The sequence below is a fragment of the Paenibacillus sp. FSL R10-2736 genome (assembly GCF_038000245.1).
Classification (GTDB): domain Bacteria; phylum Bacillota; class Bacilli; order Paenibacillales; family Paenibacillaceae; genus Paenibacillus_AQ; species Paenibacillus_AQ phytohabitans.
The window spans coordinates 6,052,769-6,168,111 of record NZ_JBBOBN010000001.1 but is presented as its reverse complement, the minus strand read 5'-3'; the positions used below and the strand labels follow the sequence as shown (position 1 = coordinate 6,168,111).

Below are 115,343 nucleotides of genomic sequence, written 5' to 3'. Positions count from 1 at the left end.
CTTGGAATGCAAGGCTTTAAGCTGAATCCTAATGATTATGGCGGCTTCGGCCTGAACGACCGGGAATTGCTCTATCCGCTGTATGAACGGTGCAGCGAGCTGGGAATTCCGGTAAGCGTGCATACCGGAATTACGCCAGGCAGTATTTTTCGGATGAAGCATAACTATCCGATTCTGCTTGATGATGTAGCTGTTGATTTTCCGGGGCTGACCCTGATTGTGGAGCATATGGGACATCCATGGAATGACCTGTGCTATTACATGGTGGGCAGGCACGAGAACATGTATGTGACCATCACTGCGGTAGCCAATATCCTTATTCATAACAATCCCAAGGTGTTCCGGATGGAGCTGGCCAAGATGATCTCGGTCTGCGGCAGCCACAAGATTCTCTGGGGATCGGATTGGACGGTAACGCCGAACATCGCCGAAGTGCTGAATTACATGCAGAAGGTGGCAATTCCCCTGCCCATGAAGCTGATGATGGGCGTGAAGGAGATCAAGAAGGAGGATGTCCAGAACATCCTGGGGCTGAACGCGCTGAGAATAATGAAGTAGGTGAGGGTATGAGATATCAATTCATTGATCTGAGTGTGCATATGGAGCAGAATCCGGGCGAGCTGGCTCCATATGGTTTCGAGCAGACCGGCCATCAGGAAGGGGCGGACCGCTTTGCACGCCAGTTCGACGGGAGCAGAAAAGACTTTCCGGATGAAGAATTCTTGAATATGGAGATGATCTCCGCTTCCACGCATACCGGGACACATTTTGATGCCCCCTTGCATTTCGGCTCTATGAGCGAAGGCAAGCCTGCAGCGTCTATAGATCAGGTGCCGCTGGAGTGGTGCTACTGTGACGGTGTGGTGCTGGATGTTACGCATAGGCAAGCGGGTGAAGCCATTGAGAAGCAGGATATCGAGCAGGCGCTGGCCAAGATCGGGTACGAGCTGAAGCCGCTGGATATTGTGCTGATCCGTACAGGTGCAGACCGTCATTGGGGCACGCCCCAATACCTTACGGATTATCCGGGCATGAGCAGAGAGGCCACGAAGCTGCTGACTGACCAAGGCATCCGGGTCATGGGCATTGACAGCTACGGGTTCGACCGTCCGTTCAAGAATATGATCGGCGATTATAAGCGAACCCGGGACAACGCCTATCTGTTTCCGGCCCATTTCTGGGGAAGAGAGCAGACTTATTGCCATATGGAGCGCCTGGCGAATCTGGAGCAGATTCCGGTCCCTTACGGGTTTAAGGTGGCCTGTTTTCCAATCAAGATCAGACAGGCGGGAGCGGCCTGGGTACGGGCAGTGGCCATTGTCGAAGAGCCTGCGGCAGAGTAAGTGAAATCTATCACCAAATATATGGAGGAGGCATTTCGAATGAATTATGAATTTGAACTCAAGGTAACGGGCGTTAAGGGGCATTGCCGGGCAGGGCATAAAGAAGGGGATATCATGAAGGTCTCTCCGCTGAACGCAGGCAATCTGTGCGGAACGGCATTCCATTCGGTCTTCCCGATGCTGCTCGCGCTGAATATGGATGCGAAGCTGCCGTGGGACCCTGAGGGTAATATTGTGCACTCGGCTTGTCCGGATCTGCGCAACCAGATGACGATGGAAATCCGCCGCATTCCGGTAGAGCCGTCTGAAGATTCACCGTACGCGGGACGAATGCTGCAATCCAAATGAAGGGGAGGCCGCTCCATATGAGCAGAGCGAAGCAGTATGTTGAATTATTCAAGGAAAGAGACTCCATTTGTGTCTCCCATTATCCTGTGCCGATCTCCCAGCACACCGAGTCTGAAGTGTGGTCGCTGATGGAGCTTGAGCAGGTGAATACCAAAGATACGCCGACAGCCTTGTATCTGCATATTCCCTTCTGTGATGCAACCTGCTCGTTCTGCCCGTTCAACCGTTATCTGAAGAAGCAGGAGCAGGTGGATGATTATTTGGCTGCTGTCCGGAAGGAGATTGACAAGTATGCGGCTACGCCTTTTGGAAGCAGCATTACGGTTTCCTCCATTAATCTGGGCGGCGGAACCCCCTCCTGCCTCTCCTCGGAAGAGCTGACGGGAATATTGCAGCACATGAAGCAGGCTTTTCACGTTGCGGAGGACGCCATGATCTTCATTGAGGGCAACCCCCGGAATTTCACGGCCGACAAGCTTGAAGACTTAGCCCTGCAGGGATTAAACCGGATCAGTGTGGGAGTGCAGACCTTTCAGGAAGAACTTGCCGGACTGCTGGGGTTATACCATAGTGTCGATGATTCCTTCGAGCTGGTGAAGAATGCCCGAAGCTGCGGAATTGACAATATCGGGATTGATCTGATGTACAATCTGCCCGGTCAGACGCTGGATCAATGGCGGGCTGATATCCTCACCTCCATTGAGCAGGAGATTGACCATATCTGTGTGATTTCGTTCTGTGTGGTGCCGCATACGCAGATCGCTTCGCGTATAGCGGAAGGGAAGATTCCGGGAATCGGTGATGTCTACAGAGAGATTGAGCTGTATACCATCGCCAAGGAGATGCTGCTTGAGGCAGGTTATCTCCAGTACAGTGTGATTGATTTCGCCAAGCCGGGCAAGACGGACCGGCACGCGACCTTATATTTCAGCGAGCAGTCGCATATGATCGGGATCGGTGCGGCCGCGTTCGGTATCATCAACGGCTACATGTATGTCAACAGCGGCAATCTGAATGAATATATGTCCCGCGTGCAGGATGGGCTGCTCCCTGTCAATTGCGGGGAGAAGGCCGATGAGCTGGAGCTGGCGCATGGGGCAATGGCCAAGGGCCTGCGGATGCTGTCAGTCAGCCGTGCGGATTTCGTACGGATGTTCCGGAAGGAGCCGGAGGAGCTGTTCCCGGATACGATTGAGCGTCTGGTTCAGGACGGTCTGCTGATTCAGGATGCCGAGGGGATCCGGCTGACCGACGACGGAATTATATGGGGCAACAATGTCAGCAAGCAATTTTTCTCCCCTAAGTATGCGGATTACGGGCTGCAGCACCGGATGAAGCTGGCCAAGGGGCGTCCGGTGCAATCGGTCAAATAATAAGGAGGCTATAGCAAATGAGCGATATGTTGATGAGAGTCAATCCGCAGGTAGGCGCCGCATTTGAAGGCATGTGCAAGGCGATTGAGGATACAGGGACGCTGGAGCCCAAGGTGCGGGAACTGGTCCGTTTGGCTTGTGTAGTGACTGACCGTTCTACCTACGGTATCCGGCTGCATGCACTGAAGGCTTATGAGCTGGGGGCGACCCCTGAGGAAGTGACGGAGACCGTGATGAATTGCCTGCCTGTAGCAGGCATTGAAGCTGTATCCTCCGGTCTGGCTGCGGCCATGACGGCAATGGAATCCAAGCGGGGTGTTCATCATGGCAGTTAAGACGTCCTATGAGCCATTCTACAATGTGTATCCCCATAGAGATCCGATCTGTGTGTCCCACTATCCGAATCCTGTGACCGAGATTGCTCCGGCCGACATTTATGGAGTGATGGGTCTGAACAGTCAGCCTCCGGCGGACAATGTCGGTGCAGTCTATGTGCATGTCCCATTCTGTGCGTCAGTCTGCATCTTCTGCCCCTTCAACAAAATGGCCTATCAGGAGAAGCAGGTAGAGCAGTATATGGAGGCCGTTAAGGCCGAAATCGGCATCTATGCCTCTTCCCCTTATGGTTCACAGTCCACGATCAGTGCAGTGACGTTCGGGGGCGGCACGCCTACGGCTCTGTCTGCCGAGCGGATGGTGGAGATGCTGAAGAGCGTACAGGAGCATTATCGGGTGCTACCGGATGCGCAAATCTCCTTTGAAGGAAGCCCCGCTACCTTAACGCTGGAGAAAATGCAGGCCATCCGTGCCCAAGGGGCGAACCGGATCAGCATAGGGGTGCAGACCTTCAACGACAAGATGGGGCGGCATCTCCGGATGAGCCATGATTCGCAGCGGGCCTTCGAGGTGCTGAACGAGGCGAAGGAAGCGGGCTTTGAGAATATCGGGATTGATCTGATGTACAATCTGCCCGAGCAGACCATGGAGGAGTGGCTGGAGGATGTCCGGACGGCCGTGCGGCTCGGAATCGATCATATCACTGTGTTCTCCCTGTGTGTCGTGCCGTTTACTGCGCTGTTCAAAATGATTAAGGAAGGCACGATTCCGCCTACCGGGGACGTTAATCTGGAAGTGGATATGTATCTGGAGGCCAAGCGGCTGCTGCAGGAAGAGGGATATGTTCAATATAGTGTGTGGGATTTTGCCAAGCCGGGCTTCGAAGACCGGCATGTCCTGCTGTACTATACACAACAGAAGGATCTGTTCGCGCACGGTCCGGCCGCCTTCGGTTATGTCAACAAGCTGATGTACATCAATCAGGGTGACATTCAGGAGTACAGCAACCGTCTTGAGCAGCAGTTCCTGTCCGTCTTCATCGCCAGTAAAGCCGATGATCTGGAGGCGATGCATGGAATGATGGCCAAGGGCCTGCGCATGCTGTCGGTGAAGCGGAAGGATTTTGCCGGCATGTTCGGGTATCAGCCGGAAGAAGTCTTCGGTCCGACTATCGATGACCTGGTATCCAAAGGCCTGCTTGAAACGGATGAGCATGAGATTCGCCTGTCTGCCAAAGGCATTGTCTGGGGCAATAATGTATGCAAGGAATTCTTCTCGGAAGCGAACCAGCAGACGTTCGAGAGCCGTGTGAAGCTGGCACGCGGACAAAAACCGGCCGAGGTTAAAGGGGAGGTTCTGAAGTGATGAAGCTGTCTGTCGGTACCAATTTTGATGACCGGTTACCATTATTGCTGAAGGATTCGCATGTGGATGTCTTCTACGGGAAGTTATCCTCTGATCTGGTGGGCGGCGGCCGGCCAACGTTTGCGCTGCCAACCATAGACCGGACAAGGGTGGAGGAGCATGTGAAGCTCCTTCATGCCTACGGGTTCAAGTTCAATTACCTGCTGAATGCCACTTGTCTGGATAATCTGGAGACGACCAAGGAATTTCATTACCGCCTGCGCGAGCTGCTGGAATGGATCGGTACGCTTCAGCCGGAATATGTCACTGTGTCCCTCCCCATGCTGGTTGATATGGTGCGTACAGCATTGCCCGACGTCAAGATCAGCTTGTCTACCTTTGCCAACGTCAACACGCTTAGACAAGCGCATTACTTTGAAGAACGGGGCGTCAGCGAGATTACCCTGCCCGAGAGCCGGAACCGTGATTTTGCCTTTCTGGAGAGCCTGCGCAAGAGTACCAGCTGCGACTATCAGCTCATTGCGACCAATGACTGCCTGCTGGATTGCCCGATGCGCCAGAACCATGCGAACTTTCAGAGCCATGCCTCGCAGTGCAATCATGTGACCGACGGCTTTGCGCTGGATTATTACATGCTGCGCTGTACGGAGCGTAAGCTCCAGCATCCCGAGGAGCTGCTGAAATCGCAATGGATTCGCCCGGAAGATATGCATATCTATGAGGAACTGGGCTATCACAAATTCAAGCTGACCGAGCGGATGAAGACTACGGAGAAGATTGCGGATACGGCGCTGGCCTATTCCGGGCGGAGTTATCAGGGCAATCTGCTCAGTCTGCTCAACTCTCGGATGGCGGAGGCCGATTTCGAAATGCCCAATTTCTCCAAGAACATTAAGGAGGATTTCGCACCTTCCGAAAAAATGAGACAGGTCTACAGCCTGCTGTTCAGCTTCCAGGCGAACATTGACAATGAGAGTCTGGAGGGCTTCCTGGAGGGCTTCCGTGCCAAGCGGTGTGACCGGATGGACTGTGACAAATGCGGATACTGTGCCGAATGGGCCAGCCGGACTGTTCAAGTGGCGAAGCCGGGGGGAGCTGTTCTCCAGGAGTTTGAGCAGCTGTTTGCAGCGCTGGCTTCAGGTACCTTCTTCGAATCGGCCGCCGGAGCGCCGGTGACCTGGACGGCGGAGAGCCAGAGCCTCTATGAGGGGGTTGTGGGACGGAAGCCCGAGTTCATCCGCGACATGGCGAGCACCGAGATCCGGAAGAAAGCCGAGGAGCTTGCCGCAGCAAACGGAACAGGTCTGGTATCCAGATATGAGGTGGCCAAAGCCAATGTGCTGTGTACCCCGGCTGATTTCCGGATGTTTGCACTCATGGACCTGAGGGCGCTTGGATTTGATACGGCTGAGCTGGATGCGGAGGAGGCTGTGGGATGAAGAAGATGATCGGGCTCGCCGGGTCCATGAAGAAGCATCACAGCTCCAGTGAATATCTGTTGTCCGTCGCGCTCGAAGCAGCGGAGGAGCAGGGGGTGGAGACGGAGCTGCTGCGGCTGAATGATTACAATATTCTTCCTTGTGAGGGCTGCGGCAACTGCATGAACGGCAAGCCCTGCCATCTGCTGAAGAAGCCGGAGGATCAGTTGACAGAACTGTACGACAAGCTGAAGGAAGCGGATGGTTTTATCTTCTCCTCCCCGGTCTATGCGCTCTCGCTTCCGGCAGTCTGGAAGAATTGGATCGACCGCTGCGAGCCGTGCTCCGCCGAGGATCTGGATTTTGAGCACTATAATTATGACCGGGTGGCGGGGGTAAAGGGCAAAGCGTTCAAGGGAAAGGTCGCCGGGCAGATTGTCGTCGCAGCGGGGCCGGGGCATGAATGGGCGCTGGCCTCTCTGATGCCTTGCTTCACGGCGATCAAGCTGTCCATGATCGCCAGCGCAGGCATCAGCCTGATTGAATACGACGGCCAGCCGGGCATCCGTAAACGCTCCTGGAGCAAACCGATTGAAGAAGCGGAATCCGCCAAAATGATGGCCCGGGCCGTCGGGCTGCGGGTCGCGTCGGCTCTGGGATTCTCCTACTTTGACAGCCCGGCGGAGCAGGGGCAGGTGCGCTGGGAACAGCAGCAGGAGCGCGCGGAGCAGGCCGATGACTGGTCTGCCTTCACCGTTCAGAACATCAGGGATGAGGAGGTCAGGCTCGGTGCGCTGGCGGAGAAGCAGCCGCGGATCTTCGTCATTGGGGATCAGCAGGCCAGCAGCCGCTGCGGCCCGCTGCTGGAGCAGCTGGAGCAGCAATTCGGCGGCAAAGCGGCCTGTGCGCTGATTGCAAGAGTGGGGCAATTGCCCCACTTCATTACCCATGAATTTGTGAAGGAGAAGACGGGGCAGGCGGTTCCCGGCTTCGAGCTGTATTATGACTGGGAAGACGCGCTGGCCTCACGGTGCTCCGTAGCGCCCGGCGTGCCGGCCATTCTGGTGGGGCGGACCAGGGAGGAGTGGCAGCTGTTTGCAGTCGATGGGACGCAGGGCCGGGAGATCGGCCGGGTCGTTGACTATCTGGAGGAAGCCATCGTATGAGCCGGTAGGCGGACAAGATCAAGGGAGGAAAGTCACAAATGTTGAAGACAAAGGGCATACCTTTATTTTACAGGTGTCAAGGCACCGGCGAGGCCGTATTGTGTCTGCACGGCAACCGGGACTCTTCGCTCGTCTTCCGGGAATTGGCCCAGGCGCTGCAGCCTCATTATCAGGTGCTGTCTGCTGATCTGCGGGGGCATGGCCAGTCGGATTACTCCGGTCCGCCGTTCACTCTTGAGGACATGGTTGATGATATCGTCAGGTTGCTGGACGAGCAGGGTCTGAAACAGGTCTCCATTGTGGGGCATTCTCTGGGGAGCACGCTTGCGCTGCTGCTGTCTGCACGTGATCCGGGCAGGGTGAAGAAGCTGGTGCTCATGGGGGCAGCCGCCACCTTTCAGGTTCCGTTCAAGCGGCCGGGCCACGGCGAGGAGATCACGCCGGATACAGTGAAGCAGACGAATGCAGCTGCGGTTCCGTATTTTTTCACAGCAGAGCATGAAGAGGTTCAGCATTTGATTCTGGAGGGATGGTCGAAGCTGCCCGCCGCGACCCACCGGCTGATGATCCAGATTAAGCATCCCGATCTCCGGCCGATCCTTCAGGATATCCGCCAGAGAACCCTGATTATAACCGGCCAAGAGGACCGGATCACGCCACTGCCCAAGGCCTTGGAGCTGAACCGGTACTTGCCTGACTCCCGGATGCTGGCGGTTCCGGGCACCGGACACTTTATGTTTCTTGAGGAGAGCGAAACCGTAGCCAGTGCAATGCTCACTTTCCTCAAGGAGGAGTAGTATGGGCAGAGTGCTGCTAATATCGGCGAATACGGAGAAGCGGCCGCCCGTTTTTCCCCTTGGTCTCAGCTATATTCATGCCAGTCTTGTAGCTTCCGGCTATGAAGCAGGCATGCTGGATATGACCCAGCTGGACTATACCCGGGAGGCTGTTACCTCTTACCTGGATGCCTATGCACCGGATTACATCGGCGTGTCGATCCGTAATCTGGATAATTGCTGCATGCAGTATCCCCGGAGTTTCGTGGAGCAGGTCTGCATCCTGGTGGATTGGGTCCGGCAATGGAGCCATGCGGCTATTGTCATTCTGGGGGGAGCGGGCTTCTCGCTCCTTCCCAGGCAGTGGCTGCAGGAGACGGGGGCCGATTACGGGATTGTAGGCGATGGCTGTGACAGTATGGTTGAACTCTTATCCCATCTGGAGAAGGGAGAGGAGCCATCCACTGTAAGCGGGCTGATGTTCTGCACAAAGAACGGGGAATGGAAATACTTGACGCCGGAGGCGCCTGAACAGCTGGACCACCCTTATTTTCCGAGCCGCAGCGGATTTCTGCATAGCTATGATGTGGAGCGCAAGGTGCGCCATAATGTATTGACCAAGAGAGGCTGTGCGCTGAGCTGCACCTACTGTGCCTATCCGTCGCTGGAGGGCAGGGCAGTCCGCCTGCGGTCGCCGCAGGGAATTGCAGACGAGATTGAGCAGATGGTGCTGCAGCATGATATCGGTTCTTTTGATTTCGTGGACAGTGTGTTCAACTATCCCTTGGAGCATGCTGAGGATATTTGCCGGGAGCTGATCGGGCGTGCGGTTCCTGTGTCCTGGGGCTGCTTCCTGAATCCCAGGTTCTTCACTGCAGACTTTGCCGGGCTGCTTAAGCAGGCAGGGTGTACGGAAGTGGAGTTTGGCATTGATTCAGGCAGCGATATCTGCCTGCGGTCGTTCAAGAAGAACTTCCGCCAGACCGAAATCCGGGCTGTCGTGCAGCTCTGTCAGGAACAGGATTTATCCTTCAGCTTTTGCCTGCTTATCGGCGGGCCGGAGGAAACCCCCGAGACCTTAAGGGAGACGCTGGATCTTATGGAGGAATTGAAGGTTCAGCGCATCTTCGGCTTGTTTGGCATCCGCATTCTGCCGTCAACAGATATGTACAGGTACGTTGGTTCCCCGGAGCCGGATGATCTGCTCCATCCGAAGTTCTTCATGTCCCCCCAGCTAAATCTGGAGCAGGCGAGCAGCATATGCCGTCCGTACCGGGAGCGGAATCCGGATTGGATGTTTATTTAAAATAGGGAGACAGGGTGGAGCGTAATCATGAGAATACTGGTAGTGTCTACGAATACCCTGAAGAAGCCGATGCCGGTTCTTCCGGTTGGGGCGGGGATGGTCTACTCGGCTCTGACGGCTGCCGGTTTCGAGACCCGTTTTCTGGATATGGCCTTTATGGCTGAACCGTTTGAGGCACTCCGGGATGAGCTGCGGGTGTTTGAACCGGAGCTGATCTGCCTGTCTGTGCGCAACATCGACAATCAGGTGATTCAGCAGCCGGAGAGCTATCTGCCTTTTATAAGAGAAGTAATGAAGGTATGCCGTACATGCAGCTCAGCCAAGGTTCTGCTTGGAGGAGCCGCGATGCTTGTAATGCCGGAAGAGCTGGTGGAAGAGCTGGGGGCGGATTACGGGATTAAGGGAAGCGGTGAGACGGAGGCTGTCCGGCTGGCCCATGAACTTGAACGGGGGCAGGCCGCAGGCAGAGACAAGGTAGTTACTGCGGTTCCTGCCTATCATCCGGTGTACAGCCGCATTCCCGCCAAGACGCTGTTCTCCCCGCAGTATTTTATCCCGAACCCCCGCATCAAAAAAGCCTCCATGGGCTATCAGGCCTCCAGAGGCTGCAGCAGGCACTGTATCTATTGCTCAGAGGGCTATAAGAATTCCGGCGGCTGCCGGATTCCTGCGGAACAATTCATGGAAGACATGAAGATCCTGCAGGCAGACTATCAAGTGAACAGTATCACTTTTGTAGACGGCGTCTTCAATCATGATGTGGAAGAGACGATGGAGTTCTGCGGGCTGATCGGCCGCACAAGCACTTCACTGGACTGGAGCTGTGCCCTGACCCCGGCCAATATTACAGAGGAACTGGTCCGCTTGCTGAAGAGAAGCGGTTGCCGCTTTGTGGATATCGGGGCAGATTCAGGTTCTGAGCGGATGCTCAGGCGGATGGGCAAGCAATTCCACCCGGAGCAGCTGCTGGAGCTGGGACGCCTCCTGGAGCAGTATCAGATCCCATATTCGGTATCGCTGCTGTTCGGCGGGCCGGGAGAGCATGAGGAGACCATGGCAGAGACCGTACAACTGGTTAACCAATTGAATCCCGTCTATATTCTGGCCAGTCAAGGGATTCGTATTTATCCTCATACAGCACTGTACCATATCGCCCTTAAGGAGCAAGTTGTCCAGAAGAATGATAACTTGCTGGTTCCCGCGTTCTATCAGTCCAAGGATTACAGTGACGCCCTTCTTACCAAGGTCTTGGCAGCATCGCGCCACATCTATAAGGATATGCTTATGAATTCAATTGGAGGAAGGACTTGATCGAATGAACAAGCCTGTATACCCGTTCCGGGAGATAGGGATCGGCCACTATCCCATGGGCAATTCTCCGGTTACCCCGGAGGACAGCAAACGTCTGCCGTCCATGATGAACTTGAATCATGCCGCTCCAAGCTCTAAACTTGTATATGTACATATTCCGTTCTGTGACTCCATCTGCCCGTTCTGCCCGTATCCCAAGGCGTTCAATGAGCAGACAGCCCGCCAGGAATATTTGACCGCGCTGTTCCGCGAACTGGAGATGTACGGTTCGGCGCCGCAGATCCGCAACTGCTCCGTGGAGGCGCTTTATATTGGCGGAGGAACTCCAAGCGTTCTGGACGAGGAAGAGATCATGGCGCTCTTTGAGCAGCTGCAGGCCACACTCCCCATGCACAGTATTGAAGAAATCACGTTTGAGGGGAATCCCGCCTCATTTACCGCTGCCAAGCTGAAGCTGCTCTTTGCTCTTGGCGTCAACCGAATCAGTCTGGGCGTTCAGACCTTCAATGATGAGCTGGGGAGACGCCTCGGACTGCTTCAGACCAGCGAGGATTCACTGCGGACCATTCAGCAGTCCCGGGAGGCCGGAATATCCAATGTCAGCCTGGATCTGATGTACAATCTGCCGGGTCAGAGCATGGAGGAATGGCTGGAGGATCTGGAGAAGGTGGTGGAGCTTGGAATCGGTCATGTCACGTTATTCCCGCTGAAGATCATTCCCGGCTTCGGCCTCGCCAAACGCATTGCCAGCGGCGAGCTTCCGGCCTGCGGTGATCTTGCACTGGAGCAGCAGATGTATTACGAGGCTTGCCGTTATCTGGAGTCGCAAGGCTACGCGGTCGAATCCACCTATGATTTCGTGCAGCCGGGAGGACATCATATTTACAGCCGTAAGCATTTTGACGATCATCTGGACCTGCTCTCTGTCGGACTGGGGGCATTCGGCGAAGTGGGCGGCTATGCTTATCAGAATGTGAAGCTGCTTCCGGAGTATGTGAAAAAAATTACATCAGGAGAGCTGCCAGTTTCCTTAGGCTACCAGGTGACGCCGGAGGATCTGCCCAACCAGTTCCTGGCGATGGGCTTGCGCCGCACTGCGATTGACCGCCAACTGTTCCGCCGTAAATTTGGCACCTTCCCGGAGGAACATTTTCCTGAGCTGTTCGATAAGTTTGTAAAGGCAGGCTTGGTGGAGATTCGTGAGGAGACTATTGCTCTAACACGTTTTGAAGGATTGTTCTGGGGCAACAATGTATGTAAGGAGTTTTGCGAGGAACATATCAAAATTGCTTTTCCAAAATGATGGAGGGGTACTATGAACAGCAAAGTGACCAAGAACGTTTTCTATGAGGATCTTCAGGACGCCGGGAAATTCAAGCAGCTTGAGAAGCGGTTGCTCGGCGAGTCGAATCTGCCGGGTCCGCGGGCCAATCTGGGGGCGGCCTCCTCATTCGCAGATGCCTTCGGGTCGGATTGGGTAACCGGCGATGCCTGGGAGCTGCTTGCCGAATGGAGCAGCAGAGCGGAGGCGGATGCGCCGACGGATGATCCCCGTGAGTTCCTGCCTTTCTGTGCGCTGCAGGCGATGGGGACCTATTACCGCTATGCAGATTCTTCGAGGCAGCAGATCATTCTGGAGCGTTGTCAAGCAGCCATGAATGATTCCCGCTGGCGGATGCGTGAAGCGGCAGCGATGGCGCTGCAGCGAATCGGAGAACAGGACTTTGGAGCGCTCCGAAGCTTGTTCGATGCGATGATGGGCAAGGCCAGTGCGCTGGAGAAGCGGGCTTTCGTAGCGACGCTGGCCCACCCGCCTATGCTGAAGGATGCTGCCCATGTCTTGTATGCTCTGGAGCTGTCGGAGTACATCCTGGATGAGATTGCTGAGGGGAAGACCCGCTATGGTACGGAAGATTTCCGCGTCCTGTCCAAAGGTCTGGAATATGCACTCAGCGTATTCGTCGAGCGTGCCCCTGAGGCAGGCTTCCGGATGCTGGCCAAATTCGCTGTGACCGAAGATAAACGGATGCAAAAAATCGTGAAATCCAACCTCGGCAAAGCCAGACTGGCCAAAAAATATAGCCAGGATGTGGAGCGTATCCAGCTGCTGATGAATGCCTGAGGACGCTGATCAATAAGCCGAGACACCACAAACAGCCGGACCTTACGCGATGCGCGGGTTGGGCTGTTTGTGATTGGGAATTCAATGAAATAGTTGTCTGAAAAACTATACAGGCTTCATAACTAGCTCCGGTCGCTTGCAGATTAAAAGCAATAGAGTAAGATAGGATCTAAGAGCTGGTGCGAATGCCAAGCTCCCACGAAATCCCCGGGTCCTTCGCACCTCAGAATTTGTCGAAACTATAAGGAATAGACAGCAAGTAGCCCATGCCGCGATTTCCCTCACTATATGTAGACGCATTAACCCCCAAAAAAATCAGTACATATCCCGTAAGTGAGTATCGTACCCGGGGCAAATCATGTTAAAATAATAGAAATGTGTTGATCAAATCTACATGCAGCGGGTGAATGGATTGAGATTAAGAGATTTCATGGGCCCCTCGGATACTTCCGCACAGCGGCAGGCCAAGTGGATCAAGCGTTTTTTGCGTACCTATTGGCTCGTAATTGCTTTGCATTTTGCTGCGCAGCTCTGGGCTTTTTTATTTCTTTCATATCCCATGGGGCCGCATGAATTTTATTATGATGTCCTGCTGTATCCGACGCTGCTGATGAGCGGGGTTGTCGGTTTGACCCAGTTCGTCGATGCGATTGCGCCAAAATATTCCTTTGTCCTGCTGTTTGTGTCCGGGACCATTATTGCCATGATGATTATCCATCTCAATATGGATATCCGGATTATCGGGGCGCTGATGCTGCTGCCGATTTTCGCGTCGGCGATCTTTTTCCGGCTGGATCTGACCTTATTTACGTCTGCCCTGCAGGCGGCTGCGTTCTTCATTCTCTACCGCTGGGATTACTGGTTCAAATATTATCTGAATGATTTCGATCTGATTGCCATTCCGCTATTTCTGCTGGTGGGCACGCTGGTAGCCAGCATTATTATTATTAACGGGCGGGAGCTGGCGAGTGATCTGGAAGCGACACTGACGGCCAAGCAGAATCTGATGATCGAGAACGCGGTGATCCGCAAGCTGTCCACTACGGATGCGCTGACCGGCCTGTACAATCATATCTCCTTCCACGAGTTCTACGACAAAGCGCTGGAGTACGGGAATCAAGGTGCGCCGTTTCATCTGGCTTTGATTGATATTGACAATTTCAAGCGGATTAACGATAAATACGGCCACCGTACCGGTGATGCAGTGCTGGCGCGGGTCGCCAAGGTGATTAAAGATAATATCACTCCAACGGATATTGCCTCACGTTATGGGGGCGAGGAATTTGCGATTCTTTTTTTTGAGAAGACCTATGAAGAAGCCTACGAGCTGGCAGACAGGGGACGTCAGCAACTGTCGGAGACTCTACATGAAGAGTTGGAGAATACTGCAGTGACCGTCAGTATCGGACTCAAAAGCTACTCCGAAGGAGCCACCAAAGAACAGTTGTTTGAGGAAGTGGATGAACTGCTCTATACTGCCAAAAAATCCGGCAAAAACACAACATTGACTCCGCTTCAGCAGACCCGGCATTTGCAGTCTGTCTAAATGCTAGTCCGGCAGATTTCCTTCATCCTCCGCAGCCTTCTTGCGCGCCCGGAACCGTCTGACCTTCATCAGGTTCCCGCAGAGCTTGTCGTCGCAGTAGCGCTTCGAGCGGTTGCGGGTATCGTCGTAATAGACCCAGAGACAATCGGGATTTCCGCAAATCCGGAAACGTGAGGCTTCCTTCTCCAGTAGTGCTTCGGCAAACGAAGCCGCTATCTCCGCCATAATCTGCTCCCAGTCTGCACGCTGGGGAAGCAATGAAATCCCGGCTTCGCCGCCGGTACCCCAGACTACTTTCCGCAGAACAGGCCCGTTACCCATATATTGATTCAGCTGTTCCAGCAGAGCGCTTTCCGTAGGTTGTCCCTGCACCAGCCGTTGTACCTCGTCCCATAATAATCCGCGCAGCTGCTTCAGCCGCTCCAGTTCTACCGGCAGAATCGGTCCTGCCGCAGGTAATTTCTGTGCCGCCAGCCATTCTGCCAGCCACTCCGGTTCATCCAGCCTATCCCGGTCCTTGCTCCGGTCGCCTGTCCGCCAATTCCGCCAGTAGCTGTTAATGAAATCCTCCCACAGCAAGCTGCATCTTTCCTTTCACCACGATGTTTCCTTTGATTGTAACAGTTAAAAATAAGTTTTGCTAGTTACTTGAAGCGCTCCGGCAAATATGCTACATTTCTAATGTAACCTTCATTCAGGTTGTTTAACCGTTACGGAATTCGGATTTTCTAAGCTCTGTAATCAGGGAGCGAATGCTCCGAGAAACGAAGCCGATGCTTTCGAAGCCTGCTTTACTGCGAAGAAACTCGAGGTGCATAGGCTCCGCAAAACTTTTTTAGGAGGGTGAAATATGCAAAATAAGATTAGCGATGTTCTGGTGGAGAACTGGGATTATGTGATGGATGTTGAGGATTGGCAGCCGCCGCTTAAAGACGCGCTTGAAGGGGTGACTAGTGAACAGGCAAGCTGGAAGCCGGAGGGGGCAGCGGGCAATTCAATCTGGGAGACCGTCAATCATCTGACTTATTATAAGGAACGTCTGCTGCGCAAGCTTAAGGGCCTGGAGAAATTGCCTGACTTAGAGAGCAATGATGCTACGTTTACGGTAACGGAGAGCGGGGAAGAGGCGTGGAACCAGGCAGTTGCCAAGCTGAAGTCCGTTCATGCCTCTTTGCGGGAGATTATTGTGGCCCTGGAGGAAGGCGCTTATGAATGGGGCGGCTCCGGACATGCACCGGGCGAAGAAGTAATGAGTCTGATTCTGCATGATTCTTATCATACCGGACAGATCGTACTGGTCCGCAAGCTGCAGGGCTCCTGGCCGGGCCAACGCAGTTTTGACTAAAAGCTGATTTCCAGCAGAAACGGACGCTGTCCCTCAGGGCGGCGCCCGTTTCTTTTTGTTTCAGTCCGAAAAACCCGGGTTAATGGATGACATACAGCTAACGAACCGAGAGGAGAGATTGAAGATGGAACCGAATACCAAGGACAGAAGCGTTGAAGTAGAACGGACAGAGGTGCATAAGAAATCGGATTCCAGTCTCGTCGCATCCACCTTTATTAAATACGCCGCGTATATCATCATCATTTTTGGACTGTTGTTCTTCCTGGTGAAATATGTATTCCCGATGTTCTAAGCAACAGAATCCGGCCCGGATATATATGTTAAAGGGAGTGCCCCACAGCCATGAATTCTACGGCTGCACGGTCACTCCCTTTTGGCGCTTACGGATATAATGCGGAATAATACCTATACGTCTTTGGTGATGAATTCACTGGTTTCGGCAGAATTCCGGTAAAAGAACCAGCATTCATTCAGCAGTTTGATCTGACGGCGGTCTTTCTTGAAATAAGCCTTCATGAGCTGTTGGCAAAGCCACTGCGGCAAGGGTACCCCTCCTCTGGCATGCATCCTATGTACAGATAGCATATGGGGAAGGCCGCCCAAAGGTGCGGCAGCAGCATTCATTTACATGTGGCAATTAGCCGTACAGCTCCATCATGTAACTGCCAGCTACTGCACACTTTCCTCTTCCTCTTCATACCATTGCTCAAGCTGGGCCTGCAGCGCGCGGATTTCCGTTAATAGCGAGATCAGCGGATACTCAGTCTCTTGTATAGAGGCAAAAGCATTTTCCAGACGGTTGATATATGCCAGCCCGGACTCCAGGTGATGCTCCTCACGCAGCAGCTCCAGGGAATCGCACTCGGCAATCGCCCGCGGCAGACCGGGTACATTCTCCGCAGTCAGCTTGTCAATTTCTTTATTCAGGCGAAGATTGAGGGCGCTCAGCTGGTAAGCATACTCCTCCGGCATCTCCACGAACTGCAGTTCCTGATCCTGCTGCAAAATAACATACCGCATTTTCGGCATAACTCATTCTCCCTCCGGACTTGTCTTCCTTCTTGACAGTGTAGCCTATGGGCAAGTTACAATTCAAGTAGAGATCTTATTTCCTTAAGGAGAGGAGCCGTGAAGGAGCGCTATGATAAGTATGAGCAACGAAGAGCTGCAGCAGTGGATCGAGCAGGTGTCACTGAACAGCTTCGGCGTGCCTTTCCGGCATACAGCCAGCTTTAACAGCAGACTTACGACAACGGGCGGACGATATTTTACCAAAAGCCATAATATAGAGATCAATCCCCAGCAGCTTGCCATCCACGGCCGGGAGGAGACGGAGAAAATCATCAAGCATGAGCTCTGCCATTACCATCTGCATCTGGCGAAGCGGGGATATATGCACCGGGATGCCGATTTCAAAACACTGCTCGCCCGGGTCGGGGGCAGCCGCTACTGCCAGACACTGCCGGGAGACAAGGCGCGGAAACCGCAGCCTTACCGGTACAAGCTGGTCTGCACAGCCTGCGCCATGGAATATCCGCGTAAGCGCAGAGCCGATCCGAAGCGTTACCGCTGCGGGAAATGTTCGGGTAAGCTAAAGCTGGTCACCCTGGAGGCAGGTGCGGGTCCGGCTACTTAATATTTAATCACGAGGCCCAGCAGTCCGGCGAAAGAAGCCGCCTGCTCTGCAGAGATTACACAGCCGTCCAGATCCTGGAGGTCAACCACGAGGCCGGTGAACTCGCAATCGCTCAGATCGATATCCTTCAGCTTGCACCCGGCCAGTGTGGCCTGATCCAGATTGCATTCCGAGAAATAGAGGCCGCTTAAGGTGGACTGGTAATAATCCGCGCTGATCAGCGAGCTGCGCTCGAAGGAGGCTCCTTTGAAATTAGCAAACCGGAACACCGCGAACTCCCCGATGCACCCGGTCACCGATACATTTTGAAACCGCGCTCTCGTGAAGTCCGTGCCAATCAGCCGGCAATCCCTGAATTCTGTCCTATGCATGAAGGCATCGCTGAAATCGACATTGGACAGGTCACAATGATCGAAGATGACATCGGTCAGCTCAATGCCGTGCAGAGAGGATTCAGTGATCGTCACATTTTTGAAAATAACCTTATCAAAGGACACTCTGGCAGCATCCTGGTATTCAATTAGCGCTCCGGAAATGAGACAGCGGCTGAATTCGTCCTTGGAAGACAGAGAGTGAATCTGCTGCGGCAGCAATAGCTCCGGTTCCGGGATTCGGGGTTGTTCGATCTTGTTATTCATGAATGCCTCCGTAGAATTAGTTCCATCCGTTCAAGTATGGACAACTTGGCGGCTGAATGAGTTAACTATCCTGCGAACCTGAGCTTTTGTCAATTGCAGCGGCTATAGCCCGCCTTAAGCATGTACGTACAAATACACCTGTGGATGGATAAAATCACACATCGTTTTGTAAGCGTTACCAAATTAAGATGGAAAAGAAGTCCATTTTAGTTAGAGGGGGCGCACTTATGAAACGATTCAGGTCCGTGATTGCGGGTCTGCTGGCGTTGCTGCTTATTTTTCCCAATCTGGGTCTGCCGGGAGCCGGGAATTCTGTCTACGCAGACGGCCTCGGGGGAACAGGCGCAGCGCAAATTCCAGCGGGTACTGTTCTGATTAAGAACAAGTGGAAGAGCAATTTTTTGTATGAGACAAGCGAAGGCGTTGTCCGCTACGGAATGACTAACCCGGTGGATACCTCTTCCCATTGGAATGTGGTCACGGAGGGCGGCTTATCACGGATTCAGAATGTGAAGACCGGCCACTTCATTACGCTTGAAGGCAATGCAGGCAAAGAGGATTCACTCAAGGCAGCTGCTGCCCCGGGCGGGGGGAGCACCGCTGACCAATGGCTGATAGATACTTCAAACAGAGCCGGCTATATGGTCATCCGCAGTGCAACGGCTCCGGAGAGCAAGCTGGTCATCCATGAGGAGAATCAGCTGGGTTATGCCCAGGCCAGCGCGGATATCAACATTACGTTTGAGAGTCCGCAGTGGGCTTTTGTGAGTCTGAATGCAGCGCCTGTCCGGATCGAAAGTGTGATGCGCCCGGGCAACGTCATGTTTGAGAATGAGGGGAAGGTACAGCACGGTGCACAGCCGCTCAGTAATGAGGCAGCACAGTGGTTTCTGGAACCGGGTACAGATTCCGGGACACTGTTGATCCGCAACCGAGCGACCGGACACTACATCAAGCAGAATGAAGAGCATTGGTATGGGGTCTTCTCGGCTGAGATTGATCCGGCCAAAGCAAATCTGAGTGAGTGGGTCCAAGAGCCGGCGCCGGGCACCCCGGAGGCAGGGCTTGTAACCTTCCGCAATCAGGGTCTGACCGACGGCGGGAATTCATTATGGCTCAATCCCCAGTATGACGGTGACAGCGATGTGCGCTCCAACAATTGGCCGGGCTGGGGAGGCAATCCAAGTGCGCAGTGGCGGATCGTCACGGTTAGCGAGCTGCAGCCGGTGCGGATTGCCACCTATACCGATGCGCAAGTAGCAACCGATTTCCTGTATGAAGCTGCGGGCGGGGAGCTTCAGCATGGGGTTATCGCCCCGGATGCAGCAGATGAGAGTAAATACCTGTGGTACGCCGAGGACTATGACGGCCATAAACGCATCCGCAATGCAGCAACAGGACATTATCTGAACTATGCGGATGGTGCCGCTGCTGCCGTGACGATGAATAGTAGTCTGCCTTCCGATCAGTGGGATTTCAATGAATCGGATGATTATGATGACTACCAGACGATTGAGAATGCAGGGGCTCCGGGAAACTATCTGTCTCTGCTGGGAGGCGGACAGGCCGGCGCAGGCTCTGATGCAAGCTCGCTGTCTGCCCAGTGGCAGCTGCTTGATCCGGACATCCCGACAGACGGATCCCTTCATTATTACCGGATTCAGAATACCTGGCAGTCCTTCTACTGGTATGAGAGCAGTGACGGTGTGCTGAAATACGGCAATATGCAGGAGGATGGATCAGACCAGTGGCTGATTGAGAAGTACAACGGCCGCAAGCTTTTTCAGAATAAAAAAACAGGCCACTACATGAATGTAGCGCAGATGCCGGATGGTCATATTTCAGTGGCTCCGCTTGGCAGTAAGGATAATGTGGACCCGGCGTACATCTGGACCGGCAGAAATACCGGAGACAGCACGTATGTGATCGCGAGTGTGCTGGATAAGGAGCCGAATAAGCGTCCGCTGAAGTATATTTCTTTGCAGAATCTGACCAAATATGCCGAATACGGGGTGATCAATCCCGATTGGGGCAGTCCCAAGTGGAAGTTCGTACCCGTAACCGAGAAGAGACATGATTTGTTCCGCTTCAAGCTGGATGGAGTGAACGGGGCAGAGCAGTATCTTAAGGATGATGCTGTCCCTGCTCCTGTGCTGAAGGTTACACTTCCGGTTAATGATGGTACCGTTACAGCGGATGTGTATGATCCGCAGGATCAGGCGGGCGGAGACCTGGAGGATATAGCGGAGAAGGCTGCTAAAGAGGAAGAGGCATTGCTGGCTCTGGATGCAGGTGATACTGCAACTGCCGGTGCGGGTACAGGTGCTGCTGCTGATCCCACGGTCGGTCAGGTTACGTACGGAGAGCTTATTCCCGGAGACGATTCCTTCGTCTGGCAGCTGATCGATATACCGGGCAGTAACGGTGCGGTCAAGCTGAAGAATAGAGGCACCGGAAGGTACATTTCCCTGCAGAGTCTGGCAGCGGTCATTGAGCAGGAAGAGCCCGCGGGCCCCGTCCGGACGGAGCAGACGGTATATGACGTCTGGGCAAGCATCAGATGGATAGTTGATATACAGGAATCAGGACGTACTACCTTCAAAAGTGCCTGGGCAGGCCATTACCTGTATGGCGCCGCTGATGATAACGGCTATCCGGTAATCCGGATTAGCAAGGCTGCGGATGCTGCCGTCAGGGACAGTGCGCAGTTTACTGCTGAGCCGGTTTACGAACCGGTACCACCTCTTCCTGTCGCCCCAGTCCGGTTCAAAAATGCAGGCACCGGAGATTACCTGTATGAGAACGAACACGGCGTGGTCCTATACGGCCAGCCTGCTTCAGATAACGGATACTCGCACTGGAGTATCGTTACGGATGCAGGGCAGCAATATATCGTGAATCGTGCCACGGGCCACTATATTACTCTGAATAGTGATTACTCATTCATGGAGAGTACCGGCGGTGATCCGGGGGATACCGGCGCTTCAGCATGGGATGTCAGTCTCGCTGCAGATGCCAAGCATTACACCATCCGCAGTCTCTACGGTGAATATAACGATGAGTACATCCATTTGCAGAATAAGACGGGGTATGCTGAGCGCGCATTGCTGCTGGACACTGAGAACTCAGTGCAGTGGACCCTGGAAGCTGCGCCTCAGGACTTCAGCATGCCGGAAGGCGAAGCCAGAAACACGGATACGGCTACACCGGTCCAGAACGACACGAATATCCTTACCATTGCACCGCAAGGAATGGACGGCACGATAGTGGCGGAAAAGGACGGCAAGCTGGTTTATGCTGATGCTTCCGGAGGTCCGGCCCAGGCGCAATGGCTGGTGCAGGATGTCAACGGGCGGAACCGGGTGATGAACGTTCAGACGGGCCATTATCTTGCGCGCGATCAGGAGGGCGCTGTTGTCCTCGTGGATTCCGGTGACAAGGAAGATTCGCAGTGGAATATCAAGGATAAGCTGGGATACCGACTGCTGTTAAGTGTGGATAAGCAATCTGCTCTTGCTCACGGGGAAGCAGGAGTTCAACTGGGGGCTGTTGAAGCACAGGACGCTCTGTGGAGCTTCATTCCCGTAGCTCAGGATGCTGTGTATGCCGGGCAAGAGGCATTCCATGGGGACGGGGTGCTGCGGTTTGCCGTGAATGCTGATGTAGCGGGGGAATACGACGTTGTGCTCCGTTACCGGAATGCTTCCGCCGCTGCGGCTGAGCTGGAGACCCGGGTCAATGGTCTTAAGCAGGGCGTTGTAAGCCTTGCTGCCAGAGCCTCCGCTTCCGTATGGCAGACGGCTGAGCTTACGCTGGACCTGCGGACAGGAATCAATACGGTTTCATTCAGTGGCGCAGAGGCGTCATTGAGCGGGATCACAATCGATAGCCTGACTGTCAAAGATAGCATCAATAAAACCTACCGCGGAGCTACGCTTCCTTATATCAGCTATGAAGCGGAGGATGCCGTTACGAATGGAACACAGGTCACGCCTTCACGGAAATACCGCAGTCTGGCTTCGGAGGCTTCAGGACGCGAAGCAGTCATCCTGAAGAACACCGGTGAGTATGTGGAGTTTACGCTGGCCAAACCTGCGAATTCAATCGTACTCCGTTATTCCATACCGGACAGTCCGGATGGGGCGGGAGCAGAAGAAACATTGTCGCTCTTCGTGAATGGGGAACGCCGGGTGCTTAATCTCACGTCAAAATACGCCTGGGAATATGGCAGCTACCCATGGTCGAATGACCCGCGTCAAGGCAGCGGACACCGCTTCTATGACGAGATTCATGCGCTGATCGGTGAGGCTCCGGCAGGAGCAGTAATCCGCCTAGAGAAAAGCGCGGATGATCATGCTGCCTCATATGTAATCGATCTGGCGGACATGGAGCAGGTTGCACCTGCGCTGGCTCAGCCTGAGGGGTTCTTGTCTGTCACTGATTTTGGAGCCATTGCCGGGGATGATGGCGATGATACTGCCGCATTTAAGGCTGCGCTTGCCGCAGCCGAAGATCAGGATGCAGGAGTCTGGTTCCCGGAAGGAAGCTTCAATGTCGGCAGCGGACTGCTGGATCTGGACGATGCGGAGATCCGCGGCGCAGGCATGTGGTATACAACGCTGAACGGCGCCAAGTTCTACGGGCACGGCGGCAAGACCGGCGTATACGATCTGCTGATTGAGGGCGGCATTAACGTGCGCGACGATGAGGCGGTTACGAATGCTTTTCACGGCGCCTTCGGTCAAGGTTCGGTCATTCAGAATGTATGGATTGAGCATACCAAAGCAGGCTTATGGCTGACCCAGCCCAAAGGTGAGAAAGCGCGCACCAATGGCCTCTATATGGCCGGGCTGCGTATCCGCAACCTGATGGCGGACGGGATCAACTTCGCTGTAGGTACAGGGAACAGCATGATGGAGCAGAGCGATATCCGCTATCCGGGCGATGATGGTATCGCCATGTGGTCCTTCACCGATGCCGGGCTGAATGATGTCAACGGCAGCGAGCGGACGCCAAGCTTCAATAATACCGCACGCTTTAACAATGTATCTCTGCCGTGGCTGGCTGATAATATCGTCGTGTTCGGCGGCAAGGATAATAAGATCCAGGACAATATTGTGAAGGACACGGTGACGAACGGAGCGGGGATTGCCGTATCTACACGCTTCAGCGCAGAGCCGTTCCAGGGCACAACCATTGTGGAGCGCAATACCTTGCTGCGGACCGGCAGCTATGATTCCGGCTATGGTGTGAATCTGGGGGCAATATGGCTCTATACCGGGGAAAATAACATCAACAGCAATGTGCTGATCCGCAATAACATTGCACTGGACAGCACCTATTCCGGGCTCATCGTCCACGGCAATCTGAATATGGATGGAATCACTCTTGCAGATAACGTAATTGACGGAGCCGGCACGAACGGAATTGAGATTACGAAGGAGATGAGAGGCAGTCTGCTGGCCGATAACCTGATTATCCGCGGGGAGCGGATGAATCTGGTGGCGAATACCTCGTCAACATTTACGGTTCTGGAGAAGAATCAAGGTATCGCAAGCAGCGTCAAGCCATTCTCGATCAAGCTTGGGGATGGACAGACCGGACCTGTGGTATTAAAAGAGGGAACCAGCTCCAAGCTGCAGGTACTGGACCAGACAGGTGCGGATATCGCTGCGCAGGCGGAATTCCATATAGCAGACGGCAGCCTTGCCACTGTGGAAGAAGGGAAGCTGCAGGCAGTTGCTAAAGGGAACACTACCTTTACCGTGTCCGCCATTGGCAGCACAAGAGTGTATGATCTTGTGATATCGGCTGCTGACCCAGTTGACCCTGTCGACCCCGTAGACCCTGTCGATCCTGTCGACCCAGTAGACCCTGTCGATCCGGGAACTCCAAGTCCGAGTCCTACTGCGGCTCCAAGTCCGACTCCAAGTCCGACGGCGTCTCCGAGTCCGAATGCGAACCCGAACCCGAACCCGCAGGCAACTCCTGCGGCTACCCCGGCGCCCGTGATTGTGCCTGCGGCTAATAACGATGCGCAGCTTAAGAGTGTTGCCGCCGGGCAGAAGATAATTGAAGTGGCGGCTAATGCAGAGGGTACCGCACGCTTCAGCGGGACTGCTCTGCGGGCAGCAGCAGCGGCGAGTCCAGACGCTGTGCTGGTGGTGCGGAGCGGGGACGCGTCCTACCGTCTCCCGCTGGCCCTGGCAGACAGCGTCCTGAAGGCTGCGAAGCTGCCTGATGGAACGCTGGAGTTCAAGCTCGCGCCGCAGACAGGCGCGGAGCTTGCGGGGCTGCTTGCCGCTGCAGGCAAGCAGAACTATAAGGTGAAGGGAACGCCGGCAGGCTTCACCTTGAATGTTACGGACGGCAAGACCTCAGTGCCGGCCGGAAGCTTCGGCACTGTACATGTCGAGCGTACATTCACCATTAACGAAGTAATGGACGTCAATACAGCAGTGGCGCTGGTCTATAAAGCCAAGGACGGAACCTTCCGTTACGTTCCGGCAGTATTCGAATCCGGGGCAGGTGTGACCCGGATTACCGTTAAGAGCAGCTTGGCCGGAGGTATAATGGCCGTTGCCGTGAATCCGGCAAGCTTCGGCGATATCTCCGCCCACTGGGCCAAGGATGAGATCAATCTGCTGGCCAGCAGATTGATTGTGAACGGCCAGCCGTCCGGTGTCTTTGCGCCGCAGCGTACCGTCAGCCGGGTGGAATTCGCGTCCATGCTGGTCCGCTCGCTTGGCCTGCAGCCGGATGCGCTGCCGGCTGCAGCGGCCACTTTCCGTGATGTGCCGGCCAGCTCCTGGTACGCCGCTGACGCGGAGACCGCCGTATTGTTGGGGCTGGTTCAAGGCTACGCGGACGGTTCCTTCCGTCCGGATGCGATGATCACCAGAGAGCAGATGGCGGTCATGGCCGCCAGAGCCTGGAAGCTGATTCACGCCAATGCAGCAATTAATGAAGCAGCTTCTGCGTCAGCACTGCCGGGGCCAGGCACATTTAAGGATGCTGCCAGTATCTCTGCTTGGGCTAAGGAAGCTGTAGACACATTAACCGCCACCGGCATTATGAACGGCCAATCCGCCGGATACTTTGCGCCGGGCAGCAACACCAGCCGTGCAGAAGCCGCCGTTATTCTGACCCGCCTGCTCCGTGCCGGCAAGCTGCTGAACGAGTAGCCGCTAGTCGTTACGGCTTAACGAACAACCTACAAGCCGCCGCAAAGGAACGCGGGATTTCCCCCGTCTTCCTTCGCGGCGGCTTATTTTTATCTAGGCCAGGAGGCAGTGCTTTTAATTCTCAGGAAGTGGACTAAAGAGGAAATCGAAGCGCAGACGTGTCTTTGAATTAGCTGAAAGTCGGCAGAATGGAGTGAAGGAAAGAAGGCGATGAAGTGTCCTAAGTATCGCTCAAAGTTGCCAGATTGGAGGAACGGAGACGCAGAAGTGTGTTTGAAAATTAGCTAAAGTTGCCAGAAGGGAGTGAGGGAAGTGCGGCAGTGTGTTTAATATATCGCCCGAAGTCGGCAGATTGGTGGGACAGAGAGGTGCGAGACGGCTGAAATCTTGCAGAAAATACAACAATGTATGGTTCAAAACTACCTACTTACCAGAAATCCTGCAGAAATACAACAATTTGAGGCTCAAAACTGCCAACCCGCCAGAATTCTTGCAAAAAGTACAACAATGTGGGTTCACACAACCGCCAAACCGCCAAAAATCTTGCAAAAAGTACAACAATTCCGGATCTGAAGGTAACAATTCTCCAGTACTCCCGCTCATATAGGAAGAGTAGCTATAATTTCACCCAAAGTCGGCTGAGCGGGGCATACAGAGTGGAGAGTGTTTTAAATTTTCATCTGCAGTTGCAAATAATATTTTCGTCGAAATTTTTGCTGAAGTTTTCCTAGGGCGGTCTCACTGCTGATTCCATAGCTACTCCCACTGCTGGTTCCATAGCTACTTCCGCTGCCGGTCTTATGGATGATTCCATACGTAGTTCTATCGTGAGCACGTTCGCGGGTGCAACTCCTAGTGAACCAATTAATTCGCAGCCCGGATAACTTGTTTCTAACTATGACTTTAACCTCGCCCCCTATCCGCAAGGAAGGCAAGCCTTACAAAAGGTTCGCTCTGTTTGCCTTCTGCTGCCCTCTGCCTGCCCTATACCTGCCCTCAGCCTGCAACAGAACTACTTGATCTGGCCCATATCCAGGTTGACCCGGTAATTGCCGTACCTCAGCAGCTCATCGAGAAAAGCGGTCAGCGCTTCCTGATTCACGGTGCGTACGCGCATCCAGTAACAGCCCTCCCCGCTGATGCGGTACAGCTCCGCGACACTCGTATGGTTCTTCGCAAAGTTCTGGAAGGGCAGGTGAGCGGCGTTGGTGCTGAGAAAAACCGTAATAAAAGCATGCATATTCTGCCCGATCCGGAGCGGGTTCCAACGGATAGTGTAGCCTTCAATAATCTCCAGCTCCCGCATTCTGCGGATACGCGCGCCTACGGCTTGGCCGGTCAGGTGAACCTCAGCTCCGATATCTTTGTGGCTTAATGTAGAGTCTTCTATGAGAAGCTGTAAGATACGGTAATCCGTATCATCGATGAGGTAGGGCATCATAAGTGTAATTTCCTTTCCGGGTGAAAGTAGAACAGGCTAATCTCTTTCGCGGCACAATGTATTCTTATCTGCGGCCGATTTATAATTAATTGTAGCAGAACCCAAGCACAAGTATAAGGAAGAGGTGTTTATTATGAAAATCCAACTGATCCGCCACGCCTCATTATGGCTGGAATACGGCGGCGTAACCTTTCTGGTTGATCCGATGCTGAGTGCACAGGGAGTCAATCCGCCAATTATAAATACCACGAATGAGCAGCGGAATCCGCTGGTTCCTTTACCGGGGCCTGTAGAGCAGTGGCTGGAGCCGGATGCTGTACTCGTGACGCACCTCCACCAGGATCACTGGGATGCAGCGGCGGCGGAGCTTTTGTCGCATGAGCTTCCGGTACTATGCCAGGAGGGAGATGGAGAGAAAATTACAGCGCAGGGCTTCGCCCATGTTACAGAGATTAAAGACAGTGCGGCAGCTTCTGTGCGTGGAGTAACCCTGACGCGTACTGATGGCCGACATGGAACGGGAGAGATCGGGGAGAGAATGGGCAAAGTCTCCGGTTTCGTATTCCAGGCGGAAGGAGAACCCGATCTGTATCTGGCGGGAGACACCATCTGGTGCGGCGAAGTCCGGCAGGTACTTGATGATTATCACCCGGAAGTTATCGTCGTGAATGCCGGTGGGGCAAGCTTCGTAAGCGGAGGACATATCACTATGAATGAACAGGATATTGTGGATGTATGCCATGCAGTCCCGGAAGCATCCGTGATTGCCGTTCATATGGATGCCATTAACCACTGCCACGTTACCCGTAAACTGCTTAAGCTCCGCCTTGAACAAGAGGAACTGCTTAACCGTGTCGCTGTACCATTGGACGGAGAATGGGTGTAGTCCCAAGGAAATTTGTATAGTTTGAAAACGTTCTTACAATCTCTTTCGCTAAGCTTGACTAACCTAAAGAATCATGATAAATTAATCCTTGTTCATGTTAATGTTCCCTGATAGCTCAGTTGGTAGAGCACTCGACTGTTAATCGAGTTGTCACAGGTTCGAGTCCTGTTCGGGGAGCCATTACTTGGAGAGATACCCAAGTGGCTATAAGGGGACCCTCTGCTAAGGGGTTAGACTGCGTAAGCGGTGCGAGGGTTCGAATCCCTCTCTCTCCGTATGATATACTTCCCTGTTAGGGATGAGAACCCTCAGTGGTTCGTTGGAGCATAAGCTTCGTTAGGGATTCTTCGCAATCTCTCGCGCAGTGAGAGTATCCCTCTCTCTCCGTAGATTTACTTCCCTGCTAGGGATGAGAACCCTCGTTGGTTCGTTGGAGCATAAGCTTCGTTAGGGATTCTTCGCAATCTCTCGCGCAGTGAGAGTATCCCTCTCTCCGTTCCTACAACTATTCATACGTATTAATACAGAAGGAGCTCATTTTGAGCTCCTTTTTTTGCGTCCATCCAGTCAGAGCGATGTGAAGCCTTGAAGTATGCGGGTTCCTTTTGATGTCGTAATTACATATAGTTATTGTCGCATTTATCTACTAAAAAACCTGCATGTTATATGATACCTTATAGGTAATGTCAGAATAATATATATGGAGGTGCAAGAGAATGAGCATTAGGATTGGCAAAATCAGCTTTTGGCATGTGCATGCCTGGGATTATACGAAGCAGGCTCAGGAACATAGTGATACTGTAATCGCTGCGGTGTGGGACGAGGATGCGGAGCGCGGCAAGAAGGCTGCAGACAGCTTGAATGTTCCGTTTTTTGATTCCTTGGATGACCTGCTTGCGCAAAAGGATATAGATGCCGTTATTGTCGACGCGCCAACCTGTTTGCACCGGGAGATCATCATTGCGGCTGCCCAAGCCGGTAAGCACATCTTCTCCGAAAAGGTTGTGGCTGCAACGTTGAGTGAGGTCAATGAAATCCTGTCAGAAGTCTCGGAGCATGGGGTGAAGCTAACGGTTTCCCTCCCGCGTCTAAATGATGGTTATACTTTATCGGTTCAAGAAATTCTAAACCAGGGACTGCTTGGAGAAATAACGTATGTCAGAGTCCGCTTATCTCATAATGGTGCAACTGCAAGCTGGCTTCCCGAGCATTTCTTTAGCTTGGAGCAATGCCAGGGCGGTGCCTTAATTGACCTTGGCTGTCATCCCATGTACCTGACCAGGCTCTTTCTGGGTCAAGAGGTGACCGGTGTAAGTGCGAACTTTGGATATGTAACGGGCAAGGAAGTGGAGGACAACGCGGTGGCGACGCTCTATACCGATTCTGGGGCTATTGGTGTGGTGGAAGCCGGGTTCGTGAATAGCTACTCACCGTTTACGATCGAGGTGCATGGAACGGAAGGAACCCTTTTATACGGAACGCCTGAAGAGAAGCTGCTCGTTAGAAGTACTAAAGCGCCAGACAAAGGGGATTCCTGGATAGATATGCCTCTGCAAGGCCACCGGGAAAGTGCATTTCAACAATGGGTCACCCACATTCAGAGCAACACGCTTGCTGCCGAGAATATTCAAATCGCAACTGAGCTTACAAGGTTAATGGAGGCGGCGAATCTCTCCGCGAAGACAGGCCGTGTTATCCGGTTAGCCGAATTGAACGCCTGATCCCTCATCCATGAAGAGCTTAGCTCAAGCAGGAGGATTACAATGAGCCATTTTCCCTTCGGGATTATGTTTGAGAAGCAGGATATGCTTGAAAGACTTGATATTTCAATCCTGTGGGGACATTATGAAATTTCTGTTCTCCGGTTTCATTTGACCTCTTTTCCGCCGGGAAAGGTCATTGATTTCCATAACCATGCTGAATTTGAATTTCATTTCATTCCGCGGGGCAAGGGAACGGTCATTCTTGGCGATCAGCGGTATCCTTTATCGGAAGGAATGCTCTACTTAACCGGACCGGGAGTGATGCATCGTCAGGAAGCGGACCCGGAAGAGGCGATGGATGAGTTGTGTCTGCATGTCAATATTGCGGAAAAGCTCAGAGAAGATGCGGATTCATGGGAGGTTGCGGAAGCCGAGGAATGCGTTGAGAAGCTGAGGAAGCTTCCCCCTGTACCTGCGCAGGATTATCACAGGGCTATGAGATGCTTTCTCGAAGCCTATGAGGCCTGCGACGGCAAGCTTACGGGATATTATACTTCTATTAAACATCTCGTGATCAGTATTTTATTGAAGGTAACCAGAGCTTATGATGCAGGCGGGATGGGAACCTCGGCACCGGTCCGGGATATGTTGGCCTACCGCTATCAATATGCCATTCAATACATGGAAGCGAATTCTTCAGCAACCGTGACCCTGGAGAATGTGGCTGAGAAGCTGAATATCAGCTCCAGGCAGCTGCAGCGAATATTTAAGCAGATTGATCCGGATAAAACCTTCAGCCGGGTTCTTGAAGATATAAGGTTAGAGGCCGTATGCAGCAAGCTTGAGGCTAGCACTCTGCCGATCGAACAGATCGCTGAGTCCGAAGGGTTCACCAATGCGACCTATCTGCATTCGGTTTTCCGCAAGCGGCTCGGGATGACCCCGGCGGCCTACCGCAAGTCCAAAAAATTAAATTAAAAGTGAGGATGAGAGGATATGAGCAAAGTGTATCGTGTTGGAGTTATCGGATGTGGAGGCATTGCGAACGGGAAGCATCTTCCGAGCTTGAGCAGACAGGATAAGGTCCAGGTGGTTGCCTTTTGCGACATTATTAAGGAACGGGCGGAGTCGGCTGCAGAACAATATGGAAACGCGGATGCTGCTGTCTATACGGACTATCTGGAATTATTGAAGGATGCTTCTATTGATATTGTCCATGTGCTTACTCCAAATGATGCGCATGCGGATATCTCCATTGCGGCATTAGAAGCGGGAAAGCATGTGATGTGTGAGAAACCAATGGCCAAAACAGCGGCAGATGCCAAGCGTATGGCCGAGGCGGCGAAACGTACAGGCAAGAAGCTGACGATCGGGTATGACAACCGGTTCAGACAAGACAGCTTGTATTTGAAAAAGATTTGCGAAGCAGGGGAGCTTGGCCATATCTATTATGCGAAAGCACATGCGATCAGACGGAGAGCGGTTCCGACCTGGGGTGTTTTCCTGGATGAGGAGAAGCAGGGCGGAGGCCCGCTTATTGATATCGGAACCCACGCGCTTGATCTCACGCTCTGGATGATGGACAACTACAAACCGAAGGTCGTACTGGGTACCAAATACCATGAGCTTTCCCGGAAAGAAGAGGCTGCAAATGCCTGGGGGCCGTGGGATCCGAAGAAATTCACCGTGGAAGACTCTGCCTTCGGGATGATTGTGATGGAGAATGGCGCAACAATTACGCTGGAAGCGAGCTGGGCGCTTAATTCGCTTGACGTGGATGAAGCCAAGTGCAGCTTAAGCGGAACGGAAGCGGGTGCGGATATGAAGAATGGTCTCAGAATTAACGGGGAGAAGCACAGTAAGCTGTACACGAATGAAATTGAGCTCGATGCCGGAGGAGTAGCTTTCTATGAAGGAAAAACAGAGAAGGCTACAGATGTGGAATTGAGAAAGTGGATTGAAGCCATTGAAGAGGATAAAGATCCGGTCGTGACTCCTGAACAGGCTTATGTAGTCTCCCGGATTCTGGAGGCTATCTATGAATCTGCACAGACGGGTAAGGCAGTTTATTTGGACTAAACGTTAGACGGTCTGCAGACTATATCAGGCAAATAAGCTGGACCTCGCGGTGTAAGAGGTGCCAGCTTATTTGCTTTCTAGACAAATAACGACAAAAAGTCTGCTGGTTCAACCCGTTACCCCTTTAATAAATTGAAGGAGTGATGCTGTAAAGAGACAAATGTTATATTAATTGCGTGAAAATAAAGTATTGTATAAGAAAAGGAAACAAATCCTAAAACTATCCTGCTTTAAAATCCTCTGTTTTACTCCCGTTTTCTACGAATTTTTCGAAAACTAACAAAAACCTACCGAATACTACACATACCATGTTATGTAACATAACATTAAATCTTGAATTTTATATTAATTCACATAAAAATTAGTGACGACACCCAACCCTTGTGTTAATATAAATGACATCATAAAGAAATAAAAGAGAGGCAAGGCAGAGAAAGGGGAATTTTGATTATTATGGGGAAAAGGGGATGGCGATGGAGTACTTCATTCAGCAACTAATTAACGGGATTTCCGTAGGCAGTATCTATGCTCTGATCGCCCTTGGTTACACTATGGTTTACGGTATCATCAAACTGATCAATTTTGCGCACGGCGATGTATTTATGGTAGGTTCGTTCATCGGACTCTACAGTGCCAAATATCTGGCGAATGCCGGATTGCCGCCCATCGTTGTCCTGCTCTTGTCGCTGATCATTTCGATGACCATCAGCGCATTGCTCGGTATCACAATAGAGCGTCTGGCTTACAAGCCGCTTCGCAAGTCAACCCGGATTGCAGCGTTGATCACTGCGATTGGTGTATCCTTCCTGCTTGAATATACCGGAGTATTGATTCTTGGGCCTCAGGCTCAAGGCTTCCCGGATATTATGGAGAAGAAGCAATATCATCTGTTCGGTTCTTCCATCCAAGTGGAATCCAATCAGATAATGATTCTGCTAACAACGATTATTCTAATGCTTGTCCTGCAGTATATCGTCCGTTATACCAAAACCGGTAAAGCAATGCGGGCGGTATCATTCGATGTGGAGGCGGCGCGATTGATGGGGATCAACGTAGACCGCACCATTTCAGCTACATTCGCAATCGGCTCAGCGCTCGCTGCTGCTGCCGGAGTCATTTTTGGAATGACGTATAACTCAGTCGATCCTTTGATGGGCGTTATGCCTGGACTCAAAGCATTCGTAGCTGCAGTGCTCGGGGGAATCGGAAGTATTCCTGGTGCCCTTGTAGGCGGGTTGCTGCTGGGAACGGTAGAGACAGAGATTTCTTCACTCGGGTTCTCCTCATGGCGTGACGGCGTGGCATTCGCGGTACTGATTCTGATCCTTATCTTTAAACCATCCGGACTGTTTGGCAAGAATGTCCGGGAGAAAGTGTAGGAGGGAACTACCGTGAAAAATATAAATAAAAAGTTCTGGATGGGCATTATCGTTGCCCTTGCGTTCTATGGAGTCGTTAAAGTTCTTCTAACAACGGGAGTGCTAAGTGATGTAAACCAATCTATGCTGCTTCTAATTGGTGTTAACATCATGCTTGCCGTATCGCTCAACCTGATTACCGGGATTACCGGGCAGTTCTCCATTGGTCATGCCGGATTTATGTCCGTAGGCGCATACACTTCGGCGATCCTTACCCTTGACTACAACGTGCCATTCGTTCCAGCCATTATAGCAGGCGGACTCCTGGCAGCGGTATTCGGCGTATTGATCGGAATGCCTACCCTCCGGCTTAATGGTGACTATCTTGCCATCGCCACACTGGGGTTCGGTGAAATCATCCGGATTATCATGCTGAATACAGAATTCGTCGGCGGAGCTTCAGGGCTCAGCGGTATTCCTGCCAAAACAACATGGACGATGTTATTCTTCTTCACCCTGATTTCTGTGGTTCTGATTAATAACTTCATTAGATCTACACACGGCCGGGCGTGTATTGCTATCCGTGAGAATGAAATTGCCGCAGAGGCTATGGGGATTAATACGACACGCTACAAAATTATCGCTTTCACCATCGGTGCCTTGTTTGCCGGGATTGCTGGCGGGTTGTCAGCTCATACGTTCTACGTTATCACGCCGGGCAGTTTCAACTTCCTGAAGTCGTTTGAAATTATCGTTATGGTTGTTCTCGGGGGACTAGGCAGCACGGCTGGTTCCATCGTCGGAGCGGTGTTCGTTACCCTGCTCTACACCTACTTACGTGAATTCCCGGAATGGCGCATGATTATTTACTCCATTGTGCTCATCCTGATGATGATCTTCCGTCCGAGCGGCCTGCTGGGCACAACCAAATTCTCATTCGGCAAGTTCGGTAAAAAGGAGGCTAAGGCAAATGACACAATCGAAGGCAGCAGTGCTCCTTGATGTTAAGGAGGCCAGCCGATCCTTTGGCGGACTTAAGGCGGTCAGTGATGTTTCCCTTCATATTAATAAAGGTGAACTGATCGGTCTGATCGGACCCAACGGCGCCGGCAAAACAACATTATTCAATCTGCTGACCGGGGTGTACCCCCCTTCATCAGGCAACATTCTTCTAAATAACGAATCCATTGGCGGTATGAAGCCTTACAGGATTAACCATAAGGGTGCCGCCCGTACTTTCCAGAACATCCGCTTATTTACGGCTATGACTGTGCTGGAGAATGTCAAAATTGCTTTTCATCAGCATGCGAAACACTCGTTATTCTCGTCTATGCTCCGTTTGCCGAAGCATTTCAAAGGAGAGGACGAAATTACCCGGAAGGCGATGGATATTCTCAAAATATTCAATCTTGCCGATCAGAGTCAAGAGGTAGCCAGCAACCTGAGCTATGGTAACCAGCGACGCCTTGAGATTGCCCGGGCGCTTGCGGCCGGACCCAAGCTGCTGCTGCTCGATGAGCCGGCAGCCGGAATGAACCCGAATGAGACGCGTGATCTGATGAATCTGATTGCCTGGATCCGTGAGGAATTTGACCTTACCATTCTGCTGATTGAGCATGATATGTCACTGGTTATGGGTGTCTGCAACCGGATTTACGTCCTGGACCGCGGAATCCTTATCGCTGACGGAACTCCGGTGGAAATCCGGAATAATCCGAAGGTTATCGAAGCGTATTTGGGACAGGAGGCGTAGAACTATGCTTACAGTACAAGGAATCAATGTTTATTACGGAGCTATTCATGCCTTGAAGGATCTCAGCATCAACGTGAAGCAGGGAGAGATCGTTACACTGATCGGTGCCAATGGCGCCGGCAAGTCAACGCTGCTCAAGACGCTTTCGGGGCTGCTTAAACCCAAGACAGGAAGTATTGAATTCCTGGATAAATCGATTGTCAATCAAAGTGTTCAAGCGACTGTTAAGGAAGGGCTGATTCATTGTCCTGAAGGACGCCGCGTCTTCGCAAATATGTCCGTTGAGGAGAACCTGGAGCTGGGTGCTTATCTGCAGGATTCCAGCAGCCTGGCAGCTGACTTCCAGAGAGTCTACAATACCTTCCCGCGTCTGCTGGAACGTAAGAAGCAACAAGCCGGAACGCTGTCCGGCGGGGAACAGCAGATGCTTGCCATGGGGCGGGCGATTATGGGACACCCCAAGCTGCTGCTGCTGGATGAACCGTCCATGGGGCTGGCGCCGCTGCTGGTCCAGGATATTTTCAAAATCATCAAAGAAGTCAATGACGCTGGAACCACTGTGCTGCTGGTTGAGCAGAATGCACATCAGGCGCTCAAAATCGCCGACCGTGCCTATGTTCTGGAGACGGGCAGGGTAGTACTTGAAGGAGACGCCAAGGAATTGGCCGATTCCGATGAAATCAAAATGGCTTATCTTGGTCACTAAGAAGATACGCCTAACTACAGCAGCATCACAGAAACAACATATAAAAATTAATTAATCGGGAGGCTGGGAGAACAATGAAGAAAATTGGGGCCATTATTTTGTCGACAGTACTGACTGCGGTATTAGCATCGGGCTGTGGCAACAACACAGAGAACAGCGGTAACTCTGCAAGCGGCGGAAATGCTGCCGGAGGCACAATCAAAATCGGGGCTGACCTTGAGCTCACAGGCGGTCAAGCTTCTTTCGGCGACTCCGCATCAAAGGGCGCGAAGCTGGCTGTTGACGAGATCAATGCTGCAGGCGGGATCCTGGGCAAACAGCTCGAGCTGGTCGTAGCTGACAACGCTTCGAAATCTGAAGAAGCTACACAGGCGGCACAGAAGCTGATTACTAATGATAAGGTTGTTACAATCATTGGTGCTTCCACTTCTACCAATACGCTGGGTATCGTTCCGGTTGCTACCGAGAAGAAGATTCCACTCGTTGCAGTAGGTGCCACCAACCCTAAAGTTACTGTAGATGAGCGCAGTGGCAATGTGAATGAGTATGTGTTCCGCGCAGCCTTTATCGATCCTTTCCAAGGTGAAGTGATGGCTAACTTTGCAATCGACTCCCTGAAAGCCAAAAAAGCAGTAATCTATACCGATACTTCGAGTGACTACTCCAAAGGTCTGCAGAAGTTCTTCGAAGAAACCTTCAAAGCTAAAGGCGGCGAAGTGCTGAGCCAGGAATCCTACCAACAGAAAGACTCTGACTTCAAAGCCGTTCTGACACGTATCAAAGCAGCTAACCCGGATGTAATTTACCTGCCGGGCTACTATGAAGAGGTTGGTAAAATCGTGAAGCAGGCCCGTGAAATGGGCATCACCGTTCCATTCCTGGGCGGAGACGGATGGGATTCCCCGCAGCTGGCTGAAATCGCCGGTGCAGAAGCCTTGGAGAACACTTACATGTCCAATCACTACTCGCCTGAAGATACAGCTACTGAAGTAACCAGCTTCGTTGAAGCCTACAAAGCAGCTAACGGCGGTGCAGTTCCGGATGGTATGGCTGCCCTTGGCTACGATGCACTGAAGCTGGTGGCTGATGCCATCACCCGTGCCGGTGAAGCTGATCCGGCCAAAATCACAGAAGCTTTGGCAGCAACCAAAGATCTGCAGCTCGCAACAGGCAAAATCACCCTGAACGAAACACATGACCCGGTTAAAGCGGCTGTCGTTCTGAAATTCGTTGACGGTAAACAGACCTTCGAAACAAAGGTTAATCCTTAAGAAGTCAATCCGCATATACTAAGGTGAATGGAATTGGGGTTCTAAACCGCAGGAGGCCGTGCGGCTGCCTGCATCACCTTAGCTGAGAAGAGAAAGGCTCAATTCTGAGCCTTTCTTTTCGCATATCACAGGAAGGCTATGCTCACTAAACTTTAGGGGGAATCAGCATGATTGTTGGCGTACCCGCAGAAATCAAGAATAATGAGAACCGCGTCGCCATAACCCCGGCCGGGGTAGAAGCACTCCGGAAGGCGGGGCATGAGGTATTCGTCCAGGCCTCTGCCGGCACAGGCAGCGGCTTCGAAGATCAAGAATACCTGGATAAAGGTGCTGAAGTTCTGGACACCGCTGCGGAAGTCTGGGGCAAGGCGGAGATGATCATTAAAGTGAAGGAGCCTCTGCCGGAGGAATATGCTTATTTCCGCAAAGGCCTGATTCTCTTCACATATCTGCATCTGGCGCCGGAGGCGGTTCTGACCAAGGCGCTTGTGGAGGGCGGGGTGACGGCGGTTGGATATGAGACCATCCAGCTAGAAGATGGCTCCCTGCCGCTGCTTATCCCGATGAGCGAGGTTGCCGGACGGATGGCTGTGCAGATCGGTGCAGGGCTGCTGGAGAAGCCGCAGGGAGGCAAAGGCGTCCTGCTGGGCGGTGTGCCGGGAGTACAGCCTGGAGAGGTAGTGATTGTCGGCGGCGGTATTGTCGGCACCAATGCGGCGAAGATTGCCCTGGGGATGGGCGCACGCGTGACAGTCCTGGATCTGAATGCGAACCGGCTGCGGGCTTTGGATGATATTTTTGGCGGAAGGCTCATTACGGTGATGTCGGATTCTTATCATCTTGAGCAGGCTGTCCTCCGAGCCGATCTGCTGATCGGGGCTGTATTGATTCCCGGTGCCCGTGCGCCGAAGCTGGTCAAAGAGTATATGGTGCAGCAAATGGCAGAGGGTTCTGTAATCGTGGATGTTGCGATTGATCAGGGCGGCTCGATTGAGACCATCGACCGGATTACAACCCATGAGAACCCGACCTATGTGAAGCATGGCGTGGTACACTATGCGGTGGCCAATATGCCTGGGGCGGTCGCCCGGACCTCTACACTGGCACTGACCAATGTGACGATCCCTTATGCGCTGCAGATTGCCAATCATGGCATTCATGTGGCTGCGGTCAATAATGCGGCGCTTGCCCGCGGCTTGAATGTGGTGGCTGGACACGTAACGAATCTTGCAGTAGCGCAGAGTCTGGGCTATGAATGCGCGGATGGAATCCGCGTCCTAGCTGCCGCTGGCGGACGTATTTAAGAATGGGAGAATATAGTTTCGGCCTCGCGGGAAGGCGGGGCTGGGATGGGGAGAAGCGGAAGCTGCACGCCGTATTTCTCCCTGATATTTTCTTTTGAAAAAAGGCTTGTCAAATTTAGCGAGGTTTGATATACTCATTTTTGTTGTGACAAACACACAAACTTATCATCTGGCTCGTTGGTCAAGGGGTTAAGACACCTCCCTTTCACGGAGGTAACATGGGTTCGAATCCCATACGAGTCACCAATATGCGGTAGTGGTGGAATGGCAGACACGCTATCTTGAGGGGGTAGTGGGTGTATACCCGTGGAGGTTCGAGTCCTCTCTACCGCATAATTGCAATGAGCAGGAAACCCTTGATGATTCAAGGGTTTTTTTGTTATATAAACAGAGCGTTTAGAATAGCGACTTGTCTCCGGATGAGTTGCTTTTTGTTGTTGTATGCGAGTTATTGTCATCCCCGCATTTAGGAAGGTATTTCCATTGACGGCGCCTTCATGTTCCGTTATACCTGCATATATATCAGAAATCGACAGGGACGGGGGTTCTGCAATGAATTTTGTAATTTCGGTCATGCTTGTGGATGATGAGCCGCTTGCACTGGAGAATGTATACGATATGGTGCCCTGGGCCTGATTGCTTATGTCATGGAGATGAAGTGGTTCCGCCTGAATAACACCTATGCGCCGCTGATTCTGGCCGGACTGAATAATGCCTTCGGCGTATTCTTCATGACTCAGTTCATCCGCTCCTCTGTGCCGACCGAGGTCATCGAAAGCGCGCGGATCGACGGCTGCTCGGAGCCGGCCATTCTCACAAGAATCGTAGTTCCGTTCCAAATGCCGGGCATCAGCACCCTGGGGCTGATCTCCTTACGGATTAATCGGCAGGTATCCTGGGTCTGACACTGGGAATGCTTCCGCTGATCGTCCTCTTCCTCTTCGGCTCCAAAACATTGGTCCGGGGACTTACTGGCGGTGCGGTTAAAGGGTAAGGACAAAAAACGGATATGAAATCAAGCAGAATACCTGAACTAGTTCAGCAGCAGAAGATTAGGCCGCCATTTTGGCGGCCTATTTGTTTTTGAGTACTACAAAACTTGAGGTGAAGAAGTAAATTCCCGCAGGTATTTTAGTTTAATAGGACAATAGAATAGTTTTGGCGCAGTCATTATTCATAGTATTGAAGTCCTGGAGCAGAGAAGCCGGCAGTGGCTGATAACTAAATAAAAAAGTTTGACAGAGGTGTACTGAAGAATAAATACATTTTAAGTAAAAATATAAAACGGATGGTAAATGGTGTTGAGGTTGGGTTGAAAAAGTAAATATGCCGTTATGCATAATTCCGGTGCCTGCAGAAATGAGCAGCGTGGCTATGGAACTATATCTTTATACTCTGTTAATTTTAATGCGTTAAAGAGAATGGCAACTAATTAGGGATTAATGAACTATATTAACAATAAATGTTATGGAAAATATAAACTATTGTCGAGGATTACCGATAATGCTAAATATAAATCCCAAATTAATGAAATTTTATATTTTTTTATTAAAAATTTTAAATTAAATAAGCTTAGTAATCCAAAATTCCTATCCAGTGGTGATGAAAAAAATGAGCGTACAAGAAATGCTAACCAATCAGGTACAAAGAACCCCTAGAATTAAACCTGGCTACCCGGAAGGCGAACTGGCTCTGGAGGATCCTGCCAAGCCTTCGGGCAAACCGACCTTCTCCTGGCTGACCATTATTATTCCGCCGATCGGGATGATGCTGATTGCAATTTTCATGTCAACCTTGACCAGGTCGTATACGATGCTGATCTCGACGATGAGTATGACGTTTCTAACAGTTATGATCTCGGTGATGAATTACAAATCCAGTGTGAAGAAGCATCTGGAGCAAAATAAGAAGCTGGAGAAGAAATATCTGAATTATTTATTCCAAGTCCGCAATGAGCTGCAAAATGCTGCCAGTACGCAGCGTGAGGCTTATACATACATACATCCGGATATCTCCAGCTGTATTGAAATCGTCCGCGGCAGAAGCAAGCAGCTATGGGAGAGAACGGCAATTGAAGATGATTTCTTGAATATCCGGATCGGAGTGGGGATACAGCCCATTTCACTGGTACCTACATACAGCCCCAGAACCAAAGCAATCGACGACGATAATCCGCTTGAAGAAATCGCTGCCAAAATCTGCGAAGAAATGTATTTCGTAAGAGACATTCCTGTGTACATTCCGCTTAGCAATATTAATACGCTTGGCATATTCGGCAGAAAGCGGGAGGTTCGCGATTTTCTGAATGCAGCTATCGTTCATCTGACTACACATCAGGGCTACGATGACGTAAGAATCGTATGTGTGATGCAGCCTGAGGATCTGGAACACTGGGCATGGCTGAAATGGCTTCCCCATACATGGGACAAAGGCCGGAGATTTAGAAGTTTGGCTACGACCTCTTACGAAGCCTCCAATTTTGCCGATGAACTGCTCCCGGTCCTTAGAAAAAGAGAGGAAAGCGGCCAGAGCGGCTATGGCTTGCAGACGCTGCAGACCCCACATTATGTATTCCTGGTGTTTGCTCCTGAATTGTGGGATAGCACAGAAATGATGAAGGTTTTGCTGTCCAATAATTCTGTGCTTGGCGCGACGAGTATTTTTATCTCTGAGAAGATAGATGTTGCGCTGCCGCTGAACTGCCAGGCCATTCTTGAAATCAGGGACGGTAAAGGAATGGTCCGCAAAGATACGAAGCAGCTATTAAATCATTTAGCAGATCATTTTACAGTTGATTCTCTGGATAAGCAGCATTCAGAGTTTTTTGCCCGTTCGTTATCTCCGCTTAGAATCAAGGAGGGGCAAAATAACAGTTATATTCCGTCAATGGTCACCTTCATGGAGAGCTTTGAGGTAGAGCAGGTGGAGGAGCTGAATGTGCTACAGCGCTGGTCTAAGAATCAGGCCAACCGGACGCTGTCTATTCCCTTGGGACTCGGGGCGGGCGGGAAGTCCCTGCTGTTCGATATGCATGAAAAAAGCTACGGTCCGCATGGATTGGTTGCCGGAACCACCGGTTCAGGGAAGAGTGAGCTGCTACAATCCCTGCTGCTGGGTCTGGCGGTAAATTACCATCCTCATGAGGTTGCTTTTGTCCTGATTGACTACAAGGGCGGGGGAATGGCCAATGCGTTTCAGGGGCTACCCCATCTGGTAGGAACGATCACGAACCTGGGCGGCAACCAGATTAACCGTGCACTCGCATCCATCAAAAGCGAATTGCTGCGCAGACAACGGCTGTTCAGCGATGCCGGTGTAACCAGCATTGATAATTACATCATCCTGTACCGCAACAAGGAGGCCAGTCTTCCGTTGCCGCATCTGATCATAGTGGTGGATGAATTCGCGGAGCTGAAATCGGATCAGCCGGAATTCATGAAAGAGCTGGTCAGTGCGGCGCGGGTAGGAAGAAGCTTGGGTATCCACTTAATACTGGCAACCCAGAAGCCATCCGGAGTAGTCGATGAGCAGATTTGGAGTAACTCGCGTTTCAAGCTATGTCTGAAGGTGCAGACACCATCGGATAGCCAGGAAATGCTGAAACGCCCTGAAGCGGCAGAGATCAAAGAGAAGGGCCGCGGATATTTGCAGGTGGGCAATAATGAGGTCTTCACCCTATTCCAGTCCTCCTGGAGCGGAGCACCGTACGCTGGTGGTGATTCGGCGGGCGATGAAAGACCTCAGATGGATATTGTCACCCTGGGCGGTGAGCGGAGATCCCTGCTGCCGAAGGTGAAGAGTGGTGAAGGGGCTTCGCAACTAAGTGAGCTTCAGGCAGTGGTTAATCACATCGCTGCCCTTTCGGCCGAGCACTCCATTCGGGAGGCCTTCCAGTTGTGGCTTCCTCCGCTTCCGGAGACTCTCCTGCTTACGGAAGTGCTGGAGCCGCAGCAAATCTGGAATGGAATCCACTGGCAGCAGCCAACGGATAATCTGACGGCAACCGTTGGGCGGGTAGATAACCCTGCGGATCAGGATCAATACAATCTGGACATTAATTTTAACCTGAATGGACATTTGCTTGTGTACGGGGCGCCGAGCAGCGGTAAAACCATGCTTTTGAAGACCATTATTATGTCGCTTGCCCTGAAATATGATCCTGAATACGTGCATTTTTACATATTGGATTTCGGTACACGGACACTGGGTGTCTTTCATGAGCTGCCTCATCTGGGCGATATTATTTATCCTGAGGAGGAACAGAAGCTTGCTAAACTGATCAGCTGGCTGTTGTCCCAATTGGATGAACGCAAACGTAAATTCTCGCAGCTTGGCATTAGTAATCTGGTGTCTTACTGCGCAGCAACTGGTGACAAGGTTCCATACATTGTTATTCTCCTTGATAACTACACCGGATTTGCGGAAGCGTACGATGACCATGTATTAGATCTGGCGAAGCTGGTTCGCGAAGGCGGAAACTACGGGATTTATTTTGTATTTGCAGCCAATGCTGTCAGCTCCTATCCTTACCGGATCAGCCAGAATGTCAAGCAGGCTCTGGTGTTCCAAATGTCTGACAGGCTGGATTACAGCAGCATTTTGGGCCGAACGGACGGGATGGAGCCCACGAGCACTGTGGGACGAGGGCTGCTCAAAGATAACCGGATTCTGGAATTCCATACTGCACTTCCGGGGGAAGGCAGCTCAGATGATCAGGTTGCAGCCTCACTTCGCAGGATTAGTGCAGAGATGAAGGCTGTGGCCGGAGAGATTGAACCGGTAGGTATTGCCGTAATTCCGGACAAGCTTTCGCTGGAAGAGCTTCTGGAGTGCGCCTCCAAGGCGCAACCGGAGGATGGAGAATATCTTGTACCGGCAGGGTTGGATTGGAATACCACACTTCCGGCAGCGATCAATATCAAGCATGTCAGTAACTTTGTTGTATCGTACACCGGCTTGCAGCAGGTGGATTTCAGGTTCAACTCATTAGTGCAAACTTTTCATGATTCGGCAGACCAGGTCACTAAGGAATTCTATCTGCTCGACAGCGGTGTGGCCAACTTGGCGGGCCTGAGGGCCAACCCTGTGCTTACCCGTTATATGGACACGGCTGAAGCGTTCCTGGAACTTACACAATCACTCATTGAACAGCTGCAGCTGCGAAAAAATGATGCCAGGCAGGCCTTTGCCGATTCTCCGGAGCCTGGGGCATTTGACGAAGCTGGTTATATTCTGTCCAAATACCCGCTTCTCGTAATTCTGATGCCGCATTTCAAATCAGCCTTTGATCTGATGGACAATGAATCCCTGGATCACCTAGAGCGGATTGCGAGATTTGGCGGCAGGCTGGGTGTGCTCCTGATGGTCGGCAGCAATGCTGTTGAGCTGAGTAAAATGCAATTAACCACTGAACTTGCGGGTGAACTGATTAACAGTGGAAATGCGCTGTTGTCAGGTGGAGCACCAAGCGATCACACGTGCTATGCTGCCGTGATGGAACACCTGGATTACGACGAGCTTAACAGGGGAATGGACGCCAGTGAGGCGATGCTGCTTACAGAAGGGGTAGTCCGGCGGCTCAAAATGATAACAGAACTTTAGATAAGCAGGTGAAGGAAGCAATGAAACCAGCTCGTGAAGTGTTTGAATTGCATGCTCTGGAAATTATCTATCTGACGGCTTTAACGGGAGGGAGCAGCTTTCCGGGATTGGATACGGATCTCAAGGCTGAGTCTGAGCGCAGTCTGCGTTCCCTTATGGATGCACAGATGAGATCGCTTGAAAGGAAAGGGTATCTGGAGACTGATTTTATGGGGAACGCGCAAGTGAAGGAAGGGCTTCATGAATTTATCCGTATCGCCTCAGGCAGTACGGCATATCTGTGTCAGATTATACAAAAGCATCAGCAGACGCTTAAGGTCTACTATTTCTTCCATGACGGCACCTGGTTTGAGCTTGAACATCAGCCGGATGGCAGCAGCTATAAAGTGCAGGAAATTTATGCGTGGCATGAGCTGGTGTTCCAGGTAGTGAACAGAACCCCGTTAGTGCAAGGTCTGGGTAACTCAGAACAATTCCTTGCTGCAGATAAAGAGTCTGACCTGGAAAAATGGGTGGAAGAAATGCTGTTGGCCGGTGCATCAGTACTCTCTCTGGCGGAAATCCAATGCACTGAGGAGAAGGTACAAGTACAACGTGAACTGAATTTGCTGATACATGAAGATCATATGTCGCTGCTGCAACGCGGGACAGAGGAACGAGTCATGAGAACTCCTGTTCATTTTGCAGCAGCGGTAGAGGGATTAATAGCTTGGCTGCAAGAGACACATCGCTCAGAGGAGGCCGTATATGTCGACAGCATTAACAACATTTCAGTTTAAAGGCAAAGGAGAGAAGGAGCTCGATCTGGAGGTGTCGCTCTTCCTTACGGCGGGGGAATGTGTGGAGCTTCTGAAGCAGGCAAACTGGCTCCCCGATGATTGGGAATTTAAATGTGAGGTCAGCAGTACCGGAGATGGATGGTCGGAGCTTGGACTGCAGGTGCTTCTGGCAGATGTAATTCAAGGAGACGGGTCAATTATCCGGATATTACCTTACTAAGCGGGTGAATTACCCGAGGAGGTTTCTTATGAAAAGCGTACATTTAGTTTGCTCACCTGAACTCATTATGCTTCTGTCAAGGGCGCTGGAGCATGAGGGCTACGTTATTTCAGGTAAGCACTCCACCTTACATAGCTTTATCAGCGGGTTCAGCAGTAAAGAGGTCGATCCTTCCTCAATCGTAATCATGGAGGGCGGAGCGGGTCTGGGTACACCGGTTAAGGCTGCTGATATTACCGGATTCATGACACTGATCCGCAAGTATCTCAAGCATACAAGACTGATTGTACAGCTGGACCCTGCGCTGCGTACAGATATTGAGTTCATCCGGTCTATGGTAAATATGAACATTCATGATCTGCAGTTCACCACCGAATTCCAGGGCGATGATCTGCTGAACTGGATTAAGGAAAAGAAAACAACAAGGGATTACTACCATATCCTAGGAAAGAAGAAGGGGCTTTTCTCCTTTAGAGGCCAATCGGCAGCAACTACCTCTGCTCCGGTAAGGGAAGAGCTTCCGCCCGCTCCCGTAAGAGCGGTCCAGTCGCTTACCCGCCCGCAGCCCGCAGCCGCTCCGCAAGCTCCGGCAGGTAACACCGGGAGGGCTGCCAATGCTGCGCGTCCAGCCACAGCGGCTACTGCAACAAGGTCAAGGCCTCCGGCAAGAACAGAGTCTCCGGCACCTTCCGTAACAGGAACGCTGGAAAGCCTGGAGCAATCCCTACCGTCTGAGGAGCAAACTGCGCCTGTAACGGGTCAGAGAATACTGGGCAGCAATGTTCCCCTCGTTATTGGGGTGTGCGGCGTTGGCGGGGAAGAGGATGTAGGTGCAGCTGCTTTTCTGGTTGCGGCAGGACTGGCTGAATTGGGCTGGAAGCCACTGGTCTGCGGAGATGACCGGCCGGAAATCGGCTCACTTGAACAGATTGTATTTAAAGGTGAGAAAGAAGACTCCGTGTCCACTATGTTTGAATATGAAGGCGTTACTTTTTACCGCCGCGGATATTCCTGGGATATGTCCGAGCTTCTGGCCAGCGGCTTCACACATATCATTCTTTGGCTCGATATTCACCGTGAACGGAAGGGGACTGGCGGGCTGGAGCTGTGGTGGAACTCACAAATTCCAATGATGATAGGCAACGGGGCTATGTGGAAATATGAACTGCTAAAAGAGAAGCTGAATACCCTGAACCCGTTTGAACGCAAGCGATGCAGACTGCTGCTGGAGAACGGGCATCAGGAAGTGCTGCAAGTGCTAAAGAAGGATTTCCCGGAAATTGAAGCAACATTGATGCCGGCGCATCAGGACCCGCTCTATCCGGATAAAGCGGCTATCGCATGGGTTATGAAGCTGTTGACTGTCCAGAAGAAGCTTATACGTAAGCAAACGCTGTTCTGGATCATCGCAGGAACGGTATTATTTGTGACTTTGCTGTTAATAGGTATTGGTTTCTCATTTGTTCCGGAGAGCCGTTAATTCATAACTAGGAGGCTGCTATGAATTCAGGTTTGGTTAGAAGTATGGCTTTTAATTGCCATCAGCTGCTGGCTCCTGCCCAGGAATGCAGCGACAAGATGAGTACTGCGATCGGAGGCGTATCTGATTACTGGGTAGATATGGGCGGTGAGGAGTTTAAGCAGCATTGCACAGAATGGATTAAGAAAATGAATCAGTTCAAGGCCGCCATTGTCCAGATTGAATCAGAAATGATGAGTTATGCAACTGAATTACAGCGGACAGAAGAGGCGGAGGCTGCAAGAGTGAAGGAAGCACAGCGGCAAGCCAGTGAAAAGGCTGCGGCTGAAGCAGCAGCTGCAGCTGCAGCTGCAGCGAAAAAGACAGGGAAAATCAAATAGCAGTAGAAATGAGGTCATGAAGTGGCAGTACGCAAGCGGAAAAAAATGTTGAGATACACGATAATTTCAGGTTGTCTTGTTGCCGTTGCTACATCCGGGGTATGGTTCGCAACCTATCGTCACTACAACGCCAGGCTAATTGATGAGCGGGCCGCTTATGAAGCACAACTGGCGGACAAGGATGATGTCCTGCAGCGGTATATGGACCAGTCCCAGACAGCCTATGTTCTCGTCTCCGCCAAGCTTGCCGGTGAGGCAATTACCGCAGAGGATGTAATGGCAGAGAAGCTTCCCAAATTCTCTTCTCCGGACAATCTGATCGGCGATTCCAAGGGGATCGTCGGCAAATACCTGAAGATCAATGCCATGCCGGGGACAGCGGTAACTACTGAGATGGTGCGTGATGAGGCGAGACTTGAGCCTTCGGAACGTAAGGAAGAGACAGAGTATATCAAGCTTCCGCTGCGGCTGACCAAACGGGATGTTGTCGATATCCGAATCGTATTTCCTAACGGTGAGGATTACATAGTTGTTGGAAAGAAATCGCTCGAGGATGTTGATCTGGGGAATCAGTATACATTCTTCAACGATAGTGAAGAAGAAGCACAGCTGCTTCAGGCAGCCTTAGTGGATGCCTATATTAACAATGCTGAGCTGTATATGAAGCAGTATGTGGAGCCTGAGCTTCAGCCCGAGCCAGTAGTGAATTATGTGCCTAACCTGGATGTATTGAAAGTCATTAAAAGCAATCCCTTTATTATTGATCAGGCCAAGTGGAGCCTGGCTGAGGATCTGCGTAAAGAGCTGGAGAAACGGCTTGAAGCCCTTGAAGATGAAGATAACATACGTGTCGGGGCCGACGCCCCTAGCGGCAGTGGTGTGATTAAGCGGAAATCGGAGCAGGGAGCTGCAGCCGCTGAGGCTGCCCAAGTGGACAACAGCCAATCGGTTAACGGAATCATTGACCAAAGTAATCAGGCACCTGTGGATTCCAGCGCAGACCAGAGTTCGGCAGGCGGAACGAATACAGAAGCTACAGGCGAAGACAGTCTGCTGGAAGGAGAGTGACAGATTTGAATATTGTTGTCGCCGGAGATTGCGAGAAACATGATTTCATCCTGGTAGCCGCTATTCTGTTAAAAGGCTATTACAACAATGATGTCATGATCATTTCGGACAATCACAGGCATTATCAATATTTCGATGGAGAAGTATCCGGTATACAGATACGGGATGCTGAGCCGGATGTGGCTGACAGACCGGATATTGTCCTGTATGACTGGCATCATGGTTATCCGGAAGGACTTGAGGATGAGCAGATTGTTTTTGCAACCAGCTATGAGCGCCAGGCTATGGAACATGTGGATAAATTACTGGATCAAAAGCATATGCCTATCCTTCTGGTGGTTATCGAAGAGGAATGCGGGCTTGGACTGAAATATGTGGACCGGTATTACCCGGTAATCACCTCCAAGATTAGTTATATCACCAGCGCAGAGCGGAGAATTGACTGGGTTCATGATGGACGGGTGAATCTTAAGGTGGATAAGGATTTTGCCGGGGCTGTAAATGATTTTTTAATTGAAATTGGCAATGTGCCTAAGAATGATATCAAGAAGTTATGGCAGTATGCGAGGAAACGGGGGGAGTAAAGGTGCTGGTAGCGTTTTGGGGGCCTGCCCGAGGGCAGGGGAGAACAACTTCAAATATGGCCGTTGTGGCGGCAACGATTGCATTGGATCATCATATCCGGGTGCTGATGACGCATACGCATCTGGAGCAAGGGGTGCTTGAACATGTATTCTCTCAGACAAGAATGGCTGCTCAGGCTGCGCGTACTTCCGGGGGTATGGATGCCATTGAGCGGCTTGTGCAGTGCGGGATGCTTACCCCCGAGGGGATAAGAGATCATGCGGAATCTATTCTTAAGGACCGTCTGGAGCTGTTAAGCGGCTCTTTGAATACAGAGAAGCACACGGCCAAGCTGTTGCTTCCGCATATTTTCAAAGATTACAGAAGATTTTATGATCTTCTGTTTGTAGACCTCTCGGCCGAAGATGACCCGGAGGTGGTATCACTGGTTATGGAGCAGGCAGATTTGATTGTTGTGAACCTGAGTCAAAATCAGGTGAGCCTGAACACTTACTTTGAGACAAGCGGAAGATCGCCTGTGCCGGACGACAAGCAAGTGCTCTATTGCCTGGGTGCCTACGAGCGCAGCTCAAGGATGAATAAGGAAAGAATTATTAAACAATACCGGCTGAAAAAATCTGCTGTCGGCATAGTTCCTTATCATACCGGGTTCATGGATGCACAGAACGAGCGCCGGACCGTGCCGTTCCTGCTGAAAGCTAGGGAGGTCCGGACCCGTTTTCTGGAATTTAGTGAAGACGGATCTTTCACTGCTGCAGTGCGCGGGATGGGCCAGCTTATTCTTCAGACACTGGAAATATCCGCCTTGCCGGAATTGGAAGCTGCAAATGATTAATCTTATCCTGATATTCATAGTCCTGGTTATTATTGGAGTATTCCTGTTCTTATGGCTGGGCAGACGTAAAAACTCGGCACCGCCATCCGTGCAGCTGAAATACGATATGAATGAAATCGTGCTGTTTCTGAGACGTGCGTTCGAGGAGATTATCGCCTCTTCCCTCTATGAAGGCAGTCCGAGCGAAGAAGAATATAACCGCCGCAAAGCACGGCGCAGAGAATTGCAGAAGGCACTTAGAAGCTGCATGCATGGTGATTTATCCGCCAAGAAATACGTCAAGCTGTACATGAAGGATCTGCTGGTGCAGACCTATGGTCTGGATGAAGGAAATGTGGACAAGATCATCAGCTTCGGCCATGCGGGCCGTCTGACTTCACAGGATTGCTTCGATATCCTGCTCCATGTCTTCAAGAAAGATCACGGGCAGGATGCCTTTAATGTAATGGTAAGCAAATATAGTCTGGATACTCTGCAAAGACTGCCTGACGGTTCCCGGGGATACAAGATTACAGAAGAGCAGATCCGCCACATCTATCAATCGGAGCAGCCGAGATTGTCCATGCAGGACAAGATTGAAATTATTGTACAACGGGCCTATCAAATTTATAAAGGTCTTGGGGTCATTGATGAGCTGCGGGATCAGAATATCGACGGTGTGAATGGCGGAACAAGCGGGATGCCCCCGGATGTCGTGCAGACCACTGATTTTCTGGAATATACCAAACAGCAGCATTTCATTCCGCAATCCTATGATGCGGTATGGACGTTCTACCGGGGGAAATCGCTTCATCTGGAATTCTTGAGCTTCGGTTCCGAGAAGGAGCTGAAGCGGGTCTGCCAGAACATTTACGGCTTCGGCAATCCAGGCCAGCTGAATGAATCCAAGGGTTATATCATCAACGATATGGCTGACGGCAGCCGTGTCGTGGTGGTGAGGCCCAAAATGGCCGAGAGCTGGGCGTTCTTTGTCCGCAAATTCAATGATTCACTGGTAGAACTGGACCAGCAGATCAAAGATCAGGGTGCGCCGCTTGCTATTCATATGCTGGTCTACCTCATCCTTGGTCATCAGGTAACTGCAATTACAGGAAGACAGGGATCGGGTAAAACAACGCTGCTCAAAGCGCTAATCAAATATATTGATGCGAAGAATATCCGGATTCAGGAGACCTCTTTTGAAATTTGGGCGAGAAAAATGTATCCGGGTAAAAATATCCTTTCTTTTCGGGAAACGCCCTCGGTCAGCGGTCAGGACGGGCTGGATGTACAAAAGAAAACAGATGGTGCGGTTAACATTGTCGGCGAAGCCGCCACTCACAGTGTGGTCAGTTATGTCATTCAGGCAGCCCAGGTGGCCTCTGAGTATACCCTGTTTACCCATCACGGCAAAACACTGGCGAATCTCGTCAGTGCACTCCGCAACAGCCTGATTGCCTCGGGAGCATTCAGCAATGAAAAAATTGCCGAGGTGCAGGTGGTGGAGGCGCTGGGCTTCAACGTCCATCTGGTGCTCAGAGCCGGCAAACGTTATATTGAGCGGATTACAGAGATTATTCCGGCCGACCCTCAGTTCGAATATCCCCGGAGTTACGCGGAGCGCGCTGAAATTACGGACAAGCTGGATGCTTTTATGGATACCATGACTGAATATTTCGGGCGGATGACTGACCGGCGTTCTTATGATTACAAGGATATCATTGTCTGGGAAGCCGGAGAATACGTGGTCAAGCATCCAATCAGCAGCCGGAAAATTGATGAAATGCGTAAGAATATGGATGAGGATGATGCGGCGGAGTTCACTGCATTTATTGATAAGTACTGGGGGCAATCTGCATGAGTCTGCAAAATATAGTGCTGATTGTTCTCGTTACATCCGTCATCCTGCTGGCTCTCCTGCTTGTCCTGCTCAGCATTGTGCAGCGTAAGCTGAAGGGTACGCAATATCAGGAGCAAAGACGCCTCAAGTCATTGTTGCCTACACGTACTAAGGACAAAAGATGGCTGGAACAAGCTCATAAGACTTATCCGGTACTGGATGAACTTCCGGTCATCAAAAAACTGCTCCACCGGATGCGGTCCCGCCTCACCTTAATTCATGCCGGAAATGAAATTATGATCAGAAGCCGTGCAGCTGCACTGACTCTAATGATCGTTGCCTGTATTCTGCTGATCTCGCTGCTGTCCTTCCTATGGACTTCTTCCTGGGTCAGCCGTGCCACCATTATGCTGGTCTCCATTTATCTGGGAGGAATTCTAAGCGACCTCTTCATTGGCCGTCTGGCCAAGCAGATGCTGTATGACCAGTCTTCCATGATTCTGGATATCCGCCATGAATATCATCAGACACATATGGTGCAGGTCAGCCTGGAGAATTCTGCAGAGCGTTCCAAGCCTATGGTGGCTATGCATGCCAGACAGATTGCCGGCATTCTTGCAGCGGTGGACCCGGAAGATGAGCTGCAGCGGTATTATGAGGTTGCACCTAACCGGTATATGAAGCAATTGGCCGGAGTGAGCTACAAGATAGGTGAATATGGCGATGCGGATATTCATAAGGGCGAGCGCTCTATCTATCTGTCCATGCTTGGCAATATCAGAGAAGAGATCCATATGGATATCAACCGCCGTGAGCGGATTGACCGGTTGTTGTACGGGATTGTTTTTGTAGCGGTCTCACCGGTATTCATGCTGGACCCGATCCGTAAATGGGCAGAGAGTATGTTTCCGATTGTGACTAATTATTATAATTCCGCTTGGGGATTGTATTCACTGATTCTGCTGTACATTACGTTTATTGTATCGTTCGTTGCCTTGCGGATTCTGAAGGGTGTTGATGAGGATACGCAGGCTATTAAGGATGAAGGCAAGTGGTTAAACCGGCTATTGAAGAACAAGTGGGTCTACAGAGTAACGGACCGGATTACTCCGGAAGAGCATGAACCCGTCCACTTTAAGGTAGCGGGTGTTCTGAAGGATGCCAACTCCGGCCTCTCCCATCATGCCTACTACTTACAGAAGACCCTGGCTGCAGTGGGCATATTCCTGCTCGTAGTGATTATTCAGTTCTCTATCCATGTGAATATCAGACATAACCTCCTCCATCCCAATGTACTGATTACGACGGGCGGGAATCAGACGGAATCCCAGAAGATGCTCAGTGAGGAACGGTATGCCTTCGAGCAGTCGCTGATCGGAGAGCTGGTAGCGAGAGATATTACACCGGATCAGATGCTGCTATATATTCAGGAGCAGGCCGAGCATAAGCCGTTTCTTCAGTCCAGCCTGGACCAGAATGCCTATGCGCAGCAGCTGATGAACAGAGTGGAGCAGTACCACCGGGAATATTACAAATGGTATGAGCTGCTGCTGGCATTCGGGCTGGCTGCGGCAGGCTTCTTCCTCCCGGATGCTTACCTGATTATCCGCACCCAGCTGCGGAAATGGGAAATGCAGAATGAGGTGGACGGCTTCAATACGCTGTCGATGATGCTGTCGCAATTTCCGAATATCAGCGTGTATGAAATTATAGAATGGCTGCATCGTTACAGTTATATCTTTGAGCGGCAGCTGCTGCGTTGCATGCTGGATTATGAAGCAGGAGGCTGGGATGCCATTGAGAAGCTGAAGGAGGATGCGCGCTTTGTTCCCCTGGAACGGCTGGCTGACCGCCTGCAGGTTGCTGCTGATCTGATCCCGGTAAAAAAAGCATTCGATGATATGGATGCCGAAAGGGCTTTCGCGATGGATCAGCGCAAGGAGCACTACGAGAAGGTAATCAGCAGGAAAAGTACACTAGGCAAAATGTTCGGGTTCTTGCCGATGCAGGCAACGTTCACCTTATATTTACTGCTTCCCTTCGTCTATATGGCCTTCCAGCAGCTGGGCGACCTGACTGTTGTGACCGGCAAAATGTGAAGGAGCTACAGGCATGGAGAATATAGCAAGCTTTTTGAAAACAACCATATCGATTCTGATCACGCTGGCCATTATATCCTCCGGCCTGTTCCTGTGGGGGAAAACACAGCCTGTAGTTGAGCTTGCGAACAGCCAGGCAGCGGCACAGGCGAGGGCGTTGTCGGAGCAGCAATATTCCGCCTTCGACAATCAGCTGGTCAGCGGTTCGCAGATTCTTACGGCTTATCGCCGCTATGAGTCACAACCGGGCTTCTGCCTTTATGTTCAGAGACCTTATGTCTACGGGCAAGAGGCGTACAGGGAATTCAGTATGAATCCGAGTGATGAAGGCTCCTGCCGTAATTTTGATTATTCAAGCGGGGAATTCAAGGAAGGTATCAGTTATAGCAGTTGGACAGATGAGGATATTTCAAATGCATCCGGCCAAGTTTACGTCAGCCCCCAATCCAGGTACAGGGCTAAGCTGATCAAAGACAAGAACGAGCGGATTGCGGCTATTTATTTTCAGGCACAGTAGTGCTGTTGGACTGACAGTATATAGAAGAAACCTTTCAATATAATGCGAGGAGGAGAACTTCATGGAAAATATTTCGACGGGCCTAAAATGGGTCATCGGCATTATCGTTACCATTCTAATCATCGCCGCAGGTGTAAGTATTTACCTGATCATTAACAACTATTTCATCCGCGCCCAGGAGCAGACGCTGGCTCAGACCCAGATGATTAATCAGGCAGAATTTAACAGCTACGACAACAAGGATGTATCCGGCCAAGATGTAATCAATGCGGCGATGCGGTATAAGGGGCGTCCGCAGTTTGCGATTAAGATACAGACCGGGGAAAATACTGCAGGGTTTTATGCGGAGAATACATATGGAAAAAACTATACTCAGCCTACTGATACATCTAATCCGGTTGTTGATTTAACGAAAACTGAATCGAGCGATACAAAAATCAGCGTTTCAGAAATGCTGGATCAGACCAAAATACCTAGCTATAGCGGTCCTAATCATTTAGTAAATACGCTATCCGTCTTTAAAGCTGTTGTTTACAGGGACAGTAATCAGGAAGTGCGTTTAATTGTGTTTACGCAGAAATAAATATTCAGGAAGGAGTTATTGAAGATGGAGAATATTTCAACGGGTCTGAAATGGGTTATCGGTATTATTGTTACCATCTTAATTGTTGCTGCAGGGGTAAGTATTTATCTAATTATTAACAATTACTTTATCCGTGCCCAGGAGCAGACACTGGCCCAGACCCAAATGATTAATCAGGCGGAATTCAATATGTATGATAACAAGGATGTGTCCGGTCAGGATGTGATTAATGCTGCTATGCGGTATAAGGGAAGACCTCAATTTTCCATTCTGATTAAGACAGGCGTCAATAAGAAAGGTTTCTATGCCCGGAATACATACACAACTTATTATGTGCCAGCGAAAGCGGCTGTCGAAGGAACAGCGGCTACAGAGCTTAATCTTTCAGATATAAACGATGATGCTGACAATTATTCCGTATCCCAAATGCTCGATCAAAGTGTAAATGCGGCTAATAATGATAACTGCAATATTAATACGCTCTCTATCTTTAGAGCCACGTTACATAGGGATAAAAATGATGAGGTCCGGATTATTGAATTTAATCAAGACCCGGAGAAGTAATGAGAACCGCCACCCAATTCCTGCTAACCCTATTCGCCTGGATCATGTTCGTAATTGGCGGCTTTACGTTTCTGCGCCTGGAAGCTGACAGCACTGTTCAGGCCAGTCGGCCGGAGCCGCCTACAGTTGCATTAGCCCCCTATACAGGGACCGGTGATTTGAAGAAAGTCTCAGGAGAGCAGCTGATCGGTATGATTCCTCAGGCACTCGAAGGGGATTACATTTTAGTGATAGACGGCATTGTATTTAATGAAGAAACAGACCTTGATGCAGTGGATCTGCGGGGTGTGCCTGGTGTTGCTTATGAGCTAAGGGTTACGCGGACTAATGAGATGGTTACGGAAATCTCTGCTGCCCGCTGAGAAAGGAGGAGCCGCATGGCAGATGCGCTAAAAGGTGTAATTATCGTGATTCTGCTGGCATTTGTGTTTGGAGTCTACCCGGCCTTCCGCCAATCAGAGGTAGTAGAGAAGAATACGAAGCTTGCAGCGAATGCGGCTATGGTGGAGTTCGTAGATACGGTTCGTGCCAAAGGGTATGTGGATGTCGGAGATTATGAGAGGTTTCTTCATACGCTGGATGCTTCATATGCAGTATTCGATGTTCAAATGGAATATTACAAAAAGAACCTGGAGCCTCTATACACCAATCCTGATGATTATTCGACCTTTCAGAACAGCTTCAGTGTCAGGTATGACGGATATTTTAATAAGGATATATTGGGAGTCCTGTATCCTGGATCAGCAGCTTCGCTTGCTGCAGATGCCCCCGGCAGAAGGTTCACCATGCATGTTGGTGATCTGTTCAATGTCCGGCTGGAATCTGCAGGGACGACACTGGCTTCGCGGATGCGGTCGATGTTATTCCATAGTGAGCTGATTCCGCTCAATTTGAAGTACGGGGGAATGGTGCGAAGTGAAGCCCCTTAGTGTAGTGCTTGTTTTTCTGATTATAGTAATACCGCTAGTGCTTATTAATGATACTAGAGAAGACCTCCGGGTCTTTAATGAAGACCAGTACAAACGTTATTCCGATGATTTTCAGGCCGCAGTGGATGATGCCGGAGACTATCTGTCCCGGCTGGAAATGCAGCCGACGATAACAGCAGTCCATTATGGCCGGGAACGCCAGCTGAAGCTGGATCAGGATGTGCTGAGTGTGTTTTACAGTAACCTGGCGATGAAATTCGGACTGGAGAATAATAGGGCTGAATTGAACAATCTGAAAATGCATATGCCAGCCCTTGTGATGTTCGGTTATAGCGGTTATACACTGGTGACGCTCGATGATACAGCCAGTAATGGGGGAGAAAAGGAGCTTAAGCCTGTCAGCTGGCCGGAGCGGCCTTACTATTACAAGCTTCGTAATGGTAATTTGCTCTACTTCACTTTGGACGATAATGCCCGGATATACGATACTGGGGCCAATAAATTCTATGAGGGAGATTATGGAGAGCTGGCTGCAGAGACGAGTCTCACGCCTATCAACTCACTTGAGCTATTCCGTGAGATCCGCCAGAGCACGATCACTTCACTGGTCGAACAGGATCTGGCCACGGCCATTAACAGGCACCTGGAGCTGGTGAAGCGGATGGGCTTGTCCATCCAGTTCACACTCCCGCGCGGTCTTCAGGAGCAGTCAATTCAGGATGTGGGAATTATGGCCTTTATACAAGGCTATCCGCTTCCCGGCGGGGAACTGCTGGATGCTTATTCCCTCGGCAGCGGCGCGGTCATGCGGCGCAAGGTGCTGATTGGAACCCGGAATGCAGCAGGCCGGCGTACGGCCTACGGTGAAAGCTGCTTGCCTGCCGGAGCGAAGGTGATTGAGAGCCTGTTCGATCCCGAGGAGGCTGCGAGGAAAGGGTATTTTGTGGAGGATTGTGCTTATCCGTATTAACTATGAGAGGACGTGTGTTTTTTGAATATTTATATGAAGAATCTCAATAAAAAGACAGGCCTATTTTTCTTGTTATTTATTTTGGGGCTAGCATCTTCATTCAATCCTGATGCCGGAGCGGCAACTGTTGCGTTTACCGATGTTCCCGCTGCTCATTGGGCGAAATCAGGAATTGATACCGCAGTAAATAAAGGTTATGCGGAGGGGTATCCAGGAGGACTATTTATGCCTGATGCCAGTGTAACCCGGGCTGAATTTATTAAAATGATCGTGACCGCAACCGGACAGCCAGTAGAAGCGTCTGAAGGCAAATGGTACGAAAGTTATGTGGGAGCTGCGGAACAGGCAGGCTTATATGCCACTGGGGATTTTGCTAATTCGGAGGTGGAATGGAACCGGGAGATTACCCGCCAGGAAATGGCGCGCATTGCTGCCCGGGCCGCTGGGTTAGATACAGAGATAGACGACAGATGGATGTATATGACTGACAAAATGAATAATATAGACTATAAGTGGATGTATCTGGCTGCCAAAACGGGCCTGATATCCGGACTAGGTGCAGGCAAGCTTGGAGAAAAGGAACATACGACGAGAGCGCAAGCTGTTGCTGCGGTTGAACGCGTATTAACTGTACTAAGTGGCGGCAAGCTCAAAACAGATAAGTATGCCATCAGCAGCGCAGAATTAGCTTGGCATAAGACGAATGTTTTCACGATGATGCCGGAGTACTTTGACTATGATGGAAGTTGGTCTCCATTTGGGGGGCGTGAAGGTCAATGGAGGGAAGATAAGCTGACGCTAAATTCTAAGGATGGAAAATATTCTGCTACCCTGCACGAACTGGTTGCGATTGATCTGGAGGATCCAAATGATCCCAACCTGAAAAATGTTCCTCCGCTGAACACACTCAAATGGAGTTTTGGAGAATACAATAATCCTGGATTTCCTGTTTCAAACTATAAAAAAGCATATCTCGTCTATTGGAAATCAACGGTTAAGAATGATGATCCGGATCATTATAGTTCCTATGACTTCGCTAGGGTTAATATAGATGGGATAGGGGATTCACATAAGCCCGGAAGAGATAAAGGAATTTTAACTATACCTGCATCGGTACATGTAAAAGAATACGGGGATTCTCCTTATTACATTATTCCTAAAGTCGGGAAAGAGCAGTTGTGGTCATCTGTTTCTATAAGTATGCAGACATCTGTTAGATCTAATTACTATTTTGTACAAGAAGTTCTTCTATCAGTATCTCCTCATGGTGATTAACAGGGAAGAGGGGTTTTGATGAAAGGGATTAAGGCTATAGGTGTATTGGGATTATTAGTTGTTATAACATTGATAGCCTTCACCGCCTCAACAGGAAAGGCTGCCGAAGTAGAGGAACACATCTGGAAGACAGTTGATCTCATCAATAATTATAATACAAACGGAAATGCTGCAATTGAAGATTCTGATGCAATATTTTACCGTTATACAGGACTAAAAACAAAGCCGTTGGGGCTCGATGCAGGACAAGGAAATACAATCACCAAAATCGAGTTCAAGCGGGATGGCGAGGTTGTGCGGACAGTCCAAGTGAACAGCAGGACATATAATGAAGCAGTGCAATTCTCTGGAGAGCCTGTTGTATTTGAGTCTGAGGATAATACTGCCCATGGAGGCTGGTTTGCCTGGCAGCTGGGTAGTGACAGTGTGCATTGGACTGAAGGGCTTGGAGGAGATTACGACAGTATTACTAGTTTGGGGACTCCTCCCAAACGATCCGGAACGAGTCCCCCTGCGGATGCATATCCGAATGTATTGGTTCAGCAGACCGTCAAATATGATCGTAACATAGCTTTTAAAAACATCCAGTATCCCAATATATATAGTACAGCTTACTTGGATAACACACCCTCTGTTCTAGATATTCTGAACCCGGATAGTCAAATGGATCAGAATGTGAAGATAAGGATGGGGGTAATAGAAGCATCTGATGAGGACAAAGGGCAGCCTGACGATTCAATTAATATTATAAAATATCTCCCTTATTATACTATCGAGGCAGGTCAGCCAGATGCCGGGCAAATAAGTTTAGGTAAAGCTACTATTACTTTTACCCAGCGCCATGATAATGAAACGTACTATCGAAAGCTGGCAGCGGGAAATGCCGCAATGTTATATTACTATTCTAATTTTAAGTATAGCTTTAAAACCTATAGCTACCGGTATCCGAATGAATATGTCGTATATATTAAAGGGACGGCTTCACCCTCCCCGACACCAGGACCAACACCAGGAAACTCGGCGGTAGAATGCACTGAACCTGTTCCAGACCAGACCATCTCCGGTGAGTTTCTGGATCCGGGTGTGGCTGCTGAGATCCGGGCGGATCAGCGCGGGAACGAGCAGTTCGATGTGCTTCAGGGGATTCCAAGCTCTGAAAGCTTGTATGGTCATGCTTCTGCCAAGAGTTATCTTTATCAGAATAAGTTTGTAGAGATGAAAGGCACCTGTACATATAACATTAAAATTAATAAGACATATACCCTGAAATGGGACCCCACTAAACCGGCACCTACTGGAGGAGGGAGTGTTCCGGATCCCAAGAGCGAACCGAAGCCGGTGGTATACCCATATAGTATTAGCCGTCCTTATTCATATTGGACTGTAAATACTCTTGAAATATATGCACTTACCAGATCGCTATTAATGAATGATGCGCTCCCCGGAGGACAACTCACGATTGAGCCAAGCGGATACACAGCTCCAGAATTCTCTACCGAGATTAAGGGCAAATTTTTGCCTCCGCAAGCTCCGGCTTCAATCACGATTCCCTCCAGTGATGTGCAGGGAGGAACAACCAAGCCGGAGCCTCCCGATGAATTGGAAGCTTTCCGATCTAAAGCCGAGGAGGCTGCTAAGAAAATTCAAGTTCAAAATGACAGCTTTGTTTTCATTGGACAGACTATCATGAATGGAAGTGAAGTGACGGAGACAGGCCAAGCTCCGGGGACTATTCCGAATCCACAACTTGTTGGTGATAACGTGCTGTACAGTCCTGGAAATATGATTGACCCCACACATTTGAACGCATCGCATCTTTCCAGCTCCGGAGAGATTACATATGCTCCGATGAACGGGAATATTAATGGCAGTTCAGGGGTGAAGTCGTATCCGATCAATGGTATTAACTCCGTAACCGTACACACACCAGTCGTCAACTATTCGCTTCTCCCGGATGATAACCGTCCTTACGACCAGAGGATGGATCCGGATTACGACCGGACGGTGCTGATTCTGGACCGGCCCTTTACTGTTCATTTCACAGAGAGCGGGCAGCACCTGAACATTCCCGGCTACGGCAATCGGGATTATGGCAAGTACACGCAGAACAAACGCATCCAGTTTCCGTTCGATGTGTTCCAAGAGGGGCAGTATTACCCGGAAAACACCTGGATCAATATCCCTGTCGGTACACCGTACATGAACTTTACCATGCCGACTTGGGTTAACGAAGGGAACTATACCATTCATACACAGTCCTGGGCAATCAATGCACCGTCAGACGGGGCGGAGTTGTGTCAGGTAAATCTGAACGGAAATCTGGCAAATTACTGCGCAGCGGAGAGCTTTAATGTCGGGGTGGTCGGCAGGCTGTTCGATTTTCGGATCTGGGATATCGGGGATTTCCGGTTTGAAAAAGTATTCCGCACGGGAACGGGCAACCTTGACCATAGCAGCGCAATGTATTATACGGGTGGCAATGATGAGAATGGTGCACCAACGGCTTTAAGCGGACAAAGACAGTGGCATCTCCCTATCCGCAAAGGTTCACATCCCACGGAGCAATTGACGGTTCCGCATAACGGCTATTCGTTTCTGTTCGATTTCCGGACCATCGGGAATCTGTGGCAGCCGGGAGAGGGAATCCGGATTGAGCCAAGCTTCTATTTTATTCCGAAGACTGGAGGAAGTGCAGCGCCCGTTGATCTGTATTATGACGTCTCAGGTTCGGGCAATAAGATGATCGGCGTCGGCTCATCGAAGGACAAGTTGAGCTATACCCGCACCTACCGCTTGGCCGATGGCCTGCGGAATATATCAGGCGGTGAGTTATCCACGGCGGCCAGCTATGAGTATAACTATATCCTCACGGAGGCGGAGCGGGGACAAACTAATTGGCTGAAGTTCTACGAGAAGTATATAAAGCGTAAAACCGAGATTTCCGAAGGCTATAAGCTGGAAATTCTGCCTTATACATCGCGTACCTTAGTCGGTCCTACGAATATTCCGAATGGAGTAAACCCCATTGCCGCAGTACGCAGCGTGCAGCACTGGTACGGGGAGTACAACCTGCCGATAGCTCCTTACATCCTGCCCAAGGGGACTAACATTGTGACTTTGGCGAATCATTATGGAGGCGCACTGGACGGCCATGAACAGGAGTTCATTACCGGCGGATATATCCTTGTGAAGTTCGAAATTTATACGCTTAAAAATAGTGATGCCGGCACCCGCATTCTGGGCTACAAAGCGCCTGAAGCCAATATGTGGGCGATTGAAGGCCAGATGACTGCAGACACAGATGAAATGGGGCAGACCTTTTCCTTTACCTCGGGAGATATAATCCTGTTCGAATCGGATTTCTCGGTGCGGAATGACTATCAGGGGCAGGGGAAATGAAGATAATTTAAATTAAGGTAAAAAGTTCTTTTAAAGGAATAAAATATAAAATAATTTACGCGTTTATCCGATAAATAAATTAAGTGAAACCTGAGTTATACTAATGAACTTGAAATTCCTTCAAATTAATAATTGTGTTTTTCAAGTTCATTTTTATATAAAAATATGATTTATAAGGAGCGATTTATAATGGCAGACAAAGTAACAGTAAACTATGATGGTTTGAAAACACTTGCAGAGAATATTATAAAACAAAAAGGAGAATACGATAATTTAATGAAAAAAATTACGACTACAGCTACGACGTTGAACAGTATCTGGGAGGATACTGCCGCAAGAGAGTTTGCGGAAAAGGTGAAAGGAATGGATAAAACTTTTACTGCATTTGGCCAAGCTCTTGAGAATATTGGAATTCATATGAGAAATGTTTCAAACAGTTATGAAACTCTTTCTAAAGAAATTAAAGCTGCTCAGAACAAAAGTTTCTAAATAATTTTCTTTATCCAAATAAACAGCAAGAGTCCCACTACATAAGAATGCAATCAGCTATGCAGCATACTGCATAGCTGATTTTATTAGAAACTAGCAGGGGGAAGCCATGGCGACGACGAAACTATTGTTCAATGTCGATGAAGTAGAGCGCCTGCGGACGAAGATTGGACTGGTCAGCCAGGACACAAACCGCCTGCATCTGCAGTTCAAGGGAAAAGCCTCGGACTGGGGCGGCATCCCGCTGGGGCAGGAGCTGCTAAAGGCTCAAGTGCTCATCAAGGAATTAACCAGTGAAGCTGAGAAGCTAGAGGATCTGATACGCAGTGCCGTCCAGGGATTTCAGAGTGTTCAAGCCGAGAATAAGCGGCAGGCAAGTCAGCTCAGCCAGCAGCTGGGTGTACTGGCAGGGTTATTCGGAAGCGCAGGCAGCCGTGGGTCATTCGGTCCACTTTCTATCCCCTTCCTGGCACAGAAGGCCGTGACCAGCCTGATTCGTACGTTAACGATCCTGAGTGCCCGGGATGAATGGAGCAGCGATCCGGTGGTGCAGAAGCTGCGGGGAATGATTCAGCAGTCAGGCCTGGTAAGCATCGATGGACTGGCCGCGGAGATGAAGCTGAAGGAAATCTACGAAGCACGGGAGCAGATTGGAAAGTCACAGATCGCCTACGAGGTGTACAAGAACTTTGGCAATCAGGCACAAATGGAGGCGGCCCATCAGCAGGCGGAGGAAGCGCGCAAGAAGCTGAAGTCGATGGGGATCAGCGAAGTCCAGTATCAGCCCGGGAAGGACCTCAGCGGATATTACAAGCAGTCCGCGATCAAAGCCTGTGACTACGATCCGAGCATTACAGACAAAAGCGTACCGCTGCTGGAGAAGGAAGAATATGCGCTTTTGCTGCGGATGGCGATGGAGCCGGGAATACAGGGGGAGTGGGCAAAGCAGCAGCTGGCCCTGATCCAACCGGAAGCAACGATAGGGCCGGTAGACCCGCGTAACAGCGTGTCAGAAGCGGATATCCTGAACCGGAACGATCCGGCGGTGATCGAGCGGCTGAAAGGAACGTACTGGGTTACTTTACCAGCTGAGGAACAGGACCGGATATATGAAGAACTCAAGGCGTATTACGAGAAGCTGGATAAGGAAGCAGCAGATCAAGACCGTTTGGCGAGAAGCGGAGTAGGGAATCAGACAGTGGCGAACATCCTAATGGGTGGAAGCAATATGATGGTCCAAGCCATTAACACGGCCACATTTGGACTCCCAAGGATGCTGGGGGACTGGATTGCAGGTCCAATGCCGGAAGGCTATGTGAACCCAATGGACGATCCGTATGGAAAAAAAGCGGGACAAATAGCCGGAACCTTCATTAGCATCGGCCTGCCCTGGAAGTTCTTGGGCGCAGTGAAGACACCAGGCGTGGTAGGTAAGTTCTCGCCCACCTTACTTAAATCGATGGTAGCCGGAGCGATCAGCGGAACCCTTGAAGAAACCATGGACGCGATCAACGATTACCGGGATGATGGGAAGCAAAGCGTGGGAGAGCGTTTGATCTCTGTAGGTGTGAACACGACGATTGCCGGAGCGGGTGATGCGTTATTCACCGCCGTGAGCAAAGGGCTGTCCAGTGTAAAGAAGCTCGTGAACGGGTCTATTCGTGAAGTGGAGTTTAAAGAGGTGGATGGCACCGCCAAGGGCAAGGCGGGGATCGATGAGAAGGCGAAGGAGCTTGAGGAGGTTCGGAGTGGGGGGACGGGTGAAGGTGGTTCTGTCAACAGAGCTTTTAGAGAAGCGACCGAGCAAGAGGAGAAATTAATTGATGATGTTAGGAAAAGATTTAATGCAGGAAAAAGCAAAAATGTCGCTGTAACTAAGGGTGAAATAAATGGTGAACCAATTAATTTGGAATCAATGAGTGGGTATGATCCGAAAAATCCGTACCACAAAGACAATTATCCTAAACCACCTGAAAATCATTATAAATATAGAGGGTCAGATAATAATGGAAGGTTGAATGATACAGAACAGAAAATGATAGAATATTTGAGAGAAAGATTCAAAAACAATCCTAATGTTGAAGGCAACATCGAGATTATTTCATATAAGACTATTTGTCGAAGTTGCAATGATATTGTTGATCAATTCCAAATGGATTTTCCGAATATCAAAATTACTAGAGTTCAAATCTTAGTTGAGTAAAATTTGGAGGGAATTTAGAATGGATTTTTTAAAAGACGGTGGTATCAGGAGTTTCTTGTCGACCTTAGAAGGAAATTTATATCCAATGAAATCTTGCAATGAAGATGATATTTTAAAATTGAAGGACCTAATTCCAACAAAAGAACTCCCCTTAACTTATTTAGAGTTTATGTATAGAGCAGGTAATGGGATTGAGTTTTTGACAGGTACAGATTATTCAATGAAGTATATATTAGAACTTAAGGAATGGGCAGTTGAACTTTTGGATGAAAATAATTTTCCGAAAAAATTAACAGACAATCAGTTTGTATTTATGATGCATCAAGGATATATGTTCTGGTATTTTAATTTGGATGAGGGTGATAATCCACCAGTGTATCTTTATGATGAAAGTCTTGATCTTACTGATTTCAAGAAAGTTAGTGATACGCTTTCAGAATTTTTAATTTCATTGTATGACTAATATTGGTCAGTGAAAACTTCTATAGCTCTTAGAAGCCAGCGAATCCTCGTCAATATTGGACGTATTCTCATTGGACTTAATTATTTTCGTTGTGGATAATTGAGGATGTTGAGCAAACTTGCAAAAAATAGACTTGTGTAAATAAAGGAGCGACGGTAGCCTTGGATACCACGGCATGAGACGGCGTACGCAAATAGGGAAAAACAACGCTGGCGTCAGGCTGGATTAGCGCAAGGCATTAACTGCAGCAGTCCCATGCACTGACACATGACAAAACACTCGATTGCTTGAATCGTTTGTTCAATCCGATGCTGATCCTGTTCATCTTATACGGTTTTGAGCGCGAAAACTCCAGTGACTTGCTTCATTTCCCGAAACGGGTTTAAAAGTCGGCCGTACGCGTCGTAAACAACTCTTTGAGTTTGTTTGCCTCCCCCTTTTTCGGCGGTCGGCACGTCCGGGCTTATTCGTTGCGGGGCGCTCGTAGGTCACCCCATCAGACTTGGTCTCGTCACGATATCCATCCGGGCTTCAGAACCGGAATGGCACGCCTGTAACTGCTTCAAGGCTGGAACCGACAAGAAGTACCGATTCAGAAGCGGCGGGGCTTGACCGAGGCCTTGTCGACTTTCAGGGGGACTCGTAAAGGACGATTGGTATTGAGCCTAACGGACACTACTGGTTTAATCTGGGGTATATTTGTCACAGCAAGGTATTCCTTCGGAATTGAATCAAGCTATGGAGAACGGAAATCCTTAGCGATAAGGGTTTCCTTTTTTTTGCAATATAATGCTACAATACCCGTAATGACAGCCTGCTAATACTTGCTTTGAATCGTGAATTCAGGGGAGTGTAGGTATGAATAGTGACCGGTATACCGATAAAAACCAAATGCCAACGGAAGACGAGCTGTATTCATCTCTTGGAAGTGAGGCGAAGGATGCCTGGGTTCAATTAATGAGCTTTGCAGAGGAGCATTACGACTATGTAGCCGAATGGAATTACGGCGGCAAGAATTACGGCTGGAACGTCAGGTACCGTAAAAGCGGGAAAACCCTATTTAACATGTTCCCGGAGAAAAAAGGATTTACCGTCCTACTTGTTCTTGGAAAAAAGGAGATTGAAGGGTATCAGGACAGATGTACAGAGTTCAACGACGCTTTCCGCTCCGTGTATGATTCTGCAGCCCAGTATCATGACGGGAAATGGTTATGGATAAGGGTCGAAGCTGCCGGACAGCTTGAGGATATCCAAAGGATGATTCTGATCAAGAGGAAAGCGAGAGTCCGCCGATGAACTGGACGGTTGAACGTATTCTGCATTTTGAAGAGCGGAGCACAATTATCGACGGATACTGTCATTTCGGTTTTCACGACGGGCAGGGGAACCGGTTCATACTGGATCATGATACACATTGGCTGGGGAAAATAAGCGGGAGCAGCAATGCGCTCAGCTGGACCGCCGGGAAGTCACCGGTGATGGCTGGAGTCCGGCATATCCATGTTGATCTGGCTAACCCCACTTATGTGACTACAATAGATTCAGATACGATCATGGTTGTAAGCAGCGGGAATAACAAGGTATTCCGGATAAATCACTTTACAGGCAGTTCGCAGCTATTGATCGCCGGAGAGGTATGGGGGCTGAAGGATATCGGCAACTGCGAGTATGACCCGGGCGGTTTCTTGTGGATTAATGAGGTGACCGGATGCAGAGTGCACAAGTTCGACCTTGAAGGCCAGCTGCTTACCACTTTTGGCAACGGTGTACCAGGGTTTGCGCAGGATAAGGCGGCAAAGGATGAAGTGCAGTTTAATTGGATTTTTGATCTGCGGCGCGGGCCTGATGGCAATATCTATGTTCTGGATAGCGGGAATTATTGCATACGGATGATTGATGTTAGATGTGATGTAGTTACACGGGTAGCGGGTACGGGGACAGGTGGCTATTCCGGAGATGGCGGCCCGGCATTAGAGGCAACCTTCGGAACTAATCCGGATGATCACCTCGATGGGCCCTGGTCTTTGGCGATTGATGAAGCAGGTAATCTATTCATTGGTGACACTCAAAATCATGTGGTTCGAATGGTCGAACGGGAAACGGGGCGGATAACCACGATTGCTGGCCGTACCCCAAGGGTCTCTTCCTACAATAATGATTCAGCTATATGTATAAATCCGCTTGATCTGCAGCTGCCCAAAATTTGTAGTCTTGACTATTATAACAACCGCTTGTTTATTCCCGAATGGGATGGAGAGTTAATTATTCTGGCAAGGCCTCGCTAACAGAGCTTATTAACTGGATTCACCACTTCAGAGCCGCAGCATATTTCGGGTACAGCTCGCGGATACAGTCCGGGCAGATATCATGGGTGAACTGTAAAGAGAGCTGCAGCTTCAGGAAACGTTCAATGGTAATCCATTCCTCCTGGCTGCTGCGGACTGATTTGCAGGCTGCACAGATGGGCACGAGCTGGGGGCTTGGGTGTAGATGGACGACGCTGGGGCACTGGGTTACAAGGGGAGGACCGGCAGATTCCTCTGCATTAGGGGAAGGTCCAATATCACGCAGTGTAAGGACGGCAGTCTGATGCGCGGGTGCTTGTTGTTCAGTAAGGAGCGGGAAGATATCCAGGTGAAATATTCTGCTGCCGCCATTGCCGGTCAGGAGAGTCAATTCAACACTGGAGGCAAGGCGGATTCCCTTGAAAATATCACACAGCAGCTGCTCCAGCTTTACCATCCCGTCCGGATCAGCCAGCTTGTGCCGAAACAGCTCCAGGACATTCAATTCGAGCCAGTCCCCAGCACTTGAGAAGCCGTACAGCCGGTTAAAGTCTTCCCAGTGATCGCTGGCAAAACGGATGTCCCCAGTGCTGCCGATTACCAGCGAGTTATGCTTCATGGCATTCAGGGATTGAATGATGGAAGAAGAGATACTGTCCGGCAATGGTAATCGCTCCTTGGGTGGTGCAGGAATGACAAGCTAGGATGGCGGGAGGTTCAGCAGTTCGGCGACTTGGCGGCGGTAGCGGTCGGCTTTGCGTGTGCCGTGAATCAGGTTGGACAGCCGATAGGGTGGGATGCCGTGTAACTCACAGAATTTCTTCTGGTCCAAATGCAGTTCTGTCAGACGCTGTTTGATAGCCCAGCCATATGGAGTAATAGGTCGTTTGCTGTTCAGATCACTCACCTCTTATCGACTATCCAGCCGCTATGTTATAATTAGGAAAAGACATAATAATAGTTAATTATATACTTTTTTACGTCATTTTACAATAAAAAATAACGTTTTTACGTATAAAACATTTTGGCGGAAGGCGGGTTACCGAATGCACTCCATTTACGAACGAATTGAATCTCTCATCAAACGGCAAGGACTTACGAAGAAAGCTTTCTGTGAGCAGCTGAATATCAGCACCGGTAACATGGGAGACTGGAAGCGGGGCAAGTCGACGCCCGGCACGCATAAGCTGATTGAGATCGCCGCATTTTTTAATGTCAGCCTCGATTGGCTGATTCTGGGCAAGCGGAGTGTGGACACGGTGAAAGAAAGCGGAGAGGATTATTTTTTTGGCCAAATACGGCAATTGAATTGCCAAACGGATGAACTGCTGCAGAAAGAGAAGGAGTTTATCAAGGAATACATTGAATTTACAGAGTACCGTAAGCGCAAGGCGGATGACGGGAATTCTAATTAAATAAGCGATGCTCTGACTGGAGTGAAAATTCTTAAAAGGGCATCTTTACTTTTTGCGGCAATGGATTTATAATATTGAATGTTGGCCTCAAACAAAGCTTTATCATTTGTACACACCGCGCGGTAGTGGTGGAATGGCAGACACGCTATCTTGAGGGGGTAGTGGGTGTATACCCGTGGAGGTTCGAGTCCTCTCTACCGCATAACATGTAACAGCAGAAGCCTGAAATTCCTTATCCATAAGGGAATTCAGGTTTTTTGCTGTTTATTTGGGTTTGCAGCTGCATGGAGTGAAGTCAAATAGGAAGGGGATGAGGATTGTGCATAAGGAACGGAGTGAAGACTTGAATAAGCGACGGTGTCCGAATGGACGCTATTTGATTATTACTGCGGATGATTTCGGCATGTGCCATTCTATGAATGAGGCGATTATGGAGCTGTGGGAGGCGCGAACCATTACTTCGGCTATGATCATGGTGCCGGGTCCCTGGGCTAAGCAGGCAGCTGACTATGCCGCACATAACCGCAAAGCGAATATCGGTGTGCATCTTACGCTTACTTCCAGTTTCCCGCAGTATAAGTGGGGGCCGGTGACGAAAGATGGAAGTGTTCAGTCGCTGATTACGGCACATGGATACCTTTGGGAAACTTCGGCAGAGGTGGAGCGGCACGCTGCTGAAGAAGCAGTCAGGACTGAAGTACGCAATCAGATCGAAGCCGCCATACGGATGGGGATTGATCCGACACATCTGGACAGTCATGAGGGCAGTCTATTGGGACTGGCGGGCGGACGCTATTTTCTGGAGCTGGCCTTCGACTTGTGTGAGGAATACCGGCTGCCGTTCAAGCTGCCCCGGAACATTGTGAACCAGTCTTTTTTATCTCCGCAGATGCGGGAGTTGTTCTGGAAGAGAATTGATTCGGCAGACCGCCGGGGAATTCCGCTGATTGATGATTTAATCATTCTGCCTTATGAGCAGGAGCAGGGGGAGGGTTATCCTGATGTGAGGCGGCAATTATCGCAGGCCATCCAAGAAATGAAAGCTGGAATAACGGAGCTGGTCGTGCATCCTTCAAGGGATACTGCCGAAATGCGCACCCTTACCCCCTCTTCGGCCAAAAGAGAGATGGAATATAACTTATGTATGGACAAGGAATTCAAAGAGCTGCTGGAAGATGAAGAAATCCGATTGATATCCTGGAAGGACGTACGTGAACAGATGCGCTTGGCTAGATAAGGTAAGGCTTGGCCGGGGCTAATGACAGATAGCTTACCGGTAAGCTTAAGATGAAAAAAAACCCTTCACACCCGGCATTCATTCGGGCAGTAAGGGTGTTTGTATTTTGCGGCAGACAGATGAATTAGGTCGTTCTACTCCAGCAGCTTGGCGATGTCTGCTTCAATCTGGTCCGGTGTGGTTTGCGGTGAGAACCGCTTCAGCACGCGGCCTTCCTGATCCACCAGGAACTTGGTGAAATTCCATTTCACGCTCTTCGAGCCGAGTACGCCGGGTGCTTCTTTGGACAGATATTTGAACAGGGGATGAGCTTCGCTGCCGTTAACATTTATTTTCTCATACATAGGGAAGGTTACACCGTAATTAATCTCGCAGAACTCGGCGATGTCTTCGCTCTCACCCGGCTCCTGTCCGGCAAATTGGTTGCTCGGGAACCCGAGGACTTCAAAACCGCGGTCTTTGAATTTATCGTACACTTCCTGGAGACCCTTATATTGAGGAGTGAAACCGCATTTGCTGGCTGTGTTTACGACGAGCAGTACTTTACCTTTGTATTTGGAGAGTGATTCTTCCTGGCCCTTAAGGGTGTTGGCTTCATAATCATAGACACTCATGGATAATTCCTCCCGTACATTGATTTATCACAATTTAATTGTACACTATTCACCGTCAGAAGCAACCCTCCAGGTTGTGACAACATTGCATAATCGTTTCAAAATGCAGGGGATGTTTAAGTTAAAGGTATGTGTCCGTACAAAATCCGCTTGAAAAAGGAGAAGATCAAAGATGACTGCAGTGCAACTGAAGGCGTTATATACAGCTACAGCAACCGTTCGCGGGGGCCGCGAGGGTTCAGTGGAATCCTCGGATGGAGCCCTTAAGCATGACCTCAAAATTCCGAAGGAGCTGGGCGGTCCCGGCGGTGCTGGTACGAATCCTGAGCAGCTGTTCGCGGCGGGATATGGTGCCTGCTATGAGAGTGCGCTAGCCAACATTGCCCGTAAGGAGGGCGTGAAGCTGCAGGATGTGGAGATCACTTCCAACGTGCTGATTGGCAAGGACGAGAGCGACGGAGGCTTCAAGCTTGCGGTTAAACTGGATGTGAAGCTGCCGGGTATTGAACGGTCTGTAGCGGAAGATCTGGCGAAGAAAGCTCATGATTTCTGCCCGTATTCGAAGGCGACCCGCGGAAATATTGAGGTTGAACTGAACGTACTGTAAGGTATGGTGAAGTAATATCATTGAAAATGATATGTTCCCGTATAAGGCCGGACAGCCGATGTCCGGTCTTATACTATGTGGAGTCGCAGAAACAACGGGTAGGAATGAACAAAGCTGGAAATAATGGCTAAATAGAGTCGGAGAAGGTTAGAAGTGCAATAAATAGCGGGCGCGAGCTTGCTGTTTGGTTGACATCACCCCGGAAATTCTTTAATATGTCTAAGTATCTGTTAATGTCGCGTGTGCTATTAACTACCAAAAATTTAAATAATGGGTGATGAAGATGTCTTACAGACCGAATATTACGAATGTGACCAAAGCCAGCAGCAATGATAAGGAAGGATTGTACGAGTTCATTATCAAGCTTGCTGACGGAACGGAGTGCCGCGCGTTCTACAATCGGTTTCCGGAATGGAAAATGACGAACATCAGCCGCCTGCTCAAGACGCCATGTCCGGTATGCCGCAAAGATTTCATCTGCAGATGCATGGATTCCTTCACAGCTGATTTCGAAGGGCAAATGATCGGGGACGAGTGGATTAACAAGGCAATTGCTGAATAATTACACGTACGGACGTTGTAGGCGCGGGAGCTATCCCGCGTTTTTTGTTTTTTAGAAGAAGGATATGAAGGGTACACTATGATTAAGAGGAAGGGGGCGGCGAAGTGGCTGAAGAGTACAAGGAAATGCAGGGTAAATCCATTGTGCTGATTGATGGAGTCTGTCATCTGTGCCAGGGGCTGGTCCGGTTTATTGTTCCCCGTGATCCCCGGGCGAACTTCATGTTCGCCTCCTTGCAGAGTGAGGCGGCCAAGGAATTGCTGAGGGCTGGCTGCCTGCCAGACAATCAGTTAAACACAGTGGTGCTTGTGGAGAACGGCAGCTATTATACAGAGTCGGCTGCAGTGCTGCGGATTGCCCGCAGACTGCGGTTTCCGTGGCCGCTCGCATATGTGTTCATCCTGGTGCCGAAACCGCTGCGTAACGCCTTGTACAGGCTTGTGGCAAGGAACCGCTACCGCTGGTTCGGCAGGGATGAGCAGTGTCTGCTCCCGTCACCGGATCTGAAGCGGAGATTCCTGTAGCGGGAAACCGGGTTTAATAAAAAGCAGTGCCGCCTCTCAGAGGACGGCACTGCTTTTTGGTAAGAAGATTTTGACACGGATGAATTCCGTGCTTCCTGAACGGGGCCTTACGGCTTCAGAGGTTCTGTCTTAAGCATATAGCTCTGGGAAAGCTTCCATTTGCCGTCAGCAGACTTCTTCAGGGTTGTCACAGTGGTGGAGCGGCTATCCGGTAACGCAGGACCGCTTAGTTTCTTGGTCGTCTGCACCAGATATACGGAAGCTTCATCGGCTGTATAATCAATGATCTTGGAAGAATCGATAGCGGAATCCAGATCATAGACCTGGAACATCTGGGCATACACCTGTTTGGTCTGAGTATATGCGGGAGAAGTCTCGTCAATGGTCGAGAGCAGGCCGTCCAGGTTCTCTTTGTTGGTATAATCAAAATTAGCCTGAACCACAGCATTGATCAGATCTTCGTCAGCTTTGGGGACCGAAACTGCTGCTTCGAGTGTCCCCTCCGGAAGGGAATACTCTATTGCTTTGATCTGCAGATTGCTGATCTGCCACTGTGTGCTGCCGGTACTCCGGGTCAGGGAATAGATGTACTCAGCTTTGCTGTTCAGCATAAAAGCACCGCCGAGCTTCTTGCTGGTTTCGATCGTCTGCACAGTTGCTTCACTCTTCTGCACATCAATAATGTTCAGCTGCTCAATGGTGGTCTTGGTATCATACTCCGCCATTTGTTCCTCAAGCTGCGGACCAATCGCGGTTAGCGGAGATTGCGGATCGATAAGCGACACGAAACCTTTGGCATTCTCATTATTCAAATAGTCGGCATACTTATCGAAGAGGGCTGAGATTTCTTTGGTGGATGCAGCAGTGTCTACTGCGCTGGTAATCGCTACGGTATTAGCTTTGGCATCCCAGCTCACCTGGTTGCCGGTAGCTTCACTGACGAAGCGCAGCGGGACATACGTCACATTATTAATCATCCGGGGAGCGGATACCAGCGACTTGACCGTTCCATTCACGCTGGCTTTTTTGCTGCCGATCTGCAGCTTGATGCTCAGGCCTTCCTTACTGGCGGTGACGGTGCTGGTCTTGGCATCCCAGGTAAGCTCCAGGCCCAGCTTCTCGAAGATCGGGCGCATAGGCACGAGGATAGAATCGTTGTCTTTGACCGGCGAGCTGGAACTCAGGTTCAGCTTCTGCTGATCAATCAGGACTGTAATAGGTTGTTCTGCTGCGGCAGCGGATAAGCTGACTGCACCGGATAAGGCAAGAACGGCAAGGAATCCGGGAATTAGTTTCATAATTGTGAAACTCCTCTCTATAATCTGGACTAACTTATGTATGTACGTATGTATTATAAAGGTACGCGGAGAATGATCACATATCCCTTGCAGGACATGTAAGGTAGGGGGATTCTGGGGGGTTCACTCGGATATTGGTAAAAAAGATATTGCTGAGCTATTATATATATGCTACTATAGCTGTAAATTAAAGGAACAGTAACGGAAGCACCGTTCAATGACCGTATCCCACGGTTATTGGCGGTGCTTTTTTTGCTGCCATTTTTGCCAATATTCTGAGAGGAGAGTGATTTCATGACGGCAAGAATTGTACTTGCAGTCCGGGAGAGCGAGTACATTGAACCGCTGCTGCATTATCTTCACCATAGTGAGTATGGGGAAATGCTGCGGATCACAGCGTTCAGCAGGCTGGACACTTTTATGGAATTTATGAAGGGAGACGAGATTCCGGATGCCGTTGCCGGTGACCCTTCCTTCATTGAAGCCTGGCTGGTGGAAGGAAGGAGCACGGTTCCGTGGGCAGTGTTGAGTGATGCGGGAGATCTGCCGAATGCCGGTAATGCGGCAGGAGGAATGAGGATTGCCAAATACCAGGCGCTTCCCTCGCTGCTGGAGTCCGTTCTCCAGCTGTGTGATCTGAAGCGGGTCAGGACTGCTGCTGCTCCCAAGGAGCAAACACTGCTGCTGGGGGTTGTCTCGGCAAGCGGCAGCAGCGGCAAAACAACGCTTGCCCTGAATATGGCGAAGCAGCTTGGTGCACTCGGCCTCTCGGTGTTCTACCTCAACCTGGAGAGTGTGGACAGCAGCGGATTATATCTGCGGATGCCGGGCGGTAACGCTCCGGGCTTTGAACGCCTGCTCTACGAACTCAAGGCTGGGGGAGAGAACAAGGGAGGGAGGGGGAAGCCCTTATGGAAGGATTATGCGTTCAGGCATGATAGCCTGCGTTGTGATGCATTCAGACCTGTGGAGAATTTCAGGGAAATGCTCCAGATGTCACGGCAGGATACGCTGGAGATATTAGAAGGGCTGGCTGCGTCCGGAAGCTATGATGTGATCATTGCGGATACCGGAAGCATTGAGGAGGAGCGGGCTCAGGCTGTATTACACAGATGCGGACTCCTGCTGTGGGTACTGAAGAATGAACAGGTAAGCCGGTACAAGACGGAACGCTGGCTTACCTACTTCGACAGCCCGCATTCCGGCATGCCCCCGGAACTGAGAGCCAGGAGCAGATTTGTGATGAACTGCTGTTCGGATGCGGTGAATGACAACCTCGCGGATGCCCGAACCGGGCTGGCGGGTACACTTCCGTATATTCCTTCCTGGGGGATGCAGCATTACGGAGAGCTGTGTCTGAGCTCACCTCAATTCATAGCGGGAGTACAGCAGCTCTGCAGAAGCATAATTGAACCGGCTTTGCCGGGCGTATTTACCGGGAGTTCTGCATGAATGAAGAAATGTTCAGAGCACTGCGCAGCGACATCCGGGCAGGGCTGGACGTTACTTCGGCCATAGGAAACCATGAGCTTGCCGTTTTTATTGAACGGATTATTCTTGGACGGGACAATCTGCAATTTTTGACGGCCAAGGAGAAGCACGAGCTGGTGAAGAAGCTGTTCGACTCCTTCCGGGGGCTGGATATCCTGCAGCCGCTGATAGATAATCCGGCCATTACCGAGATTATGATCAATAGCCATGAGGAGATCTTTGTGGAGGAGGATGGCATGATCCGCAGACTGCCGCTGGCTTTTGAATCCAGAAGCCGGCTGGAAGATATTATCCAGACTGTAGTCTCAGGTGTTAACCGGGTGGTGAATGAGTCTTCGCCAATTGTAGATGCCCGGCTGCAGGACGGTTCGCGTGTCAATATCGTGCTGCCGCCTGCTGCGCTAAGGGGCCCGGCAATGACCATCCGCAAGTTCCCTGAGACACCTATGACCATGGCCGAGCTGGTGACGCGTGAAGCGCTCAGTCAGGAAGCTGCAGAGCTGCTGCAGATTCTGGTTGCGGCCAAGTACAACATCTTCATCAGCGGGGGGACAGGCTCGGGAAAGACTACCTTTCTGAATGCCCTGTCGCAGTTCATACCGCCGCAGGAGCGTGTGATTACGGTAGAGGATTCTGCGGAGCTGCAGATTGTCACGGTCCCGAATCTGGTCTCGCTGGAGACCAGAAATGCCAACACGGAAGGAAGGGGCGAGATTACCATCCGCGATCTGATCCGCACTTCACTGCGGATGCGGCCGAACCGTATTGTTGTCGGTGAGGTGCGTGGAGCAGAGTGCCTGGATATGCTGCAGGCGATGAATACCGGCCATGACGGAAGTTTATCAACAGGCCACTCCAACAGTGCGCATGATATGGTCAGCCGTCTGGAAACTATGGTTCTCAGTGCCGCGGAGCTGCCGGTAGCTGTAGTCCGTCAGCAGATCGGGTCAGCGATTGATATATTCGTACATCTCTCACGGCTGCGGGACCGTTCACGCAGAGTCATGGAGATTTGTGAAGTTGCGGGTCTGCTCAGCGGAGAGGTTGAGCTGAATCCGTTATATGAATTTCGGGAAACCGGGGAAAGGGATGGCCGGGTACTGGGCGGCCTTGCCGCCTGCGGCAATCCGCTGCTGCATACAAACAAACTGCGAATGGCCGGAATCAGTGATTATTCATTGCTGCGCTTCAGCGCAGCCAGAAGGAAGCCAGAGGAGGTTGTGTCCTGAATGCCTTGAAGAACAGAAGCCAGAGTGTACCCAAAGCGGATAGAAGGATATTCGCGAAAGGAATAAAGCCGGTTCAGCCGCCTGGCGGATCTGCTGCGGGCGAGCAAGCAGTGCTTCCGGATTATACCCGGTACGAATTGAACGCCATGCAACGAATTCTGGTCATTCTGACGGGTGGTGTACTGTTATTTGGCCTTGGTTACCTGTTCTATCATCATCTGCTTCTCTCTGTCCTGCTTGTGCCGGGCAGTGCAGCCGGCCCCCGCCTGCTGCGCAAATACCTGCTCCAGCGCCGGCGCTCAGCGCTTAATCTGCAGTTCAAGCAGATGCTCTTCTCCCTCTCTTCATCGCTATCCGCCGGACGGTCGGTAGAGAATGCATTTCGCGAGGCGGTGCTTGATCTGCGGATGCTTGACCCGGAGGGCAGCGGTGACATGATCGCTGAGCTGAATATTATCTGTACCCGTATGGAGTACGGGGAGCCGGTGGAAGAAGCGCTGTATGATTTCAGCAAAAGGGCAGGCATGGAGGATGTGGAACGTTTTGCAGATGTATTCATGGTCTGCAAGCGGACGGGCGGTGATCTCGTGGAGATCGTGCGCCGCACTTCTACAATTATTGGAGAGAAGCTGGATATCCAGCAGGATATTGCGGTCAGTATTGCCCAGAAGAAATTTGAGGCAAAGGCCTTACTCGTCTCTCCGCTGATGATGGTGATGTTCATGAGCCTGACAGCGGGAGACTATATGCAGCCAATGTATACAGGTGCTGGAATAGCGGTCTCCACACTGGCGCTGATTGCCTTATTTCTCTGCTATCTCTGGACCTCCAAGATCATGGATATTCCATTGTGAAGAGGAGGGAGGGTTGACATGTCACTGTTATGTGCTGCAGTCATGCTTATCTTCACCGCCGGCTGGCTGATTCTGCGCTTCAAATGCGGCGGCCGCTACACAGCGCTGCGTGAGCTGCCCATGGCAGGGCTCCGGCTGCGGTGGCTGGGCGAGCCAATCCTGCTGCTTGTGGAGAAGGGGAAGGTCGTTAGCCTAATCCCGGCAGTAATGTTCAAAATTCAACGCTCGCTGCAGCGGATCTACGGCATGCGCCATAGCGCAGAAAGAACTTTGCTTTTCATGGGAGAGATGTTCAGCTACAGCTGGCTGTTGATCACAGGAGGCAGCGCACTAACCTTGTTTACGGGTGAGCAGGCGGGAATCTCAATTGGCGGCCTCCTAGCAGTTCTACTTCCGGTTGCGATGGTCAGTGACCTGCACAAGAAGGTGCGCCTGCGGGAGCAGCTAATCCTGCTTGAGCTGCCGGAGCTGCTGAATAGCCTAGTCTTGCTTGTTGGTGCAGGCGAGACGGTGCAGAGGGCAATCCTCCGCTGTGTCAACGGCCGCCAGGGAGACAGCGCCCATCCGCTGTATGCTGAACTGCTGAAGATGACAGCGGAATGGGAAGGCGGCTATTCGTTCCAGCAGGCGTTTGAGAACTTCAGCAAGCGTTGTGCGGTGCAGGAAGTCTCCATCTTCACAACTACAGTACTGCTAAATTACCGCAGAGGCGGGGCTGACTTTGTTCTGTCGTTGCGTGATCTGTCGCGGATGCTCTGGGAGAAGCGGAAGGCTATCAGCCGGACCCACGGGGAACAGGCTTCCTCAAAGCTGGTCTTCCCGATGGTGGTTATCTTCTTAATTGTGATTGTGCTGGTGGGGACACCGGCGCTGATGATGTTAAAAATGTAGGAGGTAGAAGCATATGATGACGCTGATTGCAGAAGGTGTGAGGAATTTTTGGAGAGATGAAGATGGACTGGGCACGCTCGAGATGATACTGATTATTGCTGTGTTGATTGCGGTAGTGATGGTGTTCCGTGAAGAGATTGTAAAGGTAGTTAAGGATTTGATTAGTACTGCCGGAGATAAGAGTCAGGAAGTATTTGAGTGATTCCTCTACAGGAGGAGGAGGGAAGCTTCACAATCGAGGCTTCGCTTCTGCTGCCGATCATTATGTGCATCACAATGCTGCTGCTGTTTTTCTCCCTCTACAGCTATCAGAAGTCAATGCTGCTGCAGGTTGGCTCAGCTGCAACCGAGCGTGCGGCCTACAATTGGGAGAATAGCAACAGGACGGTGGATGGGGAATTCGCAGCTGGCAATTATGATCCGCTGTACTGGAGAATCAGCGAAGATGGATTATTGGGGTCCTTGTTCGGAAAGGGTGCACAGAATGGTAGTACGGCAATTGTACTGCCTGGTGAGGCGGAGGGTGGGGGCGAATTGCCCGTAGTGAAGCTGCGGCAAGCTTCGAAGATTGTCCCGTTGAATCTGACGGGAGAGCTTAGCTACACTTATGGACTCACAGGCCGCAAGATCAGTGCTGAATTAAAGAAGGTGCTGAGTTTACCTGTCTTGGATGAATTATTGGCGGATGAGGCGGTTCCCGAGGTATCTGCCAGCTCCTATGTTACTGAGCCTGTTGAGTTTATTCGAACCGTAGACCTCATGCGTTACTACGGGTCCAAGTTCAAGAATCATTCATCCGGCAGCAAGGAGGACACTGGCATGGAGAAGAAGAACGCTGCCCTCATGCTGGACAAGCTGCACTAAGCTGCCAGAGTATCTCGGCGGGACTGGTTCAGGTGATGGGGCCAGAGGGAGGTGATAACGGATGCTGCATTCCAAGGAATGCAAGTTGATCAGCAAGCTTCCTAGCCCGGGCCGCTGCCGGAATTACGCAAGTCGGAGCGGAACTAGGAACAGAAGTAGCATCAGAAGTAGCGATAGTAAATTCAGATATCTGCATACAACTGAAGGATCTGTCTCCATTTTTCTGATTATGATACTGGCTTTCGTATTTCTTTTCACCACTGTGCTCATAGATTACGCACGGATTGCGGCTGTGAATGTGCAGGAGGAACGTTTGGCGAGAGCAGGGGTCCGCTCCGTGATGTCCTCTTATGATATTACTTTACGGGACCGGTATGCCCTGTTCGCCTTCGGCGGTAACGATGGCAATCAGCTGCTGTCCAAGGTGCTGAACGATAATCTGTATGAGAGCGGGCGGGCAGATGCCTTTAATCTGCTGCCGGTAAAGCTGGATTCCTCTTCGCTGAACTGGAGCCGGCCGCTTGGCAGCTACGATATCTTCCGGCGGCAGATTATTGAAGATATGAAGTATAAAGCACCTGTTGATTTCGCACTGGAGCTGGCAGGAAAGCTGAAACCCCTGTCTGCGGCAATGACGGAGGCTTCACAGACAACGCAGATACTGGGAGACCTGCAGCCTCTATATACTCAGCGTGAGGAAGCATTGGAACTTATGCTGCAGAAGAGAAGAGAGGCTGCTGACAGTACAGTGAAGCTGCAGAAGCTTCTGATGAATCCTCCTGCTAATCATATATATCCTGCTGGGCTGGGCTCCATTGCCTCTGCTGCGGATATCCCGGCGATGTATAACGATTATTTCGCCAAGTATTACGAGGATTTGTTCCGGGATACCAAAAAACCGCCGAAGTACTCAGGAGTTCTATCGCTGTATAGAAATCAAGTATCTGATTTGATCAGCCGGATACCTGGTGTTCTGGCTGAGGTTCAGGCAGACCATAACTCCCGGTTACAGGAGGCCAGATCAGCACTTACGAAGGTTGAGGATTTAAACCGGCAGATGAAAAGCATGCTCGATCAGTCAATGGCTGCCGAAGATACTGCCGGAAATGATCCTGCGCGGAACTGGGACATCCCGGGGAGCGCGGAAGAAATGAATTCAGAGCCGCTCAGGAAGCTGAGGGAACAAGCAGCAAGCCTTATTCTCCCATCATCCGAGTTTAGTACTATGGACAATAACTTAGGGGAACAGGAACAGGCTGCAATGAACCTGGAGCCGGCAGTATCCGGATTACCAGCCGTATTGAGTGCATTATCAGGATCATCTGGAGAGTATTCAGGCATGGTTACAGGTGTTCTGAATGCTTCAGGGACAATTCATAGTTATATACAGAATTATGGCGAGCATGGATCCATTATTACAGCTGAGGCCGCGCAGATTGACGGCCGCCGGACTTCGGACAGTGGGCGCAGGCAAACGGAACAACAGGCCAAAACCAAGCTCGGGGAGGCTATGAAACTGCTTAATGAGATCCGCGGTCTGGGTGAAAGCGCAGAAGAAGCCGTGGAACGGTACCGTAGTCTGCGTCAATACTACGAGGAGAATGTCTCTTTCAATGAGGGTATAGAGCAGGAAGCAACAGTTACTGTGAATAGAAGTGATCAGTATACTGCCGGAAAATCATCAATGAAAAATATGGACGGCTTGTACTCAGCGATGAGCAGTGTTCTGGAAGGCGCCAGGGACAGATTGTATCAAGCAGAGTATTCAGCAATGTATTTCCGTCATTTTGATCTATCGGCGCTGACTCCGCTGGCTTCTGGGTCTGCAGAAGGATTCGGAGAAAAGCTCGGGGAACAACTTGATCCTCAGGCTCAGGAGCTGGAGTATATTCTGTACGGCTTCTATAATCCTGCCGGGAATGTAGCGGCGGCATATGGGGAGATCTTTGCCTTGCGCCTGGCCGTAAGGACTATGGAGGGAATGATAGAGAAAGCCAGTCTGGGCAATCCGCTGGCGGTCCTGGCTGCTGCACTTTTGTATGGAGTTGAACAGGCTGTTCAGGACATGCTTCTGCTCTGCAGGAACGGGGAGATTCCCTTATCCAAATATATGACCGCGAAGCTTACCTATCGTGATCATTTGCGGCTGTTCCTTCTGCTGCATGGAGGAGGGGAGGAGCAATTGGCCCGGATGCTTGCACTTATCCGCCTGAATACCGGCACTGATCCGGCGGGGAAGTTCACGTATGCCTCAGCAGAGCTCACAATGGGCATGCCGCTGTGGTTTCTCCCTGGAGTAGTGAAGCTGGTGGATTATAGTGCAGGACTCTCCGGGGACGTCCGGGGTAAGAATTATTTCAGGAAAGTAGGGGCCGACTTTTCTTATTGAAGGAGGATTGGCCGAATGAAGCTCTGTCTGCGGAAATCGCCGGGCCCGCGTGATGAAGGCAGCATGGTTGTAGAAGCGGCGCTGGTTCTACCCATGTTTCTGTTATTTGTCCTGTTCCTGATCTTTATTGTGCAAATGACACTATATTCCACGGCGCTGCAGAGCACGGTTTCCGATACGGTTAAAATAGTCTCGGCGCATATGTATCCTGCGGCTTTGGCCGCACAGCAATGGGATGATGCAGGTGAAGCAGAGAACACAGATTCGTCCGCTGGCTCTGCCTCCCCGGGTGTATGGAGTATTCCGCGGTTGTCGCTTGCCGAATGGAGCGAGCATTATGTGAAGGAGCTTCCTGAACCTATGGAATCTTGGGTCAGCGCTGCAATCCAGCAGGGAGAAGGGCCGCTCCAGAAGGTGCAGGCCGGAGCTTCCGAGGCCGTATTGGATATAGCACTTAAGCCTATGCTGAAGCCGTATCTGTCTTCGGACTGGCTTGAATTCAGCCGGATTCATGTGTCCAATGTAACCGTCCCTGATCTGAATAAAGGAACACATCCCTACTTCGGATTGGTAGTCAGCTATGACTTGCCGATGAATGTCCCGTTCCTGAATCAAAAGATTGTACTTGAGGCCAGTGCAGTCGAACGCTTATGGGTCGGCAACACAGATGTATCCGGAGATGGCGGTGCGGCCGGACCTGATGAACAAACAGGCACCATTGTCGTCCTGGAGAAGCCTAATCCGGGCGTGGCGAACCATCAGGGCATGATAAAGGTTAAGGTGCCTCCGGGCGCTTCGGCGAACCTGGCCATTTTTTACAAGAGTGGTCAGAGCACGGCCAAATATCTGGGCTGGAAGCAGGCGGATGAGAACGGATATATCGAATGGGAATGGAAGATAGGCGTAAATACAACACCGGGGACCTGGCCCTTCGTCATTTGTTTGGCTGACGGCACCACCTTGGAGGCTACTTTTACAGTTGTGAAATAACTGAAGTTTACGGGAAGGGGAGTGCGGATGACAGAATGGGCTTTTTGGGGCTGCCTGCCGTTCCTGACAGCAGCATTTTTCACCGATATACGCTGGATGAAGATCCCTAACTGGATTACATTGCCTGCACTTGTTGCAGGAATATCCCTGCAGGTGATTATGAGCGGCCGGCATGGACTGCTCTTATCTTTGTGTGGTGCAGGTTCGGGGTTTCTGCTGCTGCTGATCATGTATTTTATCGGGGCAGTGGGGGCTGGAGATGTTAAGCTTTTTGCCGGAATTGGTGCCTGGACTGGTGTATTGTTCTCCCTGCAGGTAATTGTGTATTCTGTGCTGTTGGGAGCCGTTGTCGGCTGGATAATGATTCTCTTCAGGCGGGAATCAGGCCGGAGGGTACGCGGTATATTAAGCAGAACAGCGGGATTCCTGCTGCTCCGTAATACGGATATGTTCAAAAAAGGACAGGGGAGTGATCTGCTCCGGTTTCCTTTTATGCTGGCTGTTTTTCCGGGATTTATCTGTGCGTATTATTATTTCTGACTTGAGGTTTGGAGTTATAACAGCTCAGGAGGTGAAGCTGCTTGTTTGGACTGGAACGTGATTTCGTGCAGCAGGATGGGATAACGATGCTGCTCGGTAAGCCAGAGGGATTGGCGGCAGGAGAGCTTAACATGGTTCAGGCCCGCATGCTGATGAACACCGGTATTCCGCATCATCTGCGGCTGCTTCTTAGAGAGATAGACCTGCAGGTGACACTGGCATATACCGTATCAAGACGAAAAATGCTGGGGGCTCTGCTCAAAAGTGAGAGGCTGAGCATGCTGGAATTCTTCGGGCTGCTGCTACAGATCGCTGCAGGTATGGAGGAGGGGCGCCTGTATATGCTGCGTGCAGAGCAGTACGCGTTGCATGAAGACTACATCTTCATTGAGGGTCCGTTAAACAGTGGAAAAGTGTTCCTTACCTACCTTCCACTGCAGCATACAGAATCAGCTGTAAGTCCGGGGGAGTCATTGAGATCGCTGATCATGGTATTTATGGCGGCCATCCATGAGCTGTCCGGCGACGGAATGCAGCGGCTGCTGCAATACTGCGGGGAGGAGGCTTTCAGCCCTGCAGGGCTTAAGGAACTATTAGCAGAATTGCTGACAGGGGCAGACCAATACAGGGCTCCTCCTGAAGCCATGGGGCTGGTTCAGGGGAAGCTGGCAGGAGAATCAATTCGGTCAGCAGACAGAATGGAACAGCCTCCGCTCCGTAATCTGGAAGAGCCAAAGACGGCTTTACCGGGGAGAGCAGCCTTCGCGTGGGAGCAAGGAGATAAAGACACAGTGCCTCCTGCTCCTGGACAGGCGCCAGATCAGGCTCCATGGATGAGCGGCGCACCGCGGCTGAAGCGGAAGGATGGGGGAGCAACCGGAGAACAGCTGATGCCTGATATGCCTGAACATACCCTCCAAGCTGCTGTGGACGGAACATCATCGTATCGGACGTATATTGTACTTGGTGCAGTGATGTGCGATGCGTTGTTATGGAAGTTTCTCTATTTAAATAATCCCTTGACGCTTTGGCTTGCGGTCTGTGCAGCAGTAACTCTGGGGCTGGCAGTTGTATGCTGGATGGTGTGGATCGGTAGGATTACCCGGGGCGGATCTGAGGAAGAGGAAGAATTTTTGGAGGAGGGGACAGAGGACAGGAAGGGTACCGGCCGGAAGCTGAGGAATGAGCTGGAATGGGATTTTGGCAGAAATCCGGTAGCGCCGTTCCGGACTTCAGCTCCCGCTTACATGCGTTCAGAACAAGCATCATCTGCTGAAATCTCTTATCTTAGGGGGACAATGGCAGGCGGACAGGGTACAGCCCCGGAGATTGCCGAGGAACGGATTCATGTGAAAGAAGCGCCTGCTGCTGTAGCTGCCACGGCGCTGCTTATCCGGGAACCGGAACCAGTTAAAGGGGGTAGGCTCCCATCAAGCGGGCGGGCAGTTCCTTATCTGGAAAGAAGCGAGGCGGATGACGGCGGAACTCCTGAGAGAATTGAACTAAACCGCCCCAGCTTCATTATTGGCCGCTCTTCAGAGGTCGCCCAGTATGTAGAGACATCTGAAGGGGCATCGCGGGTGCATGCCGAAATTTCCAGAAGCGCCGGCGGGTATATCCTGAAGGATCTGGACTCCAGGAACGGCACACTTCTCGCTGGTGAGGTTATGGTTCCTTATAAAGAGTATCCGTTGACCGAAGGAGCGGTGTTCACGATTGTTAAGGGCTGCTATACGTTTCACACTTGAGATTTCAGCTGTTCAAGCGCCGGCTGCAGGGTTGGATAGGTGAACGTGAAGCCGTTATTCACTGCTTTGGAAGGAAGTACGCGCTGTCCCTCAAGCAGAATTTCTGACAGCTCACCTACGGCAGCCTTCAGCAGAAATGCCGGGACGGGGAACCAATGCGGACGATGATAGACTTTGCCGATCATGCTTCCGAATTGTTCGTTCGTAACCGGATGCGGTGCAGTGGCATTGACAGGACCCTCGATCTCAGGATGAAGAATGCAGAATTCGATTAGCCGGACGATATCCGTCAGGTGAATCCAGGACAGCCACTGCTTGCCGCTGCCGATTCTGCCGCCGAAGCCAAGGGAGTACGGCAACCTCATTTTGGGAAAAGCACCGCTCTCATTGCCCAGCACAACGCCTGTGCGCAGTTTGACCAGCCGGCAGCCGGAATATGCTTCATCGGCAGCCTCTTCCCAGGTCTTGACGACTTCTGAAGGGAAGTCTACAACGCGGGTTGGAGAAGATTCATTATAGGTATCCTGCCGTGAAGTCCCGTAAATGGCGACAGCAGAGGACTGGACGACTACCTGGGGCTTATGCAGCAGCGTCTGCAGCAGCTTCCCTGCTGCGGTAACGGTTTCCAGCCGCGATTTCATAATCGCCTGCTTGCCGCTTTGAGTCCAGCGCTGGCTAAGGGAAGCTCCGGCAAGATTAACCAGTGCATCTGCGCCTTCGGCAGCTTCTGGATTTGATTTCAGACTGTCCCAGGTAAGATAGCTCAGACCCGGATGAGATCGTGGGTTCGCCGGAAGCTTGCGGCCGACACTAATGAGCTGATGCCCGCTTTGCAGCCAATATTCGGTCAGCTCGCTGCCGATGAAGCCGCTGCCTCCGCAAATGATATATTTCATAGGGGTGCTCCTGTTCTGGACGCCTGACCATGGCGTGACCTGATTAGCAGTTATTTGACTAAATGTTTATAAGGTGTGTAGTCGATGCCGTTCTTTTCCAGGAAGGTAACCAGAAAGCGGTTATCGCGCCGTGGTGTGGCTATAATATAGCCTTTGATGCAGTGCTCGCGGGTTACCTCCGGAGCGTTGCTCTCCACAGCAATTCTGCCGATCTCGGCAGCAATGGAATGTTTGGCGATGTCGCGGAAGGGGCCGGGTACCGGCTGAACCAGCTGGTCCAGAAAAGCCTTCATCTCGTCGCTCCATAGTGGACGGCTGCGTTCTACCCAGTAATTCTGCCAGTCCAGCTTGGACTTGCCGTCAGCCTTGGGCAGTACCTTCAGAAATTTGCGGAACATAAAATAGCCGCCGATGCACATACAGCCCAGCAGTAAAAAGGTCCAAAATGCGATGGAATTCATAAACCAGTTGCTCGGAGCTGCAGATAACAAGCTTGAGGGTGAATGAAAATGCATGTATACACCGCCTTTGACAATGATGATTGTCACTTTCCTTTTACTCATCTAAAGTATAGCGTATTTCCAAAGTTTTGCGAAGCGGAAGCGGCCTTCTGGGGCTTGCCTAGATTTATTTTCCCGATCACGGTAGAATAAGGGTTAATTCGTGAAGGAAAGAGGGAAATAGGCATGCTGAAAATAGGTTCACATGTGTCCTGCGCGGACAAGGGTCTCCTGAGCGCGGCCAATGAAGCAAATGAGTACGGATCTACCTCGTTTATGATATATACGGGAGCGCCGCAGAATACGCGCCGTAAGCCGATTGAATCGATGTTCCCTGAGGAAGGGAAGCTGGCTATGGCGCAGAATGGCGTCGAAGAGATTGTGGTTCATGCCCCATACATTATTAACCTGGGCTCCTACAAGGAAAGCACCTACCAGCTGGCAGTTGATTTCCTGCAGGAGGAGATCCGCCGTACCCATGCGCTCGGTGTTAAGCATATCGTCCTGCATCCGGGTGCATTCACTGACAAGGATGCCGAATACGGCATTCAGCGTATTGCAGACGGACTAAACGAAGTGCTGGGCGGTACGGATGAGACGGAAGTGCATATTGCTCTGGAAACAATGGCCGGCAAAGGAACAGAGGTCGGGCGCAGCTTCGAGGAGATTGCTTCCATTATCGATAAGGTCGTACATAATGAGCGCTTGTCCATTTGTCTCGACACTTGTCATATTCATGATGCCGGATACGATATCGTGGGCGATCTGGATGGCGTGCTGAAGAAATTCGACGATACCATCGGCCTGGGACGGCTCGGCGTTATCCACATTAATGACAGCAAGAATCCACGGGGAGCGGGCAAAGACCGCCATACTCCGATTGGCTCGGGCTATATTGGTTTTGAGACGATCAACAATGTCGTACATCATGAAGCACTGGCAGGTCTGCCGTTCATTCTGGAGACCCCGTGGATTGGCAAGGATGCCAAGAAGCTTCGTCCAATGTATGAAGTGGAAATTGCTCTGCTGCGCGGGAATGTGGCTGAACGTTTCGGAGCGGAGTTCCTGCAGGAGCTAGAAGAGCTGCATGCTTTTTTTGCCAAACAGGAGCTGGACTCCCGCCGCTATGTGCTTGATGTATGGGAATTGCTGAAGAATGATGCCAAAGCCAAAAAAGCCGATCCCCGTGAACCGCTGGAACGTCTCTATGATCAAGTAATTGCCGCCGGATTATTCCCTCAGCTTAGTGAGGAAGCTGTCAACCAGCGGCTGATCGCCTGGCTGGCAGGCAAGCAGCTGCTCGTGAACGCTTAATCCAACAACAGATTGCGCAAGCAGATGAGAGGATGGACGGAGAAATATGGAGTTACATGTGAAAAGAGATCATTCATCAGGCGGACAATATCCGGACCGGGCGCGTATGCTCATTTCCTGTCCTGACGGGCCGGGAATCGTAGCGGCGGTGTCGCATTTCTTGTACCAGCATGGTGCGAACATTGTGCAGTCGGATCAATATACGATGGACCCGGACGGCGGAATGTTTTTTATGAGAGTGGAGTTTGACCTGCCTAAGCTGGATGAACGGCTGGAAGAGGTGCGTACGATTTTTGGCGGCGTTGCCGAGCGCTTCAAGATGAACTGGCAGATCTTCAATGTAAGCCACAAGAAGCGGCTGGCGATCTTTGTATCCAAAGAGGATCACTGTCTGGTGGAGCTGCTCTGGCAGTGGCAGGCCGGTGATCTGGATGCGGATATTGCTCTCGTGGTCAGCAACCATACGGACATGCAGGCTTATGTCGAATCCTTCGGTATTCCATTCCATCATATTCCGGTAACGGCAGATACGAAGGAAGCAGCCGAGAAACGTCAGCTTGAGGTGATTGGTGATGATATCGATGTGATCATTCTGGCCCGGTATATGCAGATTATCTCGCCTTCGTTCATCGAGCATTACCGGCACCGGATTATCAATATCCACCATTCGTTCCTGCCGGCATTCGTCGGCGGCAAGCCGTACGCCCAGGCGTATCAGCGCGGGGTCAAGATTATCGGCGCTACTGCCCACTATGTGACTGAAGAGCTGGACGGCGGTCCGATTATCGAGCAGGACGTGCAGCGGGTCAGCCATAGCGATGATGTGAACGAGCTTAAGCGCATCGGACGCACCATTGAACGGGTAGTTCTGGCCCGTGCGGTGAAATGGCATATTGAGGACAGAATCCTCGTGCATCATAATAAAACAGTAGTTTTTAATTAAGCAGCGAAGCATTCCAGTTAACCTTTACAACCACCCCGGTAAAAGTCAGGAATCACACGGAACGCGGATGTTCATAACATCCTTCCGGCCTGATTTTTACCGGAAACATCTTCAGCCGGGAGCTTCTCCCGCAGCCTCAAGCTATACAACAACCTCACAGTAATAATCTAATACACTTCTCACCACTACAGGTAAAAAAGCATTTTACCGGCATTTTGGATCTTAAGCCAAAGTGTATTTTGTTATGTGCAGATTTCACATTCAAAGGGGGTAAAGGGCTTGTCATCGCAACGCGGACATTTATTAAAACGCAATTACATCTTTGCCTTTCTCATCCTGACCACCGGCTTCGGCGGACTGCTTGGCTATGATCTCTATTTCAAACCCTATGTACTCTCTCAGACTGTCGTCAAAATCAACGTGGATGGCGGAGGCTTTTTACCGAAAAATTATGAGCTGAAGCCCGGAGATCTCTATCTGGATTCCGTGCAGACCAAAGACATTCCGGCTGGTGTTATCCGAAGCCTGGATCAGGTGGAACGGAAGATTACGAATGTGAATCTGACGGATGGCAGTATTCTGACCGAATCACTGATTGATGTGAGCAATCTGGAGCCGCAGCAGGATGAGGGGATTTTCCCCATACCCAAAGAGGCGATCTATGCCATTAACGGTTCTCTCCGCAGCAGAGATAAAGTGGATATTTATCTGGTAGAAGGGGATTCGCCTTCGAAAAACCAGCCGGCGCTTCCCGGCCGCAAAGTATTTCTCAGCGGAGTAACCGTGAATTATGTGCGCACTGAAGACAACAATGATGTGCTGGATTCGGAGAATGGCAACAACAATAACCGCTTCACCTCGACCGGGAAAGTAGCTACGCCGGAGCTGAAGCTGAAGAAGAGTGACGGGGAACTGCTGGGGGCATTTTTGGAACAGGGCAAGAAGCTGTGGATCGTAAGAGTGGAGTAGGAGAGTAGAGCAGAAGGGAGGAAGGACGAGCTTGAAAATATTCAGTCTGGGTATGGATCAGCTGACAATTAATGAAATAAAGCTTGCCGGGTTTACGGTCATTGCCCAAAGCGTGCTGCCTGAGCCGGCGCAGGCCGGAGGACATTTGCTGATGGTGACAAGCGAGCAGGTACCGGTATCCGGACTCAGCGGGCTGCGCCGGAGTTATCCGGATTCCAACATTTTGTATGTATATCTGCAAAAAGGAGTGAGGGGGTATCAGGCCATTCATATGCAATGTGAGAGCCTGGGGATTTTCTTCATGCCTCCGCGTTCCACCTCATCAGCGATCATCGATAAGCTGCGCTACATGCTTGAGGATGAGCAGGCAGAGCGGGGAAATCTGATCGGATTCTTCGGGTCCGGGCCGGGCATTGGCTGTACAAGTGCAGCTAAGCTATTCGCCAGACGGATTGCGGCTTCGGGGCTGCGGGTGATCGTGCTGGGTCTTGATCTGTACGATCCGGGTTATGACCGTAAGACAGCAGTCAGTCTGGACAGGCTGCGGCCGCGGATTACCGGCAAAATGCTTCACGATGAGGACTTTGCCGGGTTTGTGAAACAGGAAGGATATTCGTATCTGCCGGGCAACTTCGATTATTTAAGCGCTCAGGACTATCAGGAGGAGGAGATCGAGTATTTGCTGGCCAGAGCAAGTGACAATGCCGATGTAGTGGTGGCTGATTTCGGGTCCATTCCGGAAAGTGCAGCCTGGTATGTGGGTATGCAGAAATCCGTCCTGCGGATGATTGTAACGCATCCCCGTCATGAATACAGGCTGCAGCCTCTGATGGAGCTGGCCGGGCATATGGATCTGCATCCGCAGGATTTCCAGTGGATCATTAACCGCAGCAATGTAGAAGAGCTGACCTCCTCCAAGAATCTGGCGCTGCGCTTTGGCAGTGAGATCCTGCTGGAGCTTCCGTATTACCAGCCTTTCCTGGAGAGCCTGCCGCTCGGCAAAAAAGAACTTCAGCATGTAGACGATAAGGTTCATGCGTTACTGGTCTCGCTGGGTCTGGCCTTGGAAGTCCGAAAGAAGGGAATATTTCAATGATTGAATATCCGGATGAAGCTTGGCCGCTGAAGCAGGGGCGAATTCCATCAAGATGGACTCCGCTAGACCCTGAGCATGGAAGACGGCAGGAAGAGGAGGACGGGAGCGGACAGGCACTGCCTGGATTAGCGAAGGAGACAGAGGACATACGGCTTTTCTCACTGAAGCAGAGCGTGCTCCGTACCAGTAAACCCGGCAAGGAAGACTTCTACGGCTTTCTGCAAAAAATGAAAAGTGAAATGAACGCCGGACTGGAGCGTGAGGATGACAGCTATTTCGAGCTAAATGCCAAGGCGTTGATTGGTGATCCGCAGGCGGTCAGCTTTTTCATGAACGAGATCGAGAAGTATTTGCGCCGCACCCCGTTTACGGGCAAGGTGCCCGAAGCTTACCGTACAGCCGCTGAAGCGCTGTTTCATGAATGGAAAGGGTTCGGACCCGCTTACCGCTGGTTTACGGACCGGGCTTATAGTGAATCAACCGGTCTGCAGATGATCGGACGGCAAATTTTCTATAACCACCAGGGCAGGTTTGTAGCTTATCCGTATGAGATGCCTTCGCTGGATCGTGTAGAGCAGCTCAAGCGATCACTTTTGAAAAGCGATCCCAACAAAAAGCTGAACAAGGATAACCCTTCGGTGGAATTCAAAATGGATGATCCCCTCTGGCCGGGGCGGTTCATCCGGTTAGCCATCTGGGTGTCTCCACGGGTCTGGGAAGGCTTCACCACTATATCGCTGCGCCGCCAGGTCGTCGAATTCCTGGATCTGGATGATCAAGCTGGCACAGAATGCATCCCTGCGGAAGCGATTGAACTGATCCGTGCGCTTACGGGTACGTTTCGTAATACGATTATCGCGGGTGCCGTAGGCTCGGGCAAAACCACTTTTGCCAATACAATTGTCGGAGAGCAGCTGCTCGGTTCCTCCTCCTGCATGGGAGTGGTGATGATTGAGAAGCATCCGGAGTCAATTCTGCCATATCAGATCAAGGGCCACCGGATCATTCCAATCCAGGCATCCAATGAGGAGCTGATGGAGGTCGGCGTGGAATCGCTGCGGCATGACCCGAACATTCTCTATATGACGGAGATGCGTTATAACGAATGGGAATTCTATCTGTGGAGCGGCGAGAAGGGCTATGACGGCATTACCGGAACCTTTCATACGGTGGATTCGGAGGATATTCCTTACCAGGGTGCATTTGCCGTATCTACACGGATTGGCGGCAGCCTGAAGGGGCATTTAATCTCAGCGCTGAAATCCTGTGAGCTGGTATTTATTCTGGAAAGTGTGCCCGATGGGAAGAAACGGCTCGCGCGGATATCCGAGGTTTTTTATGAGGAAGCAAGCAACTCGGTATTCGCTAATGATCTGATGCGCTGGGAGCCGGAGCAGTCGGCCTGGAGCTACAATGACAAGCTGACGCCGGGACTAATGCTGAAGATGAAGAAGAAGAATGCACGGGCCACGCGGCTTATGCTGCAGGAGCTTGGACATCTCGCTGCTCAGAAACCAATGGTGGACCCGCTGAAGGAAAGCTTGAAATCCAGGATTGTTTTGAACGAATGAGGGGGGAGCCTGTGGCGCTGCTGTACTATATCATCCAGTTTGTCTTTCATTTACTGGCCGCGGGCGGATTGTGGCTATTGGTGAAGCCGCTTATTGAGCGGCATTTATCGCAGTGGGGACAAAAGATGGATTTTCGGATGAACCTGAGGATGAGTCTGTTCGGCAAAAAGGTAAGCATGATTAATAAAAGAATGTGGCTATACCGCCATCTGGATGATTTGCTGTATTTTGCCCATAAGAGGTATGAGCCGGGAATCAGTGTTATGCGTTTTGTCACCCGTTCAGGCATGCTGTTCACGGGGGTTTTTCTATCGGGTCTGCTGACTCTGCGGGAGCTGCCGGGACAAATGAGCTTTAATAATCCTTTCCTGGAGGGGATTGTGTTAAATGACGGTACAGCTGTGCAGGACGCTTGGCGGCTCCCGCTGTTTCTGGCAGTTCTCTCGGCAAGCATTCCATATTTACGGATGAGGTATACCTATGCTCAGAGGAAAGTACGGGGGAGCTACGATCTGCTCGATGTGATCAAAATCGCCACAAAATTCACTCATTTATCTGCGGATTCCATTCTGTCGAGAACCAGTGATTTGCTGGCCGGGGATAATGTGCTGAAGACTCCCTTGAAGCTGCTTGGAGCGGCGTTTGCCAATTACAGTAATGAACGGGAGCTGAATGAGGAGGCGGGGCGTTTTGCCGGAGCGATCGGAACAACCTTTGCCGTAGAATTCGTATCGGATCTGCTCTATTGCGAGAAGGAAGGCACACGTTATCTCAAAAGCTCGCTCATGATGCTTAACCGCTCCATGGAGCAGCAACGGGAGACGATTCTGACGGTCAAAGCAAGCAGCAGGGATGCGATTAGCCTGGGACTGTACGGAAATCTGGTTGTGCTGGTTTCTTCGGTTGGAACATTTATGTACATGCTGAAGCCCGACGTCTATTTCAAACTGCAGTTTGAGACTACCGTTGGTCTTACATTTATGATGGTCATCATTGCGGGAATGTTCATCTCGTTCATGATCAGTACCATCCTCGCCAGGCCCAAGCTGGACTACCACTAAGGTGATGAATAATGGATAGATTACTACTTTTGATAGCCGTAACAGGTATTGTGTATCTCGCTCTATTGGTTTTTGTCAGCAGCAGCAGCCGCCAGGAACGTTATGTGCTCCGTCTCGGCGTGAAATGGAAGGCCTTCGGGGAACGGGTGCAGAATGAACGGCTGCAGCACTTGCTGAATCAGAGCGGTCTGTCCATATCAGCAGCCAAAATCACACTGTTCCGGTACTCGGCGGCGCTGATTTATCTGCTGGTTCAGACGGCAGGTGACTTCGTACGTTCAGAGCCTTTATCTATTTATGATCCGCTTATTGCTGCGCTTATTCTGCTGATTACCAGTCCGCAGCGGGTTCTGCCCCTTGGCTGGCTGCTGGTCTGGCTGCATCAGAAGACGCTTATTCAAAAAGACGGGGAGCTGATTTCCTTCATCCGTCTCTATGAGAATAACCGGCTGCGCAAGCGCGGGTATGTGGAATTTGGAGCTTTTTGTGCAGGGACAGCCAGCCACTTCAATTATATCCGTCAGGATCTATATGAGCTCTCGGAAAGGGCGGTAGATGAGGGAACCGAACGTGCGATTGAATGGTTTTGCGGCAAATTTCCAGAGAACCACGCTTTCATTAATGATATCCGTTCGATTCTGCTGGCGACGGAGGGCATGGATGATGATCATGAAGCAGCGAATTATTTAAGGGAGCAGGGCAAGATTATCACCAAAATATCGAGCGACCAATATCTGAAGAAATGGTCCTTCATCGGCGATGTATCGACCATCATTAATGTAATTCCGTCTATCGCTACCTTCCTGATGATTGTATGTCTGGCTATGCAGTACATTATGCTGATTAAGGGCAATTTTAGCGGTGTGGGGATGTTTCAATGAGTGAATTTTTGTATATTCAAACAGCACTTAAAAATATAAAATAAAAAGGGAGATATTAACAATGAAAAAGGACGCTATTTCTACTGGTTTATTTATCGCTATCGGATTTCTGTGTGTGGCTATCGTAATCGCAATTCTGATTCCTGTCGTACGGGACGTAATTGACGATGCAGATGATAACAGACCGGTCATTCCGGCGGTTAGCCTGGTTGAGCCGTCAGGCTCGGGGGAAGCAGCCGTAACGTATACCATCGTTCCTCCTTTGGTTTAACGGAGATGAAGAAGGACTCGATTTCCGTCGCACTGTTTCTGGCTATTGGCTTTGTGATTGCGGGCATTTTTATCGCCGGGGCAACAAGCATTATCGGCGGCAGCCAGGATGATATCATTACCCATGTCAAAGCAGTTGAACAGTATTAAAAGGAGGCGCTGCGCTTGAAGGCAACCGTCCTCCGGGCATTGTTTATGTGGCTGGTGCTGTTCATTATCCTGCAGCCGATTTTTACGTATATTGATTATCTGCTGGATTTGCAGGTCAAAGCCAACACATCCTATATCACGCAAAAGGCCGCAACCGAAGGAATGGTTACAGCCTCTATGAGAGGCGAGGTCATATCGAACCTGAAGGCTGTCGGTTTTCCGGAGAGCTCTATTGAAATTACTAGCAGTACGGAAATGATTCTTGAGCGCAAGCAGCGGATAGATGTGTATGTAACAGCGCCAAGAGTAAACCTGTTTCCCTACAATTTCTCCGGCGTCTCCCAGCCGACACGTTATTATGGGCACGGATCGATCATGAGTGAATATCTCGATTAACTAAGGGATGAAGCTGACCAATGGATTATATTATTAAGCTGGCATTTGTCCTGCTGATCTTTATTTACTCCTGGTTTTTTCAAATTCAGAATCAGGAGTGGGACATCATGCGCAGTATGCTCAAGGATGCCAACAATATGGCGGTTCACGATGCATCACAGGAGTTGGACGAAGCAGCGCGGGCACAAGGCCGGTTGGTTATTGACCCTGATGAAGCCTATGATACCTTCCGCCACACGCTGCAGAGTAATCTGGGACTGGACGACGGCTTATCCCCCTTAGCGGGGAGCCGGCTCCAGGCTCAAGTGAAGATCGTCAAGTTCGACATTGTGGATGAAGCAACGGGAAATACGTTTCCCATGCTCTATGAAAACCCTGCGTACGGCATCACCAAATACATACAGGGACCTTCGGTCATCGCAGTTATTCAAACGGAGCATCCGGTCCTGATCTCCAGAAACAAAGTACAAGAAGCAATTACCGTGCCGGCGGTTCAAGAGTATAAGCTGAATCGTTAGCCATATTAGCTTCGGCGGGTCCTGATCCAACTACTACAATTAAGGGAGAGTTCGATTATGAAAAAGATGCTCAGCAAAACAATGATGGGAAGAACAGCTGTGAAAGCCTTACTGGCAACAGCATTGTTAGCCGGTGTAATTGCAGGTCAAGTTGGGCCTGTCAGTGCAACAGCTGCAAAGCCGACGGCGGCTCCGATTATGAGAGATAATCTTTCGAAGTACGGATTAGTGAAAGATGTGGAGCTTCCGGTAACAGTTGAGGCTGGCGGACTTAGTTATACGCTGGAGAAGATTATGATTTATGATGCAAAGTCCAAGGATGCACAAGCGCTGATTAAAAAATACGGGTATACAGGTACAGAGTCAGCAAAGTATTTTATTTGGACGAAGATCACAGTAGAGAATAAGAGCGGAAATACTGTTCAGCAAAATTATAAAGATTTAAGCGATAAATGGGGGTTGAGTTTTGGTGATGAAACTAGCCCTTTTACAACTATGCCTCAAGTCAACTACTCTAAACCAAATAGTACGGAAGCTGTATGGGACTGGAGCTTGGCACCTGGTAAAAAGTTAAGTACGTATCAGGCATATATTTATAGCGGAAAGTTTATTTCCTTTTATCTGAGAGTTGATAATAAAGGGGAACGAGAATATTTAGATATTGTAAATAAGCGAGATGAATAGAGAATATGAAGATTAATAGAATTTTTGCGTTGTCTTTTTTCATTATCCTAAGTCTGCTATTATCACCTTTCTTAAATTCCTCCGTACAAGCTGCCGATACAAAATCTGCATCAATAAGTATTCCTGTTTCAACAGGACTGATAGGGTCTGATAACAGCGCTAAAACCTTCCTTCTGGATCTTCCGAGTGGAGTAAACAGTTCAACTGTTAAGACAGGAACTTTCAAATATTCAGGCAATAACAGTGTGGTTAATGCCATTACTGTTGAGAATGGGAAAATAAAGATTACTTTAAAGGGAAATGCCAAAACAGAAACTTTCTCTGTAACAGGGAAAAATGGAAGAGACAATTTCATATCTAATCCTGGTAATTCTATCTGGCGTTATGCGGATGGTCGAAGGTGGCAAATAAATGATTATGATGAAAGACTTGATACTAACAAGAGCTATAATGCCAATGCTCAGGATTCATCAACTCCATCAGTTAAACCACCCGAAAGAGTTGTTACTACAAAATCAGTACCGGTTGACCCGGGGCAAGCAACCTGGTCTAAAAACGGGGTTAATACTGTACCTTACAGCAGCATCATACAGTCAAGTATTCAACTTATGTCTCTTGCTCTGGAGGGTGATTCAGGAAAGGTCAGTGCCAAAAATGGGAAATTTATTATTACGTACACGGTACCATCTAGCCATGTAAGACCAGAGCAGGTATCAGATAATTTTGAAAAAGGACAGTGGGTTGAAGGTAGACTTTATTATGTTCTACTTCCCTATTACTTCACAGCCAATGCCAAAGTCACCACCTACAGCTACGGCGGCCTAGTCACCTTCGACTACGGCCTCCCGGATGAAGCAACGCTCACAGGGGCAGCCATTCTTGAAAAGCCCTCACCCAACCCGGTAAAATTTGAAGATAAAGATGTACCGGTGCAGATCAACCTGAAGGGGGAGCTGTTGGCATATAAAGATTCGTCTAACATCGAAGAATGGGTGTTTTATGCCAAGGAAAAGGGGAATGAGAGCACACTGAAAACGCTAAAGGATTATTCTAAAACCCTTACGTCCTCAAAGAAAATAGATTTTACGATTCCAAAATCAAAAGTGAAGGCACCTAGTATCACACAGGAGTACGAATTGAGTGTAGTCGTGAGGTTCAAGAAACCCGTTGTAACCAAAACGGGAACCATCATTTCATTGAAGGAGTCCTACACCGTTAAAGCCGGAGTATATACAACTCCAACTCCTCCAGGCGGTGATTTTCCAGGACCAACTTCTCCTCCGAATCCTCCGCGAGAGCTGAAGCCGCCGATTGCTCTTATCTCAGCACCAAAGACGATTAAAGCAGGACAAGAATTTGAAGCCAGTGGCGCAGGCTCCTACGATCTGGATGGCTTTATCAAAAGCTATTATTGGGATACTCCTAATGCTGAAGGGGAATTGACGGATCGGCCGCGGGGGACTCTTTGGTACGATAAGGAGCATTTGGGCGAGCAGTCGCTGGCACTTACGGTTTTGGATGATGATTCGATGGCCGGGAGCACAAGTACTGAAATTACGGTCATTGAGCCGGTCCCGAATGCGTCCATTTATGCTGAAGGAACCTTGAAACAGAACCGGAAGGTCATTATTCGCAGTTATAGCAGCAGCCCTACACATTACCCGTTGGTAGATTCTAAAACTAAAATCACCATCACTGCCGTTTCTGGGGGGACTAATGCAGACATAAAATACAGCGGGTCGCTGAATGGCGTGCCAAGTAAAGATGTACTGTTTAAAAAGCCCGGCAGATATAAAGCAACAATCTATGTCGAGAATACCCTGGGGCTGTCTGCGAGCAGCGAGGTGTCGTTTGATATTGTACCGGATGAGAAGCCCTTTGCTTACTTCACACTTCCTGGTTCTGCGTATCGTAATCCAGCAGATGGTAATCAGGCGACCATCTCCATCGATGACATGTCCTATTCTCCCGATAAAGATATTGTGGACCGGAGGCTATGGGAATATCGCTACGATTCGAATAACAACGGTAATTTCGCAGATGAGAGCTGGGTCATCTTTAGTAACGAGAATTTAGATCGTCTCAATCTTAAAGTGCGGGATGTTGGACAGTACCTGGTACGGCTTACCGTGTTCGAAGAATTTGGGCAGCCGACCATAGATGAATTTGTAACACAGGATGATCGCCAATCGATCAACTCAGACATCACACAAAATGCTATTGAACGAATCTTTAAGGTTAAAAATCAGGCGCCAGATGTGGATTGGTCATGGTAGAAAGGAAAGAGCATGCAGAATTTTAAAAAAGCACTCTCTATTTTTATGGCTGCTGTTTTACTGCTTCTAACCTATCCTGAAGCTTTTTCGGAAAAAGCACGGGTAGAGGCAGCGGGTTATCCCAATGTGATCAACTATATTGATATCCGTGTTGAGGCATTTACTCAGATAAGTAAATGGGAACCCTCTATGGGGGGGATCGGAGATGTAATTCTTGAGGTGCCAGGTTTTACTCTTAAAAATGTCCGATTTGACCTGATAACTCGGAAGTTTGAGTATGATATTTTTTTGGATGCACCCATTGTAATGAAATCATCTAATCTAGATTGGTATTCTGACTTCTGGAGAACCAGATTTGTGAGTATTAGTACAGGATTTAGTTCACCTACAAGGAGCTCAACAGTCAAGCAAGACGAATGGACGGTAAGTGAGTTTCCGGCTACTCAAACTTCTAATACATTGAGTCTATCGGGTACACCTACGCAAGGATGGAGTCAACTGTGGGATCTAGAACCTCCAACCAAAGTAGATATTACAGTATGGTCGAGAGACAATCATTGGTTTAACACTCCTATCAATGGCTGGTCTAATGTAGCCTACAGGTATATTTATAATGTACCCCTAATTATCAACTCAGCGCCAAGTCTAACCGTAACGACTCCGAGCGAGCAGCAGCTCATTAACGAGCCAGGCTTCAGCGGGATGAATATTGAAGGATATGTACGCGATGTGGACAATAACGATGTGGTGGTCAGCGCGGAGATCCCGAATTTATTCTACAAGAAAGTAACTATACCGCAGGCATTATATAATAAACCATTCTCCATACCCATAGATGTTTTGGCAGATGGGATACCTCCTGGGCGGCATGCGATCACTGTCAAAGTCGTAGATCCCTACAACTTCAAAGACGAGAGGACGCTATATGTAAATGTGTCCTATAGGTTAAGGAATAAGTCTTTTATCTTAATCAATACACCTGTAGACATTTCGACATCCTACACAGATTATGAAGGGGACCCGAAGTATCAAGACAGGTACCGGTATGATCACGACCCGAACTTTTTTGATAATTCGATGGGGATGATTGGTGACAGTGGTCTATGGCGAACTTCCCAATACCAGTCGTTTCCCTACAGCGGGGTTTATACGGCCACCTTCCAGTCCCGGGATAATCCGAAGAATGATAATCTGTTCGATGATTACCGGCTATGGAGCCGTGATAATTTATCATCCATGACGTTTCATGTACACCGGAAGCCGATTGCTCTGTTTAGTGCGAAGCTAACGGGGGGATGGCTCCAAATTACAGATAGCTCCTACGATCTTGATCATATCAAGGCGTATAACAAGGGGTTGATGGACTGGCAATGGCAATATAAAAAAACCGAATCCGAAATGTGGATGGACGGGCAACCGCCTGCACAGCTGCCGGCAGCCGAGCAATATGATATCCGGCTACGGGTACGTGACGTGGACGGAGAAAACGGGGCAGGGGTTTGGAGTGATTGGTGTGTGCGTACCGTAGGCAGCGGTGGTAATCTTCCACCGGTTGCACTCTTTACGGTAGATCCCAACATTGTATCCTATCGTCAGTCTACAACGATCACCGACAAATCTTTTGACCCGGATAACGATCCACTTGATGTGTATAGCTGGACCGTGACAAAGGACGGTTGGCAGCAGGTGTGGAGTCATTGGGGCGGGGCAACTACACCTCCGAATATTGCCGCCTACGGAGTGGGGACTTACCAGTTAACCTTACAGGTCCATGATAATCGGGGACTTTGGTCAGAACCCTACAGCCAAACCGTGCAGGTCATGAATCATCCACCTGCAGCTGCGTTCTATATGCCATCTGAAGTGTACCGGGATACGGTAATTCCGCTGGAAAATTTGACGCCCGATCCGGACGAGGATGGGGACGGACTGAGTTATGGCTGGAACGCACGGATCAATAACTCCGGCTATTATTATACCAGCGGTAATCGGAGTCCAGTGATAACGATCCGTGATTTAATTTCAAACTACGGGATATCACAGCAGCAGGCCATCTCTGATGGGTGGGAAATGCGGCTTACAGCATCGGATGGATCGCTGAGTTCTAATGCCACTCGGTTGTTTACGGTCAAGAATCATGTTCCAACGGCAGGAATCAATGGACCAGCGGTTGTATACCAATATGACAACAAAACCTACTACGGTGTGGATACGGATGAAGACTCATCGGATGCAAGCAGCTTACAATACTACTGGAAGGTTATCAGCAGCGATGGAACCACAACAATGTACCGCACAGCCAATATAAATATAGATTTCCCTGACACAGGGTCCTACACCCTAGAACATTGGGTAGTGGATCAAATCGGTGCAAAGTCGAACGTGGCTAAGCTGAAGATTGATGTCATAGAAAACCAGGCTCCAGCTATCACGCTTACTGCTCCGGCAGGTACAGTTACAAATCCAACTGTTTTGGATGCAGAGCTGCAGGGCGATCCTCTCATTGGGTGGAACTACAGTGACCCGGAGAACGATTCGCAGGAGAAATACCGGCTGGAGTTCTTCGCGACAGACGGACAGTTGGCCAAAACAGTCGAGAATACAGATTCTACCGGCGGATTGCGTCAGTATCAGGTGCTTAATCCCACCTTTGAACGGTTCGCGATCTTCAGCCTATACGCCCGGGCTTATTCAAAAGGCTCCTGGTCGGAAGTCTCCAATGAAAAAGCCTTCATCATCGATAATCCGCCACATGCCGGTTTTACCCTGATGACGGATACGGGACGCAATGCAGCAGCGGTGCCCATTTACCGGACGGATGTACTGCAGATCACTAGCACTGCAACCGATGCGGATATCCCGAAGGGCGACAGTATTAAACATCAATATTTCCTGAAGCCTTCAAGCGGGACGGAAGGGCTGGCCAGCGTACAGGAGAGCTTCACCAAGCAGTTCACGTCAAACGGAATCTTCACGCTGCGGCAAGTTGTTACGGATAGCCTGGGACTATACCGGGAGCTGTCTCAGAATATAACGGTTGTGAACCGGCTGCCGCAGGTCACCATCACATATCCAACCAGCACCAGCCCATCCAGTCCGACCATTGTTAGCACACTCACCCCTGTGATTCAGTGGGATTATCAGGATGAAGACGGCGATGTGCAGCAGCGCTTCAAAGTACGTATTATTAATCTGGCAAGCGGGGCGGTAAAGGCCCAGTCCGGTGAACAGGTATCCGGCGCTAAACAGTGGAAGGTTCCTTCCGGCACGCTTGCTGAGAATGAGAAATATGCTGTGGAAGTTGAGGGGGATGACGGGTTCGGCTGGAGCAGTGTGTCTCCGCGCAAATATATGATGGTCAATCTGCTCAGCATTAAGGGGGCTGTCCAGCACACTGAGGAGTGGAACAGCAACCGTCAGGCTTACAATTTGAATAAAAGCGGGAATGCGGAGAGTCCGCGGGGGTATACTGTTTATTGGGCAGGCGAGAAATTCGTGCTGCAGGGCACGGCAACCGGATTGCCGGATACCGTTCAGGTTACAATGAGCGGAGGGTATACAGCGCAGCTGAGTCCGACCGGAAGTGACAAGACCAAGTGGACAGGCGAATTGGCAGACCCGTCGTTTGAACAGCTGCCGGATGGTCCGGTTACGTTCACTTTTACCGCCACTAATGAATTCACCACCAAGGTCGATTCGGTTACGGTAACCATCCTGGGGGATTGGTCAGAATACTACCAGAGTCATCGCGTAAAATAGCGGAACTTAGTCACTGCGTTACCGGTATCTTGTTCTTATGTGTTCATATCACGCAGCATCCTACGGGCGGAGGGTGATCGTTCAGACGATCCCCTCAGTCCGTTCTTCGTTTAAGCGGAGCATTCGTGCGGCAACCGCCCCCGGAACGGGTGAACTGGTGGTATGTAAGCTGGACGTAAGGAGAGCCACACGATTATTACGGCGCATATAATAGGAAAGTTTGCCGCTGAATATCTTGTGGGCACACAGGGACGAGGCGAAATCCTCCGGAGTTACGAAGCAGGAGGGCTTGGCCACCGGATGCACGGCCGTTTCTTCAAATACAGAGGCTACAAATTGTGAGCAGAAAAAAGCATCCTCCCTGTCGATCCGGATATTCAGCAGCACACCCACCAGGCCGAGCAGATGATATTTATAGCGCTCCTGATTCTGCATCATACCTTGGACATGGTTGTACATGGTGTCATACTCTTCGGCGCTGACTCTAAGCTGATAGATGGCACAGTCTGCACTGCTGTAGAACGGATGGATAAAGTTCTCATGGATCAGTCCGGCGATAAACGGATTGTGCACTCTTTTTCTCCCGAAGCTGTAGACCTCGCGCAGTTCACTGTCAAAGGCGATCGAAGCATGATTCAGCTCTGCTTTGGTGAACCATTTAATAATTCCGCTGAAGGCCGTACCCGTTCCGGTAAGCACAACATAGATATCTCTATTTGCAGTCATCTTCGAAATCCCTTTCTGCTGGAAGTAATGGATAATCCGGTAAAAAATATTGCTGAGGTACTTCCATCTTACTGTATAAATCAGCTTTGTAAAACAAACTTTAGTCTTAGATAGAAACTAGACTTAAGGCTAAGTCCCTCCATCCGCGGCTTGCATCCTCCCAAACCCTCCTGAAACTCTGTAAAGCTGGCGGTAGAGTGCATAGACCCGGCAGAAGCCGCTAACTATAAGCTGTAGCAAAAACAATTGGAAATGCTTCCACTTACGTGATACAATAATAGTCAAAATGACATTCTTGATTTGAGGAGGATTATTTTAATGACTGAACAAGCAAAAAAAGATCAAGCCATCCATAAAGAAGAAAACTCGACGGTGGACAACCTGGCCATCACTACGATCCGTACACTTGCTATTGATGCGATTGAAAAAGCAAATTCCGGACATCCCGGTATGCCAATGGGTTCCGCACCTATGGGATACCAGTTGTTCGCCAAGACGATGAATCATAACCCGGATCACCCGACTTGGGTAAACCGTGACCGTTTTGTATTGTCCGCCGGACATGGCTCCATGCTGCTCTACAGCTTACTTCACCTGAGCGGCTATGATCTGCCGATGGAAGAATTGAAGCAGTTCCGCCAATGGGGCAGCTTGACACCGGGACATCCGGAGTTCGGCCACACTGCAGGTGTAGATGCGACAACCGGTCCGCTTGGACAAGGTATCGGTATGGCTGTAGGTATGGCAATGGCTGAAGCGCAGCTGGGTGCTACTTACAATAAGGACGAAAATAATGTAATTGACCATTACACATATGCGATCTGTGGCGATGGCGACTTGATGGAAGGGATTTCTTCCGAGTCCGCTTCGCTTGCCGGCCATTTGAAGCTGGGCAAACTGATTGTAATGTATGATTCCAATGATATTTCCCTCGACGGCAAGCTGAACCTCGCGTTCTCCGAGAATGTGGCCAAACGTTTCGAAGCTTACGGCTGGCAGGTTCTGCGCGTAGAAGACGGCAACGATCTTCCTGCACTCGGTAAGGCTCTTGCTGAAGCTCAAGCAGACAGCAGCAAACCAACATTGATCGAAGTGAAGACCGTTATCGGCTACGGCAGCCCGAACAAACAAGGTAAAGGCGGCCATGGCGGTACTCACGGCTCCCCGCTGGGTGCTGATGAAGCGAAGCTTACGAAGGACTTCTACAAGTGGGTATATGAAGAAGATTTCTTTGTTCCGGACGAAGTACGCGCCAGCTTTGCAGAAGTGAAAGCCAAAGGGATCGCAGCTAACAAAGCATGGGATGAGAAATTTGCAGCTTACAAACAAGCTTACCCTGAACTTGCTGCACAGCTCGAAACTGCACTCAGCGGTGAGCTTCCAGCAGGCTGGGATGCCAATCTGCCATTCTACAAAGCAGAAGACAAAGCAGTATCAACCCGTGTCGCTTCGGGTAATGCGCTGAACGGTTTGACTGCCGGTATCCCGCAGCTGGTTGGGGGTTCTGCTGACCTTGAGAGCTCGACAATGACTCACTTGAACGGTCTGTCCCAGTTCACTTCTGAATCGTATGACGGCCGCAATATCTATTTCGGCGTCCGCGAATTCGGTATGGCTGCGGCTATGAACGGGATTGCACTGCACAGCGGGCTCAAAGTATTCGGCGGTACGTTCTTCGTATTCACGGATTACCTGCGTCCGGCTGTCCGTCTGGCTTCCATCATGAAGCTGCCGGTAACCTACGTGCTTACACATGACAGTATCGCTGTCGGTGAAGACGGTCCTACCCATGAGCCGATTGAACAGCTTGCGTCCCTGCGTATCATTCCAGGCCTTACCGTGCTTCGTCCGGCTGACGGCAACGAAACTTCGGCAGCTTGGGCTTATGCTATGGAGAACACAGCCAATCCGGTAGCGCTGGTACTGACCCGTCAGAACCTGCCGATCCTGCCAGGAACTGTGGACGGCGTTCGCGAGAACATCAAACGCGGCGGCTATGTAGTTTCTGATTCCAAGAATGGTACCCCGCAGGCACAGATCATTGCTACAGGCTCTGAAGTACAGCTGGCTGTTAAGGCTCAGGCTGCTCTTGCTGAAGAAGGCATTGATGTCCGTGTAATCAGCCTGCCGAGCTGGGATCTGTTCGAGAAACAGGACAAGGCTTACCGTGATTCCGTAATTCTGCCTGAAGTGAAAGCCCGTCTGGCGATTGAAATGGCGCAAACCTTCGGCTGGGAACGTTATACAGGCGATCAAGGCGACATTCTGGGTATCACTACCTTCGGCGCTTCCGCCCCTGGCGACACAGTAATCAGAGAGTATGGCTTCACCGTGGAAAATGTAGTCAGCCGCGTGAAAGCCCTGCTATAATAGACGGATTAACCATAAAGGGGAGAATAAGCATATGAGTCAGTTTACGGGCGCGACAATTCAAAAAGCAGCGAACATCTATTACGACGGAAAAGTTACCAGCCGTACAGTTACTTTAGAGAACGGTACTAAGGTGACACTCGGTATTATGCTGCCTGGAGTGTATGAATTCGGCACAGAAGGTCCAGAGACGATGGAAATCCTCTCCGGCAATCTTAAAGTACTGCTTCCCGGTACTGACGTGTGGAAAGACATCGACGGAACAGAAACGTTCCATGTTCCCGGCAACTCCAAGTTTGCGCTGGAAGTCTTCGCATTAACTGATTATTGCTGTTCTTACCCGATTGTGTAATTCGAAGGACCGAAATGAAGAAGTATTCCGGAAGCTCCTGCTCCCGGGATGCTTCTTTTTTATTCCACAATTCGACAAAAGATCAACATATTTAATCTATTATTGACGAAATAGGCACATTCTCATATACTTCCACTATCAATTTGCCAACTGGCGCTTCTGCTAGTAAAAAGATAGAGGAGATGGGGATGTGAGCAAGTCAGGCTTTTGCAAGGAAATACATAAGGTTGCGCTATTATTGTTCAGTTGTCTATTATCGCTACTGATATTTGTACCTTCAGGGACAATCTATGCAGCGGCAAATATAGTGAATCCCAATCAGGTCTATTCCTATACCCTTATGCAAAGGGATATTGAGAGATTAGTAGCGGAATACCCCGACCTGGTATCCTCCGAATCTTTGGGGAAGACCCCATATGGACGTCAGCTGTGGGCTGTGAAGCTGGGGCGTGGAGATTCTGCGCTGTTTCTTAACGGTTCCCATCATGCCAGAGAATGGATGACCAGCAGTTTATTGATGAAAATGACCGACACTTACGCCCAGGCTTATGATAATAATGAGACGATAGGCGGCTATAACGTACGCAGTTTACTGAATGAAGTCAGCATTTGGATCGTGCCGATGGTCAATCCGGATGGGGTTGCCTTGTCCCAGCAAGGGACGGCAGGACTGCCGGCTGATTTGGCCCAGATGCTGCGTAAGTATAACGGGAACAGCAGCAATTTTACCCGCTGGAAAGCAAATATGCAGGGAATTGACCTTAACCGCCAGTATCCGGCGAACTGGAACAGCATTAAGAATGCAGGTTCTTATCCATGGTATCAGAATTATAAGGGGAAGATGCCGGGGGAAGCTCCTGAAGTACAGATGATGATGAATTTCACGCAAAGGATTGATCCGGAAGTGACGATTTCTTATCACAGCTCGGGTGAGATCATATTTTGGCACTTCAATACGCCCGGCAGCAATGTGAACCGTGACAAAGCCATGGCCAGATCGCTTGCCAATCTGACCGGATATTCTCTGGTCGCTCCTGAGAAGAATCCTTCGGGCGGCGGATATAAGGATTGGTTCATCCAGGAATACGGCCGTCCAGGATTCACGATTGAAATTGCAAGCTATGCAGGGGAGAGCAATGTTCCGTTACAACAGTTCAGCGGCATCTGGTCTGAGAACAAGGTGGTTGGATTGTATTCTGCAGGACAGTCCTATTCCTTGTGGCTGAATAAGCAGAAGGCGGAGTATCTGCAGCAATCCATGAGCCTGCTGGCGGGCACGGAGCTTTATACGAAGATAGGGGCTTCTGCCGGAGGGATCCCTCTGCAGCCGCAGCAGCTTCAAGTCATTGCCAGGAAGGGTGACTGGTATCAGGTTCAGGCAACGGAAGGACTGGGATGGATTCATCCGTCCCCCGGGAAGCTGGCCATCATCGAGGGAATTACGGCAAATGCCGGATGGAGCGAACGTATACCTGCTTATCAGTATCCGGATGCATACTCGCCGAAAGTAACCTTTCTCGATCCGCAGACCGTCCCGGTATTGGGAAGATGGGGGACCTGGCTGCTGGCTTTAACGCCGGGCGGGAACCTGTGGATTGACGGGCGTAAGGCAACGATTACCTGGCCTGAAGAGGAGATAGTGCAGGATCCGGCAACAGGTGCCGGGATAACCGGAGAAGAACAGCCGGAGAGTGCTGCGGGTACTCTTTGAACAATGATAGGATCTTTACACTGTGATATTTAGCCTTCCGGGTGGCTGCTGTTGTCGCAGAATTCTCTCGAGCACCCGCTTATTGTGGCAGAGCTCAGGTGATTTTTTTGAAATCCTGCCCGGAATACAACATTGATGTGTATAGCGCTACTAAGACTAAGAAGACTACATCCTGCAGGCAACGAATTAGCCTTTATAATTGTGTATTTACATAAGCTCCGCTAATTAGCGGGGCTTTTTGGTGTGAAATAGGAAGCGTATATTCATATGTTAATGCTTGCCATATAACCGGAAATTTGTTACCATTATATAAGAACGTATGTTTGCAAATGGGTATGTACGGGTGTTCAGGGGAGTGGGATTTATATGCTGTACTCAGATAGTTACATAATCTTCAACTATGAGGAAGCCGGGACGGGCAAGCCATTGCTGATCATTCACGGTAACGGTCCGGATCACCGGGTGATGGCAGCAGGTATGGAACCTCTATTTCACGGCAGTGGTGGCAATTAACAAAATGTGTTGTATAGGACTGCAACTAAAAGGCGCAGCCTAAATCCCGGCTGCGCCTGCGGTAATTGTTAATTGAATATAAGTTTACTATTCCTGGTCAGCCTTGGCCCCGATCTTCTGGCCGATCCAGTCTTCGTAAGATTTCACCACAGCAGACAGGTCTTCATCCCCGTAGCCGTGATTGAAGCCCGCCTGGAACATACTCTTGGCGACACCAAGCATAGGCGAAGGTACGCCGGTAGAATCGCTGAGCGAGGATGCCAGCTTGAGATCCTTGAGCATCAGGGCAAGGGAGAACTGATTGCTGAAATCATTATCAATAATCTTCTGTCCCTTCAGTTCAGCCTGCTTGCTGCCTGCCGATCCGTTCTTCACCAGCTCGAGGAACTTGTCTGCGGGAACACCTGATTTCACGGCGATGGAGAAGCCTTCGGCGAGTGCGACATTATGAATGCCGACCATGGCATTGTGAGCGAGCTTGGCTACGGCACCGCTGCCGTTAGCACCCATATGCAGCAGCAGTCTGCCCATGGAGTCGAAGATATCACGGTGCTCTTCAATCACTTCGGCGCTGCCGCCAACCATGAAGACGAGGGTCCCTTCGATGGCCGCAGGTTTGCTGCCCGTTACCGGAGCATCGAGGAAGCTGCCGCCCCGTTCTTCCACGGCTGCGGCAATTTCCTTCGCGAGGCCTGGCGAGATGGTGCTGGAATCCACAACGGTGGTTCCCGGCTGAAGGGTAGCCAGAATACCGTTATCACCGTAGAATACTTCCCGGATCGAATCATCATTGCTGATCATGGTGATAATAACATTCTTGCCTTCAGCCGCAGCCTGCGGAGTTGTGGCAACCTTCGCGCCTTCCTGCTCCAGAGGTCTGCATTTCTCTGCTGTGCGGTTGTACACCGTAACCTCAAAGCCGCTGCGCAGCAGGTTAGACGCCATAGGCGCTCCCATCGTTCCGAGTCCGATAAAGCCGATCTGTTTCATTTCATTTCCACCTTTGCTCTTTGAGATCATAATATAGAAACTAAGTTTGTCTACATTCTATCAGAAGGTCCTGGCATGTTCCACAGAACAGGTTTCCGGTTCCGGTCAGTAAACGCTTCCATGAAATTTTCATAAACATGGTCCCAAAGCCGGGGATATGCCTTAAGACCTTGCCAGTCAAGGCAAATTAAAGTATCCTAGATAATAATGTTGCAACAAACGGTGTCAAATCTAAAGAGATAAACAGGAGGCTACCATTACCGATGTCCAAGAAGATTAATTTTGACTACACCAAAGCCCTTTCCTTCTTCAGCCAGACTGAGATTGACTATTTCGCCGCTCCGGTGAAACTGGCCCACGAACAGCTGCATAACAAGAGCGGAGCCGGCTCCGATTACCTGGGCTGGATTGATCTCCCTACAGCGTACGACAAGGAAGAATTCGCCCGTATTCAGCAGGCTGCCAAGAAAATCCAAATTGATTCCGATGTACTGATCGTTATCGGTATCGGCGGATCTTACCTGGGAGCACGCGCAGCTATTGAGGCGCTTTCGCATTCGTTCTACAATAACCTGTCCAAGGACAAGCGCAAGACTCCGGAAGTTTATTTTGCCGGCAACAACATCAGCTCTACCTACATCACGCATTTGCTTGATCTGGTAGAAGGCAAAGACTTCTCCGTGAACGTAATTTCCAAATCGGGTACGACTACTGAACCGGCTATTGCCTTCCGTATCTTCCGTGCAGCACTGGAGAAGAAATACGGCAAGGAAGAAGCCCGCAAACGTATCTACGCAACTACAGACAAGGAGAAGGGCGCACTCAAGAAGCTGGCTAACGAAGAAGGCTACGAGTCGTTCATTATTCCTGATGATGTAGGCGGACGTTATTCCGTTCTGACACCGGTAGGCCTTCTGCCAATCGCTGTAGCCGGAATCAACATTGAAGAAATGATGCAAGGTGCCGCAGCTGCAGCCGATGAGTTCAACAATCCGGATGTAGCTACGAACCAGAGCTATCAATATGCCGCAGTACGTAACGCACTTTACCGCAAAGGCAAGACTACGGAAATCCTCGTGAACTACGAGCCGTCCCTGCACTTTGTATCTGAATGGTGGAAACAGCTCTACGGCGAAAGCGAAGGCAAGGATTACAAAGGGATTTATCCTTCCTCCGTTGACTTCTCGACAGACCTGCACTCCATGGGTCAGTTCATTCAAGAAGGTAACCGCAATATATTTGAAACGGTTATCCAGGTAGAACAGGTACAGCACCATGTATCGATCGAGTCTGATCCTGATGATCTGGACGGACTGAACTTCCTGACAGGCAAGACGATGGACTTCGTGAACAAGAAGGCCTTCCAGGGAACCATGCTGGCGCACACAGACGGCCAAGTGCCGAACCTGATCGTCACTATTCCTGACCAGACACCTTATACTTTCGGCTATCTGGTATACTTCTTCGAGAAAGCCTGCGGCATCAGCGGATACCTGCTGGGTGTGAATCCGTTCGATCAGCCGGGCGTTGAAGCTTACAAGAAGAATATGTTCGCATTGCTGGGTAAACCGGGCTACGAGAAAGAAAAGGCAGAGCTGGAAGCCAGACTTACTGAGTAGTTGTAACCATACGCACAGATCATTCATACTAATGTAAGTCATCAGGGAGCAGTCCATAGGTAACCATTACCGGGGGCTGCTCCTAATATATATCAAATTATCATATGCATATTAAGGAATGGACAACAAATGCTGGAACAATACCGGACGGTACGTGCTCCCGGTTCACGGGAAGTCGTAATCCGTAAATCACGCTTCATCGGACATGTAATGCCGGTGGAGAGCGAAGAAGAAGCCGTGCAATTCATTGAAGACATCAAGAAGCAGCACTGGAACGCTACACATAACTGTTCTGCTTATATGATTGGTGAGAGGGATGAGATCCAAAGACAGTCGGATGACGGTGAACCGAGTGGAACGGCCGGGAAGCCGATTTTGGAAGTAATCCGCAGCCAAAAGGTTAAAAATGTCGCTATTGTAGTTACCCGTTATTTCGGAGGCATTATGCTGGGCGCAGGCGGACTGATTCGGGCCTATACAGACGGCGCAGTGCTGGCACTTGAAGCCGGAGAGGTAATCACCCGTGTACTGAGGCGGGAGGTGTTCGTGGAAATCGAATACACCTGGCTGGGCAAGGTGGAGAACGCGCTGCGGGGCAGAGGCATCCAGACTGGTGAAACTTTATTTACGGATAAAGTTACGTTGCTATGTCTTCCGCGCAATGATGAAGGTGACGCATTTATCGCATGGATAACCGATCTTACCGGGGCGCAGGCCCAGGTTACGGAAGGGCGGCGGCTTTACTACAGCGAAGGGGAATAAATTTATGGCAAGAAGAGCAGTGGAGCAGGAATTGTCGAGGGAAAGGATATTGGAGGCGGCGAGGCATCTTTTTATAACCAAAGGGTACCGGGCCATTTCGATGCGCAGCATCGGCCAGCATCTGGGTTATAGTCACGGTTCTCTCTATTATCACTTCAAAGAGAAGGCTGAATTATTCTACGCAATCGTAGTCGAGGATTTCAATCATGTGGCCACACTGCTGAATCAGGCAATGAGCATGCCCCCTGAAGAGGGAATGACCCGTGTTGAACAGCTGATCATGGAGTTCATCCGTTTCGGGCTGGATCATCCGTACCAGTATGAGATCATGTTCATGATCCGCGATGAAGAGCTGCTTGCTTATTGTAGAGCTGAACAGGGCCGATGTTTCGAGTTGTTTGCAGGTATTGTCCGCCGTCATATGAAGGAAGAGGGATATGTGTCGGAAGACTGGCAAAGTGTGCCGCTGACCCTGTTCTTGTCTGCTCACGGATTTATCTCCTATTATATTCAAGATAAGGTGCTGTTCGAAGATGTGAAGCAAGCCGCACTTACTCATGTCAAAGTACTAAGCCGCAGTTTATAATAGCTGTTTTTTTAGCAATCCGCACTTTAGAGCGTTGCATTGGTATAACATTGATTGGTGAAAGTGTTATAGAAGCTATAAATAATATAGAAAGCAGCTCCGCAGGAACCGGCGAAGCTGCTTTTCTATAACCTATTATAGGGAATAACGGACTACCCCCCGATGATTTTCAGATAATACTGCCGGTGTCTTGGACCGTCGAACTCACAGAAATAGATCCCCTGCCAGCGGCCCAGCAGCAAGGCTCCATCATGAATAATAATGGTTTGGGAAGGGCCTGCTGTGATTGACTTCAGATGGGAAGCGGTATTGCCCTCGGCGTGGCGGTATTTCGGATGTTCCCACGGATAGACTTCATCCAGGCGCATCAGCACATCATGTTTCACATCCGGGTCGGCGTTCTCGTTGATCGCAATCCCCGCTGTGGTGTGCGGACAATACACTACAATAATTCCGCTTCGCACTGCGCTTTTCTTCACATAAGCTTGGACCTCGCGGGTGATATCCCGTAACTCATCCCGTTTGCTGGTGCTGATCTCCATAGTATGAAGCATAATGAACTCCCCTCTCTTACATAGGCAAAATGAATGTTATATATACTTTAACCCAAAAGCTACGAAAGTAATTGACGGCAGCAAGCGGTCTTTGGTAAAGTAGTGATAACTTTAAACCAAGTATATTAATAGGAATAATTACAGCTTTAAAGACGAGTATACCGACCGGATAGCCGGAGGTGGGAGGCTTAACCATTGAATTCGTTGATTAGACACAAAGGCTGGACCTGGGGATTCCGTACAACTATTTTACTTTATTTTGTAGTGCTGATCGTGCTGCCGATACTCGGTGTCTATTACAATTCATTCTCGCTCGGTATTGGCAGTTTTGTCGAGAGTATCATTGATCCGATTGCCTGGAAGTCGGTCTTATTAACGCTTAAGCTGGCGGTAATCGCCACACTCATTAACGTGCTGCTGGGGACGATGATTGCCTGGGTGCTTATACGCTATAAATTTCCCGGAAAAGCGCTGCTGAACAGTCTCGTTGATCTCCCGTTTGCCCTGCCTACTGCCGTTGGAGGCCTAATGATTCTTCTACTGCTGGGTCCAGGGAGCCTAATCGGCGGTCTGGCGGAGTCGCTGGGGTTTGAGATTGTTTTTCATCAGCCGGCGATTGTGATTGCCATGGTCTTCGTCACTTTTCCCTTCGTGATCCGGGCGGTACAGCCGCTGCTGGAGGAGCTGGACGCTTCTGAAGAAGAGGCGGCGTATACGATGGGGGCTAAGCCCAGCCGGGTCTTCCTGCAGGTCATTCTGCCGTCGATGTCACCGGGTATGATTGGCGGGGGGATGCTGGCCTTCTCCCGGGCCCTCGCTGAATTCGGAGCGGTTGTGCTGGTGGCGGGCAATATTCCGGGTCGGACGCTGGTGTCTTCGGTATTTATTTTCGGAGAAGTTGAGAGTGATAATCCGGTGGGGGCCGCAGCGGTCTCCATCATTCTCCTGACCTTGTCCTTTCTTATTCTCTGGCTGATTAGTCTGCTGCAGATGCGGGGGAGAAGATCATGAGAAGACTCTGGATTACACTGACGTATCTCGTATTCTTCCTGCTGATTGCCGCGCCGCTGGGTAAAATGACGATTGGTGCCTTCAGCGAAGGCTGGGGCGGCTTCTGGAATGCCCTGACCCGGCCGGAGGCGCTGCACGCGCTGATGATGACCGGATTCGTGGTGGTCGTAGTCACGCTGCTGAATACGCTGTTTGGCATCATGATGGCTTTGTATCTGGTGCGGGCGAACTGGCTGGGACGGCGCCTGAAAAGCCTGCTGAACAGCATCGTTGACCTGCCTTATGCGGTATCGCCGGTGATCGGCGGTCTGATGATCGTCCTGCTGCTGGGGCCGGACAGTGCGCTGGGCGCGCTGTTTGAACAAATCGGAGTGAAGATTGTGTATGCTTTTCCCGGAATGGTCATTGCCACATTGTTCGTGACCTTCCCGCTGATGGTGCGTGAGGTGATGCCGGTGCTGCAGGAGATTGGCTCCCAGCAGGAGGAAGCGGCTTCGACGCTTGGTGCATATGGCTGGACGACCTTCTGGAAAGTAACCTGGCCTTCGATCCGCTGGGCCGTGATCTATGGAGTGATTCTGACGGTGGCCCGTTCGCTGGGTGAATTCGGTGCGGTGCTCGTTGTATCCGGAAATATTATGAACAAAACGCAGACCGCGACCACGCTGGTCTATCAGGATGTCGAGAATTTCAATGTTACGGCTGCGGGCGGTATAGCGCTGGTGCTGGCCGCATTCTCCGCGGGTCTGCTGCTGTTGATGGAATGGAGCAAGAGAAGAAAGGGTGTGCACTAGTTATGCATGTAGAGGTCCGGGGACTTAATAAGCATTTTGGAGATTTCCACGCCGTGAAGGACGTCAATTTCGGGATTACCAAAGGTCATCTGATCGGGCTGCTAGGCCCAAGCGGAGGCGGTAAAACCTCCATCCTGCGCATGCTGGCGGGACTGGAGACACCGGACAGCGGGGAGATTATTTTCCATGGCAAAACTGTGAATAACTTACCGCCCCAGGAGCGTGAGATCGGTTTCGTGTTCCAGAACTATGCACTGTTCAAGCACATGACGGTGTTTGAGAATATTGCCTTTGGGCTGAAGGTGAAAAAGAGTTCGAAAAATGCCATCCGTGACCGCGTGGCTGAGCTGGTGGAGCTTACCGGGCTGAAGGGCTTCGAGAAGCGGTATCCGCATCAGCTGTCCGGCGGGCAGCGCCAGCGTGTGGCTTTTGCCCGGGCGCTTGCCCCTGAGCCGCAGCTGCTGCTGCTGGATGAGCCGTTCGCGGCGATTGATGCCAAGATCCGCCAAGAGCTGCGTTCCTGGCTGCGGGAGCTGATTGAGCGTGTCGGCATAACCTCGATCTTCGTTACCCATGACCAGGATGAAGCGATTGAGGTGGCGGATGAGATTATGATCATCAACCAGGGCCGCCTGGAGCAAAAGGGTACGCCGTGGGATATCTACAAGGAGCCGAAGACACCGTTCGTGGCGACCTTTATCGGGGAATCGACGCTGATTGAGAGTGCCTCCGAGCTGAAGGGCTTCAAAGGGGCAGGCGGCGGCAAACCGACCAAGGCGCTGATCCGTCCCGAGTATATCGAGGTGGGCCACCTGCATGAATTCAAAATGGCTTCGGCCACCGAGCAGGGCATCGTGAAGCATCTGCATTTCCGCGGCAGCGAATGGCTGGTGGAGGTTGAGGTGAACGGGCACAAGCTGGTAACCTATCGCTCGTTGGAGAAGGAGACGCTGACTCCCGGGCAGGAAATTTCCGTGCTTGTGCACCGCGCCTACCTGTTCAATGATGAACACAGCTGGATTCAGGAGAACGGGCTGAAGGAAGATCCGATGCCTGTATTTATCTAGAAATATTTAAAAATAAAAGATGTAGGATGTGTCGCCGGTATGAGGCTTTTCAGAAGGAGCAGACAACTGCACGGATGGCTGGCTGTCGTAATGCTGGCGGTGCTCACTTTGACCGCCGCCGGCTGCGGAAATGAGCAGGAAGGTTCAACAGCTGCTGCGGCGCAGCAGGGGGACTTGACCCTGGTAGTCGGGGCTTACAGTGTAGCGAAGGATGCGATGGGCGAAATTCTGCCCTTGTTCGCGGAGGAATGGCAGGCCAAGACCGGCCAAAAAATCGTATTCCAGGAGTCCTATGAGGCTTCCGGAACCCAGGCGCGGGCGATTGCCGGCGGATTCGAGGCAGATGTCACCCTGCTGGCGATGGAAGGCGATGTTGAGAAGCTGGTCAAAGCGGGCCTAGTGGACAAGAGCTGGAAGGAACGCGGCGAGGCCGGAATGGTCACGCGTTCGGTTGTGGCCCTGGGTACACGGGAAGGCAACCCCAAGGGCATTCATGATTTTGCCGATCTGGCGAAGCCGGGTGTGAAGGTGCTCTATCCCAATCCGAAGACCTCCGGCGGTGCACAGTGGGACATCAATGCGATCTACGGGGCGGGTCTGAAGCTGTCTGAGGAGCAGGAAGGGGCGAAAGACCCTGCTGCCGCGAAAGCTTTTCTGGAGAGCATACACGCCAACGTGGAGTCTCTGGATAAAAGCGGACGCGCTTCGATGGCGGCTTTCGAATACGGGGTAGGCGATGTAATCGTCACTTATGAGAATGAGCTGCTGGCGCGGATAGCCCAAGGGGTGAAGTATGAGGTGATCATCCCGGAGAATACAATCCTGATCGAGAACCCCGCTGCAGTGGTGGACAAATATGCGGATGAGCATGGTACCCGCGAGGCATCAGAGGCGCTGGTGGATTATCTGACCACGCCGGAGGCGCAGGAGGTCTTCGCCAAATTCGGCTTCCGTCCGGTGAACGAGCGGGTCTACGCGGAGCATGAGAGTCGGTATCCGGTTCCTGCGGGACTGTTCGATATCAGCTACCTTGGCGGCTGGGAAGAAGTCCGTACGACCCTCTATTCCAAGCGTGGAATCTGGTATCAGGTGCTGGCCGGGATTTAGTTGGGGTTCTGGAGGATTCAGTCTGACGGATGATGGTTAGAGGAAATGGCATAATTCGTGATTCACGCTTGCGGTGAGATGCGGGCGATTAGGAGAGTTGTTCAGCGGCTGGATGCTGCCGGACGGCTCTTTGCTTTTGTATAGGAATCCCGCTGATACCGCTGAAAGTGGACGGTATGAGGAAATTAAAGGGATAAATCCCTCTGAATCCGCCGGAAGTGAGTGGCCTATAATCTACATAAGCTGCACAGGCCGCACAGGCTGCATAAGCCCCGGCTTGATTCACCCGTTTAGGATGAGTTTGTTCGTCTTCGTGTTGCGGGCGGGGAGGCGGTGGGATTCGGGATGCAGGATGCAAAGGGACGGCTGCTGTTTTATAATATACAG

Annotated in this window: 106 protein-coding genes and 5 tRNA genes (1 of these 111 cut by a window edge); 97 read left to right on the top strand and 14 right to left on the bottom strand. The window is 50.6% G+C overall.

The features are described from left to right. The 14 genes from NSQ73_RS26375 to NSQ73_RS26310 form a co-directional block, all read left to right on the top strand. A protein-coding gene (locus NSQ73_RS26375) for an amidohydrolase family protein (protein ID WP_171717790.1) crosses the window boundary here: on the top strand, positions 1-558 show its 3' portion. It extends 408 nt beyond the left edge of the window; 558 of the gene's 966 nt are visible here — the last part of the coding sequence; the start codon falls outside the window, past its left edge; its stop codon occupies positions 556-558. A gap of 8 nt (positions 559-566) precedes the next feature. Then, the gene (locus tag NSQ73_RS26370) at positions 567-1,343 is read left to right on the top strand and encodes a cyclase family protein (RefSeq protein WP_340988829.1); all 777 of its coding nucleotides are present in this window, start codon (positions 567-569) and stop codon (positions 1,341-1,343) included. Between the two features lie 39 nt (positions 1,344-1,382). Further along, a complete protein-coding gene (locus NSQ73_RS26365; RefSeq protein ID WP_042210959.1) occupies positions 1,383-1,691 on the top strand; it encodes a TIGR04076 family protein in 309 nt (102 codons plus the stop codon). Between the two features lie 17 nt (positions 1,692-1,708). Continuing rightward, entirely contained in the window at positions 1,709-3,064 is a 1,356-nt protein-coding gene (hemW, locus tag NSQ73_RS26360; protein ID WP_340988827.1) for a radical SAM family heme chaperone HemW, read from the top strand. Between the two features lie 17 nt (positions 3,065-3,081). Further along, positions 3,082-3,399, top strand: coding sequence for a carboxymuconolactone decarboxylase family protein (locus NSQ73_RS26355; protein ID WP_340988826.1), 318 nt, complete (start codon positions 3,082-3,084; stop codon positions 3,397-3,399). Continuing rightward, positions 3,389-4,765, top strand: a complete 1,377-nt coding sequence (hemW, locus tag NSQ73_RS26350) for a radical SAM family heme chaperone HemW (RefSeq protein ID WP_340988824.1) — start codon at positions 3,389-3,391, stop codon at positions 4,763-4,765. Before NSQ73_RS26355 ends, hemW (NSQ73_RS26350) begins: the two co-directional genes overlap by 11 nt. Continuing rightward, a complete protein-coding gene (locus NSQ73_RS26345) occupies positions 4,765-6,204 on the top strand; it encodes a U32 family peptidase (protein ID WP_246354340.1) in 1,440 nt (479 codons plus the stop codon). The genes hemW (NSQ73_RS26350) and NSQ73_RS26345 overlap by 1 nt, the downstream gene beginning before the upstream one ends. Then, positions 6,201-7,349: a flavodoxin family protein gene (locus tag NSQ73_RS26340; RefSeq protein WP_340988822.1), complete on the top strand. Its 1,149-nt coding sequence runs from the start codon at positions 6,201-6,203 to the stop codon at positions 7,347-7,349. The genes NSQ73_RS26345 and NSQ73_RS26340 overlap by 4 nt, the downstream gene beginning before the upstream one ends. Before the next feature lie 38 nt (positions 7,350-7,387). Next, complete coding sequence (locus tag NSQ73_RS26335; RefSeq protein WP_340988820.1) at positions 7,388-8,146, top strand: alpha/beta fold hydrolase; 759 nt, start codon at positions 7,388-7,390, stop codon at positions 8,144-8,146. Between the two features lies 1 nt (position 8,147). Beyond that, positions 8,148-9,431: a B12-binding domain-containing radical SAM protein gene (locus NSQ73_RS26330; RefSeq protein ID WP_340988818.1), complete on the top strand. Its 1,284-nt coding sequence runs from the start codon at positions 8,148-8,150 to the stop codon at positions 9,429-9,431. A 27-nt stretch (positions 9,432-9,458) separates the two neighbouring features. Next, complete coding sequence (locus NSQ73_RS26325; RefSeq protein WP_340988816.1) at positions 9,459-10,742, top strand: B12-binding domain-containing radical SAM protein; 1,284 nt, start codon at positions 9,459-9,461, stop codon at positions 10,740-10,742. Positions 10,743-10,746: 4 nt separating this feature from the next. Next, complete coding sequence (gene hemW, locus NSQ73_RS26320; protein ID WP_340988815.1) at positions 10,747-12,045, top strand: radical SAM family heme chaperone HemW; 1,299 nt, start codon at positions 10,747-10,749, stop codon at positions 12,043-12,045. A gap of 12 nt (positions 12,046-12,057) precedes the next feature. Continuing rightward, a complete protein-coding gene (locus tag NSQ73_RS26315) occupies positions 12,058-12,864 on the top strand; it encodes a hypothetical protein (protein WP_340988814.1) in 807 nt (268 codons plus the stop codon). 412 nt (positions 12,865-13,276) lie between these two features. Then, on the top strand, positions 13,277-14,410 hold the full coding sequence (locus tag NSQ73_RS26310) for a GGDEF domain-containing protein (RefSeq protein WP_340988812.1): 1,134 nt from the start codon (positions 13,277-13,279) through the stop codon (positions 14,408-14,410). Positions 14,411-14,413: 3 nt separating this feature from the next. On the opposite strand, the gene NSQ73_RS26305 is transcribed toward NSQ73_RS26310, so the two are convergent. After that, a complete protein-coding gene (locus NSQ73_RS26305) occupies positions 14,414-14,989 on the bottom strand; it encodes a CGNR zinc finger domain-containing protein (protein ID WP_076242345.1) in 576 nt (191 codons plus the stop codon). 271 nt (positions 14,990-15,260) lie between these two features. On the opposite strand from NSQ73_RS26305, the gene NSQ73_RS26300 reads away from it, so the two are divergent. Beyond that, positions 15,261-15,755 (top strand): DinB family protein, encoded by a 495-nt coding sequence (locus tag NSQ73_RS26300; RefSeq protein ID WP_039296306.1) that lies wholly within the window; start codon positions 15,261-15,263, stop codon positions 15,753-15,755. A 124-nt stretch (positions 15,756-15,879) separates the two neighbouring features. Continuing rightward, a complete protein-coding gene (locus tag NSQ73_RS26295) occupies positions 15,880-16,047 on the top strand; it encodes a hypothetical protein (protein WP_179093398.1) in 168 nt (55 codons plus the stop codon). A gap of 113 nt (positions 16,048-16,160) precedes the next feature. On the opposite strand, the gene cmpA is transcribed toward NSQ73_RS26295, so the two are convergent. Beyond that, positions 16,161-16,298, bottom strand: coding sequence for a cortex morphogenetic protein CmpA (gene cmpA, locus NSQ73_RS26290; RefSeq protein WP_340988810.1), 138 nt, complete (start codon positions 16,296-16,298; stop codon positions 16,161-16,163). A 126-nt stretch (positions 16,299-16,424) separates the two neighbouring features. Further along, a complete protein-coding gene (locus tag NSQ73_RS26285; RefSeq protein WP_039296308.1) occupies positions 16,425-16,784 on the bottom strand; it encodes a hypothetical protein in 360 nt (119 codons plus the stop codon). A gap of 121 nt (positions 16,785-16,905) precedes the next feature. Here NSQ73_RS26285 and NSQ73_RS26280 point away from each other — a divergent pair, with 121 nt between their 5' ends. After that, the gene (locus tag NSQ73_RS26280; RefSeq protein ID WP_171717804.1) at positions 16,906-17,391 is read left to right on the top strand and encodes a SprT family protein; all 486 of its coding nucleotides are present in this window, start codon (positions 16,906-16,908) and stop codon (positions 17,389-17,391) included. Here NSQ73_RS26280 and NSQ73_RS26275 read toward each other — a convergent pair. Beyond that, positions 17,388-18,029 (bottom strand): pentapeptide repeat-containing protein, encoded by a 642-nt coding sequence (locus tag NSQ73_RS26275; RefSeq protein ID WP_340988809.1) that lies wholly within the window; start codon positions 18,027-18,029, stop codon positions 17,388-17,390. The genes NSQ73_RS26280 and NSQ73_RS26275 overlap by 4 nt on opposite strands. Positions 18,030-18,256: 227 nt before the next feature. Between NSQ73_RS26275 and NSQ73_RS26270 the strand changes: the two genes are divergently transcribed. After that, the gene (locus NSQ73_RS26270) at positions 18,257-25,213 is read left to right on the top strand and encodes an S-layer homology domain-containing protein (RefSeq protein WP_340988807.1); all 6,957 of its coding nucleotides are present in this window, start codon (positions 18,257-18,259) and stop codon (positions 25,211-25,213) included. 1,012 nt (positions 25,214-26,225) lie between these two features. On the opposite strand, the gene NSQ73_RS26265 is transcribed toward NSQ73_RS26270, so the two are convergent. After that, the gene (locus NSQ73_RS26265) at positions 26,226-26,654 is read right to left on the bottom strand and encodes an Lrp/AsnC family transcriptional regulator (protein WP_179093399.1); all 429 of its coding nucleotides are present in this window, start codon (positions 26,652-26,654) and stop codon (positions 26,226-26,228) included. Between the two features lie 133 nt (positions 26,655-26,787). On the opposite strand from NSQ73_RS26265, the gene NSQ73_RS26260 reads away from it, so the two are divergent. The 38 genes from NSQ73_RS26260 (at position 26,788) to NSQ73_RS26075 (ending at position 66,257) form a co-directional block, all read left to right on the top strand. After that, complete coding sequence (locus NSQ73_RS26260) at positions 26,788-27,540, top strand: MBL fold metallo-hydrolase (protein WP_340988803.1); 753 nt, start codon at positions 26,788-26,790, stop codon at positions 27,538-27,540. Positions 27,541-27,644: 104 nt separating this feature from the next. Further along, a tRNA-Asn gene (locus NSQ73_RS26255) sits at positions 27,645-27,720 on the top strand. A gap of 6 nt (positions 27,721-27,726) precedes the next feature. Then, positions 27,727-27,815, top strand: a tRNA-Ser gene (locus NSQ73_RS26250). A 441-nt stretch (positions 27,816-28,256) separates the two neighbouring features. Beyond that, on the top strand, positions 28,257-29,261 hold the full coding sequence (locus NSQ73_RS26245) for a Gfo/Idh/MocA family protein (RefSeq protein ID WP_340988802.1): 1,005 nt from the start codon (positions 28,257-28,259) through the stop codon (positions 29,259-29,261). A 42-nt stretch (positions 29,262-29,303) separates the two neighbouring features. Next, positions 29,304-30,221 carry a helix-turn-helix domain-containing protein gene (locus NSQ73_RS26240; protein WP_340988799.1) on the top strand — a complete coding sequence of 306 codons (918 nt, stop codon included), beginning with the start codon at positions 29,304-29,306 and terminating at the stop codon, positions 30,219-30,221. An 18-nt stretch (positions 30,222-30,239) separates the two neighbouring features. Continuing rightward, on the top strand, positions 30,240-31,322 hold the full coding sequence (locus NSQ73_RS26235) for a Gfo/Idh/MocA family protein (RefSeq protein ID WP_340988798.1): 1,083 nt from the start codon (positions 30,240-30,242) through the stop codon (positions 31,320-31,322). A 473-nt stretch (positions 31,323-31,795) separates the two neighbouring features. Then, positions 31,796-32,701 (top strand): branched-chain amino acid ABC transporter permease, encoded by a 906-nt coding sequence (locus NSQ73_RS26230; protein ID WP_039296535.1) that lies wholly within the window; start codon positions 31,796-31,798, stop codon positions 32,699-32,701. 39 nt (positions 32,702-32,740) lie between these two features. Continuing rightward, positions 32,741-33,682 (top strand): branched-chain amino acid ABC transporter permease, encoded by a 942-nt coding sequence (locus tag NSQ73_RS26225; protein ID WP_039296538.1) that lies wholly within the window; start codon positions 32,741-32,743, stop codon positions 33,680-33,682. Continuing rightward, on the top strand, positions 33,651-34,433 hold the full coding sequence (locus tag NSQ73_RS26220) for an ABC transporter ATP-binding protein (RefSeq protein ID WP_340988796.1): 783 nt from the start codon (positions 33,651-33,653) through the stop codon (positions 34,431-34,433). The genes NSQ73_RS26225 and NSQ73_RS26220 overlap by 32 nt, the downstream gene beginning before the upstream one ends. A gap of 4 nt (positions 34,434-34,437) precedes the next feature. Further along, entirely contained in the window at positions 34,438-35,139 is a 702-nt protein-coding gene (locus tag NSQ73_RS26215) for an ABC transporter ATP-binding protein (RefSeq protein WP_340988795.1), read from the top strand. 74 nt (positions 35,140-35,213) lie between these two features. Continuing rightward, complete coding sequence (locus tag NSQ73_RS26210) at positions 35,214-36,410, top strand: ABC transporter substrate-binding protein (RefSeq protein WP_042233170.1); 1,197 nt, start codon at positions 35,214-35,216, stop codon at positions 36,408-36,410. Between the two features lie 167 nt (positions 36,411-36,577). Further along, entirely contained in the window at positions 36,578-37,714 is a 1,137-nt protein-coding gene (gene ald, locus NSQ73_RS26205; RefSeq protein WP_340988793.1) for an alanine dehydrogenase, read from the top strand. Between the two features lie 171 nt (positions 37,715-37,885). Beyond that, positions 37,886-37,960 (top strand) — tRNA-Glu (locus NSQ73_RS26200). Positions 37,961-37,964: 4 nt separating this feature from the next. Continuing rightward, positions 37,965-38,047, top strand: a tRNA-Leu gene (locus NSQ73_RS26195). A gap of 314 nt (positions 38,048-38,361) precedes the next feature. Beyond that, complete coding sequence (locus NSQ73_RS26190; RefSeq protein ID WP_340988791.1) at positions 38,362-38,619, top strand: ABC transporter permease subunit; 258 nt, start codon at positions 38,362-38,364, stop codon at positions 38,617-38,619. A gap of 706 nt (positions 38,620-39,325) precedes the next feature. Next, complete coding sequence (essC, locus tag NSQ73_RS26185) at positions 39,326-43,315, top strand: type VII secretion protein EssC (RefSeq protein ID WP_340988790.1); 3,990 nt, start codon at positions 39,326-39,328, stop codon at positions 43,313-43,315. 20 nt (positions 43,316-43,335) lie between these two features. Continuing rightward, positions 43,336-44,094, top strand: a complete 759-nt coding sequence (locus NSQ73_RS26180; RefSeq protein ID WP_340988788.1) for a hypothetical protein — start codon at positions 43,336-43,338, stop codon at positions 44,092-44,094. Next, complete coding sequence (locus NSQ73_RS26175) at positions 44,063-44,314, top strand: hypothetical protein (RefSeq protein WP_340988786.1); 252 nt, start codon at positions 44,063-44,065, stop codon at positions 44,312-44,314. Before NSQ73_RS26180 ends, NSQ73_RS26175 begins: the two co-directional genes overlap by 32 nt. 28 nt (positions 44,315-44,342) lie before the next feature. Beyond that, positions 44,343-45,794, top strand: coding sequence for a hypothetical protein (locus NSQ73_RS26170; RefSeq protein ID WP_340988785.1), 1,452 nt, complete (start codon positions 44,343-44,345; stop codon positions 45,792-45,794). Positions 45,795-45,814: 20 nt separating this feature from the next. Then, a complete protein-coding gene (locus NSQ73_RS26165; protein ID WP_340988784.1) occupies positions 45,815-46,174 on the top strand; it encodes a hypothetical protein in 360 nt (119 codons plus the stop codon). A gap of 21 nt (positions 46,175-46,195) precedes the next feature. Then, on the top strand, positions 46,196-47,242 hold the full coding sequence (locus NSQ73_RS26160) for an SAF domain-containing protein (RefSeq protein WP_340988783.1): 1,047 nt from the start codon (positions 46,196-46,198) through the stop codon (positions 47,240-47,242). A 5-nt stretch (positions 47,243-47,247) separates the two neighbouring features. Further along, a complete protein-coding gene (locus tag NSQ73_RS26155) occupies positions 47,248-47,826 on the top strand; it encodes a hypothetical protein (RefSeq protein ID WP_340988781.1) in 579 nt (192 codons plus the stop codon). Between the two features lie 2 nt (positions 47,827-47,828). Further along, on the top strand, positions 47,829-48,662 hold the full coding sequence (locus NSQ73_RS26150; RefSeq protein ID WP_340988780.1) for a hypothetical protein: 834 nt from the start codon (positions 47,829-47,831) through the stop codon (positions 48,660-48,662). After that, positions 48,655-50,502 (top strand): pilus assembly protein CpaF, encoded by a 1,848-nt coding sequence (locus NSQ73_RS26145; RefSeq protein ID WP_340988778.1) that lies wholly within the window; start codon positions 48,655-48,657, stop codon positions 50,500-50,502. The genes NSQ73_RS26150 and NSQ73_RS26145 overlap by 8 nt, the downstream gene beginning before the upstream one ends. Further along, entirely contained in the window at positions 50,499-52,580 is a 2,082-nt protein-coding gene (locus NSQ73_RS26140; RefSeq protein WP_340988776.1) for a hypothetical protein, read from the top strand. The genes NSQ73_RS26145 and NSQ73_RS26140 overlap by 4 nt, the downstream gene beginning before the upstream one ends. 13 nt (positions 52,581-52,593) lie before the next feature. Further along, the gene (locus tag NSQ73_RS26135) at positions 52,594-53,097 is read left to right on the top strand and encodes a hypothetical protein (RefSeq protein WP_340988775.1); all 504 of its coding nucleotides are present in this window, start codon (positions 52,594-52,596) and stop codon (positions 53,095-53,097) included. Between the two features lie 61 nt (positions 53,098-53,158). Beyond that, positions 53,159-53,680 (top strand): hypothetical protein, encoded by a 522-nt coding sequence (locus tag NSQ73_RS26130; protein ID WP_340988773.1) that lies wholly within the window; start codon positions 53,159-53,161, stop codon positions 53,678-53,680. A 24-nt stretch (positions 53,681-53,704) separates the two neighbouring features. Beyond that, positions 53,705-54,244: a hypothetical protein gene (locus NSQ73_RS26125; RefSeq protein WP_340988772.1), complete on the top strand. Its 540-nt coding sequence runs from the start codon at positions 53,705-53,707 to the stop codon at positions 54,242-54,244. Next, on the top strand, positions 54,244-54,606 hold the full coding sequence (locus NSQ73_RS26120) for a hypothetical protein (RefSeq protein WP_340988771.1): 363 nt from the start codon (positions 54,244-54,246) through the stop codon (positions 54,604-54,606). Before NSQ73_RS26125 ends, NSQ73_RS26120 begins: the two co-directional genes overlap by 1 nt. A 15-nt stretch (positions 54,607-54,621) precedes the next feature. Next, a complete protein-coding gene (locus tag NSQ73_RS26115) occupies positions 54,622-55,173 on the top strand; it encodes a hypothetical protein (RefSeq protein ID WP_340988770.1) in 552 nt (183 codons plus the stop codon). Next, complete coding sequence (locus NSQ73_RS26110; RefSeq protein WP_340988769.1) at positions 55,160-56,143, top strand: hypothetical protein; 984 nt, start codon at positions 55,160-55,162, stop codon at positions 56,141-56,143. Before NSQ73_RS26115 ends, NSQ73_RS26110 begins: the two co-directional genes overlap by 14 nt. A gap of 21 nt (positions 56,144-56,164) precedes the next feature. Further along, complete coding sequence (locus NSQ73_RS26105; RefSeq protein WP_340988768.1) at positions 56,165-57,418, top strand: S-layer homology domain-containing protein; 1,254 nt, start codon at positions 56,165-56,167, stop codon at positions 57,416-57,418. Positions 57,419-57,436: 18 nt separating this feature from the next. Beyond that, positions 57,437-60,817 (top strand): DUF5704 domain-containing protein, encoded by a 3,381-nt coding sequence (locus NSQ73_RS26100; RefSeq protein WP_340988766.1) that lies wholly within the window; start codon positions 57,437-57,439, stop codon positions 60,815-60,817. A 189-nt stretch (positions 60,818-61,006) separates the two neighbouring features. After that, on the top strand, positions 61,007-61,306 hold the full coding sequence (locus NSQ73_RS26095; RefSeq protein ID WP_042134296.1) for a WXG100 family type VII secretion target: 300 nt from the start codon (positions 61,007-61,009) through the stop codon (positions 61,304-61,306). A 109-nt stretch (positions 61,307-61,415) separates the two neighbouring features. Continuing rightward, positions 61,416-63,509, top strand: a complete 2,094-nt coding sequence (locus NSQ73_RS26090; protein WP_340988765.1) for a deaminase domain-containing protein — start codon at positions 61,416-61,418, stop codon at positions 63,507-63,509. Positions 63,510-63,528: 19 nt separating this feature from the next. Further along, positions 63,529-63,972, top strand: a complete 444-nt coding sequence (locus NSQ73_RS26085) for an SMI1/KNR4 family protein (protein ID WP_340988763.1) — start codon at positions 63,529-63,531, stop codon at positions 63,970-63,972. An 858-nt stretch (positions 63,973-64,830) separates the two neighbouring features. After that, positions 64,831-65,268, top strand: coding sequence for a DUF3788 domain-containing protein (locus NSQ73_RS26080; protein ID WP_340988761.1), 438 nt, complete (start codon positions 64,831-64,833; stop codon positions 65,266-65,268). Continuing rightward, positions 65,265-66,257, top strand: coding sequence for a hypothetical protein (locus tag NSQ73_RS26075; RefSeq protein WP_340988760.1), 993 nt, complete (start codon positions 65,265-65,267; stop codon positions 66,255-66,257). The genes NSQ73_RS26080 and NSQ73_RS26075 overlap by 4 nt, the downstream gene beginning before the upstream one ends. Positions 66,258-66,276: 19 nt before the next feature. On the opposite strand, the gene NSQ73_RS26070 is transcribed toward NSQ73_RS26075, so the two are convergent. Both NSQ73_RS26070 and NSQ73_RS26065 read right to left on the bottom strand, forming a co-directional pair. Continuing rightward, the gene (locus tag NSQ73_RS26070) at positions 66,277-66,921 is read right to left on the bottom strand and encodes a PAS domain-containing protein (RefSeq protein ID WP_340988758.1); all 645 of its coding nucleotides are present in this window, start codon (positions 66,919-66,921) and stop codon (positions 66,277-66,279) included. A gap of 36 nt (positions 66,922-66,957) precedes the next feature. Continuing rightward, positions 66,958-67,155: a Rha family transcriptional regulator gene (locus tag NSQ73_RS26065; RefSeq protein WP_076242814.1), complete on the bottom strand. Its 198-nt coding sequence runs from the start codon at positions 67,153-67,155 to the stop codon at positions 66,958-66,960. A gap of 148 nt (positions 67,156-67,303) precedes the next feature. Here NSQ73_RS26065 and NSQ73_RS26060 point away from each other — a divergent pair, with 148 nt between their 5' ends. The 3 genes from NSQ73_RS26060 (at position 67,304) to NSQ73_RS26050 (ending at position 68,909) form a co-directional block, all read left to right on the top strand. Then, positions 67,304-67,672, top strand: a complete 369-nt coding sequence (locus tag NSQ73_RS26060) for a helix-turn-helix domain-containing protein (protein WP_042134309.1) — start codon at positions 67,304-67,306, stop codon at positions 67,670-67,672. 119 nt (positions 67,673-67,791) lie between these two features. Then, a tRNA-Leu gene (locus NSQ73_RS26055) sits at positions 67,792-67,874 on the top strand. A 141-nt stretch (positions 67,875-68,015) separates the two neighbouring features. Continuing rightward, complete coding sequence (locus NSQ73_RS26050; protein WP_340988755.1) at positions 68,016-68,909, top strand: polysaccharide deacetylase family protein; 894 nt, start codon at positions 68,016-68,018, stop codon at positions 68,907-68,909. 134 nt (positions 68,910-69,043) lie between these two features. On the opposite strand, the gene NSQ73_RS26045 is transcribed toward NSQ73_RS26050, so the two are convergent. Continuing rightward, positions 69,044-69,523, bottom strand: coding sequence for a glutathione peroxidase (locus tag NSQ73_RS26045; protein ID WP_039296358.1), 480 nt, complete (start codon positions 69,521-69,523; stop codon positions 69,044-69,046). Between the two features lie 187 nt (positions 69,524-69,710). On the opposite strand from NSQ73_RS26045, the gene NSQ73_RS26040 reads away from it, so the two are divergent. From NSQ73_RS26040 to NSQ73_RS26030, 3 genes are all read left to right on the top strand, one after another. Then, positions 69,711-70,130: an organic hydroperoxide resistance protein gene (locus NSQ73_RS26040; RefSeq protein ID WP_042140820.1), complete on the top strand. Its 420-nt coding sequence runs from the start codon at positions 69,711-69,713 to the stop codon at positions 70,128-70,130. A gap of 283 nt (positions 70,131-70,413) precedes the next feature. Then, the gene (locus tag NSQ73_RS26035) at positions 70,414-70,692 is read left to right on the top strand and encodes a hypothetical protein (protein WP_039296361.1); all 279 of its coding nucleotides are present in this window, start codon (positions 70,414-70,416) and stop codon (positions 70,690-70,692) included. 125 nt (positions 70,693-70,817) lie between these two features. Then, positions 70,818-71,216 (top strand): thiol-disulfide oxidoreductase DCC family protein, encoded by a 399-nt coding sequence (locus NSQ73_RS26030; protein ID WP_340989416.1) that lies wholly within the window; start codon positions 70,818-70,820, stop codon positions 71,214-71,216. A gap of 107 nt (positions 71,217-71,323) precedes the next feature. Here the strand turns inward: NSQ73_RS26030 and NSQ73_RS26025 are convergent, their stop codons facing one another. Further along, positions 71,324-72,514: a copper amine oxidase N-terminal domain-containing protein gene (locus tag NSQ73_RS26025; protein WP_340988754.1), complete on the bottom strand. Its 1,191-nt coding sequence runs from the start codon at positions 72,512-72,514 to the stop codon at positions 71,324-71,326. Positions 72,515-72,808: 294 nt separating this feature from the next. Here NSQ73_RS26025 and NSQ73_RS26020 point away from each other — a divergent pair, with 294 nt between their 5' ends. The 10 genes from NSQ73_RS26020 to NSQ73_RS25975 all read left to right on the top strand — a co-directional run bounded on the left by NSQ73_RS26020 (position 72,809) and on the right by NSQ73_RS25975 (position 83,510). Then, on the top strand, positions 72,809-73,966 hold the full coding sequence (locus NSQ73_RS26020) for a hypothetical protein (RefSeq protein WP_340988753.1): 1,158 nt from the start codon (positions 72,809-72,811) through the stop codon (positions 73,964-73,966). Next, on the top strand, positions 73,963-75,234 hold the full coding sequence (locus NSQ73_RS26015; RefSeq protein ID WP_340988751.1) for a CpaF family protein: 1,272 nt from the start codon (positions 73,963-73,965) through the stop codon (positions 75,232-75,234). The genes NSQ73_RS26020 and NSQ73_RS26015 overlap by 4 nt, the downstream gene beginning before the upstream one ends. A gap of 62 nt (positions 75,235-75,296) precedes the next feature. Then, entirely contained in the window at positions 75,297-76,088 is a 792-nt protein-coding gene (locus NSQ73_RS26010; protein ID WP_340989414.1) for a type II secretion system F family protein, read from the top strand. Between the two features lie 18 nt (positions 76,089-76,106). Next, entirely contained in the window at positions 76,107-76,979 is an 873-nt protein-coding gene (locus tag NSQ73_RS26005; RefSeq protein ID WP_340988749.1) for a type II secretion system F family protein, read from the top strand. 13 nt (positions 76,980-76,992) lie between these two features. Continuing rightward, positions 76,993-77,181, top strand: a complete 189-nt coding sequence (locus NSQ73_RS26000) for a Flp1 family type IVb pilin (RefSeq protein WP_076242375.1) — start codon at positions 76,993-76,995, stop codon at positions 77,179-77,181. Next, positions 77,178-77,843: a TadE family protein gene (locus NSQ73_RS25995; protein WP_340988748.1), complete on the top strand. Its 666-nt coding sequence runs from the start codon at positions 77,178-77,180 to the stop codon at positions 77,841-77,843. Before NSQ73_RS26000 ends, NSQ73_RS25995 begins: the two co-directional genes overlap by 4 nt. A gap of 313 nt (positions 77,844-78,156) precedes the next feature. After that, positions 78,157-80,232: a hypothetical protein gene (locus NSQ73_RS25990; protein WP_340988747.1), complete on the top strand. Its 2,076-nt coding sequence runs from the start codon at positions 78,157-78,159 to the stop codon at positions 80,230-80,232. Between the two features lie 15 nt (positions 80,233-80,247). Next, a complete protein-coding gene (locus NSQ73_RS25985) occupies positions 80,248-81,222 on the top strand; it encodes a pilus assembly protein (protein ID WP_340988746.1) in 975 nt (324 codons plus the stop codon). Between the two features lie 27 nt (positions 81,223-81,249). Then, entirely contained in the window at positions 81,250-81,762 is a 513-nt protein-coding gene (locus NSQ73_RS25980) for an A24 family peptidase (protein ID WP_340988745.1), read from the top strand. 41 nt (positions 81,763-81,803) lie between these two features. Next, positions 81,804-83,510: a DUF6382 domain-containing protein gene (locus NSQ73_RS25975; RefSeq protein ID WP_340988744.1), complete on the top strand. Its 1,707-nt coding sequence runs from the start codon at positions 81,804-81,806 to the stop codon at positions 83,508-83,510. Here the strand turns inward: NSQ73_RS25975 and NSQ73_RS25970 are convergent. Further along, a complete protein-coding gene (locus NSQ73_RS25970) occupies positions 83,501-84,406 on the bottom strand; it encodes a TIGR01777 family oxidoreductase (RefSeq protein WP_340988742.1) in 906 nt (301 codons plus the stop codon). The genes NSQ73_RS25975 and NSQ73_RS25970 overlap by 10 nt on opposite strands. A gap of 50 nt (positions 84,407-84,456) precedes the next feature. After that, positions 84,457-84,921 (bottom strand): DUF2621 domain-containing protein, encoded by a 465-nt coding sequence (locus NSQ73_RS25965; RefSeq protein WP_042140824.1) that lies wholly within the window; start codon positions 84,919-84,921, stop codon positions 84,457-84,459. A 171-nt stretch (positions 84,922-85,092) separates the two neighbouring features. On the opposite strand from NSQ73_RS25965, the gene NSQ73_RS25960 reads away from it, so the two are divergent. The 14 genes from NSQ73_RS25960 to NSQ73_RS25895 all read left to right on the top strand — a co-directional run bounded on the left by NSQ73_RS25960 (position 85,093) and on the right by NSQ73_RS25895 (position 100,794). Further along, positions 85,093-86,220: a deoxyribonuclease IV gene (locus NSQ73_RS25960; protein ID WP_340988740.1), complete on the top strand. Its 1,128-nt coding sequence runs from the start codon at positions 85,093-85,095 to the stop codon at positions 86,218-86,220. A gap of 46 nt (positions 86,221-86,266) precedes the next feature. After that, positions 86,267-87,163, top strand: coding sequence for a formyltetrahydrofolate deformylase (gene purU, locus NSQ73_RS25955; RefSeq protein WP_042134331.1), 897 nt, complete (start codon positions 86,267-86,269; stop codon positions 87,161-87,163). 279 nt (positions 87,164-87,442) lie between these two features. Beyond that, positions 87,443-88,132, top strand: a complete 690-nt coding sequence (locus tag NSQ73_RS25950) for an SAF domain-containing protein (protein ID WP_340988739.1) — start codon at positions 87,443-87,445, stop codon at positions 88,130-88,132. Between the two features lie 31 nt (positions 88,133-88,163). Then, positions 88,164-89,228 carry a hypothetical protein gene (locus NSQ73_RS25945; RefSeq protein ID WP_171717831.1) on the top strand — a complete coding sequence of 355 codons (1,065 nt, stop codon included), beginning with the start codon at positions 88,164-88,166 and terminating at the stop codon, positions 89,226-89,228. Continuing rightward, on the top strand, positions 89,225-90,799 hold the full coding sequence (locus NSQ73_RS25940) for an ATPase, T2SS/T4P/T4SS family (protein WP_076242382.1): 1,575 nt from the start codon (positions 89,225-89,227) through the stop codon (positions 90,797-90,799). The genes NSQ73_RS25945 and NSQ73_RS25940 overlap by 4 nt, the downstream gene beginning before the upstream one ends. Before the next feature lie 11 nt (positions 90,800-90,810). Continuing rightward, entirely contained in the window at positions 90,811-91,860 is a 1,050-nt protein-coding gene (locus NSQ73_RS25935) for a hypothetical protein (protein WP_340988737.1), read from the top strand. A gap of 11 nt (positions 91,861-91,871) precedes the next feature. Beyond that, entirely contained in the window at positions 91,872-92,741 is an 870-nt protein-coding gene (locus NSQ73_RS25930; RefSeq protein WP_340988735.1) for a hypothetical protein, read from the top strand. A 61-nt stretch (positions 92,742-92,802) separates the two neighbouring features. Then, positions 92,803-93,012: a hypothetical protein gene (locus NSQ73_RS25925; protein ID WP_042134342.1), complete on the top strand. Its 210-nt coding sequence runs from the start codon at positions 92,803-92,805 to the stop codon at positions 93,010-93,012. Positions 93,013-93,017: 5 nt separating this feature from the next. Next, a complete protein-coding gene (locus tag NSQ73_RS25920) occupies positions 93,018-93,161 on the top strand; it encodes a hypothetical protein (RefSeq protein WP_156118554.1) in 144 nt (47 codons plus the stop codon). A gap of 15 nt (positions 93,162-93,176) precedes the next feature. Beyond that, positions 93,177-93,557, top strand: a complete 381-nt coding sequence (locus NSQ73_RS25915) for a hypothetical protein (protein ID WP_039296416.1) — start codon at positions 93,177-93,179, stop codon at positions 93,555-93,557. A 20-nt stretch (positions 93,558-93,577) separates the two neighbouring features. Next, positions 93,578-94,075: a hypothetical protein gene (locus NSQ73_RS25910; protein ID WP_340988733.1), complete on the top strand. Its 498-nt coding sequence runs from the start codon at positions 93,578-93,580 to the stop codon at positions 94,073-94,075. Between the two features lie 57 nt (positions 94,076-94,132). Further along, positions 94,133-94,759 (top strand): hypothetical protein, encoded by a 627-nt coding sequence (locus NSQ73_RS25905; RefSeq protein WP_340988731.1) that lies wholly within the window; start codon positions 94,133-94,135, stop codon positions 94,757-94,759. 5 nt (positions 94,760-94,764) lie between these two features. Further along, entirely contained in the window at positions 94,765-97,035 is a 2,271-nt protein-coding gene (locus NSQ73_RS25900) for a hypothetical protein (RefSeq protein ID WP_340988730.1), read from the top strand. Positions 97,036-97,737: 702 nt separating this feature from the next. Next, the gene (locus tag NSQ73_RS25895; protein ID WP_340988728.1) at positions 97,738-100,794 is read left to right on the top strand and encodes a hypothetical protein; all 3,057 of its coding nucleotides are present in this window, start codon (positions 97,738-97,740) and stop codon (positions 100,792-100,794) included. Between the two features lie 81 nt (positions 100,795-100,875). Here the strand turns inward: NSQ73_RS25895 and NSQ73_RS25890 are convergent, their stop codons facing one another. After that, positions 100,876-101,520, bottom strand: coding sequence for a hypothetical protein (locus tag NSQ73_RS25890; protein WP_042134351.1), 645 nt, complete (start codon positions 101,518-101,520; stop codon positions 100,876-100,878). 318 nt (positions 101,521-101,838) lie between these two features. Here NSQ73_RS25890 and tkt point away from each other — a divergent pair, with 318 nt between their 5' ends. From tkt to NSQ73_RS25870, 4 genes are all read left to right on the top strand, one after another. Continuing rightward, positions 101,839-103,890, top strand: coding sequence for a transketolase (gene tkt / locus NSQ73_RS25885; RefSeq protein ID WP_340988725.1), 2,052 nt, complete (start codon positions 101,839-101,841; stop codon positions 103,888-103,890). A gap of 34 nt (positions 103,891-103,924) precedes the next feature. Next, positions 103,925-104,242 carry a pyrimidine/purine nucleoside phosphorylase gene (ppnP, locus tag NSQ73_RS25880; protein ID WP_039296439.1) on the top strand — a complete coding sequence of 106 codons (318 nt, stop codon included), beginning with the start codon at positions 103,925-103,927 and terminating at the stop codon, positions 104,240-104,242. 307 nt (positions 104,243-104,549) lie between these two features. Continuing rightward, on the top strand, positions 104,550-105,953 hold the full coding sequence (locus tag NSQ73_RS25875) for a M14 family metallocarboxypeptidase (RefSeq protein ID WP_340988723.1): 1,404 nt from the start codon (positions 104,550-104,552) through the stop codon (positions 105,951-105,953). A 366-nt stretch (positions 105,954-106,319) separates the two neighbouring features. Continuing rightward, on the top strand, positions 106,320-106,466 hold the full coding sequence (locus NSQ73_RS25870) for a hypothetical protein (RefSeq protein WP_445669618.1): 147 nt from the start codon (positions 106,320-106,322) through the stop codon (positions 106,464-106,466). Between the two features lie 87 nt (positions 106,467-106,553). On the opposite strand, the gene NSQ73_RS25865 is transcribed toward NSQ73_RS25870, so the two are convergent. Next, on the bottom strand, positions 106,554-107,456 hold the full coding sequence (locus NSQ73_RS25865) for an NAD(P)-dependent oxidoreductase (protein ID WP_340988721.1): 903 nt from the start codon (positions 107,454-107,456) through the stop codon (positions 106,554-106,556). Between the two features lie 263 nt (positions 107,457-107,719). Between NSQ73_RS25865 and NSQ73_RS25860 the strand changes: the two genes are divergently transcribed. The 3 genes from NSQ73_RS25860 to NSQ73_RS25850 all read left to right on the top strand — a co-directional run bounded on the left by NSQ73_RS25860 (position 107,720) and on the right by NSQ73_RS25850 (position 110,423). Further along, complete coding sequence (locus NSQ73_RS25860; RefSeq protein ID WP_340988720.1) at positions 107,720-109,075, top strand: glucose-6-phosphate isomerase; 1,356 nt, start codon at positions 107,720-107,722, stop codon at positions 109,073-109,075. A gap of 129 nt (positions 109,076-109,204) precedes the next feature. After that, positions 109,205-109,837 (top strand): YigZ family protein, encoded by a 633-nt coding sequence (locus NSQ73_RS25855; protein ID WP_039296449.1) that lies wholly within the window; start codon positions 109,205-109,207, stop codon positions 109,835-109,837. A gap of 4 nt (positions 109,838-109,841) precedes the next feature. Beyond that, positions 109,842-110,423, top strand: coding sequence for a TetR/AcrR family transcriptional regulator (locus tag NSQ73_RS25850; RefSeq protein ID WP_039296452.1), 582 nt, complete (start codon positions 109,842-109,844; stop codon positions 110,421-110,423). Between the two features lie 152 nt (positions 110,424-110,575). Here NSQ73_RS25850 and NSQ73_RS25845 read toward each other — a convergent pair whose 3' ends face one another. Continuing rightward, on the bottom strand, positions 110,576-110,977 hold the full coding sequence (locus NSQ73_RS25845; protein ID WP_042134363.1) for a secondary thiamine-phosphate synthase enzyme YjbQ: 402 nt from the start codon (positions 110,975-110,977) through the stop codon (positions 110,576-110,578). Between the two features lie 195 nt (positions 110,978-111,172). Between NSQ73_RS25845 and cysT the strand changes: the two genes are divergently transcribed. From cysT to NSQ73_RS25825, 4 genes are read left to right on the top strand one after another with little or no spacing between them, the layout of a single operon-like run. Further along, complete coding sequence (cysT, locus tag NSQ73_RS25840; RefSeq protein ID WP_039296457.1) at positions 111,173-111,988, top strand: sulfate ABC transporter permease subunit CysT; 816 nt, start codon at positions 111,173-111,175, stop codon at positions 111,986-111,988. Continuing rightward, a complete protein-coding gene (locus NSQ73_RS25835; protein ID WP_042134367.1) occupies positions 111,985-112,782 on the top strand; it encodes a sulfate ABC transporter permease subunit in 798 nt (265 codons plus the stop codon). Before cysT ends, NSQ73_RS25835 begins: the two co-directional genes overlap by 4 nt. A 2-nt stretch (positions 112,783-112,784) precedes the next feature. Then, on the top strand, positions 112,785-113,849 hold the full coding sequence (locus NSQ73_RS25830; protein ID WP_039296463.1) for a sulfate/molybdate ABC transporter ATP-binding protein: 1,065 nt from the start codon (positions 112,785-112,787) through the stop codon (positions 113,847-113,849). Positions 113,850-113,888: 39 nt separating this feature from the next. After that, complete coding sequence (locus NSQ73_RS25825) at positions 113,889-114,956, top strand: sulfate ABC transporter substrate-binding protein (protein WP_340988717.1); 1,068 nt, start codon at positions 113,889-113,891, stop codon at positions 114,954-114,956. Positions 114,957-115,343: the final 387 nt, after the last annotated feature.

Excerpts from the sequence above, each read along its gene's own strand:
- NSQ73_RS26370 (WP_340988829.1), top strand. The coding sequence starts at position 567 with ATGAGATATCAATTCATTGATCTGAGTGTGCATATGGAGCAGAATCCG.
- NSQ73_RS26365 (WP_042210959.1), top strand. The coding sequence starts at position 1,383 with ATGAATTATGAATTTGAACTCAAGGTAACGGGCGTTAAGGGGCATTGC.
- hemW (WP_340988827.1), top strand. The coding sequence starts at position 1,709 with ATGAGCAGAGCGAAGCAGTATGTTGAATTATTCAAGGAAAGAGACTCC.
- NSQ73_RS26355 (WP_340988826.1), top strand. The coding sequence starts at position 3,082 with ATGAGCGATATGTTGATGAGAGTCAATCCGCAGGTAGGCGCCGCATTT.
- hemW (WP_340988824.1), top strand. The coding sequence starts at position 3,389 with ATGGCAGTTAAGACGTCCTATGAGCCATTCTACAATGTGTATCCCCAT.
- NSQ73_RS26345 (WP_246354340.1), top strand. The coding sequence starts at position 4,765 with ATGAAGCTGTCTGTCGGTACCAATTTTGATGACCGGTTACCATTATTG.
- NSQ73_RS26340 (WP_340988822.1), top strand. The coding sequence starts at position 6,201 with ATGAAGAAGATGATCGGGCTCGCCGGGTCCATGAAGAAGCATCACAGC.
- NSQ73_RS26335 (WP_340988820.1), top strand. The coding sequence starts at position 7,388 with ATGTTGAAGACAAAGGGCATACCTTTATTTTACAGGTGTCAAGGCACC.
- NSQ73_RS26330 (WP_340988818.1), top strand. The coding sequence starts at position 8,148 with ATGGGCAGAGTGCTGCTAATATCGGCGAATACGGAGAAGCGGCCGCCC.
- NSQ73_RS26325 (WP_340988816.1), top strand. The coding sequence starts at position 9,459 with ATGAGAATACTGGTAGTGTCTACGAATACCCTGAAGAAGCCGATGCCG.
- hemW (WP_340988815.1), top strand. The coding sequence starts at position 10,747 with ATGAACAAGCCTGTATACCCGTTCCGGGAGATAGGGATCGGCCACTAT.
- NSQ73_RS26315 (WP_340988814.1), top strand. The coding sequence starts at position 12,058 with ATGAACAGCAAAGTGACCAAGAACGTTTTCTATGAGGATCTTCAGGAC.
- NSQ73_RS26300 (WP_039296306.1), top strand. The coding sequence starts at position 15,261 with ATGCAAAATAAGATTAGCGATGTTCTGGTGGAGAACTGGGATTATGTG.
- NSQ73_RS26295 (WP_179093398.1), top strand. The coding sequence starts at position 15,880 with ATGGAACCGAATACCAAGGACAGAAGCGTTGAAGTAGAACGGACAGAG.
- NSQ73_RS26285 (WP_039296308.1), bottom strand. The coding sequence starts at position 16,784 with ATGCCGAAAATGCGGTATGTTATTTTGCAGCAGGATCAGGAACTGCAG.
- NSQ73_RS26280 (WP_171717804.1), top strand. The coding sequence starts at position 16,906 with ATGAGCAACGAAGAGCTGCAGCAGTGGATCGAGCAGGTGTCACTGAAC.
- NSQ73_RS26275 (WP_340988809.1), bottom strand. The coding sequence starts at position 18,029 with ATGAATAACAAGATCGAACAACCCCGAATCCCGGAACCGGAGCTATTG.
- NSQ73_RS26270 (WP_340988807.1), top strand. The coding sequence starts at position 18,257 with ATGAAACGATTCAGGTCCGTGATTGCGGGTCTGCTGGCGTTGCTGCTT.
- NSQ73_RS26265 (WP_179093399.1), bottom strand. The coding sequence starts at position 26,654 with ATGATGCCCTACCTCATCGATGATACGGATTACCGTATCTTACAGCTT.
- NSQ73_RS26260 (WP_340988803.1), top strand. The coding sequence starts at position 26,788 with ATGAAAATCCAACTGATCCGCCACGCCTCATTATGGCTGGAATACGGC.
- NSQ73_RS26245 (WP_340988802.1), top strand. The coding sequence starts at position 28,257 with ATGAGCATTAGGATTGGCAAAATCAGCTTTTGGCATGTGCATGCCTGG.
- NSQ73_RS26240 (WP_340988799.1), top strand. The coding sequence starts at position 29,304 with ATGAGCCATTTTCCCTTCGGGATTATGTTTGAGAAGCAGGATATGCTT.
- NSQ73_RS26235 (WP_340988798.1), top strand. The coding sequence starts at position 30,240 with ATGAGCAAAGTGTATCGTGTTGGAGTTATCGGATGTGGAGGCATTGCG.
- NSQ73_RS26230 (WP_039296535.1), top strand. The coding sequence starts at position 31,796 with ATGGAGTACTTCATTCAGCAACTAATTAACGGGATTTCCGTAGGCAGT.
- NSQ73_RS26225 (WP_039296538.1), top strand. The coding sequence starts at position 32,741 with ATGGGCATTATCGTTGCCCTTGCGTTCTATGGAGTCGTTAAAGTTCTT.
- NSQ73_RS26220 (WP_340988796.1), top strand. The coding sequence starts at position 33,651 with ATGACACAATCGAAGGCAGCAGTGCTCCTTGATGTTAAGGAGGCCAGC.
- NSQ73_RS26215 (WP_340988795.1), top strand. The coding sequence starts at position 34,438 with ATGCTTACAGTACAAGGAATCAATGTTTATTACGGAGCTATTCATGCC.
- NSQ73_RS26210 (WP_042233170.1), top strand. The coding sequence starts at position 35,214 with ATGAAGAAAATTGGGGCCATTATTTTGTCGACAGTACTGACTGCGGTA.
- ald (WP_340988793.1), top strand. The coding sequence starts at position 36,578 with ATGATTGTTGGCGTACCCGCAGAAATCAAGAATAATGAGAACCGCGTC.
- NSQ73_RS26190 (WP_340988791.1), top strand. The coding sequence starts at position 38,362 with ATGGAGATGAAGTGGTTCCGCCTGAATAACACCTATGCGCCGCTGATT.
- essC (WP_340988790.1), top strand. The coding sequence starts at position 39,326 with ATGAGCGTACAAGAAATGCTAACCAATCAGGTACAAAGAACCCCTAGA.
- NSQ73_RS26180 (WP_340988788.1), top strand. The coding sequence starts at position 43,336 with ATGAAACCAGCTCGTGAAGTGTTTGAATTGCATGCTCTGGAAATTATC.
- NSQ73_RS26175 (WP_340988786.1), top strand. The coding sequence starts at position 44,063 with ATGTCGACAGCATTAACAACATTTCAGTTTAAAGGCAAAGGAGAGAAG.
- NSQ73_RS26170 (WP_340988785.1), top strand. The coding sequence starts at position 44,343 with ATGAAAAGCGTACATTTAGTTTGCTCACCTGAACTCATTATGCTTCTG.
- NSQ73_RS26165 (WP_340988784.1), top strand. The coding sequence starts at position 45,815 with ATGAATTCAGGTTTGGTTAGAAGTATGGCTTTTAATTGCCATCAGCTG.
- NSQ73_RS26145 (WP_340988778.1), top strand. The coding sequence starts at position 48,655 with ATGATTAATCTTATCCTGATATTCATAGTCCTGGTTATTATTGGAGTA.
- NSQ73_RS26140 (WP_340988776.1), top strand. The coding sequence starts at position 50,499 with ATGAGTCTGCAAAATATAGTGCTGATTGTTCTCGTTACATCCGTCATC.
- NSQ73_RS26135 (WP_340988775.1), top strand. The coding sequence starts at position 52,594 with ATGGAGAATATAGCAAGCTTTTTGAAAACAACCATATCGATTCTGATC.
- NSQ73_RS26130 (WP_340988773.1), top strand. The coding sequence starts at position 53,159 with ATGGAAAATATTTCGACGGGCCTAAAATGGGTCATCGGCATTATCGTT.
- NSQ73_RS26125 (WP_340988772.1), top strand. The coding sequence starts at position 53,705 with ATGGAGAATATTTCAACGGGTCTGAAATGGGTTATCGGTATTATTGTT.
- NSQ73_RS26120 (WP_340988771.1), top strand. The coding sequence starts at position 54,244 with ATGAGAACCGCCACCCAATTCCTGCTAACCCTATTCGCCTGGATCATG.
- NSQ73_RS26115 (WP_340988770.1), top strand. The coding sequence starts at position 54,622 with ATGGCAGATGCGCTAAAAGGTGTAATTATCGTGATTCTGCTGGCATTT.
- NSQ73_RS26100 (WP_340988766.1), top strand. The coding sequence starts at position 57,437 with ATGAAAGGGATTAAGGCTATAGGTGTATTGGGATTATTAGTTGTTATA.
- NSQ73_RS26095 (WP_042134296.1), top strand. The coding sequence starts at position 61,007 with ATGGCAGACAAAGTAACAGTAAACTATGATGGTTTGAAAACACTTGCA.
- NSQ73_RS26090 (WP_340988765.1), top strand. The coding sequence starts at position 61,416 with ATGGCGACGACGAAACTATTGTTCAATGTCGATGAAGTAGAGCGCCTG.
- NSQ73_RS26085 (WP_340988763.1), top strand. The coding sequence starts at position 63,529 with ATGGATTTTTTAAAAGACGGTGGTATCAGGAGTTTCTTGTCGACCTTA.
- NSQ73_RS26080 (WP_340988761.1), top strand. The coding sequence starts at position 64,831 with ATGAATAGTGACCGGTATACCGATAAAAACCAAATGCCAACGGAAGAC.
- NSQ73_RS26075 (WP_340988760.1), top strand. The coding sequence starts at position 65,265 with ATGAACTGGACGGTTGAACGTATTCTGCATTTTGAAGAGCGGAGCACA.
- NSQ73_RS26060 (WP_042134309.1), top strand. The coding sequence starts at position 67,304 with ATGCACTCCATTTACGAACGAATTGAATCTCTCATCAAACGGCAAGGA.
- NSQ73_RS26045 (WP_039296358.1), bottom strand. The coding sequence starts at position 69,523 with ATGAGTGTCTATGATTATGAAGCCAACACCCTTAAGGGCCAGGAAGAA.
- NSQ73_RS26035 (WP_039296361.1), top strand. The coding sequence starts at position 70,414 with ATGTCTTACAGACCGAATATTACGAATGTGACCAAAGCCAGCAGCAAT.
- NSQ73_RS26030 (WP_340989416.1), top strand. The coding sequence starts at position 70,818 with ATGCAGGGTAAATCCATTGTGCTGATTGATGGAGTCTGTCATCTGTGC.
- NSQ73_RS26025 (WP_340988754.1), bottom strand. The coding sequence starts at position 72,514 with ATGAAACTAATTCCCGGATTCCTTGCCGTTCTTGCCTTATCCGGTGCA.
- NSQ73_RS26020 (WP_340988753.1), top strand. The coding sequence starts at position 72,809 with ATGACGGCAAGAATTGTACTTGCAGTCCGGGAGAGCGAGTACATTGAA.
- NSQ73_RS26015 (WP_340988751.1), top strand. The coding sequence starts at position 73,963 with ATGAATGAAGAAATGTTCAGAGCACTGCGCAGCGACATCCGGGCAGGG.
- NSQ73_RS26005 (WP_340988749.1), top strand. The coding sequence starts at position 76,107 with ATGTCACTGTTATGTGCTGCAGTCATGCTTATCTTCACCGCCGGCTGG.
- NSQ73_RS26000 (WP_076242375.1), top strand. The coding sequence starts at position 76,993 with ATGATGACGCTGATTGCAGAAGGTGTGAGGAATTTTTGGAGAGATGAA.
- NSQ73_RS25985 (WP_340988746.1), top strand. The coding sequence starts at position 80,248 with ATGAAGCTCTGTCTGCGGAAATCGCCGGGCCCGCGTGATGAAGGCAGC.
- NSQ73_RS25980 (WP_340988745.1), top strand. The coding sequence starts at position 81,250 with ATGACAGAATGGGCTTTTTGGGGCTGCCTGCCGTTCCTGACAGCAGCA.
- NSQ73_RS25970 (WP_340988742.1), bottom strand. The coding sequence starts at position 84,406 with ATGAAATATATCATTTGCGGAGGCAGCGGCTTCATCGGCAGCGAGCTG.
- NSQ73_RS25965 (WP_042140824.1), bottom strand. The coding sequence starts at position 84,921 with ATGCATTTTCATTCACCCTCAAGCTTGTTATCTGCAGCTCCGAGCAAC.
- NSQ73_RS25960 (WP_340988740.1), top strand. The coding sequence starts at position 85,093 with ATGCTGAAAATAGGTTCACATGTGTCCTGCGCGGACAAGGGTCTCCTG.
- purU (WP_042134331.1), top strand. The coding sequence starts at position 86,267 with ATGGAGTTACATGTGAAAAGAGATCATTCATCAGGCGGACAATATCCG.
- NSQ73_RS25940 (WP_076242382.1), top strand. The coding sequence starts at position 89,225 with ATGATTGAATATCCGGATGAAGCTTGGCCGCTGAAGCAGGGGCGAATT.
- NSQ73_RS25930 (WP_340988735.1), top strand. The coding sequence starts at position 91,872 with ATGGATAGATTACTACTTTTGATAGCCGTAACAGGTATTGTGTATCTC.
- NSQ73_RS25925 (WP_042134342.1), top strand. The coding sequence starts at position 92,803 with ATGAAAAAGGACGCTATTTCTACTGGTTTATTTATCGCTATCGGATTT.
- NSQ73_RS25920 (WP_156118554.1), top strand. The coding sequence starts at position 93,018 with ATGAAGAAGGACTCGATTTCCGTCGCACTGTTTCTGGCTATTGGCTTT.
- NSQ73_RS25910 (WP_340988733.1), top strand. The coding sequence starts at position 93,578 with ATGGATTATATTATTAAGCTGGCATTTGTCCTGCTGATCTTTATTTAC.
- NSQ73_RS25905 (WP_340988731.1), top strand. The coding sequence starts at position 94,133 with ATGAAAAAGATGCTCAGCAAAACAATGATGGGAAGAACAGCTGTGAAA.
- NSQ73_RS25900 (WP_340988730.1), top strand. The coding sequence starts at position 94,765 with ATGAAGATTAATAGAATTTTTGCGTTGTCTTTTTTCATTATCCTAAGT.
- NSQ73_RS25895 (WP_340988728.1), top strand. The coding sequence starts at position 97,738 with ATGAATATTGAAGGATATGTACGCGATGTGGACAATAACGATGTGGTG.
- NSQ73_RS25890 (WP_042134351.1), bottom strand. The coding sequence starts at position 101,520 with ATGACTGCAAATAGAGATATCTATGTTGTGCTTACCGGAACGGGTACG.
- tkt (WP_340988725.1), top strand. The coding sequence starts at position 101,839 with ATGACTGAACAAGCAAAAAAAGATCAAGCCATCCATAAAGAAGAAAAC.
- ppnP (WP_039296439.1), top strand. The coding sequence starts at position 103,925 with ATGAGTCAGTTTACGGGCGCGACAATTCAAAAAGCAGCGAACATCTAT.
- NSQ73_RS25870 (WP_445669618.1), top strand. The coding sequence starts at position 106,320 with ATGCTGTACTCAGATAGTTACATAATCTTCAACTATGAGGAAGCCGGG.
- NSQ73_RS25865 (WP_340988721.1), bottom strand. The coding sequence starts at position 107,456 with ATGAAACAGATCGGCTTTATCGGACTCGGAACGATGGGAGCGCCTATG.
- NSQ73_RS25860 (WP_340988720.1), top strand. The coding sequence starts at position 107,720 with ATGTCCAAGAAGATTAATTTTGACTACACCAAAGCCCTTTCCTTCTTC.
- NSQ73_RS25855 (WP_039296449.1), top strand. The coding sequence starts at position 109,205 with ATGCTGGAACAATACCGGACGGTACGTGCTCCCGGTTCACGGGAAGTC.
- NSQ73_RS25850 (WP_039296452.1), top strand. The coding sequence starts at position 109,842 with ATGGCAAGAAGAGCAGTGGAGCAGGAATTGTCGAGGGAAAGGATATTG.
- NSQ73_RS25845 (WP_042134363.1), bottom strand. The coding sequence starts at position 110,977 with ATGCTTCATACTATGGAGATCAGCACCAGCAAACGGGATGAGTTACGG.
- NSQ73_RS25835 (WP_042134367.1), top strand. The coding sequence starts at position 111,985 with ATGAGAAGACTCTGGATTACACTGACGTATCTCGTATTCTTCCTGCTG.
- NSQ73_RS25830 (WP_039296463.1), top strand. The coding sequence starts at position 112,785 with ATGCATGTAGAGGTCCGGGGACTTAATAAGCATTTTGGAGATTTCCAC.
- NSQ73_RS25825 (WP_340988717.1), top strand. The coding sequence starts at position 113,889 with ATGAGGCTTTTCAGAAGGAGCAGACAACTGCACGGATGGCTGGCTGTC.